Consider the following 88,331-nt stretch of genomic DNA (forward strand, 5'->3'; position numbering starts at 1 on the left):
TTCATCGTTATTTTCCTTAAAAAAATTCACAAATCAAAATAGTTTAGACAACTTCAATAATAAAGAATGGCGACGGATATAATAATTTGAAATTTTTATATCAAAATTTGGTATATTGCTAAATTTAGTGAAATCCTGAAATGTGACCATTATATATAATCATAAATTGCAGGTTTAAAAATCAATAAAAGGAGGTTACATATATTATATTATCCCCATTTTGGCTTTCAAATATGTATCAAAAGCATTTCAAATTGTAAAATAAATTAAAAAATATCTAAAATTAAACATTGCTCGGATTCGTGTGGCATACTTTTGTGCCAAAAAACCAACACATAATTTAACCTAACAAAATTGATGCGCATGATAAAACATGTAACGATTTTCCTATGTATGCTGTTTGTATTCATAGGTGTTTCGGCTCAAACTAAAACACTGACCGGAACAGTGAAAGATGCCAATCAGGAACCGTTGATTGGCGTAAGTATTGTAGAGAAAGGCACATCAAACGGCACGATTACCGATCTTGACGGCAACTTCTCTATCAAAGTTAACCCTAAATCTTCGCTTGTATTCTCTTATGTGGGATATGCCCCGCAGACGATTGTTGTTGGCTCGCAGGATCATATTAATGTTGTGATGAGAGAAGACAACAAGGAGCTTGAAGAACTCGTGGTCGTGGGTTACGGCGTGCAGAAGAAGAGTGATGTGACCGGATCCATCTCCTCCGTATCTGCAAATGATATAAAAGGTCTTGCCACTACTGATGCCGGTGCTGCTCTTCAGGGAAAGGCTTCAGGCGTGCAGGTGCTCAATTCATCCGGTGCTCCGGGTGAGGGTGCAAAAATCCGTATACGTGGTTACTCATCCAACTCCGGACAGCTCGGTCCGTTGTTGATTGTAGACGGTCTTAAGGTAGACAATATTCAGTATCTCGACCCCTCTATGATCGAATCTATGGAGGTGCTGAAGGATGCCGCTTCCGCTGCCATATATGGTGCCGAGGCGGGTAACGGTGTGATTCTCATCACTACAAAGAATGGTAACGTGCGCGACGGACAGCCGAGAGTGATATATTCTTTCAAGGCTATCAACCAGCGTCTTGGTAAGACTCCCGAAATCTTCGGCGCGAAGGATTGGATCCGTTATAAGGAACTATCCGGCTACGACATGAAGAAACTCTGCTCTGACAATGGCGTGAATTATGATAATCCGGCTGAGACCGACTGGATTAAAGAAGTGTTCGAACCCAGCTGGGCTACACAACATTCTGTGATTTTCCAAGGTGGAAACGAGAAGGGTAATTTCTTCACCTCAATCAATTATATTGACAATGACGGTATCGTGAAGGGGAAGAAGGATACCTATTCCCGACTGACCGCACAGCTCAATGCGGAATATAAACTTTATGATTGGATCAAGGTGGGCACCAACACCTCTATCGAGAGATGGCACACCCGCAGCATCACCCAGCAGAGTGCATACGGCTCAATGCTTGCCCCGGCTCTGCTTCTTGACCCTCTGACACCGGTATACTGGGAGAGCACGAAAGATTTCACTGCCGACATGATGACTCAGTATGAGGCTGATCCCTCCATGATTAAGATTGCTCCCAATGGTAAATATTATGCCACTTCAAAATTCCAGACTGACGACAACGGCAACCCTATCCTCCAACTTGACCGCAACAATCAGAAGAACTCCGGATTCACTGTCAGAGGCACAGGTTTCCTTGACTTGATGCCGTTGAAAGGTCTTGTGCTGACTTCCCGTTTCTCTTATCGTATCTCGCAGCACAACAGCCACAATTATGCGGAACCATATTATATGAACGGTCAGGCAAAGGCAACTGACTATGAGATCTCGGCTGCTGCAAACAATGGATACTACTATCAGTGGGAAAACTTCATCAACTATAACAATTCTTTCGGGAAGCATGATATTGGTGCCATGATCGGTATGTCATTTACACAGACAAAGACCGACAACGTATCGGCTTCTGCAAAAGGCACCGGTGGCAGCAAGATTCTGAACGGCGACGGTCCTCTCTTCCAGTATCTTGATTTCGTGAATTCCGCAGAGACCACGACGAAGAGCATTGGCAATATCATCGGACTTGCAACAAGTCTCTCATACTTCGGACGTGTCATGTATGCCTACGACAACCGCTACAACGTACAATTTAACTTCCGTGCCGATGCATTCGACACTTCCAAACTTCCCGCTAACAAACGTTGGGGTAAATTCCCTTCTGTGTCTGTGGGTTGGACCACATCTAACGAGGCATTCTTCCGCGACAATGTGAATCCATCCGTGATGTCCTTCCTGAAAATACGTGGTTCTTGGGGTAAGAATGGTAATATCAATGTGTTGAACAATTATCCCTACGTATCGCCGATCAGCTACAACAGCGCATGGTATCAGTATGGAGATAATCCCAACCAGTATTATGGATCGTATCCTACAGGTCTTGCTAACCCCGACCTGAGATGGGAAACTTCCGAGCAGTTCGACTTGGGTATCGACATGAGATTCCTTGACGGTCGACTCACTGCCGGTCTTGACTACTACAACAAGAACACTAACGACCTTCTTATCCAGATCAATCCGGTTCCGGAGGTTTACTCCAATACCACCACCATCAATGCCGGTAAGATCAACAACCGTGGTTTCGAGCTTGAACTCGGCTGGCGTGACAATATCGGTGATTTCAGCTACAGTGTGTCAGCCAATATGTCAACTCTCCGCAACAGGGTCACTTATCTTTATGATGACATTGCTCGCATAATCACTGCAAAGGGTGGTGTAGACGGCACCAACAACATGGTCAGCAGTGCTATGGAGAGAGGTCACTCGATATGGTATTTCCGTGCGTATGACTACGCCGGCGTAAATAAGGAGACAGGTGCCCCAATGTTCCGTAATGGTGCAGGTAATATCGTATCTTCATCAGAGCTGACAGAGGAGGATATGACCGACATAGGCTCGGCAATTCCGAAGGTCACATACGGCGTTACTCTTAATCTTGCTTGGAAAGGCTTAGACCTGACAGTGTTCGGTACAGGCGTTGCCGGCAACAAGATCTACAACGTGCTTTACCGTGCCGACACCCCGATGCGAAACTCTTTGAAATACTATATGGATAATGCATGGACTGCCGACAATCATAATGCCAAGATGCCGGAGGTGGGTCAGGTGGCTCACGACCGCAATTTCTGGAGTTCAAGCGCATCCATGTTCAATGGCTCATACTTCAAGATCAAGCAGATACAGCTCGGCTACACCGTGCCTAAAGAGCTTACAAGAAAAGCCTTTATCAAGGATCTGAGGTTCTTCGTATCTCTGGATGATTTCTTCACATTCTCTAAATATCCCGGTATGGATCCCGAGACTGCCACAACGTCCAACAATGGCGCTGCCGGATATGACATAGGTTCTTATCCGACAATGAAGAAGGTGACTTTCGGTGCCACTATCGGATTCTGATCAAGTAATATTAAAAAGAAAAAAAGACAACATGAAAAAGATATTGTTTTCCCTTATAGGATTAGGCGCGACTCTCTTCATGGGAGGATGTGAGGATCGTCTCGACATAGATCAGAAGGGCGTCATTGCCGTCAAGGATTTCTATAATACCGATGATGATGCACAGAATGCCTGCAACAACCTCTATCAGTCGTTCTGTCTTAACATTGCGGGAGTAGGAACACATGGTATATATGTCGCGCTTCCGGTACTCTTCAACGAGGCGGGCGACGACATGCTTGCCGCAGGCAACATGTATGGCGACAATGACTTTGCCGCTCAGATAAATGAATTCCGCTATGATTCGCAGAACGAGGTGATAAAGCACTCTTACTGGGGATTGTATGCCGTGATCTACGATGCCAACCTCATCCTTGACCATGTGGCTGACGACACAGATGTGAAACGTCGCGTGAGAGCTGAGGCGCGTGTATTACGTGCGTGGGCACACTTCACGCTTGCCATAGGTTGGGATTGTCCGCCGCTCGTGGATCATATCCTCCCCCCGGATACCAAGCCGACAAACTTTGAAGGCGGTCACAAGGCTCTTCTTGAATGGTGTGCAAAAGAGGCTGAGGAATCTGTTGCGGATCTTGATGAGCGTACTGATCCATCCGATAAGGTGGGTGCTTCCAAGGTGACTAAAGGTCTTGCATTGACTCTTGCCGGAAAGGCGCGTCTCTTTATGGAGGATTATGAGAATGCCAAGAAGGATCTAAAGCAGGTGATCTCTTCCAATAAATATGAACTCGTGCCTACTGATCGTTGGGCGAACCTGTTCCATGCTTCAGGCGATCTCTGTGAGGAGATGATATTCCAGGCGAACTGTCTGGAGAATCCGAATATCGGGGACTGGTCAAACAAGATTCAGCGCACGTCGTGGATGTGGATACAGTTCTGGAACTGGCGTACCGACAAGCTGGCTTCCCGACCCTCATTTATAGGCACAGATGGCTGGGGCGGACACTCAATCCGTGAGGACTTTGCTGAAAGGATGCTTGCTAACGATGGCGATTCTCCGCGTCGTAAGGCTACTTTCCTCACTCCCGATGAGTTCCTCTATGAGATGGATTGGAACGGTGCTCAGGGTCTTACCCGCGAACAGCGTGAGACAAGTGATCAGATCGGCATCAAGGATGCTACAGGTCTGTATGGCTTCGGTGGATATTTTGCAAACAAGATTGTGGCTTGGCCGGAGGATAATGAGAAGGGTTGGTATGGTTTCAAGAACCTGACGATCTTCCGTTATGCAGAGGTGCTTCTGATGTATGCCGAGGCTTGTGCCGTGACTGGCGATAACGATGGTCTGCAATATCTGCAGGCTATTCAGAAACGTGCCGGATCAGCTCATATCTCATCTCAGCTCACTCTTGATGAGGTGAAGAACGAGAAGGGTTATGAGATGTGGATCGAGGGTGTGCGTTTCCCCGATATGGTAAGATGGGGCGACACCGATGGCGTTGTCAACAACGGTAAGAATATCCCGTCTACCTACGACGCGTTCTTCACAAAAGGGGAGCCGAAACACAGGATATACGTGGAATACTCTAATCCTAACCAGGGACGCTCCGGATTCATCAAAGGGAAACATGAATATTTCCCCTTCCCGTATGATGCCACTTCGATCAACCCGAATCTGAAGCAAAATCCCAGCGGTGAATAAGAGACAATAGGGAAGTAGGTAATTTAATATAAGGGAGGTTCCCTTCTTGAGCCACGTGCTCCTGAGGGGAACTTCTTATTTGTGATAATACAACTGATTTTTATGAAATCTCAAATTTTTAAGAATATCACGGCAGTATCGCTGTTGATTTCCGGGGTGGCGCTGGCAGATGCGCAGGAGAGCTCTACGCCGACTCCACCGGAGTTCCCTCCCGTGAGACAGGACTACGTGATACAGACGCCCACATATCTCTCCGATTATTTTGAAGAGGGCACGACGCCTCTTATTTCTCCCGATAGCACAGGATTTATCCGCCGATGGAGTGTGCTGGAGCCTATCGAGAAACCCAACCGTTCGAACGCAGTGTTTACCGACAGTTATCTTGACGATGTATTCTCGACGGAGTATTTCAAGGGGCAGCTTCAGTTGCCCCCTAAAAACGGGGCATCCGTCAAGGTCAACGGTAAGAAACTGAAATGGCATGCTCTCGACAGCAAGCTGGATAACTACAAGCTGTATCGTTTCTCGGCTGCACTGAAGAAGCCTGTGTATGGCATAATCTTCTTCGCCGTCACTACAATAAATTGTGATGAGGATATTGAGAATGTGCGTCTCTCCGCCGGTTCTAATTCCGCTTCAAGATGGTGGATAAACGGGGAAGAGGTGCTTACCCTTTCCGGCGACCGGCGTATGGTGGCGGATGACGGTGCTTCAAAGCGTCTTACTTTGAAAAAGGGGAAAAACACGATATGGTGTGCGGTCATCAATGGTCCGGGCATGAGCGATTTCTGTGCCAGGTTTATGGATGAGTCAGGCAGACCGGTAGACAATTTCACAATCAGTTATCAGTAAAGCGAAGATGAATAGAAGAATATTATTGGGCGGATTTCTGGCAATGGCATCCGCTATCCCTACATTTGCCCTGGATGGCGCACCATATATCCACGACCCATCGACGATCGTGAAGTGCGACGGGAAATACTATACGTTTGGCACCGGAAGAGGTGGCCTGATATCTGACGACGGCTGGACGTGGAGAAGCGGCGCGGTACGCCCCGGCGGGGGTGCCGCACCAGATGCGATAAAGATAGGCGACCGTTATCTTGTGGCATACAGTGCCACCGGTGGTGGTCTGGGCGGCGGTCATGCAGGTCAGGTGCTGACGATGTGGAACAAGACTCTTGACCCTGACTCGCCCGACTTCAAGTTTACGGAGCCGGTAGAGGTGGCGCGTTCGCTCGATGATGAGGATTGCGATGCTATTGATGCCGGATTGCTGCTCGACCCGACTACCGGACGCTTGTGGCTCTCTTACGGCACGTATTTCGGTTTTATCCGTATCGTGGAGCTCGACCCTGCCACGGGTAAGCGCGTGGAGGGTAATGAGCCGGTAGATGTGGCGATAGATTGCGAGGCTACCGATCTAATATATCGCGACGGATGGTATTATCTTCTCGGCACTCATGGCACCTGCTGCGACGGTCCCAACTCTACGTATAATATCGTGGTGGGGCGTTCGCGCAACGTTACGGGTCCGTATCTCGATAATATTGGGCGCGACATGCTGAAAGGTGGAGGAAAGATGGTGATAGCTGCCGGCGACCGCAATACCGGTCCGGGTCATTTCGGTCGCTACATAGAGGATGACGGAGTGGAGAAGATGTCGTTCCATTATGAGGCTGACTTTGACCGTGGCGGCAGAAGCGTCCTTGCCATACGTCCTCTGCTCTGGAAGAATGATTGGCCCGTGGCAGGTGAGCTTTTGAAGGAGGGCACATACGAGATTGAGTCGGAACGACGTGGGTATGCCCTTGAGCTGGCTGTGGATTTTGTCAGGATGGATGCTCCGCGTGTGCCGTTTTGGGAGGAGCCTAAGGAACCGTTGGAGCCGTTGAAATCACAGACTCTCGAGGAGGTGATCTCCACATGGCCCGAAGGTGAGATTGCCGTGAGAACAGGCGACTACATGTTCCGCCCGCACCAGAAATGGACAATCACTGCCGTGCCGGAGGCTGGTGGGTATCTTGGCGGACAATATTATAAGATTGAGATCGAGGGTACGCACAGGGCTCTTGCAGCTACTGCCGATGCCGAGGTTGTGGCTGTACCGGAGTTTACCGGTGCCCCCGAACAGTTGTGGCGCATAGAGCAGCTGACCGACGGCACTTACCGCATAATGCCGAAGGTGGTGCCGGGCACTGATGAGCAGCTTGCTCTTGTGGCTACTGCCGACAGCACACCCACTCTCGGACATTTTGATATGGATAGTGATAATTCCAAGTGGAGTTTCCACGTTAGATAAGAAATACTCTAACCTGAAATCAAATAATGAAAGGATTGTTTAAGAGGATATTATCCTCGGTTTTTATGGTTGTTGTGTCGATGGGTACGGCAGTTGGACAGAACCCGATTATAAAGGGGCAGTTCACTGCCGACCCTACCGCACGCGTGTTTAACGGGAGGATGTACCTGTATCCGTCGCACGACATAGAGAGTCCGATAGATGAGCTGAAGGAATGGTTCTGCATGGAGGATTATCACGTGTTCTCCTCTGATAACCTGACGAATTGGACTGACCATGGGGTGATAGTGTCACAAAACCGTGTGCCTTGGGTCAAGCCGGATTCGTATGCCATGTGGGCACCTGACTGTGTTGAGAAAGACGGTCGTTACTATTTCTATTTCCCGGCGGCTCCTGCCGGTGAGGAGAGGGGATTCAAAGTCGGTGTGGCTGTCGGTGATAAGCCAGAGGGTCCCTTCATGGCGATGCCCCGTCCGATAGAGGGGATAATGGGCATTGATCCCTGTGTGCTTGTTGATGATGATGGTAAAAGCTATATATATTGGTCGGGAATGGGGATGAAGGGGGCTCAGCTTGCCGACAATATGATGCAGCTCTCTTCCGAGCCCGTCATGATAGAGGGCTTGCCAGAAGGATTCAAGGAGGGACCATTCGTATTCAAGCGTGAGGGGAAATATTACTTCACTTTCCCTTGGGTGAGAAAGAAGACGGAGACTCTTGCCTACGCTATGAGCGATTCACCCCTCGGTCCGTTTGAGTTCAAGGGTATAATCATGGATGAATCCCCTTCCGGCTGCTGGACTAATCATCACTCCATAGTGGAGTATGATGGAGAATGGTATCTCTTCTATCATCACAATGATTATTCCCCTGACTTCGATAAGCGCCGCTCAACACGTATTGACACTCTCAGTTTCAATCCAGACGGCACGATACGCAAGGTGACGCCTACACTGCGTGGAGTTGGCGTGAGCGATGCCCGCAGCAGGATTCAGGTAGACCGTTATTCCGACGTGTCGAAGAAAGGCGTGTCGGTTGATTTCCTTGACAAGAGTAATCCTTTCGACGGATGGAAGGTAAGGATCGGAAAAAAAGGCTCATGGGTGAGATATAATTCAGTTGATTTCGGTGAGCGTCCTGCCCAACGTGTCATGGCGAATGTGCGCTCGGCTAAAGGGGGAGTGCTCAGGATATTGGCTGACGGTCTTTCCACCGAAAACGTTATCGGCGATATCAAGGTGCCGGCGGGTGGCGGTTGGATGGAGATTTCTGAGTCGGTCAACGGTGCCCCTTCTGGTGGAATCCACGATCTATACGTGGAGCTCGCCGATGGAAATGACGTTGAGGTGGATTGGATAGGTTTCGATGCAATGCCGTTGACGGAGGGTGCATTTCAAACCGGGGCATATCGTAATCTGTTTGCCGAGATGGGTTATGACCCTAAGGAGATAGATAGACGTCTTGACGATATTTTCAATGAGCTATTCTTTGGCAAGAACCGAATATATTTTGAGGTAGGCGACAGCATGGGCTATGTCAGCGACCTGAAGAATAAGGATGTGCGCACCGAAGGTATGTCTTACGGCATGATGGCGGCTGTTCAGCTCGACCGGAAGGATATATTCGACCGTCTGTGGAGATGGACGCGTCGCTACATGCGTCATGATGATGGCGACAACAAGGGGTATTTTGCATGGAGCTGTAAACCCGACGGCACACGTAATGCCCATGGTTCTGCCTCAGACGGCGAACTTTATTTCGTGACGGCATTGGTGTTTGCCTCAAACCGATGGGGTAATGACACCGGGATTGACTATCTTGCTGCCGCACGCGATATAGTGGATAATTCAATGCTGAAGGCTGGTAAGGATAATGCCGTGCCGTTGATTAATCTTGAGCACAAGTTGATAACGTTTACACCTGACCGTTGGGGAGGCAGGTTCACCGATCCCTCCTACCACGTCCCGGCATTCTATGAGGTGTGGGCGGAATGGCTTGGCGACGGACGGTCAAAGTTCTGGAAGGAATGTGCAGATAAGAGTCGCCGGTATCTTCATGACTGCACGCATCCCTCTACGGGTCTTACCCCCGACTACAGCAATTACGACGGCTCTCTGTTGGGAAGGAATATGCCGATAGGGGATGCTTTCCGGTTTGACTCATGGCGTGTGCCGATGAATGTGGCGTTGGATTATTCATGGTCATGTGCCGACCGCGACTGGCAACGCGGATATGTGGAGCGGTTGCATGATTTCCTTTACTCCAAAGGGATAGATGAGTATGTCGACCAATATAACGTGGATGGCACAGACGTGAAGGAGATTCTCGGAGCAGGGGAGTATAAGAAGTTGCGTCATTCGCTCGGACTTGTGTCGACAGCTGCCGCAGCCTCTCTGGTATCGACCGACATGAAAGGTTATGAGTTTGCTCAGAAATTGTGGAATGCACGCCATGAGCCGTATGACGACGGTTATTTCGATGCATACTATGATGGTTTGCTGCGCCTTTTCTCATTTATGCACCTGAGCGGAAACTACAGAATCATTTTCCCGGAATCAAATTAATAACTTAAATGGTTTAAGGTTTAAAGTTTATGGTTTATTGTCATTGAATTTTGTATAATTGAAAAGATTCGAGGATTCCCGTGAATCTTAAACCTTAAACTATAAACTATCAACCACTGAAGTGTAGCTTGCGAAACTTCAGTTAATGACACAGATCTAACTAAATTATATTAATATATGAAACATTATAAAGTGTTGGGAGCGTTCTCGATATTGCTGATGATTTCGTCGGCTGCATGCGGAGGTAAAGGCTCTCAGAAGGAACAACAGGTGGAGGAGACTACGGATTCGGTAAAGACATTTGTATTTGCCGGCAATCCTCTGGTTCGTGATAAATTTACGGCAGACCCTGCCCCGATGGTGCATGATGGTCGTTTGTATCTCTATGTAGGGCATGACGAGTATTATGAGGGTCAGGACACGGCTTCCGGTGGCAAGGAGTTTAATATCACGGAGTGGCTATGCTATTCCACCGATGATATGAAGACATGGACAGACCACGGCAGTGTGTTGAAACCCACCGACTTCAAATGGGCTGTAGGTGAGGCTTGGGCTTCACAGGTGGTTGAGAAGGATGGCAAGTTTTACTATTACACCACAGCACAGGGTGGTGAGCCGTATGTAGGCAAATGTGTCGGTGTGGCAGTCAGCGACTCTCCCACAGGTCCGTTTAAGGATGCGATTGGTAAGCCTCTTGTAAGCGACGATATGACAGACAATGGTGCACGTGGATGGTGGAACGACATTGACCCGACAGTGCTGATTGACGGCGACGACGCATGGCTCTGCTGGGGCAACGGCACATGTTTCCTTGCAAAACTCAAACCCAACATGACAGAGATAGACGGGGAGATAGAGGTGATCGACCTTCCCCGTTATGTGGAGGGACCGTGGCTTCATAAGAAAGGCGACATCTACTATCTGACGTATGCCTCCATTGGAAAAGGACAGGAGACAATATCTTACGCTACCGCACCCTCTATGAAAGGTCCATGGACACCTCGTGGAGAATTGACCGGACCGGCAGAAAACAGTTTCACGATTCATCCGGGAATCATAGAGTTTAACGGAGAATGGTATCTCTTCTACCATAACGCGTCGCAGGAGATAGACGGACACAAAGGAGCAATCGGACGTCGTTCAGTATGCGTCGACACCCTTCGCTACGACGCCGACGGACTGATGCTACCCGTGCGCCAGACCTCCGGCAAGTAACCCCGCCCTACAAGACACCTCTCATAATAAGGCATCCCTCAGAAAAGGTAGCCTTACCCTGAAAAGCCGGTTCATCTATCAGAAAAGATGAGCCGGCTTTCTGTAAATACGTATCGTTTGTATCGGTCTGTATCGCTTGTTTCACCCCGATACAAGCGAAACAAACCGATACAAGCGAAACAAACCGATACAAGCGAAACAGCGAAACAAGCGAAACGGAATATCACACTAAGAAAAAAAAGGAAATGAAAGAAATTATTTTTTTTGTTTTAAATATTTGAAAATTAATAAATTTCTTTTGATTCTTTTATTTCTTAGTGCAAATATCATGTGTGATTCAAGTGTGGGTGAGGGAGGTATTGGGCACTTCTATGTGGTGAAAAATTGAAACTCACGTATTCATTGCAGATAATTCAGTAGAATTAATTATCTTTGTAACATAAGTCTGTGATAAGATTGAAGGCACCTACGCGAATTGAAAACCCGACATGGAATAAGAACTTGAGGAAGCGGATTTTATTTGGTATGATTAATAAAATTATGTTGCGAAGCGATTTTATTTGGTATGATTAATAAAAATTCTTATATTGAACGAGAATTTGGGAACTTGGTGAAGATACAAGACAATTATCCCAAGTATGTGGTTTCCATGGATCCCATATCCACTCCCAAAGACTATGAGGGCATCACGCATATATCCCTCCGGAGATTCTTGCTAACGGATTCACTATAGAAGATATTATTATCCTCCGGTTCTGTCGGATTCAAGCGATTCAAGGGTGTGGTTAGAGATAGAGAGGTATTGGGCACTTCTATGTGGTGAAAAATTGAAACTCACGTATTCATTGCAGATAATTCAGTAGAATTAATTATCTTTGTAACATAAGTCTGTGATAAGATTGAAGGCACCTACGCGAATTGAAAACCCGACATGGAATAAGAACTTGAGGAAGCGGATTTTATTTGGTATGATTAATAAAATTATGTTGCGAAGCGATTTTATTTGGTATGATTAATAAAAATTCTTATATTGAACGAGAATTTGGGAACTTGGTGAAGATACAAGACAATTATCCCAAGTATGTGGTTTCCATGGATCCCATATCCACTCCCAAAGACTATGAGGGCATCACGCATATATCCCTCCGGAGATTCTTGCTAACGGATTCACTATAGAAGATATTATTATCCTCCGGTTCTGTCGGATTCAAGCGATTCAAGGGTGTGGTTAGAGATAGAGAGGTATTGGGCACTTCTATGTGGTGAAAAATTGAAACTCACGTATTCATTGCAGATAATTCAGTAGAATTAATTATCTTTGTGGAAGATTACTTAACATGAATATGTGATAAAAATTCCCTAAATAGATATGATATGACAAGAAGAGAGAAATACCCGATAGGACAGCAATCTTTTGAGGTGCTTCGTGATAAGGGTTACGTCTATGTTGACAAAACCCGTTTCATTGAGGAGATATTGGAGGGTAGCCAATATTACTTCCTTGCTCGCCCACGTAGATTCGGTAAAAGTCTCTTTCTGTCAACTCTGAAGTGCTTCTATGAAGGTAAACGGCATCTTTTTGAAGGTCTATATATCGATTCTATTGATTGGGAATGGGAACCGTATCCGGTTTTATACATTGACCTAAATGTTGTCAACTATGATTCCCCGGAATCATTGAGTATATTGTTGGAAAATCACCTTGAACGATGGGAGGAGAAATATGGAGTTAAGCGTATTGCCGGAAGTATTGCCAGCAGATTTACAAATGTAATACACTCAGCGTATAATACTACCGGTAAACGTGTAGTGATATTGGTGGATGAATATGACAAACCGTTGGTAGGACATCTCTCGGATAAGGATGGATTTGAGCGATTCCGGTCAGACCTTGCAGCATTCTATGCCAACTTTAAAAGTTGTGCAGATTTCATTGAATTGGTTTTTATCACCGGTGTCAGTCGGTTTGGAAAACTGAGCGTATTTTCCGGTCTTAACAATATCAAAGATATATCATTCGACAACAGATTCAGCGATATTTGTGGAATCTCCGGAGAGGAATTGTTAGACGTGTTCACTCCCGGAATCAAGAACTTGGCGGAAGCCAACGGACAATCTTTTGAAAAGGCGTGCAATGAATTGAAGCATCGTTATGACGGCTATCGTTTCGCCAACAAGGGGAAGGATATATACAATCCTTATTCCTTATTAAACGTGATAGATTCTGAGCAATATGGAAATTACTGGATTGAATCCGGACAACCGACCATTTTGAAAGATCAACTGACCCGTTTTAACGTAGATTTGGAATCATTGTTGCACCCATGTTGCAGCATAGAGGCATTGAAAGGACTCGACCTTGACAATCCTCATCCCATAGCATTACTCTACCAGACTGGTTATCTTACAATCAAATCATACAATCCGTCAGACAGCCTATACACATTAGGCATCCCCAACAAGGAAGTAGAAGAGGGTTTCCTGATGTTGATTTCTGATTGGAAAGTCAGCAAGTAGAATATAACAAGTAGGATATAAGATGAATTCTTATATACGACGGGTCTCTTCATCCCTTTTTATGGGAATGAAGACTTTCTGCCTGTAACGTGTTTCCTGTCACCTATTACTTGTAACCTTGCGCAAAGCGCAGCGCACTGTTTGATGCTGCAAAGTTAAATCAGGGGAATCTTATGGATATGTTATTTTGAAACTGACTATACCCATACCCCGATTCTGTCAGGTCCTACTGATTCACTTGTATCGGTTTGTATCGCTTGTATCGGTACTGATACACCGATACAAACCGATACAAGCGATACAGAAGATTGCACTAAGAAAAAAAGGAAATGAAAGAAATTATTTTTGTTTTAGATATCTAAAAATGAAGTTTAGACAACTTCAATTAATAAATTTCTTTTGATTCTTTTATTTCTTAGTGGAATTCAAAAAAATAAGCCTAATGACTTGAAAATTCAGGGTCTATCCCGGACGATGATGCCGGGTGTATGGTGCGTAGGGAACCTCTAATTGGATATGTCCATTTTTGAAAGGTAGGGTCTAAAGAATTAAGAGAGGTATCATGGCGAGTATAATATCCGATAAATCAGCGTAAATAACTGAATTGTCGGATATTTTAGCTAACTTTGCATTATCTAAACCAAGCAATATAGTAATGCAGGAGAACTATAAGCCCAATGCTCTTGAAACAGTCCCAAATAAAGTTTCAAATGCCGACAATGAGATCATAATATATCAGCCCGATTCTACAGTGAAACTGGAGGTCAGATTGGAGAATGAAACGGTGTGGTTGACCCAACAACAGATTGCCGATTTGTTTGGAGTAAAGCAACCTGCAATATCCAAACACTTGAAGAATATATTTGAGAGTGGAGAGCTGGATGAAAATTCAGTTCATTCCATTTTGGAATATACTGCGTCAGATGGAAAAACATACAAGACAAAGTTTTATAATCTGGATGCCATTCTTTCTGTTGGATACCGTGTCAATAGCAAAAATGCCACGGTGTTCAGGCAATGGGCAAACAAGGTGCTGAAAGAATATTTGTTACGTGGTTATAGCGTTAACCAACGGCTTTTTTATATGGGAAGTCGAATGGATAATAGATTTATGGAATATGATAAGCGACTTAACCAACTTTCAGATAAGGTAGATTTCTTTGTGCGTACATCTGTCCCACCCGTAGAGGGCATATTCTTCAACGGGCAGATTTTTGATGCCCATGTATTTGCCAGCGGTCTTGTTAAATCAGCGCGAAAGCGGCTTGTGCTGATTGACAACTATGTTGATGAATCCGTCTTGATATTGCTTGACAAGAGAACGGATGGAGTGAATGCCATGATTTATACCCACAGTATTTCCAGACAGTTCCGATTAGACATAGAGCGTCACAATCGGCAGTATCCGGCGATTGATGTGAAGACCGCTGCAAATATTCACGACCGCTTCCTGATAGTGGACGATGAACTGTATCATATCGGAGCCTCAATCAAAGACCTCGGCAGAAAGCTCTTTGCCTTTTCAAAAATGGAAATGAAGCCGGATATTATCCTCAATAATCTTTGATTCTATTTCCATTCCCTCCATCACGTCGGAAACGAAAACAGAGTGGTTTAATAGCGAGTTATAGCGACTGATATTGCAGAAATATAAAAGGTTACTTTTATATACGACGGGTCTCTTCATCCCTTTTTATGGGAATGAAGACTTTCTGCCTGTAACGTGTTACCTGTCACCTATTACTTGTAACCTTGCGCAAAGCGCATTGTTACATTGCGCGAAGCGCAGCGCACTGTTTGATGCTGCAAAGTTAAATCCGGGGAATCTTATGGATATGTTATTTTGAAACTGACTATACCCATTCCCCGCTGTCGGGTCCTGCTTGTTTCGCTTGTTTCACTTGTTTCACTTGTATCGGTACTGATACACCGATACAAACCAATACAAACCGATACAAGCGATACAGAAGATTGCACTAAGAAAAAAAGGAAATGAAAGAAATTATTTTTGTTTTAGATATCTGAAAATGGAGTTTAGACAACTTCAATTAATAAATTTCTTTTGATTCTTTTATTTCTTAGTGCAAATATCATGTGGAATGATTAAGGAGAAGGGTGTGACCCCAAGACCGGATGTCAGAAAGGTGTATAGCTTCCGATGGGACAATGGAGTTCAGGTCACATTCGGTAAACTTCCATGGGAATGGGGTCCATCTGAAGATTGGTGATCTTACTCTGAAAAGTTGGCTCATCATATTTGATAGATGAGCCGGCTTTTTGTCAATACCCGTATCGCTTGTTTCGGTGTTTCGGTCGTTTCGGTCGTTTCGGGGCGAAACAAGTGAAACGGGCGATACAGGTGAAACAAGCGAAACAAGCGAAACGGGAAGATGGGACGGGGGATGGTGAGGAGTGGTGAGTGGTGAGTGTCTTCGTCGGATTGGTGTGATTGTTTTTTGTGGATTTGATTTTGTTTGCTAAATTTGCAATGGAGTTTATGTGACTTCATTGTATTTGTCATCATCTTAAATGATTCAGCCTGTGCCTAAGAAAGTGTATATATATGTGATGGTGATGCTTTCATTTCTTTGTCAGGAAGCATACGCTGTCAGTAGCCTTAGAATTGACTCTCTTATGAATAAACTTGACAGTGTGGTCGCTGACCGGGAGAATTTCTCGCGTCTTAGGGAAAGCCATATCGCCACATTGAAGAGGGATCTGAAAGCTGCTACTGATGATTCCGTCAGATATGAATTGCTCGGAAATCTGTTTGACACTTATAAACCATATAATACGGATTCCGCTTATTATTATTCTCTTCAAAGGGAGAATGTGGCACGAAAGATCGGTAATCCAGTGTTTGTGGCAAATGCCAGAATGAATCAGGCGAATGTATTGTCGGCAGTGGGGATGTATCATGAGGCTATGTCGATTGTAAACTCTATTGATGCGGCTATCCTTCCCGATTATCTGCTGCCACATTATTTCTATACGAGGCGTACACTTGCCGGTAATCTTGGTGATTTCGCGGCATTCTCAACAATAAGGGCAGAGTATAACGCCCTTACAAATTCCTACCGTGATTCCGTGATGTCGGTCAATGACCCGGCTTCGTTGGCATATATAATCACGAAAGCTGATAAATATAATTCTTTCGGGCAGTATGATAAGGCAGTGGAGACCATGAATGACTTCATGTCGAAGAATGATCTTTCCGAACATGAGAAGGCTATATGCGCGTGGACATTGGCAGAATCTTACAGGTATCTTAATGATGCGGAGAACCAGAAGGAGCAACTGATCATATCCTCTATCGGTGATCTGAAGGCTGCCGTCAGGGAATATGTGTCATTGCGCCATCTTGCATTGTTGCTGTATAAGGAGGGGGATCTGGAAAGGGCATACAGATTCATGAATATCGCGATGGATGATGCCACAAAATGCAATGCCCGCCAGAGAATCGTGGAACTCAACGGGGCTTATCCGGAGATTTCGGGAATCTACGTCGATAAGATCAAGAAGCAGCAACATTCATTGATGGTGGCGTTATGGATAATAACGTTTCTGTCGCTTGTCGTGGTCGTGACGCTGGTCTACGTGTGGAAACAGATGAAGGTTATCTCCAAATCGCGATCAGATTTAGCGGTTGCAAATGATAAGCTCAATAGTCTGAATGAGGAGTTGATGACTTCAAATGAGAATCTGAGTGTGGCGAATGTCAAATTGAGCGAGAGCAACAGCCGTCTCAACGAGGCGATTGCCGGATTGAGTGAGGCGAACAGGAAACTCAGCTGCGCGTATAAGGAGATTGCAGAGAACTCCAGTCTGAAGGAATTCTATATCGGCAGATATATGGAGGAGTGCATGTCGTATATCGACAATCTTGATTCATATCGAAAGTCACTGCTGAAACTTGCCGGAACCGGTAAGCTTGCCGATGTAAAGGATAAGCTGAAATCAACTGAGATCCTTGATGTGTGTCTTAAAAATTTCTATGCTGATTTTGATTCCACATTCCTCAAACTGTTCCCTACCTTTGTGGAGGATTTCAACAAGTTGCTTCTTGATGAGGAGAGGATTGTGCCGAAGAGGGAGGGGGCACTCTCTACAGAGTTGAGGATATTCGCTCTTATCCGTCTGGGCATAACAGATAGCGACAAGATTGCGAAGTTCCTCCATTACTCGCTTACCACCATCTATAACTATCGTACGCGGGTGCGCAACAAGGCAAGGAACGAAAGGGCTGCACTTGAGGCTGAAGTTATGAAAATCGGTCTTGCAAAGGATGCAAAAAATACCCTCTGAAAGCTCATTAATCACTCTCCAAACACTATATATTTAAAGGCATTGTTTATTATTATTGGATTGTTAATCAGTATTTTGATTTTATAAAATCGGCTTCTGTCACTACTTTTTAAATCACTGGCGTTGACGGGGGATGGTTCATTATATAATTTTGCGGTAACTCAAAATCGATCATGAGATACTTAACAAATTAATATTATGAAACCCCAGAAACAATCATGGAAAATTTCCTTTCTGCTGACCTTGGCATTTATATGCGGCGGTCTTGCGCATGCTCAGCAGATCAGTGTGTCGGGCACAGTGACCGATGCCTCAGGAGAACCGATTATCGGTGCAACAGTCATGGCGGAGGGTACTGCCAACGGCACCTCCACCGATCTTGACGGTAACTATTCAATCACGGCGGATGCTCTCGGAATGCTTAAATTCTCGTATGTGGGCTACACCACACAGAGCATAGCGATTGAGGGCCGGTCGGTGATAAACGTGACCATGACCGAGAGTGCAGAACTTCTTGACGAGCTTGTCGTGGTGGGATATGGCACCATGAAGAAGAGCGACCTTACAGGTGCTGTAGGGTCAATCGGCGGCAAGGATATAAAGGATGTGCCGGTGAATAACGTCGGTCAGGCACTGCAAGGAAAGATTGCCGGTGTCAATATCGTGGGTGGTGAGAAACCGGGTGATAACGTTACCATAAAGGTGCGCGGTCTCGGATCAATCAACAATTCCGATCCACTTGTGGTGATCGACGGTGTGCCTACCGATCTTGGGTTGAATGCAATAAACCCACAGGATATAGAGCGTCTTGACGTGCTGAAGGATGCTTCCGCCACTGCAATCTACGGTTCACGCGGTGCGAATGGCGTAGTGATGATCACTACGCGTAAAGGTGTCGCAGGCACTTCTCGCTTATCCGTATCGGCAAATGTGGCATTCTCTAATGTATCCAAGAAGATGAGTCTGCTGGATGCCGCCGGATATGCCTCACTCAGCAATGACATGCTTTCTGAAGCCGGACATAATACGAATCCCGCATGGGCGGATCCTTCATCACTTACCGCCTCTACAAACTGGGTTGACGAGTTGCTGCGCACGGGTGTGATGCAGAACTACAACGTCAGCTACTCCGGAGGTAATGACAAGGCTCATTATTATTTCTCGGCAGGTTTCCTCAACCAGTCAGGTGTGGTGGATCACGTTAACTACCGTCGTTTCACATTTCAGGCTAACAATGACGTGAAACTGAAGAGCTGGCTGAAACTTTCAAATAATCTGCTTTTCAGTGCCGATATAAAGAAACAGGGCTCATATAGCATGTGGGATGCCATGCGTGCACTCCCTACATTCCCTGTAAAGGATGAGGATGGCGAATGGAGTGGTCCGGATGGTAATTCAGAATGGTATGGCAGCGTGCGCAACCCGGTTGGCTCCAACGATATGTACCGCAGCTCAACCAATGGCTATAATTTCCTTGCTAACATTGCAGCGGATATCACGCTTGTGCCGGAATGGCTACAGTTCAGATCTCTGTTCGGTTTTGATGGCAAATTCTGGTTTGACGACAGTTTCTCTCCCAAGTACAATTGGAAACCCACCCCTGTGGAGGAGAGCACACAATATAATAGCTCCAACAGAAACTTCACATATCTTTGGGATAACTATTTTACGTTTGACCATAAGTTCGGCAAAAATTCACTTAACGTGATGGCAGGTATGTCGGCTCAGTGGAATCATGCCTATTGGATGAACGGACAGATGAACGGCTTCCTCTTTGACACTGTGCATCAGCTTACAAATGGTGAGAAGATATATAATCTCGACGGATCACAAAGTGAGTGGGCATTGCTCTCCTATATGGCACGTGCGAATTATGATTTTGACAACAGATATTTCCTGACAGCTACGGTGCGTCGTGACGGTTCAAGCCGTTTCGGTCCGTCAAACCGCTGGGGCACATTCCCCTCAATGTCGGCAGCATGGAAGATTTCATCAGAGAGTTTCTTCCCGCAGGATATCGCACTCAATGATCTTAAATTGCGTCTCGGATGGGGTAAGACCGGTAGCCAGGCATCGGTTGGCAACTACGATTACATCCAGACCCTCGTCACTCTTCTCTATCCCTTCGGCACCACTCTCGACAATGCCGAGCAGTCTGCCCTCTATTCTCAGGTGCTTGCCAATTCCGGCATACATTGGGAGGAGATTGAGCAATTCAATGCAGGTGTTGACCTCTCTTTCTTTAATTCGCGTATCAACGTCAGCCTTGACGGATATATCAAGAATACGAAGCAGATGCTCGTGAAGGCGGCTTTCCCGATCACCACCGGATTTGAAGATACGTTTGACACCTATACCAACGCCGGAAAGGTGCGCAACATAGGATGGGAACTTTCTGCAAGTTCTGTAAATCTTACCGGAGAACTCGGTTGGGAGACAGACCTTAACGTCACCTACAACAAGAACAAGATCATCGACCTCAACAGCGACACCCCGCTATGGCGCAATCAGTTTGGCGGTGCGTATGCCACGATGCTTGCGGCTGACTATCCAATCAACGTGTTCTACGGATACGTCACTGACGGAATATTCCAGAATGCGGATGAGGTTAAGGCGCATGCCGTGCAGCCGGGTGCGGAAGCCGGCGACATACGTTTCCGCGATCTCAACAACGACGGCATAATCAATGAGAATGACCGCACGGTTATCGGAAACCCCAACCCGACATGGCTCTTCTCTGTGAATAACCGCCTAACCTACAAAGGTTTTGAACTCTCGATATATCTTCAGGGAGTTGCTGGCAATAAGATATACAATCGCACGCGTTCGGTGATGGAGAGCATGTCGGCAGCCTACAATCAGGCGGCATCCACAGCCAACAGATGGTATGGCGAAGGCACTTCCAACAGTATGCCGCGTGCAGTATGGGCAGATCCTAACGGCAATAACCGCATAAGTGACAGATGGGTGGAGAACGGAAGCTATCTGCGTCTGAAGAACGTGACTCTTGCCTATAATTTCCCCGACAAATGGTTGAAGCGTATCAATTTTGAGAATGCGAGGATTCTTGTTTCATGTGAGAATGTGGCTACAATCACGGGTTATAAGGGTCTTGACCCGGAGGTTGGTATCGACGGTATTGACTATTCAAGTTTCCCACCGTCAAGAGTATTCAACATCGGACTTTCCGTCAATTTCTAATCACAACAAAATCAGACCAGGGTCTATTAAAAATCTATGAAAAAATCTATGAAAAAATTTATATACAGTGTGGCAGTGCTTCTTTTCGGTATGACCGCCACATCATGTGAGGATTTTCTTGATAAGACTCCATTCGATAGGGTGGATCCACAGACGAATGTCACCGATGAGGTGGCTGAGGCTCTTGCGAATGCCTGCTATGTGCCTTTGCGTTCGTCAAACCTTTACAATCAGCGTATATGGGGTCTTGACATTGTGGCGGGCAACTCCAATGTTGGTGCCGGTGGTGGCGACGACGGTATAGAGACCATCCAGTGTGCTAATTTTAATACGTTGAGCGATAACGCTATGGCTCTATATATGTGGCGTTCGCCGTGGATCGGTATCGCTCAGTGTAACAATCTGCTGAAGGCTCTGAAGAGTGAGAATGAGGTGAGCGAGATGATTGCGACGCGCTCAGAGGGTGAGGCACTGTTCCTTCGTGCGCACTACTACTATATCCTTGCGCGTCTTTTCGGCGGTGTGCCCCTCCGTCTTGAACCGTATGACCCCGACACGTCGAGTGCGATAGCACGCGCTTCGCTTGCCGACACTTATACTCAGATAATCGCGGATTGCTCACGTGCCGCAGAGCTTCTCCCGGCAAAGGCTGACTATTCCGAACATGAGCTTGGACGTGCGTGCAAGGATGCCGCCCTATATATGCTTGCCGACATTTATCTGACATTGGCACCCTCGAATCCGGAGTATTATCAGGATGTGGTGGATATCTGTAATGAGATTACTTCGCTTGGCTATAATCTCGCTTCATGCCCGTATGCCGACAATTTCAACTGCCCGGTGCGTAATGGTGCGGAGTCGATATTCGAGGTGCAGTATTCCGGCAGTACGGAGTCTGATTTCTGGGGAAACACACCCTACGCATCATGGCTCTCAACATTTATGGGACCGCGTGGTTCCAACATGGTAGCCGGCGGTTGGGGTTGGAATCAGCCTACCCAGGAGTTTATCGACCAGTATGAGGATGGCGACCTCCGCAAGCCTATCACAGTGTTCTATGAGGGATGTCCCGATTGGGAGGGTATGCCTTACCGCCCTTCTTATTCCAACACAGGCTACAACGTGAGAAAATTCCTTGTGTCGAAGACAATCTCTCCGGAGACCAACACATCGCCGGCAAACTTCGTGGTCTACCGCTATGCCGGAGTGCTTCTCATGCAGGCAGAGGCTCTTAATGAACTTGGCATGACGTCGAGTGCTGCTGCTCCCGTCAATGAGGTGCGCAAGAGGGCAGGTCTTCCGGCACTCTCCTCATCTCTTTCCAAGGATGCGATGCGTGAGGCGATAATCCACGAACGCCGTATGGAACTTGCCTTTGAGGGTCATCGTTGGTTTGACATGATCCGCCTTGACAATGGCGACTATGCAGTCAAGTTCCTGCACTCAATCGGCAAGACAAATGCAACGAAGGAGCGTCTTCTTTTTCCGATACCTCAGACAGAGATGGATGCCAATCCTCTGATGACACAGAATCCCGGTTATTAATCTATTTCAACGACCAAAGACATGAAACTTAAATATATTCAAATCGCGATGGCGTCAGCTTTGCTGATGACGGCAGGCGCGTGTGGCGACAACGACTATACCGTGCTTGACAAGGGTTCGGATGAGCTTGTGATCACTGCCGGATCTTCAGATCTCGTGCTTGACGAGACAAACCATAGCCTTGAGGCAATCTCACTGAAATGGTCTACAGGCAATAACTACGGCACCGGAAATGCAATCAGCTATACGCTGGAACTTGCCGAGACAGGCACTGATTTTGCCGATTCATATATCGTGGTGGATAATCAGAAGCAGGTCTACTCCTGGACTCCCAATGTGGAGCAGCTTAATGAGATCATCCGTAATCAATTCGGGGTGAAAGGGGGCGATGGTATCTCGCTCGATGCCAAGGTGACTGCAAGCGTGGCTGGCGAGGAACGGGTGCAGACTTCTGTGACTACGTTCACAGTTGTCACTTATACTCCGGTGAGCACAACGCTCTATATGATCGGAGACGCCACCCCCAACGGCTGGAGTGCTGATGATGCTACGGCAATGACACGGATTGAGAATGGAGTCTTCTCTTGGACCGGAAATCTTTCCGTCGGTGATTTCAAATTCATAACCACATCCGGAAATTTCCTCCCGTCGTATAACAATAATGGAAACGGCAGCCTCGTTTATCGTACAAGCGATGACCAGCCCGATGAGAAGTTCCATATAGATGAGGCTCACACATATAAGGTGGATGTGAATCTCCTTGATCTCACTGTCAAGATGACTCAGGTGGAGGGTATCACCCCGGCATACGACACGCTCTTCATAGTGGGTAACGAGACAGACTGGGGCTTCCGTCAGATGTGGCAGGATCCTCTTGATCCGTTCCTTTTCCGTATCGGCGTCTTCTTTGAGAAGGGTGGTGAATTTAAGTTCGGCACATCCGAAGGCTCATGGGAGAATATGTATAAGGCTACCGAAGAGAATGCGTCATACACCAATTCCTCAGTAGAGTTTGTGAAGGGTTTTGATCCGGACAACAAATGGTTTCTCACGCAGGATGAGACCAACAAGGCTTATAAGATATGTCTTGATATCCGCACAGGCGAGGAGAGAATGATTATGCGTCTGTTCACCCCTTATCCGGAGATGTTTCTTGTCGGAGACGCCACCCCAAACGGATGGGATCTCGGTAATGCCACCCCTATGACACAGGATGCGGCTGATCCGAATATCTTCACATGGACCGGGAATCTCAATGTCGGTGAGATGAAATTCTCTGCCGATAAGCAGGATGATTGGAACGGGGCATGGTTTATGCCTGACACAGAGAATGCCGCAGCTACCGGATCTGTGCAGAGAATGATTTTCATCAATAAGAGCGATAATGCCTGTCAGGAGGAATATAAGGATCTTTCCACGGGAGGAGTCGATCTTAAATGGAAAATAACGGAAGCCGGAAGCTATACGATAACCCTCAACCAATTGCTGGATGAGGTGATAATAAAGAAAAATTGATCTTTGTCTTAACTAAATTTTCTAATCTCTCTAACAAATGGTGAAAATGAATATGTTATCTATAGGGCTGCTGATGATGGCTGCCGCATGTGGTTCATCCGGTAATGATGAGCCGAATAAGCCTAATCCAACTCCGGGGGAGGATAACAAGGTGACTGATGTCGCCACTGTCAAGTCTAATCTGAGCGTCGGGCTTTCCACTGATAGGGCTTGTTATGCTCCGGGGGAGAGGGTGGAGTTCACGGCTTCCGAACTGCCGGGAAGGGCTAAGATACGCTACCGCCACGGATCTTCCATAGTAAAGGAGGAACCTATGACCTCGTTGAAGTGGTATTGGACTCCATCCAACACTGATTTTAAAGGGTATATGGTGGAGATATGGGCGCCCGGCGATAAGGATAATGAGGAGGTGATTCTCGGGACAATCGCGGTGGACGTTTCAAGCGACTGGACGAAATATCCCCGTTATGGCTTTGTCGCAACGTTTGATGATTCCAAACTTGCCGATGGAGTGATAGAGAATGAGATGGCTTTCCTTAACAGGTGTCATATCAATGGTGTGCAATTTCAGGATTGGCATTACAAGCACCATTGGCCTATGCCCGGCACACGTGACAACGTGCTGGAATCATATACTGACATTGCCAACCGTACTCTTTCTGCCGAGGCTGTGAAGAAGTATATCTCAGTGCAACATTCTCTCGGCATGAAATCGATATTCTACAATCTTTGTTTTGGAGTGCTCGATGATGCAAAGGCTGACGGAGTGAAGGATGAATGGTATCTTTTCAAGAATCCCAACCGTGGCGATAAGGATATGCACACCCTCCCGTCAAACTGGAAGAGCAATATCTATCTTGTAGACCCGGCAAATGAGGAATGGCAGGCTTATCTTGGCGAGCGCAATGATGAGGTATATGCCAATTTTGATTTCGACGGGTATCAGATCGACCAGCTTGGCAACCGTGGCGACCTTTATGACTACAATGGTAACAAGGTGAATCTTCCGAAAGGTTATGCCTCATTTATCGGGGCGATGAAGCAGAAGCATCCTGCAAAACGTCTGATCATGAATGCCGTGAGCAGCTACGGCGCGTCACAGATAGCCGGATCGGGTAAGGTGGATTTCTGCTATAATGAGTTGTGGAATGATGAGGCGAATTTCGATGATCTCCATACAGTGATAAAGGCGAATGATTCATACAGCGGTAACTCCCTGCGCACTGTCTTCGCTGCATACATGAATTATGACAAGGCTGACAAGACTACAGGTGAGTTCAATACTCCCGGTATCCTTATGGCGGATGCCGTGATGATGGCTCTCGGCGGTTCTCATCTTGAACTTGGCGACCACATGCTTTCGCGTGAGTATTTCCCCGCTTCACCATTGTCAATGTCGGAGGAATTGCGTGATGCGATTGTGCATTACTATGATTTCATGACGGCTTATCAGAATCTTCTCCGCGACACATCGACAGAGACAGAGTTTAAGGCGGAGATGAAATGCACGGATGCCTCAAAACGGGTGAATATCAATGCATGGCCTCCCAAGGAGAATGGTCTGACCACATACGCGAAGAATGTGGATGGGAAAAAGGTGGTTCATCTTCTGAATTTCCGCAACATTGATAATCTGAGCTGGCGTGATCTCAACGGCGAGCGTCCTGCCCCGCGTCTCACTCTCAATACTCCGCTTGAGTTGACACATTCCGGTAAGGTGACAAGGGTATGGACTGCCTCTCCCGATTATCATGGCGGTGCGGTGGTGGAATTGCCGTTCACTCAATCCGGAGATAAGCTGACATTCACGCTCCCATCTCTCAAATATTGGTCTATGATCGTGGTGGAATGACATTACAGATATTTTCCCGGAGTCATTAAATCTGATTCCGGGGAGATATTTCCCGGAAGATATAATGAAGTCGGGAAACTTCAGTTATAAAATAAACTAACCTTGAAAAATATGATCTTGAAAATATGATCTTGAGAAATAATATAATGATGACAAGAATTGCACCTGCTGTATTATTGGCAGCGTTTTCGCTGGCTGCTAATGCGGTGGAGGTGAAGTCGCCCGATGGTAAGGTGGCGGTTGATTTCGACGTGAAGAATGGTGTGCCGACGTATTCAATGACGTTTGACGGCAAGACGGTGATAAAGCCGTCGACTCTCGGCCTTGAGCTGGTCAATGCCAATGACCTGATGGATGGTTTTAATATAGTCGGGTCGGAAACCTCTGCCTTTGATGAGACTTGGCAGCCGGTATGGGGCGAGACAAAGGATATACGCAACCATTATAATGAATTGCTGGTGAAACTCCGGCAGACTTCTACGGATAGATTTATGAATCTCCGGTTCCGGGTGTATGACGACGGTATGGGGTTCCGTTATGAGTTTCCGCAACAGAAGAATCTGGTGTACTTTGTAGTGAAGGATGAACATTCTCAGTTTGCGATGAACGGGGATCACACTGCATGGTGGATTCCGGGTGATTATGATACTCAGGAGTATGACTATACCGAGAGCCGTCTGTCGCAGATCAGAGGATTGATGGAGGGGGCGATTACAGATAATGCTTCGCAGACACAGTTCTCTCCGACAGGGGTGCAGACTTCGCTTCAGATGAAGACTGACGATGGTCTTTACATCAATCTGCATGAGGCTGCATTGGTGGATTACTCATGCATGCATCTGAATCTTGATGATAAGAATATGGTGTTTGAGTCATGGCTGACTCCGGATGCACAGGGTAACAAGGGGCATCTTCAGGCTCCCGCCAAGACTCCGTGGCGCACGGTGATTGTAAGCGATGATGCACGCGATATGCTCTCCTCAAATCTGATATTGAACCTGAATGAGCCGTGTGTATATACCGACACCTCGTGGATCAAACCGGTGAAGTATGTCGGCGTATGGTGGGAGATGATCGGCGGCGGCAAGCAATGGTCATACACTTTTGATCTGCCGTCGGTGAAACTTGAGACTCTTGACTATTCCCAGACCAAACCTCACGGTCAGCATCCTGCCAATAATGAGAATGTGAAGAAATATATTGATTTCGCTGCCGAGCATGGTTTCGATCAGGTGCTCGTGGAGGGATGGAACATCGGTTGGGAGGATTGGTTTGGCAACTCGAAGGATTACGTGTTTGACTTCCAGACCCCATATCCCGATTTCGATATAAAGATGCTCAATGACTACGCCCATTCAAAGGGGGTGAGGCTTATGATGCACCATGAGACTTCCGGATCCGTGCGTAACTATGAGCGACACATGGAGGCGGCATACGACCTTATGGATAAGTATGGCTATAATTCGGTGAAGAGCGGTTATGTCGGCAATATGATTCCGCGTGGCGAACATCATTACGGACAGTGGCTCAACAATCATTATCTCTATGCTGTCACAGAGGCTGCCAAGCATAAGATCATGGTAAATGCTCATGAGGCGGTACGTCCGACAGGTCTTTGCCGCACATATCCCAACCTTATCGGCAACGAGAGCGCACGAGGCACGGAATATGAGTCGTTTGCAGGTAATAAGCCGTCGCATACCACGGTGTTGCCGTTCACGCGTCTTCAGGGTGGTCCGATGGACTATACTCCCGGCATCTTCGAGATGGATATGAAGAAGGTGAACCCCAACAGTCAGGGTCATGTCAACAGCACGCTTGCGCGTCAGTTGGCTCTGTATGTCACCATGTACAGTCCTCTTCAGATGGCTGCGGATGTGCCGGAGGTCTACAACCGTTTCATGGATGCTTTCCAGTTTATAAAGGATGTGCCGGTAGATTGGGACGAGAGCCGTTATCTTGAGGCGGAGCCGGGGCAGTATATTGTGGCTGCCCGTAAACGCAAGGGTGGCGATGATTGGTATGTAGGCTGCACGTCGGGTGAGAACGGACATGCGTCTACACTCTCTCTCGATTTCCTTGAACCGGGAAAGAAATATGAGGCTACGATATATGCCGATGCTCCGGATGCTCATTATCAGAATAATCCGCAGGCATACGTCATCAGTAAGAAAAAGGTGGATGCAAAGACGCGCCTGAAGATGAAGGCGGCTCCCGGTGGCGGTTACGCCATATCGATCAAACCGATGAAATGAGGATGTAAAGGTAAAAAAGATAGGTTTTTGAAGAGTATGTGGATGAGTCTGCATACTCTTTTTTCGTTTTTTGATGATAAAAAAGGCTTGTCGGGTGTTTCTATTATAGGTTTAAGGTAAAAAATCCACTATATGCCGGAAGATTCGCTTTCGGCAGTCAGCTGCGAGGCTGATGTGACGTTTTCATAATTCAATTGCTATAGAAATGGCTAAACAGTTTGGTATCATTTTCGGATGCCTGTTTTTAGGTGAGTTGTTGGCTCTTGTGCCCGGTATGACGATTCCGGGGAGTATCTGGGGGATGTTGATTCTGACGTTCCTGCTCAACAGGGGGGTGGTGCGTGCCGCTACCATCAAACCCGTGTGTAAGTTTCTTACGGATAACATGGCGTTTTTCTTCATTCCGCCGGGTGTCGCGCTGATGCTTTATTTTGACCTTATCGGTAAGGAGCTGATCCCGATTATGGTTGCGACAGTTGTCAGCATAATAATCGTGTTGCTTGTGACGGGGCATCTGCATCAGTATCTACATTCCCGTTCGAAACATCATAACCAACATAAATAATATCACTGAAGTTTCGCAAGCTGCACTTCAGTGGTTTATAGTTTATAGTTTAAGGTTTAAGATTCACGGAAATCCTCGAATCTTTTCATTATACAAAATTTAATGATCATAAACCATAAACTTTAAACATTAAACCATTTAAGTGAAGCAAGTTGGCAAACTTGCGAAACTTAAATAATATCGTATCATGACTTTCATTGAAATAGCCCGTAATCCTCTCTCTACGATAACCCTCACATTTGTGGTGTTCTGGCTGACGACGGCACTTCAGCGTCGCACTCGTCTGGCAATTCTTAATCCTCTGGTGCTTACAATAGCTTTCCTGATAACGTTCCTGAAACTGACGGGTATATCTTTTGAGCAGTATTATGAGGGTGGGCGTATGATTGAGTTCTGGCTTAAGCCGGCAATCGTAGCGTTGGCATTGCCTCTTTATAATGAGTTGAAGCATATAAAGAGCCAGTTCATGTCGTTGTTTCTCACGGAATTGGCGGGATGTGCTGTTGGGGTCATATCCGTTGTGCTGATAGCGTCATGGCTTGGGGCGAGTCCGGAGGTGATACGTTCGTTGGCACCGAAGTCGGTATCGACGCCTATAGCGATAGAGATCACGCGTCAGCTCGGTGGTATTCCTGCATTGACGTCGGCGATAGTCGTTCTGGTCGGCATGATAGGGGCGATGGCAGGCGTGAAGACGATGGAGTGGGGACGTATAAAGAGTCCGGTGTCGAAGAGTCTGAGCATGGGCACGGCGGCACACGTGATGGGCACCAACCGCATGAGCGAGTATGGCGACCGCTATGGGGCATACGCCACACTCGGACTAATCCTAAACGGCATACTGACCGCCTTCCTTGCCGGTCCGATAGTGAATCTCATACTCTGACTTCAATGGATTTTGATTTTGAAACCTTGATTTGTTGAACTTTGATTTTAATAAACAGGGTCTAAGACTCAATGATCCAACTGTCGATAGAGCGTATTTCAGAGGAGAAGTTGGCACCTATTTTTATGATTTTCCTACCATCAGCTTTGAATGGAAGCATATAGTCTTTAGAGTCAATCTGTTCGAGTGCTTCCTTTGCAGATTTGTCGATTTTGAATTCGAAGATATATATGTAGTCAGCAGTACGGATAAGCATGTCGATTCTTCCGGATGCAGTCTTATATTCAATATCGGTGTGGAAACCCATAAGTTTCATTATTATGTAGATCACATCTTGATAGTGCCGTTCAAGATTTTTGAGATCGAAAGAGTCATATCCGAAGTCGGAGAAGAAACTTTGCAGTCGCTGCATGAAGTCTTCTGTGCGACCGTTACGCACATCAAGAACAAACTTACGGATAGCAAACTCTGTTTCATTCTCGGGAATGTCGGTGTAGATACATAACAGATAATTTAGGAATCCTCGTTCTACCTCCATATTTGGGAATCCGAGTCTGACCATTCTGAATTCCTTATCATATCCTTTTATTGTGAGATAACCGCTCTGATATAGCACGGAAATATAATTGGAAAGGTTGAAGGAGACATCAGACAATGCCCTGATGCCGGAATCATAATTATTCAGATGCTGCAGGCTTATATTTCCGTTGCGTATCATCTTCACAAGGGATGTTGGTGTGCCTGTGCGGAACCAGTAGTCATCAAAATTGCATTCACTCAGAGAGTTCAGTAGACTGAAAGGATTATAAATGTCGGGGCTGTTAACAGGAGAGAAATGGTAGCCGTCATAATTGCGTTTCAATTCCTTATATACACTCTCTACAGAGGTTCCCTCTTTTTTTGAGAATAACTTTATCCGTTCATGAAAATATTTGTGAAGTTCTTCGGTAGTTATCCCGCATATACCGGCGTATTGCTCAGACATTGATATGTCTTGAAGATTATTGAGGTCGCTGAATATGCTGAGATACCCGAAGCGTGTCACTCCGGTGAGCATTGCAAACCGTATATGTGCATCTTGTCCCTTCAGATTTCCGTATATACCGCGTAGTTCATTGCGTATCTGCTCTTGAAGAGGCTCGTTATCGACAGTCTCAAGAAGTGCCTTGTCATATTCATCAATAAGTATGACAACCCGTTTCCCGGTCTTATTATGTGCAGTCTGTATGATTCTTCTGAATCTTACCCCAAAGGTGTCGGCATCATCAGTGGTGATTTCATATTTATTTTCAAATTCTGTAAAGATTCTATTAATCTGGCTTTCGAATCCCTTGAAAGAGTTGTAGTTATTTCCGCTGAAATCAAAATGGAGCACGGGATGCGGTTCCCAGTCATGTTCATACTCGGCAATTGCCAGCCCTTCGAACAGTTCCCGTCTCCCTTCGAAGAAGGCTTTTATAGTGGATAGCAGAAGGGATTTGCCGAACCGTCTCGGACGGCTCAGAAATATATATTTGCTTGTAGAGACAAGATTGTGTATATATTCTGTCTTGTCAACATATACTAATCCATTTTCTCTTATTTCCGAGAAAGTCTGGATTCCGATGGGAAACAACATTCTGCTCATGCCTGATTCTTTTGGGGACATTAATTTACAAAAGTAACAAATAAAAACGGAAGGATGAATATATTACTAATTTTTTTGTAATTTTGTAAGAATTGAGAATCTGACTTAAGAGGGGCAGATAACTTCGATTACTTTATTATAATTCCTTCTATCATGAAAAGACTAATACGATCTCTTTCAGCCGTCGCCTTTTCCGTATTTATAGCAATCCCGGATAGTGGATTGGCAGCTGACGGGAAGACTACAGAGGATGACAACACTTACGTCACGGTCAGTACAAGCCATGGGGATTTTACTCTCATGCTATATGACGAGACACCGCTACATCGGGATAACTTCATTCGCCTGTGTAATGATGGCACCTACGAGGGGGTGCTGTTCCATCGGGTGATCAAGGATTTTCTCATACAGGGAGGGGATCCCAAGAGCAAAGAGCAGCAAGCCGGCGTGGCGTATGGAGATGGGGATGGCGGATATTGCGTATATTCAGAGATCCTGCCTGAAAAATTTTGCAAGCAAGGTGCTTTGATAGATGCTAAGCTGGGTGATGACGTGAATCCTACGCGAATGTCGGCGGGGACACAGTTCTGCGTTGTGCAAGGGCGTAAGTTCACGGATGAAGAGCTTGACAAGACGGAGGTACGCCTAAATGAGTGGAACAAGAATTATCTGTATCATATCTCACGCTATGAACTGATGCTGGAAGATCCCTCATTGTCTGACCCCGCAAACGGCGATACCCTTAATGCGAAGGCGCGGGAGCGTGCTGCCTCACGCTATGCGGAGCAAGGTGCAATTACAATATCTCCTGAAAGGAGGACCATCTATAAGACAGTGGGAGGCACGCCGCATCTTGACGGGTCGGTGACTGTCTTTGGTGAGTTGGTTGATGGGCAGGATGTGGTAGAGAAGATTACGTTGATGGCGACTGATGATGCCGATCGTCCGAAAGAGGATGTCATAATCCTCTCCACGAAGGTGTGGAAAAAGTGAAAAAGTATGATGAAATATAATCTATAAAATCATGAAAAAGTTATTTATTGCGTTGGGGCTGACCATGGTGCCGGTATTGATGTCGGCGAAAGTGGTGCCCGGTTCCCTGATCACTGATAATATGGTGCTCCGTCAGAATGGAAAGGCAAAATTATATGGTACTGCCACGCCCGGTTCTGAGGTGAAGGCTACGCCTTCGTGGGATAATGTGACGCGAAGCGTGAAAGCCGGGACTGACGGCAAGTGGCAACTATTTGTAGAGACGCCTGCCGGCGGATATACACCTTATACCATCACATTGTCTGATTCACCTTCAAAAAAGGGTAAGGCGAATGCAGATGATGTCGTATTGAAGAATGTGCTGATAGGGGAGGTATGGCTTGCCTCCGGACAATCAAATATGGAGATGCCGCTGAAAGGCTTCGCCGGATGTTGCACGGAGGGTGGATATGACGAGATAGCGACATCGCGTCAGAAAGCCGACAAGATACGATTCTTTGTCGTGCCGCTGAAACAGAGCGATACTCCTCTTGATGAGGTCAGCTCCACATGGACTGTGCCGTCGCCCGACACATCGCCCGATTACAGTGCATTGGCATGGAATTTTGCGAAACGTCTGAACGACGTGCTTGACGTGCCGGTCGGCATAGTCAATTGTGCATACGGAGGTGCCAAGGTGGAGAGCTGGACACCGCGTGAGATTGTTGAGACTTATTCCGATGTGTCGCTTGATCCGGCGGATATAGAGAAGATGGTGCATTATCATCGTCCGGTGCTGATGTATAACGCCATGTTTAATCCAGTGAAGAACTATACGTATGACGGTATCATCTGGTATCAGGGATGCAGCAACGTAGGTCGTCATGAGGATTATCCGGCGCGTCTTGCCAATATGGTGGGACATTGGCGCAAGGAGATAGGGGAGGGGGAAATACCCTTCTATAGTGTTGAAATCGCACCATACGATTATGGGTCGGAAGATGGCAAGTCGTGGGCACCTCTTCTCCGTGAGGCTCAGTGGAAGGCTACAGATATCATACCCAATTCAGGCATAATCTGCACCAATGATCTGGTGAAACCATACGAGAGATTCAATATCCATCCTTCCGACAAGACTACTCCCGGAAAGCGTCTGGCGGAGCTTGCACTCAACAAGACGTATGGCAAGACGCGCTTCCCGGTGGTGTCACCACATTATAAGAGCCACAAATTTGAGGATGGCGCGGCATGGGTAGCGATAGACTCGCCGAGCGACGGTATCTGTCGTAATTATGATATAGAGGGTTTTGAGGTTGCGGGAGCCGACAAGGTTTTCCATCCTGCCGATTCCGTATGGTTCAAATGGCAGACCAACGAGTTTGTCGTGTCGAGTAAGGAAGTGCCCGAACCTGTAGCAGTGCGTTACGGCTGGCGCGACTTCCTTCCCGGCAACGTGCATGGTGGCAACTATCTTCCTCTGATACCATTCCGCACAGACGATTGGCAACCATAATTCCCTAAATTCCTGAAACAATGTGTCGGCATGTGTCAAAAATCTTGACATTTGCCGATATTTTATTTTAAATTGTATGTTTTTGCTTTAAAAATGACAATGTAAATATATTTTAACATAAAATTAAATAATTTTAACAGAATATATGATAAATATTCCGGAATTGTAGCATAAATTTGCAGCCGATAAACAACGTTAAGTTAATATTTCAACGCGTTTGGTGCCTTTAGTAAAGCTATTTTTGATTAAAATTATAAAAATGACAGCAAAGTTCAGGTAAGTCGGATTGGTTGTAAATTTTAATAATTTTAACTAAAAAATTTAAGATAGAAGTATATTTATAAGTTTAATTTATGGTAAGAGTATGAGAAAACTGTTTCTACTTCTCATGACTATTATTGGAGTTTCCTTGGGCGCGACAGCGCAGGAAAGGACAATTTCCGGTATAGTCATTTCAGGCGATGACAATGAACCGATTGTCGGAGCCACGGTAATGGTGGTAGGCACTACTATCGGCACAACGACTGACATTGACGGGCGGTTTACAATCCAAAACACCCCCCCCCAAATGCTAAAACTCTGAAAGTCAGCTATGTAGGTATGACCTCTCAAGAGGTGCCTATTACAAAAGGGGAGATTCGTATTGTATTGGGGCTTAACTCCGAAGTGCTTGACGAGGTTGTCGTGACGGCACTTGGAATCTCAAGGAGTGAGAAATCACTCGGATATGCTGCCACTCAAGTAGATGCGAGCGAGATTGAGCGTGCGCGCACATCCAACGTGATGGAGGCGCTTCAAGGTAAGGTGGCGGGTCTTCAGATCCAGACTACATCGTCAGATCCCGGTATGGCTAACAACGTGTCGATCCGTGGTCTCGGATCAATCAACGGTTCTAACCAGCCTCTCTACGTGGTTGATGGTGTGCCTATCGCCAACTCTACATTCAATACACAGGGTCATGCTATCGCTGCCGGAGGTATAAGCAACATTTCTCCGGACGATATTGCCACACTTACAGTGCTCAAAGGCGCAGCAGCTACTGCTCTCTATGGTAGCCGCGCAGCAAACGGCGTGATCATCATTACTACAAAGAGTGGTAAGAAGGGTAGCGGTAAGAATTATACGGTGACTTACAGCGGAACCGTCGAGGCAAGTCAGGTGAGTCTTATACCTGAGATGCAGAACAAATGGGGACAAGGTTGGAACGGAGGTCAGACCTTCATCGAGAATGGTTCGTGGGGACCTGCCCTTGACGGAAGCATACAGGTGTATGGTCCTATCTGGAATCATTCGCAGCTTATCCACACATACGATGCAAAGAAGAACAATGTGCGCGACTTCTTCGATACAGGCTGGTCGCAGACCCACAATGTGGCTATCAGCGGATCGAGCAATGATGAGAAGATGACGTACTACACATCCTATTCCTACACCGGCAACAACGGTATCATGCCTACGGATGCCGATTCATACGCACGAAACACTATCGCGTTCCGCGGATCTTATCAGCCGGAGAAATGGTTTAAGATATCTACGGCGATGAACTTCTCCAACTGGAAGACAAAGACAGTAGGTTCATTCCAGGGTACATCCGTGATTGATGGTGTATATGAGGTGCCGCGTGATATGTCGATTGTCGACCGCAAGAACCTAAACACGGCATTCGATACTCCGGAGGCATACTACACTCCTTATGGCATCACCAACCCTTACTGGGCAATAGCCAACAATAAGAATGAATTGAACGGCAAGCAGACGTTCGGTAAACTTCAGGCAGACATAATGCCTATCGATGGTCTTACACTTACGTATCGTTTCGGTTTCGACTATTCCGATTATGACCAGAAGCAGGGTTTCCCGCAGATTGCTCTTGATGATGCTCTTATCAATGAGGACTACGGTTATGCTCCCAGCAACATGAATCAGGCGGGCTACGTGTATTCATATTATAGCCGTCGTTACGAACTCAACCATGACTTCCTTGCCAACTACAACAGGCAGTTCTTCGACGAGCGTTTTGACCTTGGTGTCACTGTCGGCGTCAATATGAACGAACGCTTCTCCACCTACATGAACGGTGAGACAGATGACTTGGCGATCAACACCGGCTTCTGGCATCTCAGCAACGGCGCGACACGCACTACACTCGGTGAGAGTCAGAGCAAGCGTCGCCTTGTAGGTTTTTTCGGAGATGTGACTCTCGGCTGGGATAATTTCCTTTATCTTGACGTCACTGCACGTAACGACTGGTCGTCAACTCTTCCAAAGGGGAATAATTCCTTCTTCTATCCCGGTATCACCTTCAGCGGCATATTCACCAAATATGTGCCGAAGAATGAGGTGCTGACCTTCGGAAAGATCCGACTTGCATACGGTAAGACCGGTAATGATGCCTCTCCATATTACACGGCCACCAACTACACTCAGGCATATACCAATGGCTATTACGGCAGCTATATCATCAAGTTCCCATTCAATGCAGTGAATGCCTTCATGGCTTCCTCTACGGCAGGTTCCAACACGCTTCGTCCGGAGATGACCTCTGAGTTTGAGGTAGGTGCCAACCTGAAGTTCTTCAATGGAAGAATTGATCTCGACGCTTCTTACTATAACCGCGTCACCGACGACCAGATATTCACCCTTCCGGTGGATCCGTCGACAGGCTACAGTTATCAGGTGGTCAATTTCGGTAAGGTGCGTAACCGTGGTGTGGAACTTGTGTTGAACACTATCCCTGTTCAGACCCCGAACTTCACTTGGGAACTCGGATTCAACTTCTCAAAGAACTACAACAAGGTCATCTCCCTTCCGGAGAGTCTTGATGGTGGAAAGGTTTCGATCTATAGTTTCTCCGCAGGCAACGACGCAGTCTATATGTATGCGGAGCAAGGTAAGGCAATCGGACAGTTCTATACATATCTTCCCCAATATGTGACAGACGAGAAGAGTCCTTATTATGGCAGTCCTATCGTCGACAACAACGGTCAGCCGGTGCTGAGCGATGAGATTCAGGCTACAGGCGCGAGCATGAACCATAAATGGACGGGCGGTATCACTACGGCGTTCACAGCGTATGGTGTGACACTGAGCGCGGCATTCGATATCCGCTACGGCGGCAAGATGTTCTCCCGCACGAAGAACCTCATGCAGTTCACCGGCAACGGCAAGGTGACTGAGGAGAATGAGCGTCGTCCCTTCATTATCCCTAACTCTGTCGTGGCAAACGGTGATGGCACGTATAGCGAAAACACCACTCCTATATATGTAGCCAACAGCAGTTTCCAGGACTATTTCAACAACTATGGATGGGGAGCCGGAGGCGAGGCTTATCTGATTGACCGCTCATATTGCAAGGTGCGCAACATATCATTGAGCTGGAACCTTCCGCAGAAATGGGTGAAGAGCATGTATCTCAATGAGATTGTCCTCACTGCATACTGCAACAATCCGTTTATCTGGACAGCGAAAGACAACCGTTATGTCGATCCGGAGTCGTCTACCAGTGTGGATTCCGGTGATGTCGGATATGGCTTCGGTGAGCTATATACCAATCCGTCATGCCGCACTTACGGTCTGAACCTAAAAGTTACATTCTAAAGATTATCAGCAATGAACAAGATATTATTGTCAGGGGTAATGGCTTTGTCGCTCACTCTCGGAGCGTGCGACAGCTATCTCGACATCAACGAGAGCCCCAATTCCCCGGCAGTCGGCAACCTGACTCCCGACTTGATCTTCCCGGGCGCAGAAATGGCTTTTGCAAACAGCTATAGTGATTATTTCCGCATTACGGGCGGATATTTCGCACAGCATTATTCCCAATTTTTTGGCACCTCAAACTATATGGACTATAGCCAGTTCATGCAGAGTGCGGTTAGGTCGAGCAGCACATATTCCAATCTCGCCACACGCACGCTACAGAACATGTCAACTGTCATCAGTCTTGCGGAGGCTTCCGAGAGCTATGGCACCGTGCTCGCAGCTACGGTGATACGTGCGGCCGTGTATCAGGCTATGGTGGATTGCTACGGAGAGATTCCCTACAGCGAATCGCTCGACATCAACAACATCACCCCGAAATATGACGAAGGTAAGGACATATATGCCGGCATCATCGCAGAGCTTGATGAAGCAATCTCGAAGGTGGGCGGGATGGAGACCGTCTGTACAAATTTCCTTCTTCCGGGTGCACGCTCCTCGGAATGGGTGAAAGTGGCGAATGCCCTCAAACTTAGGATACTGATGCGAGAGAGCAACGCCGTAGATGTCAAGAGCCAGCTGGATGCACTTGTGAAGGAGAATAATTTCCCTACTTCCGACGTGGCATGGGCAAACTGCTGGAAGAATGAGAGTGGACAGGCTAACCCGTTCTATCAGGAGGAGTTTGCCACCTATTTCGGTTCTACCCAGCAGAACGTGATTCTCAACCTTGCGCTTCTTGCCACGATGAATGCTGCCGACGATGCGCGTCTGAAGGCATTCTTCAATCCTAACATTGATAAATCGGAATATACAGGTGGCGTGTCAGGCACAAACTTTTCCACTACTACATCGTACAAGGCAAATTATTGGTGCCGTCCCAACGTGAAGTATGATGATCCGGTCTATCTGATCACACGTTCGGAGATTGAGTTCTTCCTTGCCGAGTATGAGGCACGTTATGGCTCACAGGCATCGGCTGAGGCTCATTACAAGGCAGCAATCGAGGCTTCGTTCGCAACAGCCGGGGTAACAGGCGTAGAGACTGTTCTCGCAGCTTACCCATGGGATTCTACAAATTGGGCAAAATGTATAGGCATTCAGAAATGGGTGGCTCTTTCCGGTGTCAACAACTATGAGGCATGGTGCGAGATGCGCCGTCTGAAATTCCCGACCTTCGGAAACGTAACAGGCGATCAGATCTACAATGTGTTGACGGATGCATACGATCCTTCTATTCTTGAACCTGGCACACTATATACCCCGATAAAGGTTAACGGCACGCTTGGCTCTGACAAGTTGCTCCAGCGTTGGCCTTATCCGGAGTCTTCTGCCAACCGCAACAGCAAGACTCCCGAATACAAGGGGGACGGGGCTCCGGTGTTCTGGGCTCAGTAATTCTAATAATTTAATCAGCGAACACAGCAATGAAAAAATATATTTCGACAATAGCGGCAGGATTGGCTATCGTGGCTCTCGCTTCCTGTAGCAAAGACACCGAAGGGGTGACAGGCATAACTTATTATCCGGTAATAGAGCTTGAAGGACCCATCTATGATAAGGCAACGGCAGGCACCCCGTTTGTGGATCCCGGATATTCTTCCAGCCTTAACGGGGAGGATTATACAAGCAACGTTGTGGTCACTACGAAAATGGATTTATCCAATCCGAAACCGGGTTATTATTCGATAGTGTATTCCGCCACTAATTCCGATGGCTTCAGCGCATCAGCCACCCGCTATGTGCTCGTGTCGGATGCCGATGATCCGGTCAGTGGATACTATACGGTGAATGGCGGCAGTTATCGTGACTACAACGGGATTACGTACTATGGCGGCTATCAGGAAGTGATCTATGGTAATGGCGACGGCACATATCAGATTTCCGACCTTCTTGCCGGCTGGTATGAGTATCGGGCAGGATATGGCAGTGCGTATGCCTTGACTGGCGAACTGAAGGCTGATGCCGACAACAACATCACTCTCGAAAGCAGCTTCCTCTCCGGATGGGGAGACTCGGCAGGTGCTTTCTACGATGGCAAGTATGATGCTGCTACTGGTACTCTGTCATACGTGGTGGAATATACCGACTATCCTTTTATCTTCCACGTGATTCTTGACAAAAATGATTAATGGATAAAGTTTGACAAAATGAAAAAATATATAAACTACGCAATCCTCCTGATTGGAATGATATTCTTCAATGCTTGCAGCAAGGAGGATATTCCGATGACATCCACAGTGGATGTGGCGGGCGAATGGATGGTGACTGTCGATGTGGTCGATGGCGACAAGGTATATGAGGATCCTTTTGGATATGGACAGTTGATGTGGATCACCTACAACACCAGTGCAAACAATGGCACCGAGATATGGGTAGACGACCTCAAGAGTTTCTGGGAAACGAAAGTGAAGGTACCCTGCAACGTGGCAGACCGCACGTTTGGAAGCGCGACTCCGGTGCAGAATGCCTACTATGATTGCCAGGTGACTGTTTCGGACGGCAAGATTACTCCCGGCGGGACAGTGACACCGTCAGGTATGCCGGCAGATAAATTTGAGTGCTACGTGACCTACAGCGACGATGAGGATGGCTACACATATTACGTGCATGGCTATCGTCGCACAGGTTTTGTGGCTGATGAATGACAAATCATCCGGAGAAAGATGTGAATCCCCCGCCGGAGATTAATTTTCTCGTATGTAAATACTCTCTCCTCGCCTTTTTAGGGGGATAAAATCCGGAGGCAAAGAATAAGCCGGGCATGGTGTCGACACCATGTCCGGCTTATGTATTCGGGGGAATGATTGTGTGATATGATTACCGTTTGTTGACGGATCTGTTGATAAGTCCTACTATCCAGAGTAGCACGATGGCGCCGACAACGGATGTAATCAGGCTTCCGATAATGCTTGAGGTGTGGATTCCCAATGCGCTGAACATCCAGCCGCCCAATACGCCTCCGGCAACGCCGACGATGAGGTTGACGAGCCAGCCGAAGCCGCCGCCACGCATAAGTTTCCCGGCGATAAGCCCGGAAATAAGTCCGATAAATATAAACCAGATAAAACTCATAATAATTTCAATTTTAATTCAAATTCCTTAGATATGCGATAGAAGAAACGTTGATCCGTCCCGTGCGACGCGACAGACATTGCTTTCCGAGAGAACGCCCTCACGCCGTATTTTGTTCACATCGCCACCCCAGCAACCCAATAATCCTTGCAATCTGAAAAAATATATGATTGAAATACGTCAAAATTAAATATATTTGTTAATTTTGAGCCGGATAAATTCTCTTTAGTGGCATGAACGTACATCCTAAATATCCAATCGGAATGCAATCCTTCTCGCGACTCCGCGAGGCGGGCAGTCTTTATATAGACAAGACTGAATTTTTTTATAAATTGTTTTCGTTGGCGAAATATATATTTTTAGGACGTCCGCGCCGCTTCGGCAAGAGTCTTTTCCTTTCCACTCTTGAATCATATTTCAAGGGGGAGCGGGAGTATTTCAAAGGATTGAAAGTGGCGGAGAGGGAGACGGAATGGATTAAGTATCCGGTGATACATCTCGATATGAGTTCAGCCGGAGGAGCTGTTTCCGGTAGTCTGCGAAAGAATTTTCAGGCGTTGCTTCAGACGTGTGCTTCTGATTATGGAGAGGATCTGTCGGCATATCCGGGTGATGAGAGTTTTAAATTCGGATTGCTCATAAAAAGACTGGCGGAGAAGACCGGACAGCCGGTAGCCGTGTTGATAGATGAATATGATGTTCCGATTCATGGTGTTGATCCGGAATCGGATATATATAGGGAGAATCAGTCGATGCTCCGTGAACTTTTCATGCAGTGTAAGTCCTATGATGCCTATATAAAATTCTGTATGGTGACGGGTGTGACCCGTTTCAATCAGATGAATCTGTTCTCCGGACCGAATAATTTTAAGGATATTTCGATGGATGAACGGTTTGCCACAATCTGCGGATTTACACATGAGGAGTTGACTGCATATTGCCGGGAAGGTATTGAGGAGTTTGCCTCGGTGATGAATGTCACAACGGATTCAATTCTTGATAGTCTTACAAAATATTACGATGGCTACCGATTCACGGCAAGAGATGTAAAGGTGTTCAATCCGTTGAGTGTAATGATGTCGTTGTCGGATTATAAATTGGAGGCATATTGGGTGAGTACTGGTTTGACCTCGGTGTTTGTCTCGCAGCTGATGAATCCGACATTCCAATTGCCGGAAATCACCGACACTTGGTATGATTCACAATCGTTGACAAAAATCTATGATATGGAGGACCCTATTTCGCTGATGTTTCAGTCGGGTTATCTCACCATATCGGAATATGACCGAGAACTTGACATGTATAAGATGCAGGTGCCGAATCAGGAGGTGATGCGTTCGCTGACACAAGACTTGATTCCTGCATATATGGGTAAAAAGGAGGATTCCCAAAATATGCAGTTGGTTCAGTTGAGGTTGGCTCTTATGCGCGGAGATGTTGATAGGCTAATGGATATTCTGAAGACTATATTATCACGGATAGCATATCATCTGTTTCCAAAGGATAGTGAACCTTTGATACAGAAGGAACACTATTATCATACGGTTGTGTATCTGATTTTCATGATGCTGAGGTCAAATGTCTTATGCGAATTGGCAGGCTCAAAAGGACGAAGCGATCTTGTCGCGCAGACGGATAGATACGTATATATATTTGAGTTTAAGATTGATAATGCGTCAGATGGTAATATAGCAGCCGCATTCAGACAAATTGAGGAGAGAGGGTATGCCACAAGATTCAAATACACAGGTAGAAAGATATATGGCATAGCCGTAATCTTCTCTGTTGAGGATCATGATATAGCTGATTGGGCTATGCGTGAATACTAATTTTAGATTTTAATTCATGATTATTAGACAGTTCTTTTGGGTATTTATTGCTTCAGTGGTTTTGATGGCATCTTTCGCTTGCTCGGACTCTGTTGAGCGGAGGCGTATGGGGCAGGCGGAAGGGATTATGCAGGAGCATCCCGATTCGGCTCTCTCGTTGCTGGAGTCGTTGGATAGGGATATGCTGACCTGTGATTATGACAGGGCATTGTATGGATTGCTATATACGCAGGCACTTGACAAGAATTATCTTCAGATAGAAAATGATTCCATAATCTCCTTCGCTGTGGACTATTTCAGGGCGAATGGTGATGAGGAACGTCTTATGAAATCGCTTTATTATCATGGTATTGCAAAATTGGGTATAGGCAATTATCCGGTGGCTGTTGTCTTATTCATGCAGGCGATGGATATTGCTGACAGGATTGGCGACAAGTTTTGGGCGGGTATGTCGGCAAGAGGTGTGGCAGATGTCTATACCGAGACCTATAATTCCTCGGAAGAACTTATGTATGCAGAGAGGGAATATGAGAATTTCAAGGCAGCGGGTATCCAGCCACATCTTAATTTTGCACTTCTTGATTTGGAGCGGGCGTATAATAACATGGGGGATTATAACAAGGCTTGCGAGATGTGTGAGCAAGTGGAGGAGCTTGCGTTGTCTACGGGAGACACGCTCCTTCATGAGAACTGTCTTCGGGCATCAATAACAGCCTATATCGGCAATAATGAGAGTGAGAAGTCTGTAGAGAAGATCCGTATGCTTTGTGACAATGGTTGGAGCACATTGGAAGATTCAACTTATATGGTAGTGGCATATTCATTGCTTGGAGAGACGGATAGTGCGACCGATCTTTTTAATAAGATATCATGCCTTGACAGTTTGCGTTATAATTTTGCTGCATATCATTTGACGAAAGCAAAGGGAAAAGAATCGGAGGCTCTTAAAAATTTAGAAATTCTTCATGAATTGTCTTCGCGTATAGTTCGGATTAATATGAACAGTGGATTGATATCATCTGTTGCAGATTATTATAAATTGTCAAATGAGAGTGTACGAAGAGAATTGGAAATATCAAACCGATTATTTTGGTGCTCTTTGGTTATAGGCGGTCTTGTTATAGTGATATTGGGTTTTGGTATTTTTATATTGATAAAAAGGCAACAGAAGGCTACTGAGGACAAAATCCTTTTTGCCGAACAACTTCAGGAAATGCATGATAAGAATGATAGGGTGAGCATTGAATCAAATAAGAAGATAAAAGAATTATTGGCTTCAAGATATGGTCTTCTTGATGATCTTTGTGTTATTGTCCGGGGTAATGATGTGAAGTCGGCAAAAAATAAAATAGTAGATACTGTTTCCTCTCTAATAAACGGATTGTCGATAGATGGGGAAAAGATTCGTGAGTTGAAGCAGGAGGTTGATACGATGCATGATGGATTGATGACCGATTTTGAAAAAGATTTACCGGGTCTTAAGGATGCGGATTATTGTCTGTTCCTTTTTTCTGTTCTTGGATTTTCCAATACGGCAATTGCTCTTCTTTTGAAGGAGGATAAGATTAATTCGGTCTATGACCGAAAACGACGACTTAAAGATAGAATCCGGCAATTGAAAGATCAGGAAAAAGAGCGTTATTTATCCTTCCTTTGAGCATTCAAGGGAATGCTTATACAAAATTTTGATTTATAATTTGGTTTTTGATATTTTCCCATATTTGATAATCAGCCTGTTATAAAGAAACCAAATCTTAAAATTTGGTTTCTTTATAACAGGCTGATTACCAGTATATCTTGTTGGGGCAAAACCAAATGATTTTTGGGAAATTATTTGGCATTATATGAAAAAGTGCCGTAATTTGCCGATATCATCATAACTAATTAAATTTAGAATATAATTTTTACAAGAGATGATATAAAATAAACTTTTAACAACTATATTATTATGAAAGTATCGAATTTTGTTGGGACAGGTATGATAATGACTTGTCTCATGTTATCCACCTCTTGTTCTTCCACAGAGGATAATGAGATTGTACTTCCGAATGATCGTGTAGATATAGAATTGAATGGTTCGACACGTGCCGCAGCAAATAGTCTTAAAGACTTTTATGTCAACTTCACGACGGATGCAGCCAAATATGTTGACAACGAGTCTGATTTATCCGGTAATTTCATTGTGTCTCCACTCTCTGCATCTATGGTATTATCTATGATCGCCAACGGCGTGGAGGAAGATGTCAGGCAAGAGATAAGCGATTATCTCGGCACAAATGATGTTGATGCGTTAAATTCTTTTGCATCGACCATGTTGACCAAACTTCCGAAGATTGATAACCAGACAGAAGTGAAATTGGCAAACTCAGCATGGGTAAACAACAATTATAAGTTGCTGACCGACTACTCCTCGCTACTTTCAAATCGATATAACGCTGAGATAAATTATCTTGATTTTGTGGGAAATATTGAGAAGGAATCTAAAATCATTGACAATTGGTGTGCTAAACAAACCAACGGTGTTATCTCGAAAATGGTTGATAAGATAGAACCAAACACATTGGCTATAATTCTAAATGCGGCATATTTCAAAGGTCTGTGGAAAGAGGGTACCTTTTCAGAAAAGAATACTACAAGTAAACCGTTCCACGGAACAAAAGGGACTAATGATGTTGACATGATGCATGCTGACCATTCAGTTCGCGACTATTACAAAGATGATAATTTTGAACTCTTCTATCTTCCTTTCGGAAATTCTGCATATTCCTTGATGGTAGTGCTTCCTAATGAAAACATGTCGATTGAAGAAGCAAATAATATGCTTTCTACCGAGTTGCTTAATGACCTAAGAAGTAATGCTGTGGCATGTAATCTTGCCGTTGATCTGCCAAGGTTTAAAGTAGATACCAACTTGAAACTTGATGATATTCTTAATGAAGGTGGTCTTTCAAAAACTGTTGGACTATTGGCATTGGATATGTTTGAAAATGGACCCCAAAATGGATTTGTCAAATACCATCAAGGCGCAGCCTTAATGATTGATGAGAAGGGTGCCAAAGCAGCTGCAGCCACATCAGGCTCTATTGTTGACTCAGCTCCTATAATTACGGGTGGGACATATTCTGTCTCCGTAGATCGTCCTTTCTATTTCTTCCTGATGGAGATTAGCACACAAGCATGTGTGTTCTCTGGAAGAATCACAGATATTTAGTACTTGCAAACATCAAGCACATCATGTTCTGACATCAAGCACAAAGGACTATGATTGTGCATGATGTATTAGCATGATGTGCATGATGTATCATGATGTATCGTGATGTGCATGATGTATCTGGGAGAGTTGCTATCAGAGGACGTATTCTTCGAAGAGGGTGGTGAATTTGTTGTCGAGATCATTGGTGATGCCGGGATGGGGACGGGAGGTCTGAAGGCAGGAGCTCTTTACGGCTGTGAGCCATCGGAAGCGTTCCTCTACAGGAAGGTCTTTCATGGTGCCTGACTCTGTTGTGCCGTCGGCTACGGCTTTGAAAAAATTTGCCTGCCGCATCACCTCTTCCTTGCTGAAGGGTGAACGGAATGCCGTGAGACGCGATTCGTCGACTGAAAGGTGTACCTTTATCCATCGTTGCCGTTTGCACATCATGATAAGCCCGATATTGATAAACTCATCGCGCTCCACACGTGGTAGATAACGGATCACCGCGTATTCATACAAGTGATTTTCTTGTGTCGTCTGCATATTGTGCAAAAATAATGGAATTTTTTAATCTTTCTGTCAGGAATAGCTTATAGCTGTCGCGTATCTGGTTAGGGGTAAGATCTTCCCCCTCTCTGTGAAGCCATTCGTCGGGAATCAGGTCTATAATATGGGAGAGGGTGCGGGGTGTGATTTTCTGGCGCATCAGTTTGTCGATCTCCACGATACTTGATGCCTTGCGAAGCAACGCGTGGTTCTTGATGTAGGGGAAGGGGGAGAGGGCTGCCTTCATCGGATCACTCCATGCGTGATGAAACATCAGTGAGGCTCCATGATCAATGAGCCACAGTTTGCGGTCCCATACGAGCATATTGGTGTTGAGAGTGGTGCGGTCCACGTTTGTCAGGAAGGCGTCGAGCCAGACAATCTTGGCGGCTGTAGCCGGATCGATGTCATTGACCGAAGCATCGAAGGTGAAGGCTCCGGAAAGGAAATGCAGACCGATATTTCTGCCGACACTCCCTTTAAGCAGATCCTGGATCTCTTCGTCGCCTTCGGTGATACCGAATTTTTGGTCAAGGTCGAGGAATACGAGTTCGGGCACATTGAATCCGAGTGCATGTGCCACCATACCGCCGATCAGTTCGGCGATAAGGGCTTTTGTACCGTGACCGGCGCCACGGAATTTGACAACATATTTGAAGCCATCTTCAGCTTCCGCCAACGCCGGCAGCGATCCTCCCTCGCGCAAAGGCGTTATGTAACGGCATAATTTCTCTTCACGTAGTCTCATGACAATATAACGATTGGGATAGGAAATATGTTACATCAAGATACATCAAGCACATCATGTTTTTACATTATGCACAGATGTATTATGTGCATGATGTATTAACATGATGTGCTTGATGTATCTTGATGTTATCGCATGATGTATCATGATGGACATGATATATCATGATGTAATCGCATGGTGTGCATGATGTATCTTGATGTTGGGAAGTTGGCGGAGGGTCTCGAGGCACATGCGGGAGTTGTGGTAGGGGCATTTCCAGAAGCCGGCTTTGTCTTCGCGGCGGTTAATGGTGCCGTCGGGGAGACGACTCCACCACCATTCGCCGTTCTCTGTGTCGACGATGTTGGCTTTCACGTAGTCCCAGCAGCGGAGTGCCTTGTCGAGGGCTTCCGGCATATCGTGGTAACGTGCGAGGTAGGTCAGTCCGACGATGTTTTCTGCCTGTACCCACCAATGGCGTTCGGAATCAAGTCTGCCGTCTTCGTGCCGCTCATAGATGAGTGAACCGTCCGGCTGCAATCCTTCGAGGGCGGCGAGTGCCAGCTTGCGTGTCACCTCTTTTGTCTCTTCATACAGAGCCTTGTTGCCGATCACTTCGGCTGCTTCCAGCATGAGCCATGATGCTTCTATGTCGTGACCGTAGGAGATGGCATGATCCACGCGCTGCATGTTGTCGTCAAAGAAGAGTCCCATGTGGTTACTGTCCTTATCCACGATTGTGTCGTTGAAAAGACGGAGCAAGGATGCGGTCGCTTCAATGGATTCATCCGTTCTCCACACGCGCAACAGGTTGGTGTAGCCTTCAAGGATATGGAGATGAGTGTTCATCGTCTTGGAGGAGTTCAGATCCTTGTCGCTCAGACGCATGTCGCCGATAGGTTGCCAGTCGCGTGTAGTGGCTTCAAAATATCCTTCACCGTTATGGTCGCGGCTGTGTGTCTCGATGATGTGAAACAGGTCGATTGCCGTGTTGAGAGCTTTTTCATCCTTTGTCAGCATGTAGTATTCGCTGAGGGCATATATTGAGAAAGCTATAGCATAGAACTGTTTCTTGGTATCGAGCGGCGTATCGTCGGCGTTAACCGACCAGTAGCATCCGCCGTATTCCGGATCAATGAAATGCTTGGTGAACCAAGCGAATTGCCGCCGGGCAGCGTCAGCATACTCCTGATTTCCGGTGGCACGGGCGGCCGCCGCGAAGGTCCAGAGGATGCGGGCGTTGAGGATACATCCGCGCGGTTCCTCCGGATGAAGGGTCTCGGAAGAATCCTTTCTGCCGAAGTACCCCCCTGCCGGATCTTCCAACCGGAGCCAGTAGGGGAGTATATTGTTGTTGAGATTGTCGGCAAGTTCTTCCGACAACTTTTTTATAACTGAATTATCCATTATTTTCAGGCGTTGATTTCGTTGAAGTTCGCAGCCTCGTCAGCAGCAGGGTTATTGCGGCGGATGCGCAGGTCGTCGGCTATCGATTTCACCTTGCCGGTTGTGAGCGGATAGAAATACATTGCCACGAATGCCAATACTGCCACGGCTGCGGGTATGAAGCTCATGAGTGCCCACAGGCAGTTTACTGCAGCTTCAGGCTGAGCCACGGATGCGTCAGCCGATGCCACGTAACCGAACGCACTGAGGAGCCACAGCACTGCCGCACCACCGATTGCGCCACCGAATTTCTGCGCCATTGATGAGGAACTGAAGATGAGTCCGGTGGAGGCGGTGTGGAAGCGGTGTTCGGAATAGTCTGCCACGTCGGCATACATCGCCCATACCAGCGGCGACATTATGCCTGTCAGTATGGAGATGAGGATCTGACATACCAGCATGAGGAAGAATCCGAATGAGGTGACGGGTAGGAAGAAGAAGCCCACGCTGAGTATGGCGAGCAGCACGTTGACAAGAAGGAACGTGTTCTTTTTCCCTAATCTCGACACGATGGGCACTGCAAGTGCGACACCTGCCATGTTGGCGATCTCTCCGATGCTAAGGAATAGACCGGAATAGAAGAGTATCGAGAGCCCGAAGAACCACATATTGGCGTCCGCACCGATTACATCGGCAAAGAAATAGGCTACAGTTGCACCTCTGACCGTATTGAAGAGATTGAAGCAGAGTGCAGCGGCAATGAGTATCCACCAAGGATGGTTTTTGAGAAGAGCCTTGAAGTCGTTGCCAATGCTGACTACGCTCTTTGTCTTCACCACCTCTCGCGTCATAGAGAAGCAGACGATGAAGAGCACGAGGCATGCGGCGGCAATCACCACCATCGCCATCTGCCAGCTTGTAGACATCGACATTCCGAAACTGCGCTCAAACATGGAGCATAGAGGCTCCCATGAAGCCAAGGCTATGAAAGAACCGGCGTAGGCGAAGAGCATACGGAAGGAGGAGAAGATGGTCTTCTCTTCGGGATTATCAGTGACCACCCCGAGCATCGCGCCGTAAGGCACGTTTATGCCGGTATAGACGGTCATCATGAGCACGTAGGTGACATACGCCCATATCAGCTTCCCGGCGTAGGAGAAATCGGGAGTGGTGAACAGCAGTATGCCGCAGATTGCAAAGGGTGCGGCAAACCATAGCAGGTATGGTCTGTATTTACCCATGCGTGTGTCGGTGCGGTCAGCCACCACTCCCATCACCGGATCCGAGACGGCATCCCATATTCTTGTGACCATCACGAGCACTCCGGCATCGATCAGCGACAGCCCGAATATGTTGGAATAGAAGAACGGCAGGTAGTAACTGAATATTTTCCAGAACATCGACGACGCCATGTCGCCGAAGCCGTAACCGATTTTTCGAGAAAGATTAGCCATGGCGATTTAAACCTTAATCCTTAAACCTTAAACTTTAAACCATAAACCATCAATCCTTCAACGCGAGGTTAGCGTCGATGAGTCGGTTGAGGGTCTTTACAGATTCGCCGGTGGTCAGTCCGTCTTCCGGAGTGTTGAGGCAGTAGTCGACGAGCTGGTCGATGGTGGAGGTTGCCACGTGCATACGGGTGTCGGACGATGCGTAATAGATGAATACGGTTCCATCTTCGTCGGCAATCCATCCGTTGGCGAAAAGCACGTTCATCACATCGCCCATATATTCCTCACCTACGGGAGCCATGAAGTATCCGCCGGGGGCTGCGATACGTTTCCATGGTTCTTCAAGCGAGGTCATATACATATAGAGCACGTATCTGAGACCGGATGCACAGGCTCTCACACCGTGGGCAAGGTGAAGCCATCCTTTGGGTGTCTTGATGGGAGCGGGACCTTCACCATTCTTCACCTCCTTGATGGTGTGGTAATGGCGTTCGTCGATGATTATCTCCTCGCCGACAACGGCATTTGTAATGTCGTCAATGAGTGCCCAGCCGATACCGCCGCCACTGCCTGTGTCGATGAAGCCATCCTGCGGACGGGTGTAGAGTGCATACTTGCCATTTACAAATTCGGGATGAAGCACCACATTGCGCTGCTGGCTCTTGCATTTGAGGTCGGGGAGACGTTCCCAGTTCTCAAGATCTTTCGTGCGTGCGATGCCTGCACAGGCTGTTGCAGCGGAAAGGTCGCCGGGACAGCTGTCGTCATGACGTTCTACACAGAAGATGCCATAGATGTAGCCATCCTCATGGGCGGTGAGTCGCATGTCGTAGACGTTGGTGCCGGGAATCTCATCCTCCGGCATTGTGATGGGGTGGTCGCGGAACACGAAATTGTCGATACCGTTCGGACTCTCCGCAATTGCGAAGAAGGATTTACGGTCGTTCCCTTCCACACGCACCACAAGTACATATTTATCCTTCCATTTGATTGCACCGGAGTTGAGGGTGGCGTTTATGCCGATACGCTCCATGAAATAGGGGTTGGTCTCCGGATTGAAGTCATATTTCCAGAATGGGGGTACCATCTCGGCAGTCACCACGGGATGTGCATAGCGTGTGTAGACTCCGTTGCCGTCAATGGGTATGTTGTGGCGTGTGATGAGTGTCTCGTAGTTTGAAAGGACCAGATTTTTTCTTATGTTGAAGATATCCATTGTCTGTTGTTGTGAAGAGGGTGAATAGATTATTGTTTTATGAATTTAACTGAAGGGTCAGATGCGAATTTCTTGAAATCAGCCTCAGCCGGATGTCCCGGATAGGGGGTGTAGAAATGCTGCGGTTTGTCGTGGGCGTTTCTCCATACCGTGACGTATGCCACGGGGTATGATTTCAGGATCGGGAGCAGTACGGAGGTGTACCAGTCGTCGATTACGACCGACTCGCATCCGGTCTCTGTGAAGGCGGCGATCTTACCGCGTCGTTCAGCCTCCTCACAGGCTATGCTGAGAGTGTTGCCGGCATCATTGCGATAGGTATCGGTCCCTTCTGCTCCGTTGAAATGATATACGTCGGCTCCGAGGATATCTACATATTCATCTCCCGGATAGCGAGCCATGTATTGTTCGGCAGAGGAGCACCGGTCGGGAGAATAAGCCCAGACCACGTTGTCGACACCCTTTGCATCAAACTTCTCACGCATTATTTTCCAGAGTGACTTATAGTCGTCGGCAGTGCAGTTGCCGGTGCCCCACCAGAACCAGCTTCCGGTGTGCTCATGCCAGGGGCGGAATATCACGCCTATCCTTTGGCCGTCGCCATCTTTCAGGGAGAGGAAGAAATCTGCGAGCATGTCGAGCTGTTTCTCGTAGGCAGCCTTTCCATCGGGGGTGTTTACCATCTTGCTGACGGCAAGCGAGTCGGTTGTGGTCCAGCTGTCGGCTCCGGTGAGTGGGTGATAGAGGTGCCAGCTGAAAGTGTTGACGCCTCCGCGAGCCGCCTGAGCAACTACTTCTTTCCTCATTGTGTCAAACGGCACACCGTCGAGATTGGCGGATTTGCCGAGTTCAAGCGCACCAAGGTCCCAGCTCATTACGGTGGGATATGCACCGGTGACTGTCACAACGTCGGAGGTGCCTTCCCATTTCCATGAATGACCATACACCGGATCGTCATGATGACCGAACATCACTATGCTGTCGGCGACTCCGGCGGCGAGACGCTCTTTGAGCATCTCAGCCGGAGTGGATATTGTCTGTTCGTCGGCAACTTCTGACTTTGCCTTTCTGCCACAGCCGGCAGCCATGATGGATATTGCTGCGACGGCTATAAGAAATCTGTTCATATAATTTAGGTTGGTTATAATTCTCTCTGTTATCAGAATGTCACGTCACCACGGTTGATGACGAGAGGATTATCCATCACTGTTTTCCATTCGTTGTTGGTGTTCCATTCGCCGAAGGCGGGCTTGCCGTTGTCGTCAAGGTCATACCATCCCATGAAGTAGCTCCAGAGAGCACCATCAGCAAGGGCGGATTCCACATCGAGAAGGTTGCCACATTCAGTCAGTGCGACGAGTTTCTTCCCTTTGACGAGGTTATAGAGGATTTCAAACTGTGAGGTCTGGTTTGTAAGAGGATCCACGTATAGGTCGGCACCAACTATGTCGACGAGATCATCTCCGGGATATGCCTCCGATATCTTTGTCATGGATGCTGGTTTCCCTTCGTCGGAAGTCTGTACGGTCCATACCCATATCAGGTTGTTGAGTCCATATTCCACTGTGAGTTTCTCGCGGAGCCATGACCAGAGCTGTTTGGTGGTCTCCACACCGGAGTTGCCCCACCAGAACCAGCTTCCCCAAGTGTAGTCGCCGGCAGCTTCATGGAACGGACGCCAGAGCACCGGAATGCCGGCATCCTGAAGGAGTTTCAGATAGCCTGCCACTTTCTCAACGTCGGCAGTCGCCACTGTATTTTCCCAAGTGCCGTCGATGAGTACGTTAGCAGCATTGAAGGCATCGGAAGAGGCATCATAGCCCAATGAGGGGTCGTCCTGCGATTTGGGCACGTTCCAGTGCCATGTAATGGTTGGGATGCTTCCGGCTTCCCATGCGTTCTTCACCGGAGTGATGTCGCCGTAGTTGATCCAGTCGGCAGGAGAGGATGCGAGATGGATATAGTCGAAGCCGATGATTGCGGGATATTCGCCTGTAGCGGAATGGATAAGATCGGTGAACTGGGTAGACCATGCCACTTCTCCCATTGCGCCTGAGAGCTGCTTTGTGCCGTAGTTGTCAAGAAGGACGTTGAAAACTTTCTGAGCCTCGGCGGTGGCGTTGGGGTTGGTGAGAGATCGGGTAAGAAGGGAGGAGTCGATAATCATCGAAGCACCTTCGGTGGAGAAGGTGACGGTGGTCTCCGGAGCGAAGGTCTTTGTGCCTATGCCGGCTACCGCACGTGAGGGGATATTGAATACGTATGTCTTCCCTTTCGACAGATTGAAGGATGCGGTGAGTTTGTTATCGTTTACCTCAACCGATTCGATTGATCCGCCGGATAGCGTTATGCCGACAGCGGGGTTAAGCACGATTCCGGTGGAGTATTCCACAGTTATGCTCCCTGTGGATGCGCTCACAGTGGCACCGTTTGCGATGGAGGTGCTGACCACGTTCACGTCTACTGGAGCGGTCTCGCTCCAATCCGGTTTGTGGCTGTCGTCGCAGGATGTGATACCGGAAAACAGGAGTGCCCCCGCGAGAATATATGCAGTTGTTTTCATTATTTCTTGTTCTGTTTTGATTCTCCGGAAGGATTGCCAAACCCTTCCGGAGAATCATGGCTTTATGAGTATTTCGGAGCTTTTATTCTATTGTCAGTTTGGTCAGGATGATATCATTGCCCTGAATCAGCAGACCGTGGTTGTTGACGAGCTGGTTGATGTCGTCGGCAGTGAGGATAAATTCCACGTTTGTCTGAGATGCCGGACAGTCATAGTATTCCTGTGCGGATCCGGGGAGCATAGCCCAGTCTTCACCGCGTCCGAACTTGATACAAGGCTGACTGCCGCCGGTGGTGGTGTAGTAGGCACGTAGGATCTGACCGGGTTTCCATGTTGAGAAAATGTTGGCGATTGCATCATCATTCCATGCGAAATCCTGCATACCTCCCCATCCGGTAAGGTCAGCGTTGCCGGTCCAGAACACAGTCTCAAGGGAGTTCTCCCATTCGATGTGTACCTTGCTGACTACTGTGCCCTGACCCTGTATCACCATAGCTGTCTCTGACCATCCGTCATCGGTGGTAAGGATTCTGTTGAGCACTTCCGCAGAGAGTTCAAATTCTGCTGTAGTGGCTGTCTGAGCGGGTTCAAGCATTGCCATCTGACCCCAGTTGGCATCGTTCACCTGAATCTGAGTGTAGTCGTAGGGTGAGATATGGAACACCAGCTTTGCACCTGCGGGCACGCCTTCGAAACTGCTCTTGTAGAGACGGAATGCGCCACCGGCATCTTCACCTGCCCAGCTTCCGAGGTCGCGTACCTCAGAGAAGATCACGTTCTCCACATGGGTGGCGGGGATGAAGGCGATGTTGTATGAGATCTCGCCGTTGGATGAGAGGAGGGTGAATGTGGAGTTCTTTCCGGCAGATTCCGGCACCTGTATGATCAGTCGGTTGCCGTTGAGGATATACTGCACGTCGTTGCCGTTGACCTTAACTCCGGTGAGTTTGTCGGCATTTGCAATCATGATGGAGAATGTCTCGCCGGCATTGATCTCGGCATCCTCTGCGGGAAGCTCGGTGGCGTATGCACATTCGGGAGCTGTAAGCTCGATTGCATCGGTGTCGATGGTCTCGCCGTTGGAGAGTGTCAATGTGACGGTGTTGCTTCCGGCAGTGAGAGTGGCAGGGATATTGACAGTAAATTCTGTGGCGGTGGCTCCGGTCACTTCAACTGTAGCTGCACCTCCAAACGTGATTGCAGTCACGTTCTGAAGATTGCGTCCGGTCACTTTCAATGAGGATGCGAGTGCTGCGGGAGCCGGTGTGTAGGCTACTGCTTCCGGTTTGAGAGTGGAGATCTCCACGTCTACCGCGCCACCGGATGCTGTGCGTAGCACGGCGTTACCGCTCTGTGTGCCGGCTGGAACTGTCACGCTGATTTCTGTGGGCGTAACGTTGTCGGGAACGACAATCTCCTCCACGTTGGGGAATGACACACCTGTGACAAGCTCCATATTGATGCCCTTGAACTTGATGACGTCGCCGCCCCAGATTGCGGATGCGGGATCAGCCACTACCTCTTCAGGGAGTGCCACACCGATAGTGGCGATTGCCACTTTCACGCCTGATGCCGGGAGCATACAGATTGTGCCGTCGGTCACGTCGGCGGGGAGCACGAATGAGAGTTTATCCTCATTGACGTTGAATTCCACCTGTTCGCCGGAAGGCATCTCCACGGCTGTCACAAGGTCGATATCTTTGACAGTGATGGTGACGGTCTCGCCCGGTTTGATCTTGGTGAGGTCTGCGACACGTTCAACCGACGGGAGCACAATTGTCACGTCCTCCTCGGAATGGATGTGGTTGGGGATAGGTTCGCCACCGTCGCTGATGGTGATCTTGCCTGTCTGTGCCTCTGCCGGCACCACAAGTGAGATCTCCTGACGCGTGTGGGTGATGAAATCCTTTATGCCGACAGCCACTTCGTCGGTGAATATCACCTCCTCGATGAGGTTGAGATAATCGCCGCTGAGTGTGATCTGCTGACCCGGTTTCACAGTCATCGGAGAGATCTCGTCGAGAGAGATCGGCTCGGTGAAGGATAGCTCGGTCAGAGATTCAATGTCGCCGTTGGCATGATGGAGCACCACTTTACCCGGCTCAGCGTTCTGAGGCACGATGATGCGTATCTCCTCATTGCTGACTACGGATATGTCGGTCACGTCGCCGGCACCCGGAAGGGTGATTGAGGTGATGCGGTCCATGCCTGAACCGAGGAAACGGAGTTCACCGCCGCGTGCCACGGGGCGCGGTCCCCAGACGTTGAGGTTTACGCCTCCCTTATACTGCTGGGTGTCGTAATTATCGTCGCTGCATGATGTCATGATAGGTGCGGAAAGGGCAGCGCACATCATCAGCATGCCTGTGATTTTATATATCTTTTTCATTGCTTGATCGCATATTAATTGCTTAAGTATTCCGGGTTAGTTCTTTACCGCACGTATATTGTCTATCTTCAGCATCGGGGTGCAATCAACTCCGGTGACACCGCCGTTCCAAAGGAAGATCTGGAAACTTGCGAAGTCGGATGCACTGCCGAGGAAGGATGTCGCGCCTGAGCCGTCGGGGGCATACACGAAGTCTTTGATCGGTAGCGATACGGTAATCCATTCGCCGCCGGTGTGATATGCCTCGTTGATGGTCCAAGGTGTCCAAAGTCCGCGTGCCATTGTGGTCTGGAGATAGTTGTTGTTGGCACCTGCCACGGTGTTGCCGAAGATATCGGTGCCGGCATTACCCATCGACACTTTATCTGTCCCAGCGAATATCAGCTGCATTGCACATGACTGCCATGCTGCATTTTCCGGTATGCAAAGTTCGAATTTCAGGCTCATGTTGTTGTAGTCGGAGAAATCGACGATATCAAACAGACGCACGCCCTCGCGTTCGGGGTAGTCGGTCGGGGTGTTCCAGCTTCCTGCCCAATATTCGAAAGAGAAGTTGCCATCGTCCCAAGCATCTGCACCGGCAAGTGTAGTAGCACCGTCGCCGAGGCGGATATAGTTGCCACTGATGCCTGTGCCGTCATTTTCGATGGGCACGTTGTGCCAGCCGTGGTTGCCGAGTCCGGTGAGACCGTCAAAGTCAAACATCATGCCTCGTGTGTCGAGATAATGGAATGAACTGAGCCCGTCGCCATAGATGGAAGATACTGTTATCGCACCCTCCTCAGCACCCTCCGGCACCACTACTTGAAGCGTCTCTTGCTCGATGCTGCGGATCTCGGCGGGAACGTTTCCGGGGAATGTGACGGTCAGAGGCACGTTGGGATCATCTGCGAAGTAGGCACCGGTGAGTGTCACTACAGATCCGGCATGGGCATACTCACACGACATGGCATCCACACGGGGAGCCGGCACGGATACGTTGAAGGGGTATTCCGTGGTTATGCCGGACGATGTGATGAATCGAGCTTTATTAGTTACCTCACCCGGAATCACGTTGGGTATGTCGACGATGATTGTGTGGCTTGTCACCATTGTAGGGTTGAGTTTTGCTTTCTGGTCGTTGAACCATATCTGCTGCACGTCGCCGAGATTGTCGCCCACGAAAGCGAGGCGTGTGCCGAGAGATGCGCTCACCACGAGGGAGTCGGCAGTCTCAATATCGCACATACGGGCATACTTGATGACCGGGGTGGCGCCCTTGTCCTTGTCGGCATCTGTCTCGCTGCACGACATCATTCCGCCTGCAAGAAGCAACCCGGAAAGAGCCACAAAACTATATCTTATATTGTTTTTCAGATTATTTTTCATCGGTTTCTGATTTTTTGAAACAAGTTTGGATGACTTCATTCAGCTGCCCCGCCATAGTAGTCGACTGGCTCACCCATGAGAGCCGGAGAACTTGACGATACGGCAGCCGGGATGGGTGCTACAAACGACAGGTCGGTGAGAAGAATCTCATCATACTGTCCGCCGTCGGCTGTGTTGCTTACGACGATGTAGATGTCGCGGTTGTTTTCGTTCGAGGCGTCGATTGTCGGATATTTGTTGTAGTCCGGCACTATCATTGATGCACGGTTTAGCCCTGTGCCGTAGCCGTTGTTGAGCATCTCGAGAGCGGCGGCATTACCCTCACGGTAGCGATAACGCTGGGTGTCGAACCAAGTTTGGCTCTCGAATGCGAGTTCGCGACGACGTTCTTTAAGGAGTTCCATGTAGGTGACGGATGATGCTTCAGCTACACCGGCACGCTGGCGCACCATGTTGTAGTATTTCATTGCTGTGGCGTCGGAAGTGGATGATGCTGTGCCCATCTTTGCCTCAACGTAGGTGAGGTAGACGTCGGCGAGACGCATGAGGTAGATGTTGTTGGCGGCATCCTGATTAATTCCGACATTTCCGTCGCAGTCAGCACCCTTACCGATGATGTATTTCTTTATGTGGGCAAGCATCTCGTTGCGGTCTTCGAGCACGTCGCCGTTACCGTCGCGGCTCACGTATTGGTAGGTGTAGCCACCACCTGCGCGGTTGAGCATCGGATAGACGTCGCCGTTGGTCATGTAGGTCCACATACGGCGTTTGTCGTTGCGGTCATACATCTGCTGTAGGGATAGAGTCGGACCCTTACCTGCGCCCCATGTCTGGTCGGCTATCACGCTTGAACGGCTCCATGCCGTATTGCGTGCGTTGCCGTAGGAGTATCCAAGCACACCGCACTGTATTGCGAGGATTGATTCCGGACCATTGTTAGCCTCCACGTCAAAGAGGGTGGAGAAGTCGATCTGGGTCAGAGCCTGAGTGTTCTCGATCACGTCGAGAGCATCGGCGGCAGCCTTCGCATAGAGAGCGTCGCGGTCATAGCCGTAGTCTTTGTGAGCCGCCATTGTGACGGCGAGTTTCGCACGGAGTGCGCGAGCCTTGCGCTTGTTGAGACGGTAGTTGTCGGTGGTCTCTTCCGGAAGAAGCTCCACGGCTGCGTCAAGGTCTTCCATTGCGAAGCGGTAGACGCTTGCCTGAGTGTTGCGCGGCACATCGAGATTGCCTGATGAGATCATCTCGGTGTTGTTCTCGATCACGGGGACGTCATGCCATACCTCAGCCAGCATGTAGTGGCAGTATCCACGCATTGCACGCGCCTCTCCGAGGGCCTGATCCTTGTCCGCCTGGGTGATTGTGCCGCCGCAGATTGGCACTATGTCGTGGATGATGCTGTTGGCATCAAGGATAACGTTGTAAATACCTTTCCAACCCTCGTTGAGATAGGGGTTGACGGATGTGTATGTTCCGAAATACCACTGACCCTCGTCGGAATAGGTATAGTAGATGTCGCCGTTGATCATGTCGAGCTTCCACTGGAAATTCATGTGGAAGTTGCTCCAAGTCTTGGAGGCATAGAGAGCCATTGTGGTCGACTGAAGAGCAGCCGGGGTTGTATAGTAGGTCTCCAGTACGGGTTTGTCGATGGGGTCGATTGTCAGGAAATCGTTGCAGGATACGAGCGATCCGCCGATAATCAGAGACAGGACTGAAGTTTTGATTATATTTTTCATTTCTGTATTCGGTGAGATTGTTTAGAAGGAGAGGTTAAGACCGATAGTATATGTGCGGGGAGTGGGATAACGGCCGCGGTCAATGTTCTGAAGAAGAGAACTCTGATTGAAGGCACCGATTTCCGGATCGTATCCGCTGTAGTTGGTGAATGTGTAGACGTTCTGCACGTTGAAGTAGATTCTCGCGCTCTGCATGAACACTTTCTTCGCCCATTTCTCGGGGAGATTGTAGGTGAGTGAGATGTTCTGAATGCGGAGGTAAGAGGCATCCTCGAGCCAGCGGTCGCTCATGCGCTGGTTGCCGTTGGCGTCAAGGTTGGAGAAGCGGGGTATTCCGTTATGACCTTTTGCAAGTTGGAGATTGGAGATGTCGTCGCTGCCATTGGGGTCGATCTTCTCAGTCTGTGCGCGATTTAGAACGCTTACAGCCTGGTTGTCCCAGATTGAGCTGAGTCCTTCGGTGCGGTAGCGTGCCCAGTTGAGGATGTCGCCGCCGATCTGACCGGTAAGACCTACGTTAAGTTCGAAGTTCTTCCAAGAGAATGTGTTGGTGAAGCCGAAAGTCAGATCCGGGTTGGGGTCGCCGATGATCTTCTGGTCAGCATCATTTATCACGCCATCGCCATTCTGGTCTTTGAATTTGAGGTCGCCGATCCATGCGCCCGACACCTTATCAATCTTGTTGCTGTAAGGCTCCTTGCTGCCTGTCTGAGAGGCATGACCGAGGATGTCGGCTTCATTCTGGAAGAGACCCTCTGTCTCATATCCGTAGAATACGCCCATAGGCTGTCCGACAGCAAACATTGTTACAGTCTGGAAAGGTGCCCACCAGTCGATATTGCCATAGATTCGCTGAGAGTCGTCGTTGAGTGCAACGATCTTGTTGCGGTTGTGGGAGAGAGTCAATGAACTTGACCACATGAAGTCGCGTGTGATGACCGGACGGGCATTGATCTGCACGTCGATACCTACGTTGCGAGTCTTACCGATGTTGGCATACGGGGTATTGATCTCGCCCCAAGAGTTAGAGCCGATGTGCGAGGGCACGAAGGTCTGCATAAGAAGATCCTGAGTCTGCTTGATGTAGCCGTCAACGGTGAGTTCGAGACGGTTGCTGAAGGCTGCGAAGTCAAGACCTACGTTGTATTGCTCCGAAGCCTCCCATTTCAGGTTAGGATTGGAGAGGTTGCTCGGAATGTAGGCGGAACCCATCGGGGTGAGTATCGTCTGAAGGGATGAGCCGTAGAGATAGGTGCTGATGTTGGAGTTACCTACCTTACCGTAGCCGAGACGGAGTTTAAGGTTGCTGATCCAGTTGACGTCCTGAAGCCATTTCTCCTGGATGAGACGCCATGCGAGAGCCACTGAAGGGAATGTACCCCATTTGTTCTTGGGACCGAATTTGCTTGATCCGTCACGACGTACTGTGGCGGTGAGGAGGTAGCGGTTGTCGAAACCGTAGTTCACGCGGGCGAATACAGAGGCGGAGGAGTTGGCGTCAGACCATCCTGTGTTGGATACGAAATCACCGTCAGATCCCATGATATGGATGTTGTCGCTGGTGAAATTGTTCTTGATGAACTGAGTGCCGTTCCAAGAGCCTTTTGACACCTCAAAACCTACCATCGCAGTCACGTCATGTTTCTCGTTGAAGGTTTGATTGTAGGTGAGGTAGTCTTTTTGCATCCAGAAGAAGTTGTGGTCCTCACGCTGCATCATCTGGTTGATGTCGTTAGATACGAGACCGAACTGATAGCGTGGTATGAACGATTTGTTCTGGTTCTGTGAAGCGTCGAAAGCATATTCCGCGCGGAATGTGAAGTGTTTCAGGAAATCGGCACTTACGTAGAAGTTACCGTTGATTTTCTGACGGAGGAGAGTGTTGTTGGTCATCATGGCGAGTGCCACGGGGTTCCATGTCGATGCACCGTTGACGGTGTTCGGACCTGCCCAGTTGCCGTCGTAGTCATACACGGGCACGGAGGGCATCATGGTCATTGCCTGCATGATAACACCGTCAGAACCGTCATTTCGTGTGATGGTCTCATCTGTGCGTGTGTAGGCGAGGGCACCACCAATTTTCAGCCATTTTGTGAAATTGTTGTCGATGTTGAAGCGTGTGTTGAAGCGTGAGAAGTCAGATCCGATGATCGTACCGTCCTGCTGCATCCAGCCGCCGCTCATGGCATATACTGTTTTCTCATTACCACCGGTGACGCTCACCTGATGGCTCTGCATGAAGGCTGTGCGGAAGATCTCATCTTGCCAGTCGGTGCCTTTGCCGAGGAGGGAGATGTCGCTGTATGTCGAGTCAAAATTTCCTTTGTTCAGCACTCCCTCTGCGAGAAGCTGCTGCTGATAGAGTGCGTATTCACGAAGATCCATCATGTCGAGGCGTTTTGCCACCTGCTGCCACGCCACGTATCCGTCGTAGGTCACGTTGGTGTGTCCGGCAGAACCGCGACGGGTAGTCACAAGCACAACACCGTTGGCACCTGCCGCACCATATATGGCACAGGCGGAGGCATCTTTAAGCACGTCGATGCTCACGATGTCGGAGGGGGCGATGGCTGCCAGCGGGTTTACCTTTGTCTGACCGTTGCTGCCGCCCATCCAGTCGAACCCGCCGATGTCGCTGCTGCCGCTCATAGGCACGCCGTCAATCACATAGAGAGGTTCGTTAGAAGAGTTGAGTGAGCTTGCACCACGGATACGTACTGAAGTGGCACCGCCGGGAGCACCGGAGTTCTGTGTCACCTGCACACCTGCAACCTTGCCCTGGAGCATCTGGTCGGCATTGGTGACAATCGATTGTTTCATCTGAGCTTCTGAAAGGGAAGCGACAGAACCCGTGATGTCGGATTTCTTTTGTGTGCCATAGCCGACCACAACAACATCCTCAAGTACCTGGGAATCCTCTTTCAGTACGATGGTGAGGTTGGTCTTACCATTGAGTTTGACCTCCTGTGTGGCATATCCCACATAAGAGACCATGAGAGTGGCATTTGATGAAGAGACGTTGAATTTGAAATTTCCGTCAATGTCTGTGGCTGCTCCGTTCTGTTTACCTTTTTCAAGCACGGTGGCTCCGATCAGGGGTTCACCTGCTTCATCGGTAACAACGCCTGTGACAGTGACCTGTGCGGCTCCGCTCATCGCTATCAAGCAGAAGAAGGATACCAACAGCCACTTGAAGTGGCAAAGCTTTGTCTTCATGAGTTGAAAGATTAGTTTTGTAAATATTAAGATTGATTGAGTTTTCTTTGTTTGGGGAGGAGAGAGCTGATCTTAAGTGAGTATATGATTTTAGGTTATATATATACTTAAGTCGGGTATCTTTTCCGTTTGCAAAGTTATAGTGATAAACGACTAAAAACTTGCACTATTTTATCCGAAATTACCATAAATCTTTAAATATAAGATTTTTTTAGTTAATTATAAATAAAGAGAGAGAAATTCAATTGAATTTCTCTCTCTGACGCAATCTTATTTACCTAAATTACCTGATTGTTTTGTCGTTATTGACGTTATTGTCAATAATGTCAATAATGACGATAATGAAAATAATGAGGGAAATGACTTATTTTATTACTTTGAGCTTTTTGTTGGCATTGCGGATGAGGTTGAGCGTGCTGCGGTCGGATGTGAAGACGGAGTTAAGACCTTGATCCTCCTGTGCCGGGTCGCCGGTATAGGGGTCGCCGGGTTGCCAGCTTTTATGCACCGGATGAGCGTTGCCGCCCCAGCCCCAGAAGTTTATGCCGTTGAGCAGATCGCCCTCGGTCAGCGTGTCGAGCACATATTTATAATATGCATCGCGGTTGGTGGTGGGGCTGCCGATGGCAATATCCATATTATCGCGGGGGAAGCCGAATTCTTCAAGCACAATAGGCTTTTTCGTAAGAGCGCGGTGTGATTCTATATATTCCTTAGTATTGGCGATGGCATCCGGAAGATCCTCGGTCATGCTTTCCGGTTTCACCCAACTCCAGTTGTAGGGCCAGATGTGGATGTTGGCATAATCGATGGCATCCGAATTGTGGATACGTGCCCATAGGTCGATATCCCCTTCGCATCCCCATTTCCCCTCGCTTCCGGTAGATACCAGATGATTGGGATCCAGACTCTTGATAAGACGTCCGGTGTCGGTAAGCCATTTATAGAAAACTTCCTTGTTGGCAGGATCGAAACAGCGTGGCTCATTGGCTATCTGCCACGACATTATGGCGGGTGAGTCTGTGTAAGGTTTGCCTGTCACGCTGTTGACGCGTGTCACGATATTGCGTACATGATTTGCAAACATGTTTTTTGCCTTCTCGTCAGTGACAAAGCGTGAGGCATATTTGATATATTTGTCGTAGCCGTCGCGTAGAGGGAGGGGAGCCTCCTCATGTCCTGCCCATTCAAGATAGGTACCGAATCCGCCACTCCATTCCCATGCGTTGTTGAGATAGATGACGGCTTTCATATTGCGTCGTTCCAATTCGGCTATGAGATAATCCAACCCTTTAAGAATATCTTCGTTATATTCCCCGGGGGCAGTCTGTAGGGTAGGCTCTATGTGGGAGGGGATTGTCCTGTTGCCGTCACCTCCGGCGAGGATGCGGAGGTTATCGATGCCGAGAGCTTGAAGCGAGTCAAGTTCTTCAGAGAGGCGTGTGCGGTCGCCACCGTTGCCGGGAGAGGCGAGTATAGCCCCATACCAGAAGTTGGTGCCGGCATATTTATACGGTTTGCCATCAAGCATGAATTTGCCATCCTCAACAGTGACGAAATCATTTGCACGCATGATTATTCCTGAAAATATAAATATGAATAATATTATGAAAATATTGACTTTTTTTGACATATTTTAATTTGGATTTAAAATGAATTGGAGGTGATGTTTTTAGGGTCTTACATATCCCAGTTGTCGGTGCGGAACGGCACTACAGGCATCCCGTAGTTGTCGTGCAGCTTACCGATTGCAAAATTCTTGAAGCAGTAGCGCACCGATTTTATATCCTTCACATCGGGAGAGGAGACCTTTACCGATAGTTTGCTCAGGTCGATCTCCGCTTTTGCGGGATGAAATACCCGGTCTTCCCCTGCTACCTCAAAACCTTCGATATTTTCGTTGGGCGACAGGCCGCTCCATGCATTGTCGAACGTGATCAGCGCATATTCGCCATGATTCTCCATCTCCTTAAAGGTGGGGTAGGTGTGAGGGATGCCGGGAATGCCGTAGGAATATGTGGCGGCAGCGGCAGCCATACGTTGACCGATAGGACGCTTGTTGCGGGCATGTATGTCGTTGACCTCATCGGGATACACAAGATCAGACGTACAGACAATGTATCTTCCGTCGGCAGTATCCGCTCCCTTGTGCTGAGCTTCGCGGAAAAGAGCCGCCTCCGTCTTGTCGGGACCGCCATATTCCCAGCCGGGTAGCTCCACGAAATAGAAAGGTATCGACGGATTCTGCCATAGATCGCGCCAATGATGCACCATCTCGGTCTGACGGGTGGGATAATAGTCATGTCCGCCTACGTTTGACTCCCCCTGATTCCAGAGGAAGCCGCGGACTGTATATCCAGCCACAGGGAGCAGCATGGCATTATACATAACGTTGATGCGTTCCCATTCACCCATGTCAGGATTGTTTTTCTCCGCTTCAAGATTTCTGTCGGGATATTTGGCAATGATGCCAGCGGGCAACCATCCCTCTACTTTCGAGCCACCGTATGCACATGAGATGATGCCTACAGGCACGTCGATGATGTCGCGTAGGGCAGTGGCGAAATACCATCCCAGGGCTGAAAATTCGGAAGTGGTGGAGGGGGTACATTCCATCCAGCTGCCGTTGAAGTTATCCTGCGGCTCATAGCTTGCGGCTTTCGGCACATTGATAAACCGTATACCTTTTCCGAGACTGCGGCTGAACATGACCTGTTCGCCGGCACCTTCAACGGGTTGGTGCCAGAATCCGCGCATCGGCATCTCCATGTTGCTCTGTCCGGAAGCGAGCCACACTTCGCCGGCAAGCACATTGCCGAGAGTGCGCGTGTCGTTGTCGGATTTATCGGTAATCTTTATCTCCGTAGGAGTGAAGGAGGGAGCGGGAGTCTTCAGTGTAAGTCTCCATTTGCCATCCTTACCGGTCTTTGCTGATGCGGATTCTCCCCACGACCCTTCTGCCGTGACGGTGGAGCCGGGAGTGGCTTTTCCCCAGATGGCAGCCATGGTGTCAGCCTGGATTACCATGTTGTCGGTGAATATATTTGGTAGCTCTATCTTGGCATTAGAACTGAACGCGAGGGCAAGGAATGCCGGAAGTATTATTTTGCTTGGTTTCATGGTCTTTCAGTTGAATTTTTTGCAAAGGTACAATTATTGCTGTCATTTGCAAAGGGATACAGGCGATTGTGCAAGGAATTGGTAAAATAGTACAATCAAGATACATCAAGCACATCAAGTTATTACATTATGCACAAAAGTCTATGGTTGTGCATGATGTAAGAGCATGATGTGCTTGATGTATCAGACGAGTAGGCGGTTGCGTTTGTATAGCTCGCGAAATTCTTTTGGGGAACATCCTTTCCGTTTCTTGAAGATGCGGTTGAAGTAGCTGATGTTGTTGAAGCCACATTCGAATGAGATTTCCGAGATGGAGTGTGTGCTGTCGACGAGTGCTCGTGTGGCATGACCAAGACGCACGTCGATGATGTATTCCGAGACGTGGCGTCCGGTGCGTAGCTTGAAGAATCGGCTGAATGCTGTGGGAGTCATCCCTACAAGATCAGCAAGGTCGGAGAGGCGTATCTCATCCTTATAATTATTGTCGATATATTCCTGCACTTTCAGCACACGACGGCTGTCTGTGCGGGTGGGTGCCTGTGCAAATGAGGATGAGGATAGCTGTACGCTTTCCGTGGAGTTGGCAAGTTCGTATAGTATGCGCATAAGCAGTAGCATCCGCTGGAAATTGTCGGGCGTTTTGGTCAGTTCGTCAAGAAGATGATACACTCTCAGTATGTCGTTATGTGAGAAAGCGATACCGTTGCCCGACCGTTCAAGCAGTTCCTTTATCGGAGCCATCTGGTTCTTGCTCAGGAAAGTGTCGCCGAAAAGTTTTTTCGAGAATTGGAGGGTCATCTCATGTATCTTAGGGGAAGAGCATTTCCCTTGTTCCCAGCAGTGTTCGATGTTATGTCCGACCAGCACAAGGTCAAGCGGACCTATCTCACATACCGAGTCGCCGACCACACGTGAAGCTCCTGCGGCATCCCCCACAAAATTGAGTTCATAATCCTCATGGCGATGTATCGGATAGTTGAAACGATCCTTATATCTGTCGATAAAATAGAAACAGTCTTTGTCGGAGAGTGGTGTGATTTCGGTTATTATTTCTCTTTGAGCCGGTGACATGGTATTATGACTGATATTATGAAGTTGTGTAAACTTCTGTGTTAATTTGACATAATAACGATAATATTTATTGATTGTTGTATGTAAAATAAGGATTTGCAAATCACTTCAGAGCGGTAAGATGGGATGAGGATTATAAATAAAGTTAAAGTGGTAGAAAAAGGTATGAGAGTGTAGTAAAAGGATGGAATTATTGTCTAATTTTGTATCGGTGTAGTCCGATGTTGATGCGGACTTTTGTCTCGAATAATAATAATCCAATAAAATCTATGGGAAAACTGACCTGTATATCATTGATGACTATCTCGTTGGCTATGTCTATCCCGGCATTTGCCGAGATTGTGCATGTGTCAACACCGAAGACTTCCCTCGTGCTGGATGCCACGAAGGGTGAGCCTCTGAAGTTTCTGTATTATGGTGCCGGATTGGGTGCCAACGATCTGAATGCGTTTCCAGGTAGTGGTGACGCGCAGTTTAACGCATATCCCGTCTATGGTCTCTGGCCTGAGAAGGAGGCTGCCATGAGTGCGGTGCATGCCGACGGGAATATGACCCTTGATATGGCTGTGACCGGTATCACTTCTTCTGTGGAGCAGAACGGTGCGAAGGTGACAACTGTGTCAATGGCGGATAAGGTATATCCGTTTTATGTCGACGTGAATTACCGCACCTATCCGGAGAGTGACGTGATAGAGACGTGGACTGTGACAAGCCATGACGAGAAGAAACCGGTGAAACTGACCCGTTTCATGTCGGGGTATCTGCCTATCCGTCGCAGTGATGTCCACGTGTCGCAACTCTATGGCTCATGGGCAAATGAGGGGAAAGTGGAGGAGGCTCCGTTGCCCCATAATCTGAAGGTGATAAAGAATAAGGATGGTGTGCGCAATTCCCATACGTCTCATGCCGAGGTGATGATGTCGCTTGACGGTAAGGGTGAGGAACAGCATGGTCGTGTGATTGGTGCGGCGTTGTGCTACGGTGGCAATTTCAAACTGATGTTTGATACTGATGACAGCAATTATCACCATTTCTTTGCCGGAATAAATGAGGAGAACTCCGCATATAATCTGAAGAAGGGTGAGAAATTTGTCACTCCGGCTCTTGCATTGACCTACTCGGAGGAGGGTCTTGGTGGTGCAAGCCGTAATTTCCATAAATGGGGACGTAATTACCGTCTTGCCAATGGTGACGAGTTGCGCAAGGTGCTTCTCAACAGCTGGGAAGGTGTATATTTCGATATAAATGAAGAGGGAATGGGGCAGATGATGAAGGATATCGCCGATATGGGTGGCGAACTTTTCGTCATGGACGACGGATGGTTCGGCGTGAAGTATCCGCGTAAGAATGATTCCTCCTCTCTCGGTGACTGGATGGTAGACACCACGAAGTTGCCGCATGGTATCAAGGGACTTTGCAACACTGCTGACAAGAATGGCATAAAGTTCGGTATATGGATTGAGCCGGAGATGGTCAATTCTATATCTGAGCTTTATGAGAAGTATCCGGAGTATATCGTGAAGGCTGCCAACAGGGATGCCGTGCAGGGGCGTGGTGGCACTCAGCTTGTGCTCGACATGGCAAACCCGAAGGTGCAGGATCTCGTATTTGAGGTGGTTGACACCCTCATGACTAAGTATCCGGAGATTGATTATATCAAATGGGATGCCAATGCCCCGATAATGAATCATGGTTCGCAGTATCAGAGTGCCGACAACCAGAGTCATCTCTATATTGATTATCACAAAGGTCTTGAAAAGACCCTCCAGCGCATACGTGCCAAATATCCTGAACTGACGATTCAGGCATGTGCAAGCGGTGGCGGACGTGCCAACTGGGGAATACTTCCGTATTTCGATGAGTTCTGGGTGAGCGACAATACCGATGCGCTTCAGAGAATCTACATGCAGTGGGGTACGAGCTATTTCTTCCCCGCGATTGCCATGGCTTCACATATCTCGGCAAGTCCGAACCATCAGACCAACCGTATTGTGCCTTTGAAATTCCGCACGGATGTGGCTATGAGCGGACGTCTCGGCATGGAGATCCAGCCCAAGAATATGACTGACGAGGAGAAAGCGCAGACGCGTAAGGCTATCGCGGATTATAAGAGCGTGCGTCCGGTGGTGCAGCATGGCGATCTATATCGCCTTCTCTCGCCGTATGACGGTAAGGGTGCCGCATCCCTGATGTATGTCGCGCCTGATAAGAATGAGGCTGTGTATTATTGGTGGAAGACGGAGCAGTTTGTCAACCAGCAGTTGCCTCGCGTGACGATGGCGGGTCTTGATCCGGATAAACTCTATACTGTCACGGAGCTTAACCGAGTGGACAATTCCCCGTTGCCATTTGAGGGTAAGACATTCACCGGGCGTTATCTGATGTCGAACGGTCTGGAGATGCCGTTGAGCCATAATGTAGACTGGAACAAGCGCAACGACTATGCTTCGCGTGTGCTTCGTCTGCAAGCAAAATGATCGGAAGATAGAATTAATCCTGAATATTGATGAGGTTGGGAGTGGTATTACGCTCTCAACCTCTCTTTATATATGGTGCCTAATTGCTGAAAAATATGTTAATTGTTGAAAATTGTAACTTTTTTTAAAGTTTTTATTGCAAATTGTTGTGTAATTAAAATTTTTGTTGTTACTTTGCACCTGTCAAAACTTCCATTCCCGATTTTTGAGGATGGATAAATAAAGGAAACGAAAGTTTTTTACAGGTATAAAGAATATTAAATTACTCATATTTTCAATTTATGAAAGCATCTGAAGTGATGGCGGATCTCCGTCGCAGATTCCCGAATGAGCCTGAGTATCTTCAGGCAGTGGAAGAGGTAGTGACCTCTATCGAAGACGTCTATAACGAATACCCCTCTTTTGAGGCAGAGAACCTTATTGAACGTCTTTGCATTCCGGACCGTATCTTCTCTTTCCGCGTAAGCTGGGTTGACGACAAGGGGAAAGTGCACAACAACATGGGCTACCGTATCCAGCATAACAATGCTATTGGTCCCTACAAAGGAGGTATCCGTTTCCACGCTTCAGTCAACCAGTCAATCCTCAAGTTCCTTGCATTCGAGCAGACATTCAAGAACTCCCTCACTACTCTTCCGATGGGTGGTGGCAAAGGTGGTTCCGACTTCTCTCCGCGTGGAAAGAGCGACATGGAAATCATGCGCTTCTGCCAGGCATTTATCGCTGAGCTATGGCGTCAGATCGGTCCTGACACCGACGTGCCTGCCGGTGATATCGGCGTAGGTGGTCGTGAGGTAGGCTACATGTTCGGCTATTACAAGAAGATGGCGCGTGAGTTTACCGGTACTTTCACAGGCAAGGGTCTTGACTTCGGTGGTTCACTCATCCGTCCTGAGGCTACAGGTTATGGCAACTGCTATTTCCTTCTCAATATGCTTGCTACACGTGGTATCGATATCAAGGGTAAGAAAGTGGCTGTGTCTGGATCAGGCAACGTGGCTACCTATACTACCCGCAAACTTACCGAACTCGGTGCAAAGGTAGTCTCCATGAGCGATAGCGGCGGCTCAATCATCAAACCGGAAGGTTTCTCTGAGGAGCAGCTCGATTATATATTCGAATTGAAGAACTATTATCGCGGTCGTATCAGCGAGGTTGCGGAGAAATATCCCGATGTGCAGTATCTCCCCGGCGAGCGTCCTTGGAAACACGTGAAGTGTGATATCGCAATGCCTTCTGCAACTCAGAATGAACTTGACGGCGACGATGCTCAGGCACTTCTTGACAATGGCGTGATTGCCGTGAGCGAGGGTGCAAACATGCCTTCTACTCCGGAAGCGATCAAGAAATTCCTTGCTGCCAAGATTCTTTACGCTCCGGGTAAGGCTGCCAACGCAGGTGGTGTGGCTGTCTCCGGTCTTGAGATGGCTCAGAACTCACAGAAACTCTCTTGGAGTGCAGAGGAGGTTGACGACAAGCTCAAGAGCATCATGAAGAATATCCACGAGCAGTGTGAGAAATACGGCAAAGAGGAAGGCTCTGACTTCATCAACTACGTGAAGGGTGCCAACGTTGCCGGCTTCATGAAAGTTGCCCGCGCTATGATGGCTCAGGGTGTGCTCTGATAAAACTGAAATCTCAGCAAAAAACCATAAAAACACAAACAATCCTTGAGGTGAGGTTGCCGTGTAGGCAATCTCACCTATTTTGTTACATAATTTTTAGGATGCCTAAATAATTATTTATATTGCATGGATAAAATCTCAATTATTATATCTATTTTTGTAGATGAATGTCAACTGTAATAAATACTATCGTTATGTGTACTGAAAGATATATAAATCCTTTTACGGATTTTGGTTTCAAGAAGATCTTCGGTTCCCCGGAAAATAAGCATCTTCTCATAAGGATTCTTAATGATCTTCTTGAATGTAATGACCCGATTGAGGATCTGACATACTTAAATCCGGAGAAACTCGGAATTGCCTCAACAAACCGTAAGGCGATTTTCGATATCTATTGCCAGACAAAATCAGGAGCACACATAATCGTCGAGATGCAGAACATGCATCAGGAGTTCTTCACGGACCGGAGCATCTGCTACTCGACATTCCCGATGCAGGAGGTGGCAAAGAAGGGTGATTGGGATTTTAATCTGCCGCCGGTTTACACCGTGGTGTTCCTTAACTTCCGTATGCAGCAGTTCTGTGATGATCCGGAACCAAAACATACGGCAAAGATATGTGATGTAAGCAACGGAAGGGTGCTGTATGACAAGCTGACATACGTCTACATCGAGATGCCAAAGGTGGTGAAGCCATTGGAGAAACTGGAAAATCCTGTGGAGAGATGGCTTTGGGCGATAAAGAACATGAATGATCTTGATGAGTATCCGGAATTTCTGAAGGATGATATATTCCGTGAACTGTTCAGGGTATCAGAGATATATGCGTTCACTAAGGAGGAGCGTATGGCTTATGAGGAGAGTCTCAAGAATATGCGCGACTGGAACAACATACTCAACACTGCTGTCAAGGAAAGTAGAGCAGAAGGACGAGCAGAAGGACGAGCAGAAGGACTGGAAGAGGGTGTCAAAGTAGGCATGGATAAGGAACGTAAGATTATCGCCCGACAGATGCTTGCGGCGGGATTGCCTATCAATAAAGTGGCAGAATTTACCGGACTCTCCGTTGAAATAATAGAAGAGTTATAGATTAAGCCATCCGTTTTTGGGGAAATAATAACCTGATAATTCCGTTGAAATAATAGAAGAATCATTCGATCCTATATATTACCTAAAATTGCCGGTCTCATATAGAAATAGATAGAAATTCATTATCAGATATTTAGATAATTAAATTTAAAAACTAATGAAACAGATGATTCTTTTGGCTGCCGCAGGGATGCTGGCAGTATCTGCCGGAGCCGCTGATTCCGGTCGTGCACCTCTGATGGGTTGGAGCTCGTGGAATACATACGGACTCGACATTAATGAGCAGCTTATCAAGGAGCAGGCTGACGCTATGGTGAAGTCAGGATTGAAGGATGCGGGATATATGTTCATCAATATTGACGATGGATTCTGGAACGGCCGCGCAGAGGATGGAAAGTTGATAATTGATTCCAAGAAGTTCCCCAACGGAATGAGGGCAGTGTCGGATTATATTCATAGTGTCGGTCTTAAGGCTGGCATATATTCCGATGCAGGCGACAATACTTGTGGTTCACAGAACCGTGACCCGTATGGTCTTAATGTAGGGTTATTCCGTTATGAAAAGGAGGATTGCCATACTTATTTCATAGATTGGAACTATGATTTCATAAAGGTGGACTATTGCGGAGGCATGCATCGCAACCTTGATGATGAGAAACAATACACCAAGATAGCTGAGGCTATAAGGAATTGTGGACGTGACGATATCCAGTTCAATATATGTCGATGGGCTTATCCCGGTACGTGGGTTACAGGTATCGCCGATTCTTGGCGTACTACCGGCGACATATATGATGCATGGGAATCGGTGAGAAATATTCTTGCGGAGAATCTGTATCTGTCGGCTTATTGTCGTGACGGGCATTACAACGATATGGATATGCTTGAGGTAGGACGAAGCATGACTCCGGAGGAGGATCGTACGCATTTCGCAATGTGGTGTATCATGAGTTCGCCGTTGCTTGTCGGGTGCGATATGAGGAACATGAAGCCGGAAACTGTCGACCTGTTGACCAATAAGGAGCTGATTGCCCTTAATCAGGACCCGCTTCATCTTCAGGCTTACGTGGCGGATAAGATTGGCGATGTGTATGTGATGGTAAAGGATATAGAGAAACATTTCGGCAATACACGCGCCATAGCACTCTATAACCCTTCTGACAAACCGCAGACCGTGGATGTGGATCTTGAAAAACTGGAATTGGGCGGAAAGGTGAAACTCCGTGACCTTATCAACCGGAAAGATGCCGGAGCGTTTACGAAGGAATGTCGTATGACTGTGCCTGCTCATGGCGTGGTTGTGTTAAAGGCTAAGGCTGACAGGCGTCTGGAGAGAGTGCGCTATGAGGGTGAGTGCGGATATATAAGCGATTATCAGGAACTTGTGAATAATGCTATAATGCGTACCGGTATTTATTCTCAAGAAGCGGCATGTTCGGGTGGTGCAAAGGCAGGATGGCTCGGTTATAAGGAGGAGAATGACCTACGTTTTGACGATGTATACAGTAAGAATGGTGGAGATTATGAGATGACCATCGGTTTTCTTACAGAGGAAGACCGGGAAATCTTGGTAGAGATAAACGGCGAGAAGGTCTCAAAATATGTGGCAAATTCCGGAGGGTACAACAAGGTGGGTACTCTGACGATTCCCGTATCCCTAAAAAAGGGGGTCAACAGCGTGCGCTTCTCTAACCCGGATTACTTTATGCCCGATATTGATTATTTCGATATTAAACCTATTATTTAATTGATAATCATGTATATATATCGAATAAGTAAGGATATCGACTTCGTTTAATGGAAAATCAGGGTCACTGCCGGTGGCTCTGGTTTTTTTGTATGGCACATGGTCTATTTCTCCATGTCGGCTAAATTTATTAATTTTGCGATAACAAATGGGAATTTTCAAGAGGAGTATATCTGCATTTATGGTTGCAGTTTTCGTAATGTTTATTTGCGGAAACACTATGTTTGTGCATTCCCATTTAGAGAAGGGTTACACTATAGTACACTCTCATCCACATCTTCCGTCTGATGGACATAAACATATTTCGGGGGCTTACGTATTAATAGCGCATTATAATGCTTTCATATCTTTAATGATTTGCAGTGACACTATTGAAGTAGGCGGAGTATATAAGTTTCTTGTCGCAATAATTGAACAATTGTCACAGGTGGGCAAGTTGTCGGATAATATCTATCTCATTAGAGGACGCGCACCCCCGGTTACGTCTTGACTGACTGTATTTTCATTTTTTCAAAATTGTTTAGATGCAAGTGATTTGTGTCTTAATGTCATTGTTGTCTATGTAGATGTATAGACGAATTCATTCTTCAATAATAAATTACGAATTAAATTATCACATGATTAAACAAATAATCATGTCGGTGTTGGCGTTTTTTTGCATGTTAACACAGACATCGGTATGCCTATATGCGAACGTTCCCCCTACAGATGCCAATATTAACGGGCATGTAATAGACGGAGATACAGGGGAACATATACCTTTCTGCACAATTAAAATACTCGGTACATCCATAGTCGCTCTTACGGATGCCTCCGGACATTATGCTCTTCATGACATAAATCCGGGTAAATATGAGATTGAGGCATCGTATGTGGGTTATAAGACCGAAACAAAATGGGTTGAGGTCGTTAAGGGGAAAACGGTGGAAGTGAATTTTGAGATTGCCCCTGATCTTTTCTTGCTTGACCAGGTAGTAGTGACCGGAAGTAAAAGCGAGACAAAGCGTCGCAATAGCCCTTCGTTGGTGAGTGTGGCAACTTCAAAATTGTTGACAAACGTAAGTGCAAATTCCCTTGCAGACGGACTATGTTATCAACCTGGTCTGAGGGTTGAGAATGATTGTCAGAATTGCGGATTTACGCAAGTGAGAATAAATGGTCTGGACGGACATTATTCCCAGATCCTGATGAATTCCCGTCCGGTGTTTTCTGCATTGACAGGTGTGTATGGACTGGAGCAGATTCCTGCCAATATGATAGACAGGATAGAGATAATGCGAGGCGGTGGATCTGCTCTGTTCGGTTCTTCTGCAATAGGTGGCACCATAAACATAATAACACGTGATCCGGTGGTCAATTCTGCGGAAGCGAGCCATCAGATGACTTCCATAGGCATCACGGGGGCTTTGGATAATAACACTACTTTCAATGCGTCGGTGGTGAATAATAATAACCGTATGGGAATGTTTATTTTTGGTCAGAACCGCAACCGGGATGGTTATGACCATGACGGCGACGGATTTACAGAGATAGCACAGCTGAAAACGCAGACCTTGGGGGCGCGTACTTTCTTCAGACCGTCTGACGACACTCGCCTTAACATTGAATACCATGGCACCCATGAGTATCGTCGTGGGGGTGACAATCTTGATCTGCCGGCTCATGAGGCTATGATTGCCGAACAGGTTGACCATAATATACATGGTGGGGAAGTGTCGTTTGATTTATGGTCGTCAAATAGGAATGACCATCTGAACGTTTTTGCCGCCACTCAAAACACCAAGAGGAAAAGCTATTATGGCAGTGAAAAAGACCCGAATGCTTATGGTACTACCCATGACCTTGTTGTGACCGGTGGTGGACAATGGACACATAGTTTTGAGAAATTATGGTTCATGCCGGCTGAACTTATAGGTGGTGTGGAATTTAATTATAATTATCTTCGTGACCGTACTCTAAGCTATGATCATGATGTCACTCAGAAAATCAGTATATACAGCGCATATCTTCAGAATGAATGGAGAAACGACCGTTGGGGTTTTCTTGTAGGATGCCGTGTCGATAAGAATTCCATAATAGACAATGCGATTTTCTCTCCACGTGCAAATATACGGTTTAATCCTTCGGATGATTTTAACTTCAGACTATCTTATTCTACCGGATTTCGTTCGCCTCAAGCATACGCAGAGGATTTTCATGTTGCTGTTGTAGGTGGAGAACGTGTGGTGACTGTATTGGCTGACGACCTGACGCATGAGAATAGCCATAGTTTCAGTGCCTCGGCAGATATGTACCGCAGTATAGGGAATGTGCAGGTGAATTTGATGGTGGAGGCTTTTGCCACATCGTTGAATGACGTTTTTGCAATGCGCAAACTTGATGAACCGGATAGTAAAGGTAACACTGTGCTTGAACGTTACAACGGTTCGGGTGCGACAGTATGGGGATTCAATGCGGAGGCAAGGACTGTGCTGTCATCTCGTGTGGACTTGCAGGCAGGATTTACTTGGCAGAAAAGTCGGTATAAGGAACTGGAGTATTGGAGTGAGGACTCAGGTGTGGCTCCGGTGAAGCGTATGTTCCGTACTCCTGACTTGTATGGATATCTTACCTTTAATTATGATATAGCAAAGCATTGGAAGGCAACGTTGAATGGAACTTATTCCGGATCAATGCTTGTGCAGCACATGGCAGGCTCTGGAACTGAGGTGGATGTTGCTGAGACAACACCCGATTTTCTGGATATGAGTTTGAAGATCAATTATGAATTGAGAATCATGCACAGTGGATCTCTCAACATCAGTCTGGGTATAAGTAATATATTCAATAGTTATCAGAAGAAGTTTGATAAGGGCTATCTTCGTGACAGCGGATATATATATGGCCCGATGTTGCCACGTAGTCTGACTGCTGGAGTGAGATTTAGTATCTAAAAGCTATAGAAGCCTCAGAAGTCTTAAAATGTTTTAAGACTTCTGAGGCTTCTAAGACTTCTAATATAATTATCAATTGCTTGCGGTCTGAGCCTCGGCATCCTTAATCATCTTCTCATTGGCGTATACTGTGATTTCCACGCGACGGTTGAGGGCACGTCCTTCCGGTGTGTCGTTGGAAGCCACGTAGTCAGCCATCGGTATACCCTGTGCGGACAGACGATCGGCAGGCACTCCACAATTGATGAGGTAGTTGCGGACAGCGTTTGCGCGTTGACCGGAGAGTTTCTCATTGACTGCGTATGAACCGGTGTTGTCGGTATAGCCCTTGATGGCAACGTCAGTGTCGGGGTTGCTGATGAGGTTGACAGCAAATTTGGTGAGGTCAGCCTGTGCTGTCGGGTTAAGAGTGTATTTGCCTGTCGGGAAGAGAATGCCACCATCAAAAGTGACTTTGATAGCACGCAGACCGTTGGAGTCGGTTGTCTCCTCCACCTTTGCCTGCTGAGCAAGCTGCTCCTGAAGCTCTTTCTGCTGCTTATCCATCTTCTGACCGATCAATGCTCCTGCTCCTGCGCCTACTGCGGCACCAATTGCGGCACCGATCCCGGCACCTTTACCTCCACCGATGAGGGCACCGATGCCTGCACCTACCGCGCCGCCACCGCCTGTGCCTATCAATGCGCCTTTACCTGTATTGTTCATTGAAGAACATCCAGTAGCTCCTATGAGAAGTGTGGCTGCAAGAAATGCCACTGTAAATTTTTTCATTTTCATAATATCACCTTTTGATTATGTTAATATAACTAACGGAAGTATTGAATGGTTTATTTCTCGTGGCGGAATAATGTTTCCCACCACTATAACGCGATAAAAGCGCGGGTATACGCGCTTTCATCACTTTATTCAAAACAAATTGTATGTGCACCTATTGATTATAAGTGCAATACTTATAATTATGGAATGTATTACTGTCGTCATTAAGGATTTCTCACCGGTGTCTGCTTCCCGGAGGTATGTTGATTGCGAGAATCGGAATGGAGTTGAGAGGCGTTGATTCTTCCTCCGGAATTTGAACTTTTCTTCAGATATTCGCAACTCCCTTTGAGTGTTATGCTGCCTCCGCTGCTTGCCTCGGAATATACATTCCTTGCCGTTATGCCTGATGCATTGACTGATGCTCCGCTTGAACTCTCGGTGGAGAGGGTAGTGCCGTTGAAGTAGCCCACGTTTATTTTTGCCGCGCTTGATGCATCAAGTTCAAGTTTGGTGGCGACGATCTTCGATACCGTGATTTTTGATGCGCTTGAGGCATCGGCTTCGAAGGTATTGACATTGGCTTTTTCAATGCTCACGCTGCTGCTGCTTGATGTGTCGATCTCAATCTCTGTCGCTGTGATGTTGTTGAATGTTGCTTTGGCGGCGGATGACAGGTCGATTTCAAGATTTCGTATGTCAAGATTGCCGTTAGCTTGGAACCGGGCAGCGGATGACAGTTCGATGTCCTTCAGGTCGGGTGCGATTACCGACACGGTGGTCTGTCCGGAGATATTCATGTTGCCTTTACCCTCATATCTGGCTATAAGTTTCCCTTTGTTGACATATACTTTAAGATACTTTTGTGCCGATGGGGTGGTGGAGATGCGTGCTACTCCGGATTCCTTTCCCTGTGTGAAGATTACGCGAATGCCTGATGACGCTTCAATCTTGTTGAAACTTCCAATCTTGACACTCTTTTTCACTTTCGCCTCTTTTGAGTTGTCGCTGTGGATTGAACTTCCTGACGACATGGAGCAGCCTATGAAAAATATGGCTGCGACTGCCAATGTAGACAGTATCAGATTTTTGAATCTCATATTATTTTGTTTTATATATTTTTAATTTAATATTTTTTCAGACTGCCGGATTTGTATGTCGGCGGATGCGTCATGGCTGACGGGGTGGTATCCTTCCTCTGCTCTTCTGCGAGCAATCAAGCGGACGGCTCTCAATGATGAGCCCGCGATCGTTAATCTTGCTGACAGAGTGAGTGATGGAATTCTTATAGTTGCAACGTCCTGCCACGGAGATGGAGGCGGCATCGCGTGAGATGGAATTCACATGCTGGGCACATATCTCTTTTATCTTTATGGATGAGGCTCCATTGGCATCGGTGTTGATGATGTTCATATTTGCAGAGGAGATATTGACTTTGCCGGCTCCATCGGTTAATATGTTTACAATATCGCCGGTCACGTCAGGGATGTCGATGGTAGAGGCTCCGGAGGAGTGTATGTTGAACACCGGTCCTACGTCAATTGTACCGATGGAGGTGAAATTGCATGCATCGTTTAGGTTTATTGCATCAATCGTAGGGTTGGTGACGTAGACTACTGTCGCGCCGTTGATGTTGCCGGGAGAGGACCGGTAGCCGATGTTTAGTGATCCGTTGCTGTCCGACAGGTTGAGACAGTCGATTGCTTTTGGATCGCCATGAATTTCCGCATATCCCGTCGCCGGACCTTGCCTGTAAACCACGTCGATTGCATTTGATAGGCTAAGCGTGTTGAACCTATTGATGGAGATGCGTCGGGTAGTCATGCCTGCCGTCGTATTCCCGGCATTCCCTTTTGACTTTCTCTTGGATGACTTTTTTGATGCATTATTTTTTCTTGACTTTGACGAACCGGAACTTGAAGAACTGCTGCAACTGTGGGTTGAGCAGGAACTTGAAGAACTGTTGCTGCGGCTGTAGGATGAGCCGGAGCTTGAGCTGCTATATGAATAGTAGGGATTGTCTGCCAATGCCGCCATAGTGCCGGCTCCGGCAACAATAGAGAGAGACGACACCAGGAGTGCCGCTGCCACCGGATGATGAAGCTTGGAGAAGGTTTTCTTTTTTAATATGTGGAATGTCTTCATAAATGTTTGGTAAATTGTGGAAGGTAAACCGGAATCTGACCTGTCGGTTATCCGGTTTATATCCCGGTTTGTGTTACCGGTTCATATTAAAGACTCACAAGACGAGATTTTGTGACAAAGGAGTGTGAATTTTTTTTATTTCAGGATAAGTTTTGGCTATTTTAATGTGTGAGAATTAAAAAAATGCGTGTATAATTGCGAATACCGCATTTTTGAAGTATTTTTGCACTTCAATAGGTATTTTATGCACAAATGGCTACGTCTTCGGGTTAGGCTGTGTGCATAAATTGATAATTAGAGACTATAAAACCGCTATATTTTTATGAATCTTTTTGATCAGATCAGCGAAGACATAAAAAAGGCCATGCTCGCACGCGAGAAGGTCAGACTTGAGGCCCTGCGCGGCGTCAAGAAGGAATTTCTGGAGGCTAAGACAGCCAAAGGCTCAAACGGGGAACTCTCTGATGAGACTGCCGTGAAAATTATGGTTAAGATGGTGAAGCAGCGCAGGGAGAGCGCACGCATATATGAGGAGAACAACCGTCCCGAACTTGCCGCAGGTGAGTTGGAGGAGGCTGCCGTGATTGAGGCGTATCTCCCCAAACAGCTCTCGGAAGAGGAGCTGCTGGCAGAACTGAAGGCTATCATTGCAGAGACCGGTGCCACCGGACCCAAGGAGATGGGTAAGGTGATGGGCGTCGCTACGAAGCGTCTCGCCGGTCGCGCTGAAGGGAAATTGATCTCCGCAAAAGTAAAAGAACTCCTCGCCTGAGCAGGATTAAGATTTTAAAGGAATGCTGACATTACAGACTATAAAGGCTGATCCGGATTTCGTGGTGAAACGCCTTGCAGTAAAGGGATTCGACGGTAAAGCCGTCATTACTGAGATTCTTGAGATTGATGCTGAGCGTCGTCGCCTTCAGCAGAAATGTGACAATGATGCTTCTGAGCTTAAAAAACTCGCTGCCTCTATCGGCGCACTCATGAAAAGCGGCGATAAAGATAAGGCAGAGGAGGCAAAGGCGCGCGTGGCTGCTATAAAGGGGGAGTCGAAGGGGCTTCAGGATTGTCTTGAGGATTGCGAGAAGAAGATGCTCAACCTGCTTCTTACCGTGCCTAACCTCCCTTGTGCCGATGTGCCGGAGGGGTTGACTGCGGCTGAGAATGTGGTGGAGAAGGAGGGCGGTCAGATACCTGATCTCGGTCCCGACGCTCTTCCCCATTGGGAGCTCGCGAAGAAATACAATATCATTGACTTTGAACTGGGTGTGAAAGTGACCGGCGCCGGCTTCCCGTTCTATGTAGGCAAGGGTGCACGTTTGCAGAGAGCCTTGATACAATTCTTCCTTGATGAGGCTTGGAAAGCCGGTTATATCGAGGTGGAGCCGCCGTTTGTGGTGAATGCTGCTTCCGGTTATGGCACAGGACAGCTTCCCGATAAGGAGGGACAGATGTATCACGTCACTGTAGACGACCTTTATCTTATTCCTACTGCAGAGGTGCCTGTCACCAACATATACCGCGATGTGATAATACCGGGTAGCGAACTTCCCAAGAAGAATTGTGCATATTCACCCTGCTGGCGTCGTGAGGCAGGCAGCTATGGTAAGGACGTTAGAGGTCTCAACAGACTCCATCAGTTTGACAAGGTGGAGATCGTGCGTATTGAGAAGCCTGAAAATTCATACGCTGCTCTTGAGGAGATGAAGGATCACGTGCAGGGTCTGCTTGAAAAGTTGGGTCTGCCGTGGCATATACTCCGTCTTTGTGGTGGCGACATGTCGTTCACTTCCGCCATCACTTTCGACTTTGAGGTGTGGAGTGCGGCACAGGAGCGTTGGCTTGAGGTGTCGTCGGTATCTAACTTCGAGACGTATCAGGCGAATAGGTTGAAATGCCGTTATCGTGATGAGGATAAGAAGATCAAGTTGTGTCATACTCTCAACGGTTCGGCTCTCGCCCTTCCGCGAATCGTGGCAGCACTCCTTGAGAACAACCAGACTCCGGAAGGTATCGTAGTGCCGGAATGCCTGCGTAAATACACCGGATTTGATATAATTAATTAATATATTCCGCAAGCCGCACAATCTTTCGGGAGTGCGGCTTGCGGTAACTAATAATTGAATAGACGTGGCAACCAGCGGACTGAGTTATATCAGTAAAGGAGAGAAGAATATTCCGATAGAAGATCCTACCGGAAAATGGTCTGACCTTTACCTGCTCCCGGAATGGGAGGAGAAGTATTACGACGTGTATACAGTTAAGAAGCATGGCAAATGGGTGATGCTTAAGGCATTGAAAAAGGAATATGCCGACAAACCGGAATATCAGGCCATGCTTGAGAAGGAGTTTGACATAAGGTATAATCTCTGTCATCCCAACATTGTGATGGTCAATGACCTTGAAGTGGTTCCCGGTGTGGGTAAGGCTATCATAACGGATGATGCCTACGGGTATTCATTACGTCGGCTTATTGATGAGAAGCGGTTGACTCCCAAGATTATACATCGTTTGCAGACTCAGTTGCTCGATGCCATGGAATATATTCAGGAAAACCATGTGCAGCATCGTCCTATAACGCCTGATTCAATTCTGTTTACGGAATATAATGAGAATCTTAAGCTCGCGAATGTGGGATATGATCAGACGGACAGCCTGTCGGAGCAAGACACGCGTGCTGATATAGAGAGCTATGGAAAGGTGATAAACGAGGTGCTTGATCATCTCCCGACCTCTCTTCCGAAATTGAGAAAGATAGCCGGGAAATGTGTTAACCCGAATCATCCGTACCGCACGGTGAGCGACCTTCAGCTGGCTATGGAGAGGAGAAGTTCTGCTCAGATTTATATATTCCTGTGTGTGTTCATTGTGATTATGGGTGTGATTCTGGCGTGGCTGACCACTAAGGGATGATGGAGGATAGGATTGAAAAGAAAACCGACAACTTAATGATAGAGATCAGAAAAATAGAACCCACGAAGGGTAATCTTAAGAAATTTACGAAGTTTCAGATTGACCTTTATGATGGGAATCCATATTATGTGCCGCCACTTATCAGTGATGATGTGGCTACTCTTTCTCCTGATGTCAATCCTGCATTTGAATTTTGCGATGCCGCCTATTTCATGGCGTATAGAGATGGCAAGCCTGTGGGGCGTATCGCCGGTATAATCAACAGGCAGGTGAACGAGAGGAATAATCGTAAGAACGCACGTTTCGGTTTTATTGATTTTATCGATGATCCTGAAGTGTCGGAAGCACTCTTGGTTGCTGTGGAAAATTGGGCTCGTGAGAAGGGCATGAATAGGATAATCGGTCCGTTGGGCTTCACCGACCTTGATCATGAGGGTATGCTCGTGGAGGGTTTTCAGGAATTGTCGACGATGGCGACCATATATAATTATAGCTATTATCCCGCTCATCTGGAGAGATTAGGGTATAAGAAGGAATCGGATTGGGTGGAATATCTGATGGAAGTGCCGGAGTCCATACCTGATAAGCATAATCGTATAGCTGAGATCGTAAAGAAGAAGTTTGGACTTAGGGTGCTTAAATATACTAATCGTAAACGTATAAAGACGGAGTATGGAAGGGCATTGTTCCATCTGATCAACGATGCCTACGATGGTCTGTATGAATATTCTCATCTCACGGAGCGGCAGATTGATTATTACATCAACATATATCTCGGGCTGCTGAATCTTGATCTGGTGACGCTTATCGTGGATAAGGAGGATCAGCTTGTCGGCGTCGGTATCTCAATGCCTTCGATGAGCCGGGCTCTTCAGAAAAGTAAAGGAAGGATGTTGCCTTTGGGATGGTGGCATCTGCTGAAGGGATTGAAAGGTAAGAATGATAGGGTTGACCTATTGCTCGTGGCTGTTAAGCCGGAATATCAGAATAAGGGAGTCAATGCGCTCCTTTTTCAAGACCTTATACCTTACTACAATAAGTATGGGTTCAAATATGCTGAGTCGAATCCTGAGTTGGAGACCAATGCAAAGGTGCAGGGTCAGTGGGATTATTTCAGCAACCGTCAACACCGTCGTCGCCGCTCCTTCTATAAGAAGTTGTGATGGCATTGCTGACGTGAAGTATCCGTAAATGGAAGTTATCTAAGTACTTCAGGTGATTATAACACAATTCAGGGGAATCTCGGACTTTCATATTTCTTTGATAAATAATCCGATAACATCCCTGTTGCCGAATGCCGGATAAGTCGGACTGCTGATTTATCCGGTTTTAGTTTAATGTTTTGATAATCAATTGTGTTCATGATATGAATATGAATGAAAATGATAAGAAAAAGGTGGAGAATGTGAATCCTTATTGCGAAGGAAGCGCGAAAGGGGAGCAGGTGGAGGAGATGTTTGATTCGATAGCTCCAGCCTACGATTTCATGAACACTGCCATGACTTTCGGGCTCCATCGGCATTGGCGCGATAAGGCTCTTGTCGCTGCGGTCAGTGTGCTGCTCGACAGCAAGAAGGCGTCGGTCGACTCCCAATGGGCGTCGGTGAATGTGCTGGATGTAGCTACCGGCACAGGTGATGTGGCTTTCCGTCTGCATAAGGTGATGCCGAGAGCCAATATCACCGGTATCGACCTGTCTGCCGGTATGCTTGACGTGGCACGTAAGAAACTCGCCGCACTTCCGGAGAATGAGCGAAAGCAGCTGGTCTTCGGAAAAGCGGATTGTCTTGCCTTGCCATTTCATGATGGAGAGTTTGATATGATAACTGTGGCATACGGGGTCCGTAATTTCGAGAATCTTGATCTCGGTCTGAAGGAGATGAGACGGGTGCTGCGTGAAGGGGGAGTGTTGTGTGTCATTGAATTGTCGGTGCCGCAGGGGAAACTGACCCGTATGGGCTACGACCTTTATTCACGTCATCTGATTCCGGCAGTAGGCAGGAGGGTGAGTGGCGATAGCCGTGCCTATACCTATCTGCCTGAGAGTATCGCCGCCGCTCCTCAACGTGAGGCAATGGCTGCTCTGATGAAGATGGCTGGATTTAAGGACGTGAAGTGGAAATCGCTTACTTTTGGGGCGGTGACGTATTATATAGCAAAATGAATAGAAAGGATTTTGAGATAATGGCTCCTGTAGGGAGCTGGGAATCGTTGGCTGCCGCGTTTGATGCCGGCACCGATGCCGTGTATTTCGGTATTGAGGGATTGAATATGCGTTCTCGTTCAAGTTCGAATTTCTCGACTGAGGATATGAGAACTATCGTGAGGGAATGCACTGCAAGAGGAGTTAAGTCATATCTTACGGTGAATACCATTGTATATGATTCTGATCTTGAGCTGATGCGTTCTATCATCGATTCGGCAAAGGAGGCAGGAGTGTCGGCGATTATCGCTTCCGACATGGCGGCTATTCTTTATGCGCGTGAGATAGGGCAGGAGGTGCATATATCCACTCAGGTGAATGTGACTAATATTGAGGCTGTGAAATTTTATAGCCGGTTTGCCGACGTAATGGTGCTTGCACGAGAATTGAATCTTAATCAGGTGGCTGCGATACATAAGACTATTGAGACAGAGAATCTTACCGGACCCGCAGGAAAACCTATAAGGCTTGAGATGTTCTGTCATGGAGCATTATGTATGGCGGTGAGCGGTAAGTGCTATATGAGTCTTCATGAGATGAATTCAAGTGCTAACCGTGGGGCATGCAATCAGATATGCCGTCGGTCATACACTGTGCGCGACAGAGAGACGGATGAGGAGCTCGTGGTTGACAATAAATTCATCATGTCGCCTAAGGATTTGAAGACGATTCATTTCCTCGACCGTATGGTGGAAGCAGGTGTGAGAGTGTTTAAGATTGAGGGACGTGCGCGTGGTCCGGAATACGTGCATGAGGCTGTGCAGTGCTATTCAGAGGCGCTGGAGGCAGTGTGCGACGGCACTTTCTCCCAAGAGAAGGTTGCCGGATGGGATGCCCGTCTTGAAAAGATATTCAACCGCGGATTCTGGAACGGATATTATCTTGGGCAACGCCTTGGGGAATGGAGCGCGAAATATGGTTCGTCGGCAACACGCACGAAGGTATATGCCGCCAAGGCTATGCGTTATTTCCCTAAAATCGGGATAGGGGAGTTCCAGCAGGAAGCCGGCACACTGCGTGTGGGGGATGAGGTGGTGATAACCGGTCCGACCACGGGTGCTCTTATATTTAAGGTGGAGGAATTGAGAGTGGATCTGAAGCCTGTGGATGAGGTGGTGAAAGGTGATCGCTTCTCAATGCCGGTGCCTGATAAGGTTCGTTCCTCCGATCGCCTTTACCGATGGAGTGCTACTGAGGATATACGCCGCTAAGTCAGTGTTTAATAAAATATATAAGCATGGATTCCATTGGAATCCATGCTTATATATTTTATAGCTAATTTATTTAAGTTTCGCAAGTTTTCCAACTTGCTTCACTTAAATGGTTTAAGGTTTAATGTTTATGGTTTATGATCATTAAATTTTGTATAATGAAAAGATTCGTGGATTTTCTTAAACCTTAAACTATAAACTTTAAACCACTGAAGTGCAGCGTGCGAAACTTCAGTAATTTACAATAGATTGCTGTTTAATTGTATTTTATGTTTGTCAGAATCCTGCCCAGTGCTGCTTCCATAGGCGATTGCCAAGCTCGTCCCAGCGGTTGATTGTGGCTCCGAAGAAGTCTTTCTGATAATCGGTCAGCAGATTGGCGGCTCCCTCTTCGTTCCCCTCTGAGAGATATTGCTGGTAAAGAGTCTCCACCATAGGGAGTTCACGTTCGCCTTTTGTCAGGAAATAATCGCGTGCCGGTTCGGTAAACTTGCGGCTTTGTCCCCATCTGATTGTGGCGAGACGGTTTGGCTTGCGGTAACGCCATAGAGCTGCGTCATCGCGTTCGCGGTGCTGCCCGCATATCTTCAGAAGTTCAGGCACGTCGGTAGATCCGGCGAAAATCGGGAAACGCGGTGATTGTCCCGGATTATCAAGGCATACCCATGCCACTCCGCCTACACCGTCAGGCAGCCAATCGCGACATTGGATGATAGTGGAATATGCACACCACGACACGCTGACGGTGCGGATATTGTGCATCGCGCTGTCGCCCATAGCTTCATATACAGCGATTTCATCCGGACGCATCCACGGATTGGCAAAATTACTGACGATGGAATCGGGCACGTCAGCGGCAGAATCCGCTTTCTTAGCTGGATTCTTTACTTTCAGACGGTCACAGAGTGCCTGTGGCGTCCCTTCATAATAGGAACCTAACAGACGTGCCACATCCTTTACGCTGACTTGCTTCTCCGGTTTCACGCTTAGGGGCAGCTCCTCCATGCTGTCGTTAAAGCCGGCATTGGGTGCAAGTTCATTCATTATATATAGCTCGCGCACGCTGTAGTTCTTAGGCTCTTTCATGTAGTTGCCGCCGCTGTATGCCTTCCAGAAGGAGAACTCCTCTTTGCCATCCCAGAGTCCCATCTTCTTAGCCACGTCTTTTACGTTGTCAGAAGCCATGTAGTTATCCTTATCTTTAAGATTCAGCTTTCCGATGCGGCTTACGTTTGCCGATACTGCAATATGGTCATCGGGAATACGCACGGCTGCCCATACACCTCCGATTTTGTCGGGACCTTCACCCTGTACCTCGAAAATCCATACCTCTTTCGGATCGGCTATCGTAAGGCACTCTCCACTGTCGCCATAGCCATACTCCTTTATAAGTTTACCCATGAGAGTGATTGCATCGCGGGCGGTAGAGCAGCGTTCGAGCACGACGCGCTCAAGCTCCTCGATCATAAACATGCCTTTCTTGTTCTGCATCGTGTCGCGTCCGGTATAGGTGGTTTCTCCGATGGCAAGTTGCTTCTCATTAAGGCACGGATAGGCGGTATCCAGGAATTTGAACGTGTGACGGACCTGGGGGATAGTCCCTTTCTCCTTCATGCCGTCTTTGCTTGAGGCATATTCCGTATGCATCCTGCCGTCGTAGATACTCATTATAGTATCGTTGGGATAATCTTGCGGTTTTGTCATCTGCATCCAAGTGCGGTACCACGAGTCACACGTATGACTTGTCATTACCGAACCGTCGGTAGATGCTTTCTTCCCTACCATGATACTCGTGCAAGCATCACTCGGGCTTTGCGACATTGCTCCAAATGCACTGAGCAATATTAAGGATAATGAAAACAATTTCTTCATGATGAAATAATATGGAAAGATTAAAAGATTTAAGATTAGAAGAATTATTTTTGAAGCTAACCAAACTCCAATGTCAAAATTATAAAAAATATTATGAATATACGATGTTTACAGAATTAATTTGTAAAAATAATTCCAAATATCATCGAATAAATCCAATTTCCAAAAAATAATAGTCAAAAAGAAGTCATTAGTCCAAAATCCAAGTAGTCCAAAGAATCAAAAAAATCCAAGAAGTCCAATAAGTCCAAGAGGTCTCTTTTTTGCGACAATACGGTTTTATTATAACGCAAATACCGAGTCGAAAGTTTTCTTATTAACAAAACGAAATAGAAATTAACATTTGTTGATTTTATTTTAATACAACAAGTTATAATGCCTGTTTTAGAAAAATATGCTCTATAACATAAAATTATTTGCAAAACGCCGGAAAGGGTTGTAATTTTGCATCCGCAATCGGGAACGGAGCCACGGCGACTTCTTAAGAGCGACAGGAGAACATTGACAACAATGCCACAGGACAATGACCGGGACGTTGACACGTTCCGGGCCATACAGACAGAGACAAGGAGACAATGAAGTCTCCCGTCAATCAAGTCACAGGTAAACCGATATAGCAGGAATGTCCGGTCAAGACAAACAGGCAGCCGAAAGGCAGCCACCAAGACTGTAAAATAGGAAACTATGATACAAACAACGGAGAGTTTGATCCTGGCTCAGGATGAACGCTAGCGGCAGGCTT

58 protein-coding genes are annotated in these 88,331 nt (G+C 47.3%); 38 read left to right on the plus strand and 20 right to left on the minus strand.

Annotation, left to right across the window (positions count from 1 at the left end; genetic code table 11):
- The first annotated feature begins 363 nt into the window (after window positions 1–363).
- From E5331_RS13270 to E5331_RS13345, 17 genes are all read left to right on the plus strand, one after another.
- Window positions 364–3,486, plus strand: a complete 3,123-nt coding sequence (locus E5331_RS13270; RefSeq protein ID WP_275441209.1) for a SusC/RagA family TonB-linked outer membrane protein — start codon at window positions 364–366, stop codon at window positions 3,484–3,486.
- Between the two features lie 31 nt (window positions 3,487–3,517).
- Window positions 3,518–5,188: a RagB/SusD family nutrient uptake outer membrane protein gene (locus E5331_RS13275; protein ID WP_123481539.1), complete on the plus strand. Its 1,671-nt coding sequence runs from the start codon at window positions 3,518–3,520 to the stop codon at window positions 5,186–5,188.
- A gap of 102 nt (window positions 5,189–5,290) precedes the next feature.
- Window positions 5,291–6,040, plus strand: a complete 750-nt coding sequence (locus E5331_RS13280) for an acetylxylan esterase (protein WP_123481538.1) — start codon at window positions 5,291–5,293, stop codon at window positions 6,038–6,040.
- A 43-nt stretch (window positions 6,041–6,083) separates the two neighbouring features.
- Entirely contained in the window at window positions 6,084–7,490 is a 1,407-nt protein-coding gene (locus E5331_RS13285) for a family 43 glycosylhydrolase (protein ID WP_275441218.1), read from the plus strand.
- 26 nt (window positions 7,491–7,516) lie between these two features.
- Window positions 7,517–10,054, plus strand: a complete 2,538-nt coding sequence (locus tag E5331_RS13290) for a glycosyl hydrolase family 8 (RefSeq protein WP_136013262.1) — start codon at window positions 7,517–7,519, stop codon at window positions 10,052–10,054.
- 177 nt (window positions 10,055–10,231) lie between these two features.
- Window positions 10,232–11,269 (plus strand): glycoside hydrolase family 43 protein, encoded by a 1,038-nt coding sequence (locus tag E5331_RS13295; protein WP_169477676.1) that lies wholly within the window; start codon window positions 10,232–10,234, stop codon window positions 11,267–11,269.
- A gap of 1,374 nt (window positions 11,270–12,643) precedes the next feature.
- The gene (locus E5331_RS13300; RefSeq protein WP_135985346.1) at window positions 12,644–13,786 is read left to right on the plus strand and encodes an ATP-binding protein; all 1,143 of its coding nucleotides are present in this window, start codon (window positions 12,644–12,646) and stop codon (window positions 13,784–13,786) included.
- A gap of 655 nt (window positions 13,787–14,441) precedes the next feature.
- Window positions 14,442–15,353 (plus strand): virulence RhuM family protein, encoded by a 912-nt coding sequence (locus E5331_RS13305; RefSeq protein ID WP_123481534.1) that lies wholly within the window; start codon window positions 14,442–14,444, stop codon window positions 15,351–15,353.
- A gap of 532 nt (window positions 15,354–15,885) precedes the next feature.
- On the plus strand, window positions 15,886–16,014 hold the full coding sequence (locus E5331_RS20760) for a hypothetical protein (protein ID WP_275441210.1): 129 nt from the start codon (window positions 15,886–15,888) through the stop codon (window positions 16,012–16,014).
- A gap of 313 nt (window positions 16,015–16,327) precedes the next feature.
- Window positions 16,328–18,091 carry a DUF6377 domain-containing protein gene (locus tag E5331_RS13310; protein ID WP_135985348.1) on the plus strand — a complete coding sequence of 588 codons (1,764 nt, stop codon included), beginning with the start codon at window positions 16,328–16,330 and terminating at the stop codon, window positions 18,089–18,091.
- A gap of 198 nt (window positions 18,092–18,289) precedes the next feature.
- Window positions 18,290–21,292: a SusC/RagA family TonB-linked outer membrane protein gene (locus tag E5331_RS13315; protein ID WP_135985350.1), complete on the plus strand. Its 3,003-nt coding sequence runs from the start codon at window positions 18,290–18,292 to the stop codon at window positions 21,290–21,292.
- A 48-nt stretch (window positions 21,293–21,340) separates the two neighbouring features.
- The gene (locus tag E5331_RS13320; RefSeq protein WP_135985352.1) at window positions 21,341–22,837 is read left to right on the plus strand and encodes a RagB/SusD family nutrient uptake outer membrane protein; all 1,497 of its coding nucleotides are present in this window, start codon (window positions 21,341–21,343) and stop codon (window positions 22,835–22,837) included.
- Window positions 22,838–22,858: 21 nt separating this feature from the next.
- A complete protein-coding gene (locus tag E5331_RS13325) occupies window positions 22,859–24,352 on the plus strand; it encodes a SusE domain-containing protein (RefSeq protein WP_135985354.1) in 1,494 nt (497 codons plus the stop codon).
- A 37-nt stretch (window positions 24,353–24,389) separates the two neighbouring features.
- Window positions 24,390–26,204 carry an endo-dextranase gene (locus E5331_RS13330; protein ID WP_420813810.1) on the plus strand — a complete coding sequence of 605 codons (1,815 nt, stop codon included), beginning with the start codon at window positions 24,390–24,392 and terminating at the stop codon, window positions 26,202–26,204.
- Window positions 26,205–26,353: 149 nt separating this feature from the next.
- The gene (locus E5331_RS13335; RefSeq protein ID WP_135985367.1) at window positions 26,354–28,459 is read left to right on the plus strand and encodes a glycoside hydrolase family 97 protein; all 2,106 of its coding nucleotides are present in this window, start codon (window positions 26,354–26,356) and stop codon (window positions 28,457–28,459) included.
- Window positions 28,460–28,664: 205 nt separating this feature from the next.
- Window positions 28,665–29,024, plus strand: a complete 360-nt coding sequence (locus E5331_RS13340; protein WP_123481529.1) for a CidA/LrgA family protein — start codon at window positions 28,665–28,667, stop codon at window positions 29,022–29,024.
- 187 nt (window positions 29,025–29,211) lie between these two features.
- A complete protein-coding gene (locus E5331_RS13345) occupies window positions 29,212–29,910 on the plus strand; it encodes an LrgB family protein (protein ID WP_123481528.1) in 699 nt (232 codons plus the stop codon).
- 61 nt (window positions 29,911–29,971) lie between these two features.
- Here the strand turns inward: E5331_RS13345 and E5331_RS13350 are convergent, their stop codons facing one another.
- The gene (locus E5331_RS13350) at window positions 29,972–31,537 is read right to left on the minus strand and encodes an ATP-binding protein (protein ID WP_123481527.1); all 1,566 of its coding nucleotides are present in this window, start codon (window positions 31,535–31,537) and stop codon (window positions 29,972–29,974) included.
- A gap of 153 nt (window positions 31,538–31,690) precedes the next feature.
- On the opposite strand from E5331_RS13350, the gene E5331_RS13355 reads away from it, so the two are divergent.
- The 7 genes from E5331_RS13355 (at window position 31,691) to E5331_RS13380 (ending at window position 40,369) form a co-directional block, all read left to right on the plus strand.
- The gene (locus E5331_RS13355) at window positions 31,691–32,530 is read left to right on the plus strand and encodes a peptidylprolyl isomerase (RefSeq protein WP_123481526.1); all 840 of its coding nucleotides are present in this window, start codon (window positions 31,691–31,693) and stop codon (window positions 32,528–32,530) included.
- 31 nt (window positions 32,531–32,561) lie between these two features.
- On the plus strand, window positions 32,562–34,022 hold the full coding sequence (locus E5331_RS13360) for a sialate O-acetylesterase (protein WP_135985356.1): 1,461 nt from the start codon (window positions 32,562–32,564) through the stop codon (window positions 34,020–34,022).
- A 364-nt stretch (window positions 34,023–34,386) separates the two neighbouring features.
- Window positions 34,387–34,605 (plus strand): carboxypeptidase-like regulatory domain-containing protein, encoded by a 219-nt coding sequence (locus tag E5331_RS20765; RefSeq protein WP_275441212.1) that lies wholly within the window; start codon window positions 34,387–34,389, stop codon window positions 34,603–34,605.
- Window positions 34,606–34,622: 17 nt separating this feature from the next.
- A complete protein-coding gene (locus E5331_RS13365; RefSeq protein WP_275441213.1) occupies window positions 34,623–37,619 on the plus strand; it encodes a SusC/RagA family TonB-linked outer membrane protein in 2,997 nt (998 codons plus the stop codon).
- Between the two features lie 12 nt (window positions 37,620–37,631).
- Window positions 37,632–39,119 carry a SusD/RagB family nutrient-binding outer membrane lipoprotein gene (locus E5331_RS13370; RefSeq protein ID WP_123481524.1) on the plus strand — a complete coding sequence of 496 codons (1,488 nt, stop codon included), beginning with the start codon at window positions 37,632–37,634 and terminating at the stop codon, window positions 39,117–39,119.
- Window positions 39,120–39,148: 29 nt separating this feature from the next.
- Complete coding sequence (locus tag E5331_RS13375; protein WP_123481523.1) at window positions 39,149–39,853, plus strand: BT_2262 family domain-containing protein; 705 nt, start codon at window positions 39,149–39,151, stop codon at window positions 39,851–39,853.
- Between the two features lie 18 nt (window positions 39,854–39,871).
- Window positions 39,872–40,369, plus strand: coding sequence for a lipid-binding protein (locus tag E5331_RS13380; RefSeq protein WP_123481522.1), 498 nt, complete (start codon window positions 39,872–39,874; stop codon window positions 40,367–40,369).
- A 172-nt stretch (window positions 40,370–40,541) separates the two neighbouring features.
- On the opposite strand, the gene E5331_RS13385 is transcribed toward E5331_RS13380, so the two are convergent.
- Window positions 40,542–40,796: a GlsB/YeaQ/YmgE family stress response membrane protein gene (locus E5331_RS13385; RefSeq protein WP_123481521.1), complete on the minus strand. Its 255-nt coding sequence runs from the start codon at window positions 40,794–40,796 to the stop codon at window positions 40,542–40,544.
- A 233-nt stretch (window positions 40,797–41,029) separates the two neighbouring features.
- Between E5331_RS13385 and E5331_RS13390 the strand changes: the two genes are divergently transcribed.
- The 3 genes from E5331_RS13390 (at window position 41,030) to E5331_RS13400 (ending at window position 45,836) form a co-directional block, all read left to right on the plus strand.
- The gene (locus tag E5331_RS13390) at window positions 41,030–42,625 is read left to right on the plus strand and encodes an ATP-binding protein (protein WP_135985360.1); all 1,596 of its coding nucleotides are present in this window, start codon (window positions 41,030–41,032) and stop codon (window positions 42,623–42,625) included.
- A gap of 16 nt (window positions 42,626–42,641) precedes the next feature.
- Window positions 42,642–44,282: a tetratricopeptide repeat protein gene (locus E5331_RS13395; protein ID WP_135985362.1), complete on the plus strand. Its 1,641-nt coding sequence runs from the start codon at window positions 42,642–42,644 to the stop codon at window positions 44,280–44,282.
- A gap of 291 nt (window positions 44,283–44,573) precedes the next feature.
- Window positions 44,574–45,836 (plus strand): serpin family protein, encoded by a 1,263-nt coding sequence (locus E5331_RS13400; protein WP_123481518.1) that lies wholly within the window; start codon window positions 44,574–44,576, stop codon window positions 45,834–45,836.
- 135 nt (window positions 45,837–45,971) lie between these two features.
- Here E5331_RS13400 and E5331_RS13405 read toward each other — a convergent pair whose 3' ends face one another.
- From E5331_RS13405 to E5331_RS13470, 14 genes are all read right to left on the minus strand, one after another.
- Window positions 45,972–46,364, minus strand: coding sequence for a DUF3037 domain-containing protein (locus E5331_RS13405; protein WP_123481517.1), 393 nt, complete (start codon window positions 46,362–46,364; stop codon window positions 45,972–45,974).
- Window positions 46,333–47,115 (minus strand): HipA family kinase, encoded by a 783-nt coding sequence (locus tag E5331_RS13410; protein WP_123481516.1) that lies wholly within the window; start codon window positions 47,113–47,115, stop codon window positions 46,333–46,335. The genes E5331_RS13405 and E5331_RS13410 overlap by 32 nt, the downstream gene beginning before the upstream one ends.
- A gap of 162 nt (window positions 47,116–47,277) precedes the next feature.
- A complete protein-coding gene (locus E5331_RS13415; RefSeq protein WP_169477677.1) occupies window positions 47,278–48,504 on the minus strand; it encodes an AGE family epimerase/isomerase in 1,227 nt (408 codons plus the stop codon).
- Window positions 48,505–48,509: 5 nt separating this feature from the next.
- Entirely contained in the window at window positions 48,510–49,937 is a 1,428-nt protein-coding gene (locus tag E5331_RS13420; RefSeq protein WP_123481514.1) for an MFS transporter, read from the minus strand.
- Between the two features lie 49 nt (window positions 49,938–49,986).
- Window positions 49,987–51,153 (minus strand): glycoside hydrolase family 130 protein, encoded by a 1,167-nt coding sequence (locus E5331_RS13425; protein ID WP_123481513.1) that lies wholly within the window; start codon window positions 51,151–51,153, stop codon window positions 49,987–49,989.
- A 29-nt stretch (window positions 51,154–51,182) separates the two neighbouring features.
- Window positions 51,183–52,280 carry a glycoside hydrolase family 26 protein gene (locus E5331_RS13430; RefSeq protein WP_123481512.1) on the minus strand — a complete coding sequence of 366 codons (1,098 nt, stop codon included), beginning with the start codon at window positions 52,278–52,280 and terminating at the stop codon, window positions 51,183–51,185.
- Window positions 52,281–52,312: 32 nt separating this feature from the next.
- On the minus strand, window positions 52,313–53,716 hold the full coding sequence (locus E5331_RS13435) for a glycosyl hydrolase (RefSeq protein WP_123481511.1): 1,404 nt from the start codon (window positions 53,714–53,716) through the stop codon (window positions 52,313–52,315).
- 82 nt (window positions 53,717–53,798) lie between these two features.
- Complete coding sequence (locus tag E5331_RS13440; RefSeq protein ID WP_123481510.1) at window positions 53,799–56,105, minus strand: hypothetical protein; 2,307 nt, start codon at window positions 56,103–56,105, stop codon at window positions 53,799–53,801.
- Window positions 56,106–56,141: 36 nt separating this feature from the next.
- Window positions 56,142–57,473 carry a glycan-binding surface protein gene (locus E5331_RS13445; protein WP_135985363.1) on the minus strand — a complete coding sequence of 444 codons (1,332 nt, stop codon included), beginning with the start codon at window positions 57,471–57,473 and terminating at the stop codon, window positions 56,142–56,144.
- 35 nt (window positions 57,474–57,508) lie between these two features.
- A complete protein-coding gene (locus E5331_RS13450) occupies window positions 57,509–59,212 on the minus strand; it encodes a RagB/SusD family nutrient uptake outer membrane protein (RefSeq protein WP_123481508.1) in 1,704 nt (567 codons plus the stop codon).
- A 21-nt stretch (window positions 59,213–59,233) separates the two neighbouring features.
- Window positions 59,234–62,428 (minus strand): SusC/RagA family TonB-linked outer membrane protein, encoded by a 3,195-nt coding sequence (locus E5331_RS13455; protein ID WP_275441214.1) that lies wholly within the window; start codon window positions 62,426–62,428, stop codon window positions 59,234–59,236.
- Between the two features lie 364 nt (window positions 62,429–62,792).
- Window positions 62,793–64,061: a glycoside hydrolase 5 family protein gene (locus E5331_RS13460; protein ID WP_123481507.1), complete on the minus strand. Its 1,269-nt coding sequence runs from the start codon at window positions 64,059–64,061 to the stop codon at window positions 62,793–62,795.
- 47 nt (window positions 64,062–64,108) lie between these two features.
- Window positions 64,109–65,548 (minus strand): sialate O-acetylesterase, encoded by a 1,440-nt coding sequence (locus E5331_RS13465; protein ID WP_123481506.1) that lies wholly within the window; start codon window positions 65,546–65,548, stop codon window positions 64,109–64,111.
- A 183-nt stretch (window positions 65,549–65,731) separates the two neighbouring features.
- Window positions 65,732–66,619: an AraC family transcriptional regulator gene (locus E5331_RS13470; protein WP_123481505.1), complete on the minus strand. Its 888-nt coding sequence runs from the start codon at window positions 66,617–66,619 to the stop codon at window positions 65,732–65,734.
- A 296-nt stretch (window positions 66,620–66,915) separates the two neighbouring features.
- Between E5331_RS13470 and E5331_RS13475 the strand changes: the two genes are divergently transcribed.
- The 5 genes from E5331_RS13475 (at window position 66,916) to E5331_RS13495 (ending at window position 76,489) form a co-directional block, all read left to right on the plus strand.
- Window positions 66,916–69,096: an alpha-galactosidase gene (locus E5331_RS13475; protein WP_275441219.1), complete on the plus strand. Its 2,181-nt coding sequence runs from the start codon at window positions 66,916–66,918 to the stop codon at window positions 69,094–69,096.
- 281 nt (window positions 69,097–69,377) lie between these two features.
- Window positions 69,378–70,721, plus strand: coding sequence for an NADP-specific glutamate dehydrogenase (locus E5331_RS13480; protein WP_123481503.1), 1,344 nt, complete (start codon window positions 69,378–69,380; stop codon window positions 70,719–70,721).
- A 194-nt stretch (window positions 70,722–70,915) separates the two neighbouring features.
- Window positions 70,916–71,809, plus strand: a complete 894-nt coding sequence (locus tag E5331_RS13485) for an Rpn family recombination-promoting nuclease/putative transposase (protein WP_168355236.1) — start codon at window positions 70,916–70,918, stop codon at window positions 71,807–71,809.
- Between the two features lie 157 nt (window positions 71,810–71,966).
- Window positions 71,967–73,556, plus strand: coding sequence for an alpha-galactosidase D (locus E5331_RS13490; RefSeq protein ID WP_123481501.1), 1,590 nt, complete (start codon window positions 71,967–71,969; stop codon window positions 73,554–73,556).
- A gap of 620 nt (window positions 73,557–74,176) precedes the next feature.
- On the plus strand, window positions 74,177–76,489 hold the full coding sequence (locus E5331_RS13495) for a TonB-dependent receptor (protein ID WP_420813812.1): 2,313 nt from the start codon (window positions 74,177–74,179) through the stop codon (window positions 76,487–76,489).
- 72 nt (window positions 76,490–76,561) lie between these two features.
- On the opposite strand, the gene E5331_RS13500 is transcribed toward E5331_RS13495, so the two are convergent.
- The 3 genes from E5331_RS13500 to E5331_RS13510 form a co-directional block, all read right to left on the minus strand.
- Window positions 76,562–77,266 carry a YiaD family glycine zipper/OmpA-like lipoprotein gene (locus E5331_RS13500; protein WP_123481498.1) on the minus strand — a complete coding sequence of 235 codons (705 nt, stop codon included), beginning with the start codon at window positions 77,264–77,266 and terminating at the stop codon, window positions 76,562–76,564.
- Between the two features lie 203 nt (window positions 77,267–77,469).
- Entirely contained in the window at window positions 77,470–78,345 is an 876-nt protein-coding gene (locus E5331_RS13505; protein ID WP_123481497.1) for a GIN domain-containing protein, read from the minus strand.
- A gap of 70 nt (window positions 78,346–78,415) precedes the next feature.
- Window positions 78,416–79,390 carry a GIN domain-containing protein gene (locus E5331_RS13510; protein ID WP_123481496.1) on the minus strand — a complete coding sequence of 325 codons (975 nt, stop codon included), beginning with the start codon at window positions 79,388–79,390 and terminating at the stop codon, window positions 78,416–78,418.
- Between the two features lie 322 nt (window positions 79,391–79,712).
- Here E5331_RS13510 and E5331_RS13515 point away from each other — a divergent pair, with 322 nt between their 5' ends.
- The 6 genes from E5331_RS13515 to E5331_RS13540 all read left to right on the plus strand — a co-directional run bounded on the left by E5331_RS13515 (window position 79,713) and on the right by E5331_RS13540 (window position 85,717).
- On the plus strand, window positions 79,713–80,162 hold the full coding sequence (locus E5331_RS13515; RefSeq protein ID WP_123481495.1) for a GatB/YqeY domain-containing protein: 450 nt from the start codon (window positions 79,713–79,715) through the stop codon (window positions 80,160–80,162).
- Window positions 80,163–80,184: 22 nt separating this feature from the next.
- On the plus strand, window positions 80,185–81,456 hold the full coding sequence (gene serS / locus E5331_RS13520; RefSeq protein ID WP_123481494.1) for a serine--tRNA ligase: 1,272 nt from the start codon (window positions 80,185–80,187) through the stop codon (window positions 81,454–81,456).
- Between the two features lie 64 nt (window positions 81,457–81,520).
- The gene (locus E5331_RS13525; protein WP_123481493.1) at window positions 81,521–82,303 is read left to right on the plus strand and encodes a protein kinase domain-containing protein; all 783 of its coding nucleotides are present in this window, start codon (window positions 81,521–81,523) and stop codon (window positions 82,301–82,303) included.
- A gap of 35 nt (window positions 82,304–82,338) precedes the next feature.
- Window positions 82,339–83,466: an N-acetyltransferase gene (locus tag E5331_RS13530; RefSeq protein WP_275441216.1), complete on the plus strand. Its 1,128-nt coding sequence runs from the start codon at window positions 82,339–82,341 to the stop codon at window positions 83,464–83,466.
- A 203-nt stretch (window positions 83,467–83,669) separates the two neighbouring features.
- Entirely contained in the window at window positions 83,670–84,467 is a 798-nt protein-coding gene (gene ubiE, locus E5331_RS13535; RefSeq protein ID WP_275441217.1) for a bifunctional demethylmenaquinone methyltransferase/2-methoxy-6-polyprenyl-1,4-benzoquinol methylase UbiE, read from the plus strand.
- Window positions 84,464–85,717: a peptidase U32 family protein gene (locus tag E5331_RS13540; protein ID WP_123481492.1), complete on the plus strand. Its 1,254-nt coding sequence runs from the start codon at window positions 84,464–84,466 to the stop codon at window positions 85,715–85,717. Before ubiE ends, E5331_RS13540 begins: the two co-directional genes overlap by 4 nt.
- A 276-nt stretch (window positions 85,718–85,993) precedes the next feature.
- Here E5331_RS13540 and E5331_RS13545 read toward each other — a convergent pair whose 3' ends face one another.
- Complete coding sequence (locus E5331_RS13545; protein ID WP_123481491.1) at window positions 85,994–87,589, minus strand: dipeptidase; 1,596 nt, start codon at window positions 87,587–87,589, stop codon at window positions 85,994–85,996.
- Between the last annotated feature and the right edge of the window lie 742 nt (window positions 87,590–88,331).

Origin of the sequence: Lepagella muris, assembly GCF_004793975.1 — a bacterium.
GTDB lineage: Bacteria > Bacteroidota > Bacteroidia > Bacteroidales > Muribaculaceae > Lepagella > Lepagella muris.

Coding starts and splice junctions, on each gene's coding strand:
- E5331_RS13270 (WP_275441209.1), top strand. CDS start 364: ATGATAAAACATGTAACGATTTTCCTATGTATGCTGTTTGTATTCATA.
- E5331_RS13275 (WP_123481539.1), top strand. CDS start 3,518: ATGAAAAAGATATTGTTTTCCCTTATAGGATTAGGCGCGACTCTCTTC.
- E5331_RS13280 (WP_123481538.1), top strand. CDS start 5,291: ATGAAATCTCAAATTTTTAAGAATATCACGGCAGTATCGCTGTTGATT.
- E5331_RS13285 (WP_275441218.1), top strand. CDS start 6,084: ATGGCATCCGCTATCCCTACATTTGCCCTGGATGGCGCACCATATATC.
- E5331_RS13290 (WP_136013262.1), top strand. CDS start 7,517: ATGAAAGGATTGTTTAAGAGGATATTATCCTCGGTTTTTATGGTTGTT.
- E5331_RS13295 (WP_169477676.1), top strand. CDS start 10,232: ATGAAACATTATAAAGTGTTGGGAGCGTTCTCGATATTGCTGATGATT.
- E5331_RS13300 (WP_135985346.1), top strand. CDS start 12,644: ATGACAAGAAGAGAGAAATACCCGATAGGACAGCAATCTTTTGAGGTG.
- E5331_RS13305 (WP_123481534.1), top strand. CDS start 14,442: ATGCAGGAGAACTATAAGCCCAATGCTCTTGAAACAGTCCCAAATAAA.
- E5331_RS20760 (WP_275441210.1), top strand. CDS start 15,886: ATGATTAAGGAGAAGGGTGTGACCCCAAGACCGGATGTCAGAAAGGTG.
- E5331_RS13315 (WP_135985350.1), top strand. CDS start 18,290: ATGAAACCCCAGAAACAATCATGGAAAATTTCCTTTCTGCTGACCTTG.
- E5331_RS13320 (WP_135985352.1), top strand. CDS start 21,341: ATGAAAAAATTTATATACAGTGTGGCAGTGCTTCTTTTCGGTATGACC.
- E5331_RS13325 (WP_135985354.1), top strand. CDS start 22,859: ATGAAACTTAAATATATTCAAATCGCGATGGCGTCAGCTTTGCTGATG.
- E5331_RS13330 (WP_420813810.1), top strand. CDS start 24,390: ATGGTGAAAATGAATATGTTATCTATAGGGCTGCTGATGATGGCTGCC.
- E5331_RS13335 (WP_135985367.1), top strand. CDS start 26,354: ATGACAAGAATTGCACCTGCTGTATTATTGGCAGCGTTTTCGCTGGCT.
- E5331_RS13340 (WP_123481529.1), top strand. CDS start 28,665: ATGGCTAAACAGTTTGGTATCATTTTCGGATGCCTGTTTTTAGGTGAG.
- E5331_RS13345 (WP_123481528.1), top strand. CDS start 29,212: ATGACTTTCATTGAAATAGCCCGTAATCCTCTCTCTACGATAACCCTC.
- E5331_RS13350 (WP_123481527.1), bottom strand. CDS start 31,537: ATGAGCAGAATGTTGTTTCCCATCGGAATCCAGACTTTCTCGGAAATA.
- E5331_RS13355 (WP_123481526.1), top strand. CDS start 31,691: ATGAAAAGACTAATACGATCTCTTTCAGCCGTCGCCTTTTCCGTATTT.
- E5331_RS13360 (WP_135985356.1), top strand. CDS start 32,562: ATGAAAAAGTTATTTATTGCGTTGGGGCTGACCATGGTGCCGGTATTG.
- E5331_RS20765 (WP_275441212.1), top strand. CDS start 34,387: ATGAGAAAACTGTTTCTACTTCTCATGACTATTATTGGAGTTTCCTTG.
- E5331_RS13365 (WP_275441213.1), top strand. CDS start 34,623: ATGACCTCTCAAGAGGTGCCTATTACAAAAGGGGAGATTCGTATTGTA.
- E5331_RS13370 (WP_123481524.1), top strand. CDS start 37,632: ATGAACAAGATATTATTGTCAGGGGTAATGGCTTTGTCGCTCACTCTC.
- E5331_RS13375 (WP_123481523.1), top strand. CDS start 39,149: ATGAAAAAATATATTTCGACAATAGCGGCAGGATTGGCTATCGTGGCT.
- E5331_RS13380 (WP_123481522.1), top strand. CDS start 39,872: ATGAAAAAATATATAAACTACGCAATCCTCCTGATTGGAATGATATTC.
- E5331_RS13385 (WP_123481521.1), bottom strand. CDS start 40,796: ATGAGTTTTATCTGGTTTATATTTATCGGACTTATTTCCGGGCTTATC.
- E5331_RS13390 (WP_135985360.1), top strand. CDS start 41,030: ATGAACGTACATCCTAAATATCCAATCGGAATGCAATCCTTCTCGCGA.
- E5331_RS13395 (WP_135985362.1), top strand. CDS start 42,642: ATGATTATTAGACAGTTCTTTTGGGTATTTATTGCTTCAGTGGTTTTG.
- E5331_RS13400 (WP_123481518.1), top strand. CDS start 44,574: ATGAAAGTATCGAATTTTGTTGGGACAGGTATGATAATGACTTGTCTC.
- E5331_RS13405 (WP_123481517.1), bottom strand. CDS start 46,364: ATGCAGACGACACAAGAAAATCACTTGTATGAATACGCGGTGATCCGT.
- E5331_RS13410 (WP_123481516.1), bottom strand. CDS start 47,115: ATGAGACTACGTGAAGAGAAATTATGCCGTTACATAACGCCTTTGCGC.
- E5331_RS13415 (WP_169477677.1), bottom strand. CDS start 48,504: ATGGATAATTCAGTTATAAAAAAGTTGTCGGAAGAACTTGCCGACAAT.
- E5331_RS13420 (WP_123481514.1), bottom strand. CDS start 49,937: ATGGCTAATCTTTCTCGAAAAATCGGTTACGGCTTCGGCGACATGGCG.
- E5331_RS13425 (WP_123481513.1), bottom strand. CDS start 51,153: ATGGATATCTTCAACATAAGAAAAAATCTGGTCCTTTCAAACTACGAG.
- E5331_RS13430 (WP_123481512.1), bottom strand. CDS start 52,280: ATGAACAGATTTCTTATAGCCGTCGCAGCAATATCCATCATGGCTGCC.
- E5331_RS13435 (WP_123481511.1), bottom strand. CDS start 53,716: ATGAAAACAACTGCATATATTCTCGCGGGGGCACTCCTGTTTTCCGGT.
- E5331_RS13440 (WP_123481510.1), bottom strand. CDS start 56,105: ATGAAAAAGATATATAAAATCACAGGCATGCTGATGATGTGCGCTGCC.
- E5331_RS13445 (WP_135985363.1), bottom strand. CDS start 57,473: ATGAAAAATAATCTGAAAAACAATATAAGATATAGTTTTGTGGCTCTT.
- E5331_RS13450 (WP_123481508.1), bottom strand. CDS start 59,212: ATGAAAAATATAATCAAAACTTCAGTCCTGTCTCTGATTATCGGCGGA.
- E5331_RS13455 (WP_275441214.1), bottom strand. CDS start 62,428: ATGAAGACAAAGCTTTGCCACTTCAAGTGGCTGTTGGTATCCTTCTTC.
- E5331_RS13460 (WP_123481507.1), bottom strand. CDS start 64,061: ATGTCAAAAAAAGTCAATATTTTCATAATATTATTCATATTTATATTT.
- E5331_RS13465 (WP_123481506.1), bottom strand. CDS start 65,548: ATGAAACCAAGCAAAATAATACTTCCGGCATTCCTTGCCCTCGCGTTC.
- E5331_RS13470 (WP_123481505.1), bottom strand. CDS start 66,619: ATGTCACCGGCTCAAAGAGAAATAATAACCGAAATCACACCACTCTCC.
- E5331_RS13475 (WP_275441219.1), top strand. CDS start 66,916: ATGACTATCTCGTTGGCTATGTCTATCCCGGCATTTGCCGAGATTGTG.
- E5331_RS13480 (WP_123481503.1), top strand. CDS start 69,378: ATGAAAGCATCTGAAGTGATGGCGGATCTCCGTCGCAGATTCCCGAAT.
- E5331_RS13485 (WP_168355236.1), top strand. CDS start 70,916: ATGTGTACTGAAAGATATATAAATCCTTTTACGGATTTTGGTTTCAAG.
- E5331_RS13490 (WP_123481501.1), top strand. CDS start 71,967: ATGAAACAGATGATTCTTTTGGCTGCCGCAGGGATGCTGGCAGTATCT.
- E5331_RS13500 (WP_123481498.1), bottom strand. CDS start 77,266: ATGAAAATGAAAAAATTTACAGTGGCATTTCTTGCAGCCACACTTCTC.
- E5331_RS13505 (WP_123481497.1), bottom strand. CDS start 78,345: ATGAGATTCAAAAATCTGATACTGTCTACATTGGCAGTCGCAGCCATA.
- E5331_RS13510 (WP_123481496.1), bottom strand. CDS start 79,390: ATGAAGACATTCCACATATTAAAAAAGAAAACCTTCTCCAAGCTTCAT.
- E5331_RS13515 (WP_123481495.1), top strand. CDS start 79,713: ATGAATCTTTTTGATCAGATCAGCGAAGACATAAAAAAGGCCATGCTC.
- serS (WP_123481494.1), top strand. CDS start 80,185: ATGCTGACATTACAGACTATAAAGGCTGATCCGGATTTCGTGGTGAAA.
- E5331_RS13530 (WP_275441216.1), top strand. CDS start 82,339: ATGATAGAGATCAGAAAAATAGAACCCACGAAGGGTAATCTTAAGAAA.
- ubiE (WP_275441217.1), top strand. CDS start 83,670: ATGAATATGAATGAAAATGATAAGAAAAAGGTGGAGAATGTGAATCCT.
- E5331_RS13540 (WP_123481492.1), top strand. CDS start 84,464: ATGAATAGAAAGGATTTTGAGATAATGGCTCCTGTAGGGAGCTGGGAA.
- E5331_RS13545 (WP_123481491.1), bottom strand. CDS start 87,589: ATGAAGAAATTGTTTTCATTATCCTTAATATTGCTCAGTGCATTTGGA.